Raw genomic sequence first — 105,969 nt, forward strand, 5'->3', positions numbered from 1 at the left:
CCTCTCCAGGAGTGCATAGACACTTTAGCACCCCAAAATTTGACAAAGAACCCCTTTTTATCTTTTTCGAGAATCTCCCGCTTTTATATGCGGGGGAGGTTCACAAGCCCGCTTCTTCAAGGAAACGGAAGATTTGACGGAAATAGACATCTCCCAAGGTATCATTTTCTGCATGCCGCCCACCTTTGATGAGCAGTTCCTCCTTTATTGGGGACGGGCTCTGTGCGGCAAGGTCATTCATCATGTGGGGCGGAATGAGTTCATCCCGCGAACCATGGATGAAGAGAATCGGAAGGGTGCTTTTTTTGACCTCCTTGATGGGGGAAACGTCCCGCAAAAAGACGCCTGTACGGATTTTCATCAGGAGATTCGCTCCCTCAATGATAGCGTTGGGGTAGGGGATATCGAGGTCTTCCATGCGTTCTTCAAGGAGACGGGATAGGTCACTGTAGCCGCTGTCTTCAATGACGGCCTTGACATTTTTAGGAAGGGGCTCTCCCAGGGCCATCATGACATCACTTGCACCCATGGATTCGCCGTGCAGGACAATGCGTGCCTTAGGGTCCACGGCTGTGATTTCCCGGGCCCATTGGGCCACGTCCTTGCCTTCAAGGACGCCCATGGTGAGGTAGGTTCCCTCACTTTTTCCCGATGCCCGCATATTGGGTGTCACGACATGATAGCCCCTTTTTAGATAATAGGGAGCGACGCCCCACATAAAGCGTTCATTGCAGCCGTAGCCGTGAACGAGGATGACCCAGCGGTGGCTTTCTCCTTCCGGCAGGAAATGGGATCCTACAAGCTGCAGCCCGTCAAAGGATTGGAGTGTCCAGATTTCAGTTGGGGCCAGGGGGGCATTGGGCTGGTTCTGGGGATCTTTGTTGGGGTAGGGGTAGATTTCCTCAAAGGCCTGGGGCGGCCCCCAAGGGTCCTTGGAATTGCCCCGACGCAGGGCATAGTCCACATATCCCATCCCTTCACGGTATAAAAAGCCGCCTCCTATGCCCATCATCAGCACGATAAGGACAAGGAGGAGGTCGATGATTTTTTTCAAGATGATGCGTCTCCTTCTATTTTTTTCGCATCCCATTGTAGCGCGATTTTATTCAAGACGGTAGTGGGAACAGGGGATTGTCACAAAAAATCCGGATTTTTATTGTCCCATCTTGTAAAAAGTGACAAAATAGCCGCTGTTCATTTTCTTGTGACAGGCATGTTATCAAGAAAAATTTTCCAAATTCCCTTGACAAGGGATTTTGTCGTGGTATAATGAGCACAAATTCAAAATTGCCATCGGTCATGCGAAGGACACGTCATCAGGGCCACTGTACAGAGAGGTCGGAAGCTGAGAACGACCCAGACGAATGATGATTCACCACCTTCAAACCATCGGCTGAACCCAAAAGTAAGCCTGATCGTATTACCTGCGTTAAAGGTACCGAGTGGGTCCCCATATCGGGGATCAATCAGGGTGGAACCGCGAGCATGTGCCCGTCCCTATGTTAGGGACGGGCCTTTTTTATATCCCCTGGCAATCAAAAGGAGGAGTTTTTATTATGGCAAAGATCAATGTCAGTCTGCCGGACGGCAGCAAAAGAGAATTTGAAGCAGGCATCAGCCTGCTGGATATTGCCAAGAGCCTCAACCAGAAACTGGGCAAAACGGCGCTTTTGGCAAAGGTCGACGGTGTGAACAAGGACCTTGCTGATTCCTTGGACCGGGATGCTGCTGTTGAATTCATTACGCCTGACAGTCCGGAAGGCCTCCATGCTATCCGTCATACGGCTTCCCATGTCATGGCCCAAGCCATCCAGCACCTTTTCCCGGGAACCAAGTTTGCCATTGGTCCAGCTATTGAAAAAGGATTCTATTATGATCTTGACAGTGAGCACGTTTTTACGCCCGATGACCTGAAAGCCATCGAAAAGGAAATGGCGAAGATTGTCAAGCAAAACCTGCCCGTTGTCCGTCATGAAATTCCCAGAGCCGAAGCCCTTGCTAAATTCAAGGCAGAAAATGAACCGTACAAGGTTGAACTCATCGAAGACCTGCCGGAAGATGCTGTCATCAGTACCTATTCTCAGGGCGACTTCACGGATCTGTGTGCGGGGCCTCACTGCCCTTCCACGGGCCGGGTCAAGGCTTTCAAACTGATGAGCATTGCCGGTGCCTATTGGCGCGGCGATGAAAAAAACAAGATGCTCCAGCGCATCTATGGCACGGCTTTTGCCAGCAAGGAAGACCTGGAAGCCTATCTCCATATGCTGGAAGAAGCAGAAAAGCGTGACCACCGGAAACTGGGCAAACAGCTTGGTCTCTTCATGCTGAGCGACTACGGCCCTGGCTTTCCTTTCTTCCTGCCAAACGGCATGATCCTTCGCAACGAACTCATCAATTACTGGCGTGAAGTTCATCGCAAGTATAACTATTATGAAGTTTCCACGCCGATGATCATGAACCGCCAGCTTTGGGAAACGAGCGGTCACTGGGATCACTATAAGGAAAATATGTACTTCACGAAGATTGACGGCGAAGATTATGCCATCAAACCGATGAACTGCCCCGGTGGCATGCTGGTCTATGACAGTGAGCCCCATTCCTACCGTGACCTGCCGCTGCGTGTCGGTGAACTGGGTCTTGTTCACCGTCATGAACTGTCCGGTGCCCTTCATGGTCTGTTCCGTGTCCGCTGCTTTACCCAGGATGATGCCCACATCTTCATGATGCCTAACCAGATTGAAGACGTCATCCAAGAAACGATCCGTCTTTTCGATGAGGTCTATGCAACTTTCGGTCTGACGTACCATGCAGAACTATCCACGCGTCCGGATAACTCCATGGGCGATGACGCTACGTGGGAAATGACGACGAACGCCCTGCGCAAAGCTATGGATGACTTTGGCCTGAAATATGTCGTCAACGAAGGGGACGGCGCTTTCTATGGTCCGAAGATCGACTTCCATTTGAAGGACTCCATTGGCCGTACGTGGCAGTGCGGTACGATCCAGCTTGATATGCTGCTTCCGGAAAAATTCAATCTCACCTATACGGGAGAAGATGGACAGAAACATCGTCCTGTCATGATTCACCGTGTTGTTTATGGATCCATTGAACGCTTTATTGGGATCCTCATTGAAAACTATGCCGGCGCCTTCCCAGCTTGGCTGGCTCCGGAACAGGTCCGCGTCATGCCGATTACGGACAAGTTCAATGAATACGCCAAATCTGTCGTGGACAAGATGGAAGCCCTTGGCATCCGTGCCCACCTCGACGACCGCAATGAAAAGATTGGCTACAAGATCCGCGAAGGTCAGATCAAGAAAGTTCCCTATATGCTCGTTGTCGGTGAAAAGGAAGCTACGAATGGTACGGTGTCCGTCCGCAGCCGCAGCGAAGGCGAGATGGGAGCGATGGCTGTTGATGAATTCATTGCCAAACTCCAGAAGGAAATCAAGGAGAAAAAATAAGTTGACAGACTGCTCTATCTGTAGTAGAATAGCCAAGTAACCAAGTAGAGGCCACCTGCTTCTCACCTTGCAGCCTAAGCTCGACAGGGTCTATGATATGTTCGTTTGACGGGTGGACTTTGGTTCGCCCGTTTTTCTTTTACTTTGAGGTAAGTGCCGGGATTGTACTTATCCATATTCTGTGGAGGTGATCGTCATAGCAAAAGATGAATTGAGGATCAATGAAGAGATCCGCGCTAGGGAAGTCCGCGTCAATACTGTCGATGGGGAGCAGTTGGGCATCATGCCACTAGCCCGTGCCCTCGAGCTTGCTGCCCAGCATCATTTGGATCTGGTTGAAATTGCTCCGAAGGCTAAGCCCCCGGTCTGCCGAATCATGGATTATGGCAAGTACCAGTATGAACAGCAGAAACGGGAAAAGGAAGCCCGCAAGCGTCAAAAGACCGTTGACGTAAAGGAAGTCAAACTGCGTATCCGCATTGAAGAACACGACTTTGATGTCAAGACCAAAAATGCCATTCGTTTCCTTGAAGGCGGAGATAAGGTCAAGGCCACCATTATGTTCCGCGGCCGTGAACTGACCCACCCTGAACTGGGAGAGGAATTGCTCAATAAAATGGCTGTAAAACTGCAGGACATTGCAGTCATCGAAAGAAAACCGAAACTGGAAGGACGCAACATGGTCATGATTGTTGCTCCCAAAAGTTCCAAATAATAAGGAGGATATCCATTATGCCTAAGATGAAAACCCGCAGATCTGCGGCTAAACGTTTCAAAGCTACTGCTACCGGTGAATTCAAGCGTGCCAAGGCTTTTAGAAGCCATATCCTGGAACACAAGTCTCCGACCCGTAAGAGAAACCTGCGTAAAGCTGCCTTGGTCCATAAGACTGACCATGAACGCGTAGCTAAGATGCTGCCTTACGCATAAGACTGGTATTGAGAACGAAGGAGGATATGGAAAATGGCAAGAATTAAAGTTGGTGTAACTGCCCATAGACGTCATAAACACATTCTGAAGCTCGCTAAGGGCTACAGAGGTTCCAAGAGCAAGCTCTTCAAAAAAGCCAATGAAACCGTCATGAAGGCGCTGTACTACGCTCGCCGTGACAGAAGAGCCAAGAAACGCGAATTCCGTCAGCTCTGGATTGCCCGTATCAATGCTGCAACCCGTGCTAATGGCCTGAGCTACAGCCGTTTCATCTGCGGCCTGACGAAAGCTGGTATCGAACTCGACCGTAAGGTCCTGGCTGATCTGGCTGTCAACGACGCTGCTGCTTTTGCAAAACTCGTTGAAACCGCCAAAGCGGCTCTCTAATAAATAAGATAACAGCCTGTGAAGAAATTACTTCACAGGCTGTTTTTTGTGCGCCCACCATGGTTATATACCCATGGTGGGCTATGACAAGCAAGTTTGTGAAACCGAGGGAACCGCTGCGCTTCGAACGGTACGCACGGTCGTGTGAGAGGTCAGGATTGCTATTTAGAAATCACTGCTACTCGCTCCTTACCTGATTTCAAGCAGGCAGTCGCCGCTCATAATGGCTTGTCCTTTGGTTACGTAGATGGTGCCAACGGCGCCAGCGATGGGAGCCGTAATGGTCGTCTCCATCTTCATGGCTTCCGTGACCACAAGGGGCTGGCCTTTTTTTACGCTTTCTCCGCTCTTTACAAGGACAGTTACGACCGAACCCGAAAGGGTTGCTGCTACGTCACCGGGGTTATTGGGATCTGCTTTCTTGCTGACGATGGTCTTTTGGTCGACATTCTTGTCGATCACGTCGATTTCCCGTTCCGCACCGTTGAACATGAAAGTAACGGTCCGCATGCCCCGATCATCGGGATCGCTTACGTTGATGAGTTTGATGACGGGCTCCACGCCTTCATCCAAAGTGACCGTGATTTCTTCGTTTTTTGTCATGCCAAAGAAGAAGGTCGGTGTATCAAGGACGCTGACATCCCCATATTTCTTGATGAATTCCTCATAGTCCTTGAATACTTTGGGATACTGGCAGTAGGCGTTCACATCTTCATCGGTGTGGTTGTATTGAGCATTTTCGAGCTTTGTCCGGACGGCTTCAAAATCAATGGGGTCAAGGAGGGCACCAGGACGCTTATCAAGGGGCTTCCTGCCTTTGAGGATGATCTTCTGCAGCTTTTCCGGGAATCCCTCGTAGGGCACGCCTAAGCGGCCTTCAAAAAAATCCACGACGGACTGCGGATAATCAAGGCTGTCACCCCGTTCGTAGATGTCCTTTTCTGTCAGGTCATTTTGGACCATGAAGAGGGTCATGTCACCGACGACTTTCGAGGAAGGCGTAACCTTCACAATATCACCGAACATGAGGTTCACGTCATGGTACATCTTCTTAATCTCGTTCCAGCGGTCACCGAGGCCCACGGCCTTAGCCTGCTGCTTGAGATTTGAGAACTGGCCGCCTGGCATTTCGCAGTCATAGACTTCTGTGTTGGGGAAGGGGTCGCCTTTATCGACACCCTTGTAGTAGGGCCGAACCGAGGCCCAGTAGCGGCTCATTTCCTCTGCCGCTTGGATATTCAGTTGAGGTTGGTTCTTTTTGCCGCTCATGGCGTAGTAGAAGCTGTTCATGCTGGGCTGGCTCGTTCCGCCGGCAAGCGCGGAAAATGCGGCATCCACAATATCGACACCGGCATCGGCAGCGCGGCATAAGGTCGTCACAGCGTTTCCGGACCCATCGTGGGTATGTAGGTGAATCGGTACGGATACCGCCTCTTTCAGGGCGGAAACCAAGGCATAGGCTGCTTCCGGCTTCAAGAGTCCTGCCATATCCTTGATGGCAATGATGTGGGCGCCGGCGTCTTCAAGGGCCTTAGCCATGGAAACATAGTAGTCCAGGTTATACTTGGAGCGACTGGGATCCAAGATGTCTCCGGTATAGCACAGAGCGACTTCGGCCACTTTGCCCGTTTCACGAACGGCCTCGATGGTTCCTTTCATATTGTCCAGACTGTTCAAGCTGTCAAAGATACGGAAGACGTCGATGCCGTTTTTGGCTGCTAGTTCAACAAAATTTTTTACGACATTATCGGGGTAGCTCGTGTACCCTACGGCATTTGCCCCGCGAATCAGCATCTGGAGAAGGACGTTGGGCGCCTTTTTCCGCATGGCCCGCAGGCGTTTCCACGGATCTTCCTTGAGGAACCGGTAGGCCACATCAAAGGTAGCGCCGCCCCAGCATTCATAACTGAAGAATTGGGGCATTTTCTTTGCCGACGTTTCCAGGACGCGAAGCATATCCTGGGAGCGGACACGGGTCGCAAGGAGTGATTGGTGGGCATCCCGCATCGTCGTATCGGTAATGAGTACCTGGTTTTGCTCCAGGACCCACTTTGCAAGGCCTTCGGCCCCACGGCTGTCAAAGATGGCCTTCGTTCCTTGGGGATAATCGCCCGTTGCCGGTTCCGGCAGTTCCAAGGGAGTAAAATCGGGATGGACTTCCGGCCCCTTTCCGGAATAGCCATTGATCGTGACTTCGCCAATATATTTGAGGAGCTTCGTGCCCCTATTATGGACCACGGGCAGGTCAAAGAGCTCAGGGTGGTCATCGATAAAATTGACATCGTAGTCGCCGCGTACAAAGGAGGCTTCGCGCAGGACGTTGGTCAAAAAGCCAATGTTTGTCTTGACGCCGAGGATACGGAATTCATCGAGTTCGCGGAGCATCTTCTGTACAGCTTGGGCGTGGGTGAGACCGTATGTCGTTGCTTTCACGAGCAGGGAATCGTAGTAAGGCGTAATAATGGACCCGGTAAAGGCGTTGCCGCTGTCAAGGCGGACCCCAAACCCGCCGCCGCTGCGGTAGGCAATGATCTTGCCTGAGTCAGGCATGAAACCATTTAGAGGGTCTTCTGTCGTCACGCGGCACTGGATGGCGTTGCCGTGGCACATGATGGCCTCTTGGGACGGAATGCCAATTTCGTCGCTCGTGAGGGCATAGCCTTCTGCCACCTTGATTTGGGTCTGGACAATGTCGATGCCCGTAATCATTTCCGTTACTGTATGTTCGACCTGGATGCGGGGATTCACTTCAATGAAGTAGAAGTCACCGTCCGGCGTCACAAGAAATTCGACGGTACCGGCGTTGACGTAGTTCACGTTCTTCATGAGCGTTACGGCCGCGTTGCAGATTTCTTGGCGGAGCTTCCGAGGAAGGGCAAAGGCCGGCGCGATTTCGACGACTTTCTGATGGCGGCGCTGGATGGAGCAGTCCCGCTCATAAAGGTGGAAGACATTCCCGTGTTCATCGCCCATGATTTGGACTTCGACGTGCTTTGGATTGCGGATGTATTTTTCAAGATAGATCTCGTCATTGCCAAAGGCGAGTTTAGCTTCGGATTTTGCTCGTTCATAGGCGTCTTTCAGCTCACTCATGCAATGGGCCATGCGCATGCCGCGTCCGCCGCCACCATTGACGGCTTTCAGCATAATGGGAAAGCCCACATCCTTGGCAAACTTTTCCACTTCAGCAAAGTTCATGACTGGTCCGTCACTGCCGGGAATAAACCGGATACCGGCCTTTTTGGCCTGTGCGCGGGCGTTGACTTTGTCACCGAACATGGTGAGGTGGTCGATATGGGGGCCAATGAACGTGATGCCTTCTTCGGCGCAGCGCCTAGCAAGGTCTGCGTTTTCCGAAAGAAAGCCATAGCCGGGATGGATGGCGTCGACATGGTGCTCATGGGCCACCCGGATGATCTCTTCTATATCAAGGTAGGCATCGACTGGCTTTTTCCCTTTCCCGATCAAATAAGACTCATCGGCGCGGAAGCGATGGAGGGATAGGGAATCTTCTTTACTGTAGACCGCAATTGTTCGGATTCCCATTTCGTGACAGGCACGAAAAACACGAATTGCAATTTCGCCGCGATTGGCGACCAGGACGGACGTAATTTTTTTCATAGAAGGACCTCCCCTTGGATTCGCGGTCAAAGGACTATGCCTAGGAACCGGGTAATAAGAAAAAGGTAATAGTCAATATAGAAATTTTCTTACTGTAGTTGCTATTATAACAAATGAATTTCATTATGCAACTAAAATCGTTCGATTTATTAAGAAAAATGGGTGCTCGCTTTGCAACTGTTAGAAACCATACAAATCCGCCTTTTCTTTCTCCAAGGTTTTCTTTTTGAAAGGGGGAGATCCTCATCTCCCGAAACGGTTGCGTTCTTCCCATATTATGGTATAATACAAAGAATGCAGTCCACCGCAGACTGCTTTAAATCTGCCCAATTGAAAGGGGTTTTATGATGTCCAGCTTTTTGAAGGATTTTAAAGCTTTTGCACTTCGCGGTAACGTTGTCGACATGGCTGTCGGTGTGATCATTGGCGGTGCTTTCGGTAAGATTGTCGCTTCCTTTGTGTCCGACATCATCATGCCGCCTATTGGGATGATCTTGGGTGGGGTTGATTTCTCAAACCTCTTTATCAATCTTTCCAGCAAGAAAGTTGATACCCTTGCAGAAGCAACGGCTGCCAAGGTTCCTGTCATTGCCTACGGGAAATTCATTACGACGGTCATTGATTTTCTCATCATGGCTTTTGTCATCTTCCTCATGATTTCCCTCCTGAATCGCTTTAAGAAGGAAGAAAAGGAAGAACCAGCACCAGAGACGCTTTGCCCATTCTGTAAGATGCCCATCGATCCGGCCGCAACAAAATGTCCGCATTGTACTTCTGATATCCCCAAGGACAGTCACTGAGATTGCTTTTGCTGATCCATGCAGTCGTTCCTTTGCAAAATAGGGGACCTGCATGGGTCCTTATTTTTATCATAACAAGGAGGTTTGTCCATGAGCGTCATTGATACTCTCAAGGAACGGGGTTACCTTAAACAGTTATCCCACGAAGAAGAAATCAAGGAATTATTGGAAAAGGAAAAGATCACATACTATATTGGCTTTGATCCGACGGCGGACAGCCTTCATGTAGGTCATTTCATCGCTCTTATGGTCATGGCCCATATGCAGCGTGCCGGTCATCGTCCCATTATCCTCATGGGCGGCGGTACGGGTATGATCGGTGACCCAAGCGGCAAAAATGAGATGCGCAAGATGCTGACACCGGAATTCATTCACCACAATGTGGAATGCTTCAAGAAACAGGTTGGCCGCTTCATCGATCTGTCGGACGGCAAGGCCATTGTTGCCGATAACGCGGACTGGCTGCTGGGGCTCAATTACATCAAGTTCCTCCGCGAAGTAGGCGTTCATTTTTCTGTCAACCGGATGCTGGGGGCAGAATGCTACAAGAACCGCCTTGCCAGTGAAAATGGACTTTCTTTCTTTGAAATGAACTATATGATCATGCAGGCCTATGACTTCTATGTCCTTCATAAGAAGTATAACTGCGTGATGGAACTGGGCGGTGATGACCAGTGGTCCAATATGATTGCCGGAGTGGAACTCATTCGACGTAAAGATCGTCAGCCCGCTTTCTGCATGACCAACACCCTCTTGACCAACAGTCAGGGCCAGAAAATGGGCAAGACCGTCGGCGGAGCCGTCTGGCTGTCAGCAGAAAAAACCTCTCCCTTTGATTTTTATCAATACTGGAGAAACGTCGATGACGCCGATGTGGAAAAATGCCTGGCTCTCCTGACCTTCCTTCCCATGGATGAAGTACGCCGTCTCGGCGCCCTTGAAGGGTCAAAAATCAACGAAGCAAAAGTGACCTTAGCCTATGAAGTGACAAAACTGGTTCACGGAAAAGAAGAAGCCGATAAGGCCAAAGCAGCCGCGGAAGCCCTTTTTGGTGCTGGCGGGGATATGGGAAATGCCCCTGTGGTGGAAGTTACGAAGGAGCAATTCGGAAGCCCGCTTTTGGACCTTCTTTTTGATGCCAAGATCATTGCTTCCAAGAGCGAAGGACGCCGCCTGATCCAACAAAATGGCCTTACGGTCGGGGATACGAAGGTAACGGATGTGGCCGCCGCGCTATCGGAAACCCTTTTTGAAGGTAAAACGGAGGTCCTCCTCCGCAAAGGAAAGAAAAAATATTATCGTCTCATCTTAAAATAAAAGATGATTGTAAAGGTCCTGCCCCTTCTATTTGAAGGGGGGACCTTTTTCCCATGGGAAAAAAATGAGTCAGCTAAACATGGATTTCACAATAGTTATTTTATAGAAACTATTATCAATAAGAATTTAGTTTAAATTAGCGAATTTTTCACATAAATCTTTAAAATGAGATATAATAGAGGAGTCAATAAACCTGATTTTCATGAGTGCCCCTTGGGGGGCTTTTCGAGGGGAAATTTGTCCCATTGTCCTTACGTTGGAGAGGGATCCTGCCCATGGGATTCGGGGTGTATAGAAAATAGGGAGGATGTTAACGTCATGAATTACGAAAAGGAATACGCAAAGAAACTCACGACGCCGGAAGAAGCCGTTAAAATCGTAAAAAGCGGTGACTGGGTAGACTATGGGTGGTGCGCCAACCATCCCCGCGTACTGGATAAGGCCCTGGCGGAACGGATGATCAAGGAACCGAGCCTGACAGATCTTAAGTTCCGCGGCGGTGTTGCGCTCTGGATGCCGGAAGTGGCCAAGATTCCCAATGCCAAGGAACAGATGTGCTGGAATTCCTGGCATGCAAGTGGTTATGAAAGAAAACTCACGGATAACGGAATTGGCTACTATGCGCCGCTGCGTTTTTCCGAGCTCCCCCGCAATTACCGCGACAACATTAAACATGTCGATGTCACGTTCATCCAAGTGGCTCCGATGGATAAACATGGGTACTTTAATTTCGGCCTTTCCGCATCCGATATTGCAGCCGTGATCGAAGTCTCCGAAAAGGTTGTCGTTGAAGTCAATCCTCTGATGCCGGTCGTCTTAGGTGGTACGGAAGTCAGTGTCCATATTGATGATGTTGATTTCATTGTTGAAAATGAAGGCATTCCCATGGCCGATCTGCCGAGCGGTGTTCCCAGTGAGATTGATGAAGCAGTTGCCAAGCTCATTGTTCCGGAAATCCCGAATGGTGCCTGCTTGCAGCTCGGAATCGGCGGTATGCCGAACGCTGTTGGTGCCATGATTGCCAAGAGCGACCTCAAGGATCTTTCCGTTCATACGGAAATGTATGTCGATGGGTTTGTTGATATCGCTAACGCCGGCAAGCTGACCTGTGCGCAGAAGAATATTGACAAGGGCCGTCAGGTCTTTACCTTCGCTGCCGGCACGAAGAAACTCTATGATTATGTAGACAATAACCCTGCCATCATGGCTGCTCCGGTTGATTATGTCAATGATGCCCGTGTCGTTGCCCAGATCGATAACTTCATGTCCATCAATAACTGCATCGAAGTGGACCTGACCGGTCAGGTGGCTTCCGAATCGGTTGGGCACAGACATATCAGCGGTGCTGGCGGACAGCTTGACTTCATGTTGGGAGCTTATCTGTCCAAGGGTGGTAAGAGCTTCCTTTGCTGCTCTTCTGCCTTTAAGGGTCATGATGGGGAAATCAAGAGCCGTATCGTTCCGACCTTAACGCCTGGCGATGCCATTACGGCGACGAGAACGAACCTCAACTACTTTGTCACGGAATACGGGATTGTCAATCTCAAAGGGATGACCACGTGGCAGCGTGCAGAAAAACTGATTTCCGTTGCCCATCCGGATGTCCGCGAAAAACTGATCAAAGATGCAGAAAGCATCGGGATTTGGAGAAATTCCAACAAACGCTGATAAGCTATGGGAAAAGGGCCGTGAGAATTTTCACGGCCCTTTTTTGGCGGCTCGTAAGGAAGACCTGTTCACTCCGGTTTTCTTCCCATACGCTGTGTGGTACAATAGAAAAAGCGTAGGAATTCATCCTCGCAATCTGTTTTCCAGTTAAGGAGGATCCATCAATGAAAACCGTTCATGTAGCGGCTGCGGTCATGATCCGCGGCGACCGTGTCTATGCGACCCAGCGTGGCTACGGTGAATTTAAGGATAAATGGGAGTTTCCCGGCGGTAAGGTGGAAGCTGGGGAAACCCCGGAAAAGGCCTTGGTCCGTGAAATCAAGGAAGAACTGGCTGCCCAAATTTCAGTGGGAAAACGGCTCACGACCGTCGAATATGATTACCCTGAATTCCATCTGGTGATGGACTGCTACCTTTGCAGCGTCGATCCCAGTACCTTGAAGCTCTTGGAACATGAAAATGCCGAATGGCTTACTTGGCGTGACTTCAATAAGATGGACTGGATGGAAGCTGATAAGAAGGTCGTGGAAGCCGTTAAGGCTTTCTTCAAGGAAGCGGAAAGAAAAATCATGTAACCTAAACGCAAAGGACGCAAATACCTGGCTGGTGCAGGCAAAGGTCCATGAAATCAAAAAAGGAGCATCCCTCCAAGCAAGGATTTTGTTTGGAGGGATGCTCCTTTTTCAATAAAAAATTTCCACCGAGGTAAGAAAGAGGGGGAGTCCTTTTCTATCCTTCTGCAAGAAAGCTGCAGGACCGAATCCTGCAGCTTTCTTCCTGATCTTATTGTTTTGGCGGTCTGACAGGCGGAGGAGCAATACTGCTCTTAGGCGCTGACGATTCGCTGGAAGAGGCTTTGGAACCGCTTTCAGAAGGCTTGGCATCCTGCGCTTCCTTCTTCTCATCGGCTGCTTTCTTTTTCTTTTCTTCTGCCTCTTTCTTTTTCTTGTCCTCTTCGGCTTTCTTGTCATCGTTGGGTTCACTTACCCGAACCGGTTCCTTGAAGCCGCTGGGACGTTCAAAATCTTCCACAGGCAGTTCATCGACGGCGTAAGTCATGAAGGTCCGCCATAAGGTGGCCGGTTCACCGCCGCCCGTCATCCCGCCTAAGGAATCATTGTTGTCGTCGCCAATCCAGACGGCAGCGGCCAGATTTGGTGTGAAGCCGACGAACCAAGCATCGCGGTATTCACTCGTGGTCCCCGTCTTGCCGGCAGAAGGTCTGCTGATGGCAGCGCCGCGCCCGGTACCGCGGGTCATGACATCTTCCATCATGCTGATCAGCATATAGACGCTGCTCGGTTTAGCTACTGTAACAGGGTCTGCTTTGTGTTCGTAGATGGTCTTGCCGTTCCGATCCACAATCTTGACGATTGGCGTCGGTTTGTTGAATTTTCCCATGTTGGCAATGGCGCCATAGGCACCTGCCATTTCAAGGGGCGTGACGCCGTGGGTCAGGCCACCTAAGGCCATGGCCGAGTTGTCATCGGACTGGGGTCCATCTTCAACAAGGGTCGTAATGCCCATTTTCTTGGCAAGCTTCAAGACATTGCTGTTGCCGTATTTTTCACTGATCTTGATGGCCGGAATGTTGTACGAATAGGTGAGAGCCCGGCGATAGGTCATTTTGCCGTGGAAGCGGCGGTCATAGTTCTGCGGGTTCCAGCTGCCGGGAATGGGGGAGTCATCGACAATGTCGTTTGGTGTGGCACCATGTTCCAAGGCGTTAAGGTAAACAAAAGGTTTAAAAGCGGAACCCGGCTGGCGCTCTGCCATGACGGCCCGGTTGAACTGGTCCGTCCCGCGGCCGCCAATCATGGCTTTGATGTATCCTGTTTTCGGATCGATTGCGACAATGGCTGACTGGGGCTGCTTAAGCTTATTGCTGTCCGTGTAGTAGGTCGGCGTCAGGGCTGCGGCCCGTTCAGCGGCTTTCTGCATGGTTGGGTCAAGGGAGGTATAAACCTTGAGCCCTTGCTTATAGACGGCATCGGGACCAAATTTATCAATGAGGATCTGGATGCAGTAGTCGATGAAATAGCTTTTGGAGCCAGGATTTGAAGTCAGGCTCTTATATTCGAGCTTTTCCTCACTTGCTTTTTTGTGTTCTTCCGGCGTGATGAAATTATACTTTTCCATCTGGCTGAGGACCGTTTCCTGACGGGCCTTGGCTGTCTTCGGATTGGCTTTCGGGTTGTAATAATTCGGGCTCTTGGGAATCCCGGCAATCATAGCGGCCTCGGCAAGATCCAAATCTTCAACATGTTTCCCAAAGTAGGTATTGGCTGCCGTTTCGACCCCGTAGGCCCCTTGACCGAAGTAAATCTGGTTCATGTACATTTCCAGAATTTCCTTTTTGGTGTACTTCTGTTCAATCTGGAGTGCAATGAAGGCTTCGTGGATCTTTCTCGTCAGCGTCCGTTCCTGCGTAAGGAAGTAGTTTTTGGCCAGCTGCTGGGTAATGGTACTGCCGCCTTGGACCTCATCATAACGAATGTAGGTGTAGATGGCGCGGGCAATCCCTTTGAAGTCAATTCCGCCGTGTTGGTAAAAGCGGATGTCTTCAGCTGCAAGGAACGCGTTCTGCAGGTTTTTAGGTACCTTACTGATGGAAACGGGGATACGGTCTTCTTCGGAATCAACGGTCGAAATCAGGTCGCCATTGATGTCATAGAACTGGGACGACGCCATGGGCACCATATCTTTTGACATAATCTTGGCTGTTGTGAACTTTGCCAGGGCAAAGAAAGCCGTGAGGGAAATGAACCCTACAAGGATCAGGGCAAGGACAGCCGAAAGAATCATGCCTCCTAATTTTTTCTTTTCCCGAGGATTTCGGGGCTTGAGGAGATTCCTCCAGTTTCTTTTTCCTTTATACGTCATTGTGTCAGCTCCTGTTTCTAGATTGATCTGATGGAAAAAGCAAATAGCTAACCGTATTATATCACAACTTGACGGACTGCAATAGAAATTCTTTCCGAATTCGCATGCCTTGTGGCCCTCGAAAGGGGAAGGGAGGGTAGGTCCTTCTTCTTTTGGGACTTTCAATATGATATAATATAAGTTCAAAATTCTGTTATGCTATTTTCTTTCTATGATATAAGGAGATTTTCATGAGACGAGAAGATGTTGAACTTTTGGCCCCGGCTGGGACCTGGGAGGCCCTTGAGGCGGCTGTTTTTGCCGGTGCCGATGCGGTTTATCTGGGTGGCTCTGCTTTTGGCGCTCGGGCCTATGCCGAAAATTTTGGCCCTGAAGAACTGCAGCGGGCCATCACTTTTGCTCACCTGCACCATGTTCGTATCTATGTCACGGTCAATACCCTTGTCACTGATGAGGAAATGAAGGCGCTGGGGGACTATGTCACGTTCCTCAGCAATATCGGTGTTGATGGCATCATTGTCCAGGATCTTGGCATCATCCGGCTTTGCCGCCGCACGGTACCTGAACTGGAACTGCATGCCAGTACGCAGATGACCATTACCAATTCCGCTGGTGCCATCTTTGCCTACCATCAGGGTATGCCCCGTTCTGTCATGGCTAGGGAAACCACCTTAAAGGACTTAAAAACAATCTGTCAAAAGACGCCTGGTGAGATCGAGACATTCATGCATGGCGCACTCTGCATCTGTTATTCCGGTCAGTGTCTTATGTCAAGCCTCATCGGCAGCCGCAGCGGAAACCGGGGCCGCTGTGCCCAGACCTGCCGCATGCCCTATACCTTGGTCAACAAGGAGGGAAAGGACATGCTCCAAAACGCTGATGCCGGTCAGTATCTCTTGAGTCCAAAGGATATGAACACCCTTGACATCCTCCCCCAACTCATCGAAACCGGCGTTCGGTCCTTTAAAATCGAAGGGCGCATGAAACGGCCTGAATACGTGGCCGTCGTGACAGATATCTACCGCCGCGCCATTGACCGCTATTTCACAGGCAAGTACGTTGTCCCTGAAAAAGATCGTGAACACATTGAACAGATCTTCAACCGTGATTTTACGACGGCCTATCTTGAGAAAAAGCCGGGACGAACCATGATGAGTGACCGCCGCCCCAATAACCGCGGCATCCTTCTGGGCCGGGTTGTTTCCTTGAATAAAGATCACACGGAAGGTACGATCAAGCTCGAACGGACCCTGCACCTGGGGGACGGTCTGGAATTTTGGGTGAGCGTCGGCGGCCGCGTGGGAACGATTGTCGATGCCATGACGGTCAATGGAAAGAGCCGTGACGTAGCCGAAGTAGGCGAGAAGGTTACCATCTCCGTACCTCGAGGCCTCCGTCTTAACGACCGCGTTTTCCGGACGAATGACCACGAACTCATGATCTATGCTGAAAGTTTCTTTGGCCCGGAACATAAAAAACGCATTCCCCTGTCCTTTTATGTGACCGCTCCTTTCGGAAAGCCTATGACCATTACGGCTGCGGATGATGAAGGTCATACGGGGACGGCACAGACTCAGTTCATTGTAGAAAGGGCTCGCAAGCATGCCCTTGATGAAACCGTGGTGCGAAAACAGGTGGACCGCCTGGGCAACACGGAATTTTCTTTAGGGAGCTTGCTCCTTACGTGCGATGACAATGTCATGGTTCCCATGAGTGAAATCAATGAAGCGCGCCGTCTTGCTGTAGAAGCTCTCACGAAAGCGCGCCTTGAGGATTTTTGCCCGCCCCGCAAAAAGGTTCAATGGAGTGACCGCAATTTGTCCCAGCCTGTCAATCATTCTCTGCGCCGCCATGCTGAACTGTCCGTCCATGTTGATACCTTGGATAAGGCCAAAGCCGCCCTTTCAGGCGGCGCCGACGTCCTTATTGTTGGCGGCGACAGTTTTACCCTGCCTCTTTTGACGCTGAAAGACCTTGAAACCCTTGGCGGCTGGGTCCGGGAAAAGGGAAAGAAGTGGTATATCGGCACGAGCCGTATTGTTTCCGAAGGACAGCTTTCCTACTATGATCAGGTCCTACCCCGTTGGCAGGCCCTGTCGCCTGACGGAATCGTCGTGAGCAATAACGGACTTGTAGAAAAGGTCCTTGCCCAGGGACTTCCTTTGTGGGTCGATTGGAACCAAAATACCTTTAACAGCCAGAGCATCCTTTTTTGGCAGGAACTTGGCGCTGAGGGCATCACGCTGTCTCCGGAACTTACGCTCTCCCAAGTCGAGGGCCTTGCGAGGAAGTCAAACCTGCCCTTGGAATGCCTTGCCGAAGGCTCCCTTGAAATGATGGTCTCCGAATATTGTGTAGAGGGCAGCTTCCTCGGCCATCTTGATCAAGGCCACTGTGATTATCACTGCAAAGAAGCCGGTTTTCTCGAGGACCGGAAGAAAGTCCGTTTCCCGTTGAAACAGGACCAATTTGGCCGGATGCATATCCTCAATGGTCAGCGCCTTTCCATGCTGGCCCATGCAAAGAAAATGGAGAAGATAGGCCTTGCCCGGCTGCGGTTTGACGCCCGGAATGCTTCTGTCGAAGAGACTGGCGTCCTGACCGCCATGTACCGGGGCGTTCTTGACGGGGTGACCCTTGTCGAGGAAAATGAACCGGGAACCACGCGGGGCCATTATTTTAGAGGTGTCTTATAATGGCAAAATTTGCAATCAATACATTGGAATTTACCAAGGTCAGGGAAAAACTCAGCCAGTACGCTGGTACGGCCATGGGGCAGCGTCTTGCCATGGAACTGATGAGTTCTTCCCGCTTTGAGGAGGTCAAACTTTCTCAGGAAGAAACTGCGGAAGCGGTCCGTATCCTCGATGAAGGCCGGCGTATTCCCTTAGGGGGCATTACGGATATTTCTGGATTGGTGAAACGTACCCGTGTCGGCAGCCTTCTTGATCCGGAAGAATTCAAGGCCATCCAGGATGCCATTTCGGGGATGCTGGACCTTAAGGCATTCCTTAAGGAGGTAAGAGAAACGGCGCCTGCTCTTGTGCGTTACGGCGATGAGCTTTATGATTTTTCGCGCCTTTCTAAGCAGCTATCCAGCGTCCTTGATGAAAAAGGCAATATCAAGGATACAGCTTCGGTGAAGCTCTCGGGCCTTCGAACGGGCATCCTCGTTGCTCGCAACCGGGTAAAGGATAAGCTTTCCGACCTCCTGCATGACCCAAACAACCAGAAATATTTCCAAGACGCCCTCGTCACCATGCGTGAGGATCGGTATGTCATCCCCATCAAGCAAGAATATCGCCTTAATTTTCCTGGCATTGTCCATGACCAGTCGTCAAGCGGGGCGACGCTCTTCATTGAACCGATGGCTGTTGTCAATCTCAATAACGACATCAAGAAGTATATCCTTGAAGAAAAGGCGGAAGTGGAACGCATCCTGCGAACGTTGACAAGCCATGTAGGGGCTGAAGCAGACCATATCCTTGAGAGTCTTACCGTTGTGGCCCAAGTGGACCTCATTTCGGCCAAGGCTCTCTATGCCGAGGCGCTTGGGGCGCGGCGACCCATGATGGTCCTTGATCACAATCTGCGTATTGTCAAGGGCCGTCATCCCCTTTTGGAGCAGGATTCTATTGTCCCCCTTGATATTGAGCTGGGTCGGGACTTTACGACGCTTCTCATTACAGGACCCAATACGGGCGGCAAGACTGTCGCCTTAAAGACCGTTGGCCTCTTTGCCCTCATGGCCCAGGCGGGACTCTTTCTTCCTGCTGAAGAAGCGGTTTTCCCTGTTTTTTCCGGAATTTACGCCGATATTGGCGATGAACAGAGTATTGAACAGAGCCTGTCCACGTTTTCCGGTCACATGAAGAACATGATTTCCATAATAAGGGAAGCCACGGATCGCGATCTGGTCCTTGTCGATGAAGTCTGTGTCGGGACCGATCCGACAGAAGGAGCAGCCCTTGCCATGGCCATGATTGAGCATTTTTATAAGGCCCATGTCCTTACGATCATGACAACACATTACAGCGAGCTCAAGACCTTTGCCTATGAACATGAAGGCATGCAGAACGCCAGCGTCGAATTTGATCCGGAAACGCTGCGTCCGACCTACCGTCTTCTTATGGGGGTCCCGGGAAGCAGCAACGCTTTTTATATCAGCCGCCGTTTGGGCCTATCTGAAGACATTCTTGATGAGGCACGGACCTTTATCAATGAGCGGCACAGCAATATGGAACGGGTGCTCCAGAATCTTGAAGGAGAGCGGCGGGAATACGAAAGCCGCAAGGATGAAATTGAAACGCTGCGGCGGGAAACGGAAATCCTCCGCAACCAGCTGAAAGCAGAAAAGACCCGTCTTGAAAAGAGCCGGAATGACATCCTTCGCAAGGCCCGGGAAGAAGCGGATGAGCTTTATCGCAACGCCCGCCGTGAAAGCCAAGGCATCCTCAAGGAACTGCGGGCTCAGCAGAATCTCGTGGAAAGCGCCAAAGTCGAACAGCTGGCTGAGATGAGCCGCAAGGCCCTTAGTAAGAATTTTTCCATTTCGGGCCGCACGGAGCCGGAAGGGCAGGGCCTTACAAGCGGCAACGCGGCTGTTGGCAAGGTGGTCTTTGTCAAGACCCTGGGCCAGGAAGGAAAGATTACAGCTGTCAATGGCCGTGATGTGACGGTTGCTGTCGGCGTCATGAAGATGAATGTGTCCATGAAGGATTGTATTCTCACAAAGGCCCAGCCAGTTTCGCCGCAAAAGACGTACCGGACGCTTAAGAAAAGTTCCGGCAGCCGTCATGAGTTCTTTGTTAAAAAGGCCCAGGATACGTCTATCCAGACCGATGTACGGGGGAAAACCGTGGATGAAGCCATCCCTGACGTGGATAAGGCCATTGATGACGCGTTGCTTGCCGGTATGGACCGCTTCCGCTTGGTTCATGGAAAGGGCACGGGCATGCTTCGCAAGGGACTGCTCGAATACCTCAAGCAGCATCCCAATGTGAAAAAAACAGAAATGGCACCTCTTAACGAAGGCGGTTTTGGAGCAACCATCGTGTACGTCAAATAGAAGGAACCGACCGGCTCATACAGGAGCCTTATGGAAAAACTCCTTGCCTTTTATATCTATTAATGATAAAATGTTTCGGTAAAGCTAATTGGTGGAGGTGAAAACATGCCGAATATTAAGTCTTCCGTTCGTAGCGTCAAGACTGATGCTGAGCGCCGCGCTGCCAATGGCCCCGTCAAGGCGGAAATCCGCAGTACTGCACGTAAGGTTGAAGCTTTTGCTGCTGCTGGTTCCAAGGATGAGGCTCAGGCCGCTCTTAAGACCGCTGCAAGCTTACTCGATAAAGCTGCCCGCAAGGGTACGGTGAACAAATTTGCTGCTGCTCGCAAAAAGTCCCGTTTAGCCAAGAAAGTCAACGCAGTCAAATAAGACAGTCCAAAAGACTGACAGCCATTCGGCTGCCAGTCTTTTTGCTATACGGAAGCTTTTTCAGCAGCGGCTTTTTTACAAGGAGCCATCCTTCATGCTATAATGAAAATAACCCCCACGCGGCTTATGCCGCGCGGTGTTTTTAGCTTATTGAAATCTTGGAGGTAGAATCAATCCATGCCACAGACCCATAGAATCCGGAATTTTTCCATCATTGCCCATATCGATCATGGAAAATCCACGCTTGCTGACCGCCTCATCGAAAAGACAGGGACCCTTTCCAAGCGGGAAATGGAAGACCAGATCCTTGACAATATGTCCCTTGAACGGGAGCGGGGCATCACCATCAAGGACCAGGCCGTCCAGCTTGATTACCATGCCAAAGACGGCAATGATTACATCTTGAACCTTATTGACACCCCGGGCCATGTCGACTTCAACTACGAGGTCTCCCGAGCTCTCGCTGCCTGTGAAGGCGCACTCCTTGTCATCGACGCGACTCAGGGCATTGAAGCGCAGACCCTGGCCAACGTCTACCTTGCAATGGAACATGACCTTGAAATCATCCCGGTTATCAACAAGGTGGATCTTCCTAGTGCCGATCCTGACCGGGTCATCAAGGAAGTGGAAGATGTCCTGGGTATTGATGGGTCGGAAGCCATTCTTTGCTCGGCAAAAACGGGCCTTGGCATTGATGAGGTCCTGGAGGCTGTTGTTAACCGTATCCCGGCTCCCCAAGGGGATGACGCGGCACCGCTGCAGGCGCTCATCTTTGACTCTAAATTTGACTCATATAAAGGGGTCATGCTCTACTTACGTGTTATGAATGGCTGCCTTAAAAAGGGCATGACGATCCGCCTTATGGCAACGGGAAAAGTCTATGAAGTTACGGAAGTGGGCGTCTTCAAACCGGCCCTTGTCAATGTTGAGGAACTGGGGGAAGGCATGGTTGGTTTCCTTGCCGCGTCCATCAAGAACGTCCGCGATGCGCGGGTGGGGGATACCATCACGGATGAAAACCATCCCGCTGCCAAGGCCCTGCCCGGTTATCGCAAAGCAACTCCCATGGTGTACTGTGGTCTTTATCCTGTGGAAAATTCCGATTATGATAACCTCCGCGATGCTCTGGAAAAACTGCAGCTCAACGATGCTTCCCTCATGTTTGAGCCGGAAACTTCCTCCGCCTTGGGGTTTGGCTTCCGCTGCGGTTTTTTGGGGCTCCTTCACATGGATGTCATCAAGGAACGGCTGGAAAGAGAATATAACCTCGCCTTGATTACAACCGCACCCAACGTCATTTACGAAGTTGTCCGTACGAATGGGGATGTGGAAATGGTGGACAATCCTTCTCTTTTCCCACCCCAAACTGTCATCGACCATGTAGAAGAGCCCTTTGTTAATGCAACCATCATCGTACCCAAGGAATATGTGGGACCTGTGATGGAACTGTCCCAAGAAAAACGTGGGGAATATGCCAATATGACCTATCTTGATGAAAACCGGGTCATGCTCCACTACAGCCTGCCTTTAAGTGAAATCATCTTTGATTATTTTGACCGCTTGAAATCCGTATCCCGCGGTTATGCCTCCCTTGACTATGAACTGTCGGGATATCGGCCCAGCGATATGGTCAAAGTCGATATCCTCCTAAATGGGGATCCTGTCGACGCGTTGTCGGCCATTGTCCATCGGGACCGCGCCCAAGTACGGGGCCGCGCCCTTGTGGAAAAATTGCGCAAGATCATTCCCCGGCAGCTTTTTGAAATCCCCATCCAGGCCGCAATCGGAAGCAAGATCATTGCTCGTGAGAACGTCAGTGCCCTGAGAAAGGACGTTCTTGCCAAATGCTATGGCGGTGATATTACGCGTAAACGTAAACTTCTTGAAAAACAAAAGGCCGGGAAGAAACGGATGAAACAGGTTGGCTCCGTGGAACTGCCCCAAGAAGCCTTCATGGCCATCCTTAAAATGGATGAAAAGTAAGCATTTCCTTGCTTGCGGGGATTGTCCTTTCTTTACCTAGACTGGCGGACAGTTCATTTTTCATAAAAAGCAAAGAAGGGGGCCTTTGTCATGAAGGCTGACAAGAAAGAAAACGCTCTCCTTAAGGGAAAAGTAAGCTCGCAGGACCTAATCTTCTCGGTCCTTTCAGAAAAAATCAAAAAGGGAATCCTTTCGGCTGGTGAAGAATTGAAACAGGTGGAACTGGCCAAATCCTTTGGTGTTTCTCGGATGCCTGTAAGAGAGGCTTTGAATCGTCTCGTGGCAGAAGGTTATGCAGAAAAGCTTTCCAACCGCCACATCATTGTGCGGGGAAAAAAAGGTTCCCCTGATGGCTTGGATCTACCCATGCAGGAAAAAATAAAAGAACCGCTCAAAAATACGGCCATCCAGCCTATCAATCTCTTGCCCGCGCGGGAACAGGTCGCCTCCTATTTGCGCAAGGCTATTTTCCGTAAGGAAATCGAGACGGGAACGGTCCTGACTTTGGAAGAAACGGCCCGCAGGATGGGTGTATCCGTCACCCCTGTGCGGGAAGCTCTGCAGCTGCTTTCTTCCCAGGGACTCGTCCGGCTGCGTCCCAATAAAGGGGCCGTTGTTCTAGGCATGAGCACTAAGAACATTCGTGACCACTATGCCGTGCGCGCGCTCCTTGAAGGCGAAGCTGCTTATCTTGCAGCGCAGGAAGGGACCGATATTTCCGGCATTGAAGCTGTCTATAAAGATATGAAGCGGTCCCTTGCGGAGAAAAATTACAGTGCTTATAAGGACTACAACGAAAGCTTTCATATGGCCATTTGGAAAGCCTGTGGCAATGAGAAATTGGAACATCTTGCAGCCAATCTATGGAGTGGTCTATCCATGGGATATCTGGTCACCGAAGAGGAATATGCCAAGATTTCCAGCATAGAGCACGATGAGCTCATGCAAGCCCTGCGGGCCCATGACGGCAAGCGGGCGAGGGCGCTCATGGTTGCCCATATGAAGCGCAGCATGGAAGACGTGCTCACCAATTACCGCAGCTTTGTCACAAGGGAAGAAAAATAAAAAATGGATATATCTATTTTATAAACAAACAAAAATGGATAGCAGTGCCTGCGTTGGCGCACTCGTAGAGACGAGATTTTCCAAAAGTCACAAAGTGATTTTCGGAAAGTCTCTTTTTTTATGAGCAGAATGGAAAACACCTGATAAAAACTCGACTAATTAGATAATATTCGTAAGAGCATTTCGTTAATTGTATGGAAAAAACAGAAAACTCTATGATTCTCTTGACGAAATATCAAATTTGGAATATAGTCTAATCAAGAAATGGATACTTTATTAAATATAAAATACAAATGTATATTTTAAAATGTATCCAATGGCGCCAATTCTATCTAAGGGAGGAATTGCTATGTCACCCGTTGCCATTACGTTGGCACTGCTCTTATTTGTTATTGTTATGTTTGTTTGGGAAAAGATTCCACTGGCGGTTACGTCCATCATTGCGCTCCTTGTCCTGGTTCTTACAGGAGTCCTCAGTCCCAAGGATGCCTTTGGTGGTTTTGTCGATAACAATCTGATCCTTTTTGTTGCTATGTTCGTGATTGGGGGCTGCTTTTTTGAAACCGGTATGGCCAATCGGGTGGGCGGCATCGTCACCAAATTCGCCCATACGGAACGGGAACTCATTGTTGCGGTCATGCTTGTGACGGGCATCATGAGCGGCTTTCTTTCCAATACAGGAACGGCCGCTATCTTGATTCCAATCGTCATTGGAACGGCATCAAAATCTGGTTTTTCCCGTTCCCGCCTGCTCCTTCCCCTCATCTTTGCTGCTGCCATGGGCGGGAACCTCTCCATTATCGGCGCTCCGGGCAACCTTTTAGGAAAAGCCGCGCTTCAGAATGTAGGTGTTGAAATCAGTTTCTTTGAATATGGCTTTGTCGGTCTTCCTATTCTTCTGATCAGTACGGCCTTCTTTGCCTGTGTCGGGTATCGTTTCCTGCCGGAAAAAACGAAGAACATGGGAGATTCCATGTATGATGAGGAGCAGGACTTTTCCGATGTGCCGCGATGGAAACAAATGGTTTCCTTGGTTGTCATGGTCCTTACCATTCTTGCCATGATCTTTGAAAAGCAGATTGGCATCAAGTTCTATCTTTCCGGCTGCATCGGTGCAGTTGTCCTTGTGGCCTGCGGCGCTATCAGCGAAAAGGCGGCCTATCGTTCCATTGATATGCAGACCATCTTTGTTTATGGCGGCACCTTGGCCCTTGCCAAAGCCCTTCAAAAGACAGGCGCCGGCAAGATGATTGCTGACACGGTCATTAGTGCCTTGGGACCCAGTGCGTCTCCCTTTGCTCTGCTCGTGGTGGTCTTTCTCCTCGCGACCCTCATGACAAACTTTATGAGCAACTTTGCCACGACTGCCCTTCTCGTACCAATCAGTCTCAATATCTCAGCCGGAATGGGGGCGGATCCCAAGGCCGTTGTCGTCGCTACCGTCATCGGAGCGTCCCTTGCTTTTGCCACTCCTATCGGGATGCCGGCCAATATGATGGTCTTTGCCCCAGGTGGGTATACGTTCAATGATTATGTCAAGGCAGGCCTTCCGATGATTGTGGTTTCCGCTATTATCAGTCTCATTTTGCTTCCCCTCATTTTCCCATTTTATCCTTGAGAAAATGATGACCCATATCAAGCTAGGCAGTTATTAATAAGGAGGAATTTTTAAATGTCACACACTGAACAAGTTGAACAGATGACCGATATCATGGCTCGGTTTGTCGGGTATACGTCCAAGGTCCTGCCGGACGATGTTGCAGACAAATTAAAGGAACTGGCTTCCAAGGAAACCGTACCCATTGCCAAACTGCTATATGAAACCTATGAAAAGAACATGGAGCTTGCCAAAAAGCTTGACCGTCCGTCCTGTCAGGATACGGGCGTGCTGCAGTTCTTTGTAAAATGCGGAACCAAGTTCCCTCTCATTGACGACTTGGAAGCACTGCTGCGTGAAGCCGTGATCCGCACGACGGTTACGACCCCGCTCCGTCATAACAGTGTAGAAACCTTTGACGAATACAATACGGGGAAAAATGTCGGTAAAGGAACCCCTTCCGTATTTTGGTCCATTGAACCAAACTCTGATTCCTGCGAAATCTATACCTATATGGCAGGCGGTGGCTGCACCCTTCCAGGTCATGCCATGGTCCTGATGCCAGGGGAGGGGTATGAAGGCGTTACGAAATTTGTCCTTGAAAGAATGGTCAGCTATGGCCCGAATGCCTGCCCTCCTTTCCTCGTTGGTGTTGGTGTTGCAACCAGCGTTGAAACAGCGGCCCTTAATTCAAAACTGGCCCTCATGCGTCCTGTCGGGTCCCATAACCCGAACGAACGGGCAGCCAAGATGGAACGGCTCTTGGAAGAAGGCATCAATAAGATTGGCCTAGGCCCGCAGGGTATGACAGGATCGGCCTCTGTACTGGGCGTCAATATCGTCAATACAGCCCGCCATCCATCGGCCATCGGTGTTGCCGTGAACATTGGCTGCTGGAACCATCGCCGCGGTCACATCATCTTTGATAAGGATCTGCATTATACTGTTACTACCCACAAAGGAGCTGAATTTTAATGGCTAAGATTATCCTTCATACGCCCATCAAGGACGAAGACATCAAGAACCTCAAAATCGGTGACATTGTCTACCTGACCGGTCACATTACGACCTGTCGTGACGTTGCCCATCGCCGCCTCATCGAGGAAAAAAGGGAACTTCCCGTTGACCTCAAAGGCGGGGCCATCTTCCATGCCGGGCCGATTGTCCGCCCCATTGCCGGCGAAAAGGATCGCTTCGAAATGGTCTCCATTGGACCGACGACTTCCATGCGAATGGAAAAATTTGAAAAGGCCTTCATCAAGGAAACGGGCGTCAAGTTGATTGTCGGTAAAGGCGGCATGGGGGAGGGGACCCAGGAAGCCTGCAAGGAAGATACTTGTATCTTCTGCGTTTTTCCGGCTGGCTGCGCCGTTGTCAGTGCTGTCAATTTCAAGCAGATCATTGACCGTAAGTGGGAAGACTTGGGGATGCCGGAAACCCTGTGGACCAGTGAAGTCGATACCTTAGGGCCCTTGATTGTCGCCATTGATACTCACGGGGACAACCTTTTTGAAGAAAATAAGAAGAAATACCGTAAAACGGCGGAACAGGTCTATGCTGAAATCAGCAAGCAGGTTGGGTTCATAAAGTAATCAGGTCGTTCCCTAACTCAGTAAGTCTCTGAATCAATCGGCCATTTTCTTACGAATTTGTAAGAAAATGGCCGATTTTTATATATAAATTAAATGAGTAATTCGTTTAAAGTGAAAGTTGTATTCTATGAATATAATCGATTTTTAAACATGATTACCAATAATATATATATTATGAATCTATTTTATTTAAAAAATATTATTGACATATAACAAAATTCCTTATAGAATGATCAGACATGAATAAGAATATAGATATAAAAAAGAAACTAAAATAATTAGTTATCATTAAAATGCATAATATTCTGTAAATAATAAACTTAGTTTACGAAACGATTCATTATGCCTATTTTACAATTTGAAAAGAGAAAAAATGGATAAAAGAGAAAAATACCATGGGGGACTGAAGGAAAACAAGGAGGAGATCGATGAGAGGGACAATGAGCTTGCGTAAAAAGATTGCTATCTTGACCATGGCATCTATGACCGTATGGGGAGTGACCGCGCTTTTGCCTTTTAATCAAGGCAGGATTGTGGGAAATGTGGGGTACGCCGCGGAAATCACGCCGGAAAAACAGGTCTCGATGGATTATAAGACATCAGGCGGTACGACTGCCCAAACAACGGGAGATCTATACTATGCTTTCATTGATTCAACCAATTCATGGTGGGGCCACGCAGGGCAAATCTTTGTTACTGATAGCGGCAGCATTGGAACCGCAACGGCACCTCTTGCGCTATACGGACAGGTCCTAGGCGGCCAATACAATACGGCCAGCGGAAATTATTCCGTTGTTTTAGGGGGATCGGGAAATACGGCCTCTGGCGTTTATTCTGTTGTTACGGGCGGCGCCAATAATATAGCTTCAGGGAGAAACTCCATTGTTGTAAGTGGTTCCACCAATACGGCTTCAGGGGAAAATGCGTCTATTATGGGCGGAAATACCAATACAGCAAGCGGCACCAACAGCACAATCATTGGAGGCTCAAATAATAAAAATGGTGCGGCAAACGGGATCATCATTGGTGGGAATCAACACGAACTGACGAGTGGAACGGATACTGTATTTGTTGGCGGAACGGTAAACAAGTCTTCAGGGAATGCTAACCAGTCCGTTCTGATTGGGGGAACAAAAAATACCGTTGGAGGAAGACAGGCGGGCATTTTTGGCGGAACCTATAATATGACAGCAGGTACGCTGACTTCTGTTTATGGCGGGGCCAGCAATACGGTGTCCGGAACGGGGACTGCCATTTTAGGCGGCTGGTCTAATGCTGCAAGTGGGCTCTATTCAGTTTTGGTAGGGGGAGAAAAAGGGGCTGCTCAAGGACAATATTCTGTTGCCCTTGGCGGTGCTTCAACCGCAGATACGGCAAAAGATGCCGTTGCAATTGGCATCGGTGCGTCAGCAAATGTTGAAAAAGGGGTTGCCATCGGTGCAGGCGCCGTGGCCACGGAAGCAGGAACCATTTCCGTCGGACATAACAAAGGTGATAAATATTATCAAACATCGTATACAGTGAACGGGGGAGGAACCGTAAAGGAACAGACTTATAGCAGCAACCTTTATAATCGCTTGGTCAATGTAGGATACGGTAAAGATGGTCACGATGCGGCAACCATGGATCAGCTGACAAAAGTTTCGGCAGGCGATCGCATCAGTGTAGCAAGCGAAACGGACCAAACGACAGGGGCTGCCACTTACAAGATAAGCGTCAACAATGATGGTGCTGTTGCTTCCGGCGATGCGAACCTTGTGGCGGGCGGCACGGTCTATAGCGAAGTGCGGCCTTCATCTGATGGGACCTATGTCAAGACGGCAAGCACGACGGGTGATAACCTTTTGGCCCTTGATGGACAGGTGAAGAGTAATGCCGACAACATCTCCACCAATACGTCGAACATTGCGAGCAACGCGACAGATATTAGGAACCTGAAAGATCTTTCCAATATTACAGCTGACGGACAAACGGTCATCAAGAAAGCTGCTGTAGGGGCCGTCACAGTAAAAGCCGGCGACCGCGTAGAAGTGCAGATGGAAAAAGCGACGGACGGTTCTTCCGTTACGTACACTGTCTCTGCAAAGAATGATGGTAAGGTCGCAAAAGACGACGCAAACCTCGTCTCCGGTGATACCGTGTATAACGCCATTGAGGATGCCAAAAATGCCATCGATACTGACATGGATACGAAGGTCAGTAACAAGGCCGATATTGATGCGTCGAACGTCGGCAAGAACCTCAAAGGGGACGATGGCTCGACGGCTGCTTCGGATGATGCCATCCAGCAGAACCTCAACGCTTGGGGCAGCGCCGTTGGTACGGGCACCATTGATAAAAATAATGGCCAGCTTGTAACGGGCGGAACGGTCTATACGGAAGTGCGTCCGAAGGAAGATGGCACCTATGTCAAGATGGCGAGTACCACTGGTGACAACCTCCTTGCCCTTGATAAACAGGTGGGTACTAATGCGAAGAACATTACGGACCTAACGAATTTGACGAACATCACCGATGCCGGTAAGACGGTCATCAAGAACCTCGCCAAAGGCACCATCGATATGGAAAATGGGTCCTATACGACTGTTTCCTCCCGTGAGGTGGATGGGGTGAAAACCTTCAAGGTCGATGTGGCCAGTGACGGCAAGGTCGAAGAAGGGAACAGCGGTCTTGTGACGGGCGATACAGTCTACGATGCCCTAAATAAGGCTTCGCAGGATACAAACAAAAATCTTGACAAGAAAGCTAACATCGATGCTTCGAACATTGGCAGCAACCTCAAGAACGCCGACGGAACGGCCGCTTCCGAAGAAGACCAGAAGAAGAATGCCGAAAGCTGGGGAAAGGCCATTGGTACGGGCGAGGTGAAAGAAAGTGACAACCGTCTTGTGACGGGCGATACGGTGGCAAAAGCCATCAAGGATGAAACCCGCGTCAGCGAAGACGGCACCTACGTCAAGAAGGATGCAACTGCAGGAGAGAACCTGAAGAACCTTGATGACCAGGTGAAGAGGAACACAGACAATATTACAAGCATCAAGAACATCACCGATAATCTGGACAACAATTATGCCAAGACGGATCTTTCCAACGTTACGGATGAAGGAAAGACGACAATCAAGAACCTTGCCCAGGATGCGGTGAAGGTCGTCAATGGGAAGAACACGACCGTAACGACGAAGACGGAGACAAATGGCAACATTTCCTATGCCGTTAACGTTGATGACAGTGCCATCAAAGATGTCATGAAAGAGGACATGGATAAGAAGGCCGACCGCGATGCAGGAAATCTCACGGATTCCGATGTTACAAGCTGGCAGAAGAAGCTTGGCACGGGCGAATCCCAAAGCGGTGACCATCGGCTCATCAGCGGCGACACTCTCTATAACGCTCTTAAAGAGGTGGATGGAAATACCCTTATGAAAACCGATGGCGTGACCATCAATATCGATCAGACTGGGACGGCAAAGACCATCGATGTTCGTGGTAAAGATGGTGTCACGAGGACCATTACCGGAATTGCCACAGATCCAAGCGATCCGACGAGTGCAGCTAATGTGGATTATGTTGATCACCGCGTAGAGAGCCTCAATAGCCGCATGACCCACGAAGTGAGCCGTGCTGGCGCTGGCGCAGCCGCCCTGGCAGCGCTCCATCCCCTGGAATGGGATCCGGACAGCAAATTTGAATTTGCTCTCGGTTATGGTCACTATAAAGCGGCCAATGCAGCGGCCCTTGGCCTGTTCTACCGTCCGAATGAAGATGTCATGTATAACCTTGGCGGCACCCTTGGCAACGGCGATGCCATGATGAGTGGCGGTGTCACTTTCCGCTTTGGCACAAAGGGCCGGAAGCCAAAGGCTAGTCCGCTTGCCATGCAGCAGACCATCATGGACCAGAACGCCAAGATTGAACATCAAGATGAAATGCTGAAAATCCAGGCAAATAAAATTGATAGTCTTGAAAAAGAACTCCTCGACCTGAAACGCCTGATCACGCAAAAGTAAGCGTAAGAAAGGCTGCAAAGCATCGCTTTGCAGCCTTTTTCTGATTACGCGGCTTCAAAAGACGTGTGTACGTTGAAAAAGTAAAATCGTGGGCGACAAAGTAGATGAGCCCATATGGGACGAGGATTGTAACCCCCTTCCTCTTTCATAAGCTGGGCGCAGGAGATGACGACACGTTATTTTGGAGAAGCGGAGCGATTTTGCTCTTGAATAAAAATATACCCTTCTACCTTCTCATCCATGTTACAATAACCCCATCACACATAAAGGAGTCTTCCAAATGCATCCATGGGAAGCCTATCAAGGCATTTATCTCCATATCCCTTTCTGCCAGCATAAGTGCAGTTACTGTGATTTTATAAGCTACCAGGGGCAGGATGGGGCGGCACGCGCCCGCTACGTCAAGGCTCTGATCAGGGAAATCAGGAGCTATGATGCCCCCCTTCCTGTAAGCCGCGGCGCGACAGTCTATGTTGGCGGCGGTACGCCCAGCCTGCTATCCTTGGAGGAACTCGCCGCCATTTTCCATGCCCTGAAGGAAAAAGGCTATCTCCATTCGCCGCGGGAAGTGACCTTTGAAGCCAATCCGGGAACTGTCGATGAAGCCTACCTTAGGGGACTGCGAGCGTTGGGGGTGGACCGCCTGAGCCTTGGCATCCAGTCTCTAGAGGACAGCGAACTGCGCCTCATGGGCCGTACCCATACAGCGGATGAGGCGCGGCACATTATCCTTCTCAGCAAAAAGGTGGGGTTTACACGTCTGTCCTGTGACCTTATCTATGGATATCCGACGCAGACGGCTGCAAGCGTCGAGGCATCCTTGACGGAACTCATGGCTCTGGGACCCAGCCATATTTCCATCTACGGGCTTTCCGTTGAACCGGGGACCGTCCTTTCCCATAATCTCCGACAAGGGCGCTGGATCCTTCCCACAGACGATGAGACGGGTAACATGTATGACCTCATCATGGACCGCCTCGTCAAGGGCGGCTACGAGCGCTACGAGATTTCCAATTTTGCCAAAGCAGGTGACAAGTCGCGGCACAACCTTGTCTATTGGCACTACAATCCCTACCTTGCCTTTGGCGCCGGAGCGACGCGCTTTGACGGCAGGACACGGGAGAACAACCCGGCTTATCTTGCGGCCTACGAAAGAGGAGAGGCACCGGAGATAGAATGCCTGTCACCTGCCGTCCAGCGGGAAGAAATGATCTTCATGAACCTACGTACCGTAAGAGGCCTCTCCCTCCTGGATTATGAAGCCCGCTTTGGGCGCTCCTTTGCCCTTGATTACGGGCCTCAGATAGAGAACCTCATCCATAAGGGATGGGCCAAATGGGAGGATGGTCATTTTTGTCTCACGCCCCTTGGCATGCAGTACGGGAACCTTGCCTTCGAAGCCTTCATCACAACGGACTGACACCTCACACCATGAAGGGAACGCGAGCAGCCAACACCAAGGACAATACCCCAGCGGAGGCCCTTTTCCATAGGCTTTTTCCCGCATGGGGCCTTCTTTTTTGAGGCTTTTGCTTTTTGTAAATTATTTTTCGGGAAAGTATTGACATTTTGACTAAAGAGGTGTATCTTAACCATTAGATGTTAGCACTCTAAAGTTTCGAGTGCTAATAATCAGGGAAAGAGATGATTACAGTGCTGACCGAACGACAAAAGAAAATACTTCAACTCGTCATTGATGATTACATCGAGACGGCCGAGCCTGTAGGATCCCGTACAATCGCTCGGAAATATAATCTTGGTATCAGTCCGGCGACCATTCGAAACGAAATGTCCGATCTGGAGCTCCTTGGATTCTTGGAGCAGCCCCACACATCGGCAGGACGGATTCCTTCCGCGGCGGCGTACCGCCTCTATGTGGATTCCCTTGCTGGTGAAGGATCCCTGACCCTATCATCGAGCGATATGGCGCTCATCAACAATTGGTTCAGGCAGCGGGTGCATACCATTGACGACATCTTCCAATCCACGGCCAAGATCCTGTCCCGCATGAGCAAGAACGTATCCGTCGTCCTTGCAAACAAGGACAGCGAGGCTACGTTCTCCTACATGAAGTTCCTGCCCCTCAACAAGGGTCAGGCTATCCTGTGCATCGTCACGGAAGAGGGAAATGTCGATCATGGCGTGGTGGAAATCCCCAGCGGAGTAAAAGAAAGTGAGCTGGACCAGATTGCCCAGCGTGTTTCGCAGTACCTTAATGGACGCAAACTGAATGATATTTCGCAGGAGCTCCTAGCAAAGGTACGGGAAATGCTTGCCGGGGACAAACGGCTGTATGCATCCATCGTAAGCCGTATCAAGAAGGTCAAGGCCGGCCAGCAGGAGGACAAGATGTTCCTTGGAGGAACCAAACAACTCCTGGGACAGCCTGAATTCAAGGATACGGAACGGATGCGGGAACTCTTGGGCGTCCTTGAAGAAGAACAGATGCTCAAGGATATGCTAAAGGCCAGCAGTGACTCGGGATTAAGGGTCACCATTGGCAGCGAGAATAAGTTCTCCAGCATCCAGGACTGCAGCATGATCCAAGCGACCTACCGCCTGAATGGCCAGGTCGTTGGGACCCTTGCCGTGTTGGGACCTACCCGTATGGAATACCGCAAGGTCATTTCTGTGATGGATTATCTTCATCACTACCTGAAGGTGGTCATGAATAAAATTGATGAAAAATAGGGAGGACGTACGGTGAACGAAGAGACAAAAGATCCAAAACAACAAGCCGCCGAAATGAGTGCTGACAAAGCGGAAGCAGCAAAGGCCACGGAGGCTGAGGAAAAAAACGCAGAACCGGCAGATGGTACGCCTGATCCCAAGGATCAAACGATTTCCAAGCAGCAAGAGGAAATCGATGAGCTTTCCAATCGGTTGCTTCGTCTGCAGGCCGACTTTGATAATTTCCGCAAGAGAAATACGGAAGAACGGGAACGCTTAGGCCGTTTCGTAACGGCTTCAGTGGTCCGGGAATTCCTGAAGGTCCTCGATAATTTTGAACGCGCCGAGGCCAGTGTGGAAAAAAACCATGATGCCGAGTCCATCTTAAAGGGCATGGCTATGATCCACAAACAGTTTGAAAAGGCCCTTGAAACCCTGCATATCGAAGAGATTCCTGCTGAAGGCAAGCCTTTCGATCCGCAGATCCATGAGGCCGTTATGCAAGGCAGCAATCCCGACCTGCCTGATGACAGCATTGATATGGTCCTTGAAAAAGGTTACCGGATTGGTGATGATGTCATCCGTCACAGCAAGGTAAGGGTTGTCCATAATTAACTGAAGTGAGAACCAGCAAGTTAGTTGCATGAGGAGGAATTTATAATGAGCAAGATCATTGGTATTGACTTAGGGACTACGAACTCTGTTGTCGCCGTGATGGAAGGCGGCGAACCGACTGTTATTACGACCCAGGAAGGCGGCCGCCTTACTCCGTCCGTTGTCGGTTTCACAAAAAATGGGGAACGCCTCGTTGGTCAGCTGGCAAAACGTCAGGCTGTTTCCAACCCGGAACGGACCATCAGCTCCATCAAACGTCACATGGGCACGAAGTATACCGTGACCATTGATGGCAAGGACTATACGCCAGAACAGATTTCCGCTATGATCCTTGAAAAAATGAAGGGGGACGCGGAACGTTATCTCGGCGAAAAAGTCACGGAAGCGGTCATTACTGTACCGGCTTACTTCAACGACTCCCAGCGTCAGGCTACGAAGGACGCCGGCCGTATTGCTGGTCTTGATGTCAAGAGAATCATCAACGAACCGACGGCGGCTGCCCTTGCTTATGGCATTGATAAGTCCGATGACAAGACCGTTCTCGTTTACGACCTTGGCGGCGGGACCTTCGATGTTTCCATTTTGGAACTGGGTGATGGCGTCTTCGAAGTTAAATCCACGACCGGTGATACCCATCTGGGCGGCGATGACTTCGACCATCGCATCATGGATTGGATGACCGATGAATTCAAGAAACAAAACGGCATTGACCTGACAGGTGATAAGATGGCCATGCAGCGGATTCGTGAAGCGGCTGAAAAAGCCAAGATTGAACTGTCCAGCATGATGACAACCAATATCAACCTGCCGTTCATTACGGCTGGTGCCAATGGCCCGCAGCATCTTGACATGGATCTTACTCGTGCCAAATTTGACAGCATGACGAGTGACCTTGTTGACCGCACTATCCAGTGTGTTCATACGGCCCTCAGTGATGCCAAGATGACCGTCAATGATATTGATAAGATTCTCCTTGTTGGCGGTTCTTCCCGTATCCCTGCTGTCCAGGAAGCCATCAAACGCGTTCTCGGTAAGGAACCGGCTCACGGCGTCAACCCTGATGAATGCGTTGCTGTCGGTGCTGCCATTCAGGCCGGCGTACTGGCTGGTGATGTCAAGGACGTCCTGCTTCTTGACGTAACGCCGCTTTCCCTTGGGATTGAAACCATGGGCGGTGTCTTCACCCGGATCATTGACCGCAACACGACCATCCCAACCTCCAAGAAGCAGATCTTCTCGACGGCTACGGATAATCAGCCTTCCGTTGACATCCATGTTCTCCAGGGCGAACGTGAAATGGCAGCCGACAACAAGACCCTTGGCCGTTTCGAACTGAGCGGTATCCCCGCTGCACCGCGGGGCGTGCCTCAAATCGAAGTTGCCTTTGATATTGATGCCAACGGTATCGTGAACGTAAGCGCCAAGGACCTTGGCACGGGCAAGGAACAGAAGATCACCATTACCTCTTCCGGCAGCCTGAGTAAGGAAGAAGTTGACAAGATGGTGAAGGAAGCTCAGGCCAACGAAGCTGCCGACAAGAAACGCCGTGAATCTGTTGATGCAAAGAACCAGGCCGATACACTGATTTATCAGGCTGAAAAGACCGTCAAGGATATGGAAGGCAAGGGTCACGATGACAAAATCAAGAAGGTCCAGGAAGCCATCAATACCTTGAAGGAAACCATGAAGGGTGACGATGTAGATAAGATCAAGGCGGATACGGAAGCCCTCCAGAAACCGCTCTATGAACTGTCTGCTGAACTTTATAAACAGAACCAGCAAAATGGCCAGAACGGTGGCACTGCCGGTGCTGATGCCGGTGCTGGCGCCGGGGCTTCCTCTGACAATAAGAAGAACGATGATGACGTCGTAGACGCCGAAGTCGTAGATGACGACAAAAAATAATCGTTCCTAGAGGGAGATACTGATGGCAGATAAAAAAGATTATTATGAGGTCCTGGGCGTCGACAAAAGTGCGTCGCCTGAGGAATTAAAAAAAGCATATCGCAAGCTGGCTCGTAAGTATCACCCCGATCTCAACAAGGATAATCCTGAAGCAGCCGATAAATTCAAGGAAGTCAACGAGGCCTATCAGGTTCTGAGTGACCCGCAGAAAAAGGCCGCCTATGATCAATATGGTCATGCCGCTTTTCAAAATGGCGGTCCTGGTGCCGGGGGCAATCCCTTCGGCAGTGGGTTTGGCGGTTTTAGCGGTAGCTTTGGCGGCGAAGGCATGGATGATATCTTCAACATGTTCTTCGGCGGTGCAGGCGCAGGCGCGTCCCGTTCCCGCCGGGCTGATCGCGGTCCCCGTCAAGGCGCGGATTTGCGGGCTGACCTTGAAATTACCTTTGAGGAAGCGGCCTTTGGGACGGAAAAGAAAATCCGCCTGAACCGCGAAGAGGAATGTGAGCACTGCCATGGAACGGGAGCCGCCGAAGGCAGCCATCCTGAAACCTGTCCTGATTGTCACGGGACGGGGGAAGTCCGGGTTACGCAAAATTCCATTTTTGGTCAGGTTGTTAATGTCCGTACCTGTTCGAGATGTCATGGGACGGGTCAAATCGTTACCAATCCCTGCAAACACTGCCGTGGAACAGGCCGCGTAAAGCAAAAACGCGTCATTACGGTCAAGATTCCAGCTGGCGTTGACAGCGGTTCGAGACTCCGTGTGGCAGGCGAGGGTGAAGCGGGGATGCGCGGCGGTCGAGCCGGCGACCTGTATGTCTATCTCTATGTAAAGAGCCATAAGTTCTTTGAACGGGATGGGACGACAGTCCTGTGCGAAGTGCCAATCAGCATTGTCCAAGCTGCATTGGGTGCTGAAATCAAGGTGCCGACTCTTTATGGTCAGACCACCATCAAGGTGCCTGAAGGAACCCAGCCCAATCGCGTCCTGCGCATCAAGGGCAAGGGCATTCCGAACCTGAGAACGGGTGTAAAGGGTGACCAGCTCATCCAGATCAAAGTTGTTGTGCCGACGAGACTGAGCGATGCACAAAAAGAAGCACTTCGCAAGTTCGCCGATGCCAGCGGCGAAAGCATTAACCCAGAAGAAAAAAGCTTTTTCAATAAAGTGAAGGATTTCTTCGATAAAAAGGATAAGAAGTAAGAAGGGGACCGTGGGAAGCCACGGTCCTCTTTCACTTTCGTTTTTTTTATTTGCTCTTTGCGAATATGGCTCAGATGGGTCCTGTTGCGAGGAGTTCCCGCTTTCACCGACGATGGCGCAATAGCTGCAACCACTTTTCTAAAACTTCCGTGTTGCTTCCATATACATGGTTCGCATGAGGCTCTGATTGGTTCAGAGGCCAGGAAAAATCCTTAGGTTGATAAAGCCGCACACGCATTTCCGTGTTGCCAGGAAGTCTGCGTCTTTATGACAACGCAGATGGGCCGAAATGGGTCTCAGGCGAATCATGATTCGTCTAAAAACCGAAAAAAATCCAAGAAGTGGCTCGCCCGCCGAAGGCATTTACTCGGCGCGATTTCTGCGCCGAGTAAAAAAAGGGGAGGTTAGGAAAGGATGCGCTCAAGCGATCGCTATCCTCAAACGTGGGACGGTCCATTGTACGATAGGCCCTGAGGCCATTGTTTCCACAAAACCTTTTTTAATCAATGGCCTCACGTACTTCATCAAATCAGCCCGATTTTTGGGCTGATTCAAAAGGGAATGACGAAGGCATATTTCAGGCGACTTTAACATGAAATTGCGTATCAAAATATGCTGCGATGCGCCATGACTTCATTGCCAACTCATGAATCTTGAAAAGGGCAATGAAGACTCCCTGTGTAGAAAATCGGCGCGATTTGTGCTCTGCCCCAAAATACCCGACATTGACACCCCTGCCCCTCCCATATTATAATGATCCTATCAGATCATGTAACTGACGGAAGTGGGGGTACCCACAGGGAGCATGATCGCAGTGAGCCGACCGTCTGGGCGAAAAGGGCCCGAGGTTGGCTTTTTTCTATATGAGGGAGGAATGAAGATGAAGGAATTCGAATTAAAGTATGGCTGCAACCCGAATCAGCTTCCAGCGAAACTTTATATGAAAGATGGCAGTGACCTGCCGGTTACGATTTTAAATGGCCGCCCTGGCTATATCAATTTCCTGGATGCCCTCAATAGCTGGCAGCTCGTCAAGGAGCTCAAGGAAGCTACCGGTCTTCCGGCTGCGGCGTCCTTTAAGCATGTCAGCCCTGCCGGGGCTGCGGTGGCCCAGCCGCTGACGGAAACGCTGCGCAAGGTCTATCATCTTGAGGGGTATGAAATGTCACCCCTTGCTTCCGCTTATGCCCGTGCCCGCGGTGCGGACAGGATGAGTTCCTTTGGCGATTTCGTGGCCCTTTCTGATGTGTGTGACGTAGCGACGGCAAAAGTCCTTCAGCACGAAGTCTCAGATGGCGTCATTGCTCCAGGCTACGATGACGAGGCTCTTGCCATCCTCAAAACAAAGAAAAAGGGTCGCTACAATGTCATCCAGATTGACTCGAACTATGTTCCTCATGAAATGGAAACCAAAGAAGTCTTCGGTGTCACTTTTGAACAGCGCCGCAATGCGGACTCCATTGGAAAGGACTGCCTCCAAAAAATCGTCACAAAAAACAAGGAGCTTCCCGAAGGGGCCCAACGGGATCTTCTCATTGCCCTGATTACCCTTAAGTATACCCAATCAAATTCCGTCTGCTACGTCAAGGACGGACAGACCATCGGCGTCGGTGCCGGACAGCAGTCCCGCGTCCACTGTACGCGCCTTGCTGGCGACAAGGCCGATAAATGGTGGCTCCGTCAGTCACCGAAAGCGCTCAGCCTGCCCTTTAAGCCTGATACGCCGAAGCCGGTCCGGGATAATACTATTGATGTCTATCTTTCCGACGACGATGATGACGTCCTTACTGACGGAATCTGGGAAACGCTCTTTACAGAAAAGCCGGAACGCATGACGCGGGAAGAACGTAGGGCGTGGATTGCCCAGAACAAGGATGTTGCCTTGGGGTCCGATGCTTTCTTCCCCTTTGGCGACAATGTAGAGCGTGCCCATCGCAGCGGCGTCCGCTATATCGCCCAGGCTGGCGGTTCCATCCGTGATGACCAAGTCATCGAAACGGCTGATAAGTACGGTATCGTCATGTGCTTTACGGGCCGCCGCCTGTTCCACCACTAAGGCACGGCGTGTGGTAAGGAGAACGCCAGGTTCCTCACGGGAAGGCTGAGATACCTTCCCGGTGGGGGCCTTCTTTTTGTTTTTAGGAGCGTGTTTTATGGCTGTCAATGCCCTTTCGGGGAGTGTTTGGAAGAGCCTTGTTTCTTTTTCCATTCCCTTTGTCATTTCCTATTTCCTGCAGACCCTTTACGGGATGGCAGACCTTGTTATCATCGGCCAGTTTGAAGGACCGGCGAGCATTACGGCCGTTGCCGTCGGCAGCCAGATCATGCATATGGTGACCGTTGTTCTTGTGGGGCTTTCCATGGGGACGACCATTGCCATTGCTCGAGCTGTAGGGAAGGGAGAAGCAGAGAAGGTGAGCTGCACCATCGGGCAGACGCTGCTCATTTTTGGTATCCTTTCTGTGGTCCTTGCAGGGTTCTTGATTAACTTTCTTCCCCGTATTGTGGACATCATGGCAACGCCGCCCGAAGCCGTCAGGGGGACAAAACACTATCTTTTTATCTGCTTTTTAGGCATTCCCCTTATTACGGGATACAACCTCATCAGCTCTATCTTTCGGGGTCTTGGCAATTCCCGGACACCGACCTATTTTGTGGCCCTTGCGGCCGTCATCAACCTGACCCTTGATCTCCTTTTCATGGGGCCTTTTGCTATGGGACCCTTGGGGGCTGCTTTAGGAACGACCATCAGCCAAGGTGTCAGCGTCCTTGTCGGCGTTTTTGTCATGAAGCGCCATCCCATGGGACTTGGTCTTTCCAAAGCGTCCTTCGTCCCTTCGGGCTCCCTCATCCGTGAAATCCTCGGCGTTGGCATTCCCATTGCCGTCCAGGATGCGTTTATCCAGATTTCTTTCCTCATCATCACCATGATTGCAAACCTGCGCGGCGTGACGGACGCAGCGGCTGTCGGCATTGTGGAAAAAATCATCAGTTTCCTCTTCCTTGTCCCATCTTCGCTCCTTTCGGCTGTTTCTGCCCTCAGTGCCCAGAACCTTGGTGCGGATAACCGCAAGCGGGCCCGCGCCTATCTTTATGATGCCATCAAGACGGCCGTGTTCTTTGGCCTTTCGGTGTCCCTTTTGATACAGGTCATGGCGCCGCGTTTTGTGGGTCTTTTCACCTCTGATGAGGCGGTCATTGCATCAGGTGGACCCTATCTGAAAGGATACATCTTTGACACAATCTTTGCGGGAATCCATTTTTCTTTTAGCGGCTACTTCTGTGCAGCTAAAAAATCCATCTATTCTTTTCTCCACAATCTTATCGCCATCGTCCTTGTGAGGATTCCTTTCGTCTATTTGGCATCCCGGGCCTTTTCCGATTCCCTTTTTCCGATGGGCCTTGTGACCGCTTCGGGGTCCCTTCTTTCTGTCCTGATTTGCTACTTCCTGTTCCGCCACTTGGAAAGGGAGAGGACCGAAGTGTTACAAAACTGAATATCAATTTGGATATCACGCAGCCCTCTTTCGGAAGTTCCTAAAGAATTTCTGGAAGAGGGCTGTTTTATTCAGTGAAGTGTGCTATAATAAATAGCGAACAAATGTTTATGAAGGAGGCAATCATGAAACTGCGCTATTATATCTGCATCGATCTCAAATCCTTTTATGCCTCCGTAGAGTGTGTGGACCGGGGCCTTGATCCCCTTGATACGTGCCTTGTCGTTGCCGATAAGAGTCGCTCGGATCGGACCATCTGCCTTGCTGTATCGCCGCCCCTAAAAAAACGGGGAGTCCCGAGCCGGCCCCGCCTTTTTGAAGTGATCCGCAAAGTCGATGAAATCAATGCCCTGCGCCGCAGCAAGGCGCCCCAGCGTTCTTTCCGGGGGATGAGCCATTTTGATTCACAGCTTAGGCATCATCCGGAAAAAGCGCTTTCTTATATTGTCGCCATGCCGCGCATGCAGCGCTATATCGAAATGAGTCGGGACATCTACGGCATTTATCTGCAGTACATTGCTCCTCAGGACATCCATGTCTATTCCATTGATGAAGTCATGATTGATGCCACGCCGTACCTTTCGACGTATGGCATGACGCCCTATACCCTTGCCATGACCATGATTCGCGACGTCTATCAAAAAACGGGCATTACGGCAACGGGCGGTATTGGGACGAACCTCTATCTCAGCAAGGTGGCCATGGATATCGTAGCAAAAGCCTTGATGCCCGATCCCTATGGGGTACGTATTGCTTTTCTTGATGAAACCGCCTACCGCAGGACTTTGTGGGGCCATCAGCCCCTGACGGACTTTTGGCGTATTGGCCCCGGTTCGGCCCGGCGTCTTTCTGCTCATGGCCTTTACACCATGGGGGATATTGCCCGCCTCAGTCTTTCCGATGCCTCCCTTTTGTATGATTGGTTTGGCATCAATGCCGAGCTGCTCATTGATCATGCCTGGGGGTGGGAATCATGCCGTATGAGCGACATCAAGCGATATATCCCCAAAGCCTCCAGCCTCGGCACAAGTCAGGTCCTGCCCAAGCCCTATTCACCGGAAAATGCCCGCCTGATTGCATGGGAGATGACGGATGAACTCATCTTGGACCTTGCCCGCAAACGTCTTGTGACTGATGAGGTGGCCATTACCATTGGCTATGAACGGACGCAGCCACAAGGTTTTTCCCGGGACCTGCCACCATCAGGCCGCAGTCATGGCTCGGCTCGTCTTGCTGGATGGACCCATGCCGGACAGCCTATCATGGCAAGCATGATGGCGCTTTATGACCGCCTTGCCCATCCCTATCTATGGGTGCGCCGGATGAGTGTCACTGCGGTCCATGTGCGCTCCCAGGACATTCAGGACCCTGTTCGGCAAGGGTTCCTTTTTGCCGAGCAAACATCCCTTCTTGATGGAGATCCACGGGAAGCACGGCTTCAGGAAGCGGCCCTTGAGGTCCATCGCCGATTTGGCCGCAATGCCCTTGTCAAGGGGCGCAACTTATGCAAAGAAGCCATGACCATTACCCGTCATGGTCAGATTGGAGGTCATCATGCCTGATCCTTATGCTGCAATCTTGGATCATCCCTATCCATTTGGAATCCCTCGGCCCCGTATGCCCCGGCTCCAGCGCGCGGCCCAGTTTGCGCCTTTTGACGCGCTGACGGGCTTTACAGAAACCATCATGGAACGGGCCCATTACACGGATCAAGCCGCAGAGCTTGACGAAGCGCAGCGGGAACAGCTCGACCAAAAGACCCGTTTTCTCATGGACCGGATAGGGGAGCGCCCTTATGTGACCCTTCATTATTTTGAACCGGACGGGCGCAAGAGCGGCGGCGTCTGCCGAACGGTGTCAGGCCGCCTCTATCGCATTGATTTATCAAGGCAGGCGTTTTACCTTGAAGACAAGGCACCAATCCCTGTTTCCCAGATCCGCGACATCGAGTGAAAGCCCTAGAGCAGGGACGACTCCATGAGAAGCTTCAGGTAGTGCCGCATGGGCGCCATTTTATGCTTGCTTACAGGCAGAACCGTGCCATCTTGGAGGATCAGGGAGTCGGACTGCAGGCAGCTGATGAACTTTGTGTTTACGATGAAGCTTTTATGGATCCGTTCGAAGGGAAATCGCCGAAGCCGCGTCTGTAGGTTCTTGAGTGTATCCCGGCAGGCGTAGCTTTTTTGCGTAGTGTGGATAAAAAGGGAGGAGCGGTTGGCTTCAAAAAAGGTAATATCGGAAAGCCGAACCTGATACATACTTTGGTCCGATGAAAAGATAAAGAACCGGTTGCCCATATCGGGGGCATGATCCATGAGGGACTCAAGAACCATGCGCATTTGCTGTACCGTCATGGCCTTGGTATAGAACTGGAAGATGGGGACGTCGTACCCCTCAAGACATAAGGATTCATTGTCCGTCACGATGATAATGGGAACCCGCCGATCGTACTGCCGGATGCGCCGCGCAAGGGACAGATCGGGAAAGGGCGTGGAAAGGCTCTGGAGAATGATGAGCTGGAATTTTCCTTGACGGGAGAGACTGGTAAGGAGACTGGAAAATTTGGAGTAACGATACAGATGCATGATTTCTGGCAGGGCGGAGAGGGAATTGAGCTGATCGCTCGTTTCATTGAGATTTGCTCGTACGGAATCGAACAAGGCAATGGAAAACATAACAGACTTCCTTTCTGTAAAGAAGATACGTGATTTTACTGTCAACGGGGAGAAAAAGGAACAAAATAACATAAATGTAACAAAAATCACGATTTTTAGTATAACATAATTCAGAAAATTTTCAAAACAAATGAGAACAAATAAAAGTATCTATAAGAAAAACATAAAAAGAAATAAATCATATAAATCGAAAAATTGATCAGAAAAATGTAATAAAAAAAGTTAAAAGAGGGAGAAAAAAAGATTCCCATATTAAAAACGGATTTAATGAGGGAAAAATATTCCTGAAAAGGATCGGCATCTAAAAAGGGGGCACATGATCGATCCTTGGAAAAGGCCGTGCCCTGTCACCTAGAGAGGAAGGGGAATTGCCGCCCCGAAAGGGGCTTCTGATTGGCGGAGCATTGGCAACTATTATTTTATTTCGGTCAGGAAGATGATTGGCTGCGGGATCTGTCATCTCTCTGTCAAAGGTCCCTACAAAATTCTTCGATTTTACAGTATAATATATTGTTAGACTGACAAAGGAGAAGAACATGAAAAAGACTTACGCCATCATCAATTATGGATGCCAGATGAACGAAAGCGACAGCGAGCACTATGCCGGTCAGCTCCTTGATTTGGGCTATGAGGCCAGTGCGGACTATGAACATGCCGATGTCGTTGTTATCAATACATGCTGCGTTCGTGAAAACGCGGAAAAAAAGATCCTGGGAAAGATTGGGGAAATGAAGCGCCTGAAGCGTGAAAACCCGGATATGGTCCTATGTGTAGCCGGCTGCATGGCCCAGGAATGGGGCAAGGACCTCCAAAAAAAATATCCTCAAGTGGACCTTGTCTTGGGAACGGCTCATGTAAACAATTTCAGTTCCATCCTGCAAAATCACCTTGCTGGTCATGGCTGCGCTGAAAGCGTCTATGATGACCTTGCTATCATGCCTCAGGAATTTGAGGGGTCCTTTGTTCGCAAGAGCAACTTTGCCGCTTGGGTTCCTATCATGTATGGCTGTAATAATTTCTGCACCTACTGCATCGTGCCCTATGTGCGGGGCCGGGAACGAAGCCGCAGTGCCGAGGCCATTTGCCATGAGATTGAAAAGGCCGTTGCCTTGGGCTATAAGGAGTTCACCCTTTTGGGGCAGAATGTCAATTCGTATGGCAAGGATCGAGGCGAAGAGGAAGGCTTCAGCAAGCTTCTGGAGCTTGTCGATGCTATCCCCGGTGTAGAGCGAATCCGCTATATGACGAGCCATCCCCGTGACATGAGCGAGGCCGTTGTGAGGACGATTGCCGAAAGTCAGCATATTTGCAAGAACTTCCATATTCCTGTCCAGTCCGGCAGCAGCCGCATCATGAAAGCCATGAACCGTGGCTATGACCGGGAGCGCTACTTAAAGCTTGTAGAAACTATCCGCCGCTGTGTGCCTGACGCTGTCATCACGACAGACCTCATTGTAGGATTTCCGGGCGAGACGGAAAAAGATTTTGAAGAAACCTTGGACCTTCTTCGTACCGTTGAATATGATGATGCCTTTACCTTTATCTATTCCCCGCGCAAAGGAACGCCGGCAGCTGGTTTTGAGGCGCAGGTCCCGGACGCTGTGAAACACGAACGGCTGGATCGTCTCATGGCACTGCAGAACGAGATCTGCCTTAAACGCAACAAGCGCCTGGTGGGGCGAACCCTTGCCGTTATGGTTGAAGGACCCAGCAAGAGCAATCCGGCCATGCTGAGCGGACGGACGGACGGAAATGATCTGGTCCTGTGGCCAAAGATAAGGGACCATGCCCCGGGTGACCTTGTCAATGTAAAGATGGAAAGGGCCCAGACGTGGCTCATCAGAGGAAAGGAAGAGGCATAACCATGACGCAGACTGGTGAAGGGTATACCCCCATGGTGCAGCAATATATGGAAATCAAGAAGCAGCATGAGGATAAGCTTCTTTTCTATCGTCTCGGTGACTTTTATGAACTCTTTTTTGGGGATGCCATTACCGCTTCAAGGGAACTCAATCTGACGCTGACCCAGCGCGCAGGCAATACAAAACATCCCATCCCCATGTGCGGTGTACCTTTTCATTCAGTAGATGGCTACTTGGCCAAACTCATCAAGAAGGGATATCGCATTGCCATTTGCGACCAGATGGAAGATCCCAAGAAAGCCGTCGGAATCGTCAAACGGGAAGTCACAAAAATCTTGACGCCAGGAACGGTTCTTTCCGATGCCGTCCTTGATGACGAGCACAATCAATATCTTGCAGCTGTTTCTATAGGTGACGGGCGGGCCGTCCTTGGCCTTGCCGATGTATCCACAGGGGAGGCCAGTTGGTACGAAGCATCCGGCCCTTATTGGGAAGATCTTCTGATGGATCAGATCTACCGCATGCAGCCGGCGGAGCTAGTCCTTGCCCCGGATGAACAGCTGCCGGAACGGTTCCTGCAGGAACTTTCTCAGAAACTGCCCCAATGCATGGTCAACCGCTTTCAAAAAGATGGGGGAATCGATGCTTTTGCCCGTCATTTTGGGACGGAAGGGAAAGCGTATACCGAACCGCTTGTACGGGATACGATTGAACTCATGCTTCAATATATCCATATCAATGTAAAAAGCGATTTGGCACAGCTGAATCGCCTCACGGAAATTACGACAGACCGGACCATGGTCCTTGACGCAACGGCTATCCGCAATCTGGAACTGGTCCGGAATATGAAGGACGGTACGAAAAAAGGCACCCTCCTTGATATCCTTGATTACACCGCGACCGCCATGGGAGCCCGCCTCATGCGGCAGTGGATTGAATCCCCCCTTTATGATGCGGCCCGCATTACAAGTCGGCAGCAGGCTGTAGGCACGCTTGTAGGTGATTCCCGGCTGCGGACAGAGCTCGGTGAAGCCCTTAAAAAAATCACAGACCTTGAGCGCATCCTTTCCCGAATCGAAGTGGGGTCTGCCAATGCTCGGGATATGGCCTCCCTGCGCACCGCACTTCTGGCCGTACCGGACCTTAAGCGCCTGCTTGCCCCCTATCGGGATGGGCTCCTGGCAAAGCTTTCCTCCCGCATTGACAGTCATGAAACCGTCCTTGATGAACTGCGCCGTGGCATTGTCGATGACCCGCCCTTTACGGTCCGGGAAGGAGGGATGATTCGTAAGGGGTATAATGCCGAACTGGATGAGCTCCATGATATTGCGGAAAATAACAATGCCTGGATGCAGGATTTTGAGCTGCGCATCAAGGAAGAAACGGGAATCAAGAACCTAAAGGTCGGATTCAACAAAGTCTTTGGCTATTATATTGAAGTGTCCAAAGGGCAGGTTTCCCAAGTGCCGGATAGCTTTATCCGCAAGCAGACCTTGGTCAATGGGGAACGTTATATTGTTCCGGAACTGAAGGCCTTTGAAAATAAGATTCTCAGTGCCAAGGAAAAGATCCAGCAGCTTGAATATTATCTCTTCAATGAAATCCGTGACTGTGTCCGTGATGAGCTTGTTACAATCCAGGATACGGCCCGTGCCATTGGTGAGCTTGATGCTATCTATTCTCTTGCCATGGCTGCCTTCAAGGGAAATTATGTCTGCCCGCGCCTTAGCGACAAAGGTGAAATCATCATCAAGGATGGGCGCCATCCTGTCGTGGAAAAACTCCTCGAACGGGAGCTTTTTGTCCCCAACGATGTCCATTTAAATGGGACGAATGAACGCCTCATCATCCTGACGGGCCCTAATATGGCCGGGAAATCGACCTATATGCGTCAGGTGGCACTGCTGGTCCTCATGACCCAAATGGGCAGCTTCCTGCCCTGCCGGGAAGCTGTCATCACCCCCGTGGACCGCATCTTTACCCGTGTCGGCGCCAGTGATGACCTTGCCACGGGGCAAAGCACCTTCATGGTGGAAATGAATGAAGTGGCAAATATCCTTAAAAATGCCACGAGCCGCAGTCTCATCATCCTTGATGAGGTCGGGCGCGGAACAAGCACCTATGACGGGATGAGCATTGCCCGTGCCGTGGTGGAATATATCAACGAAAAAATCAAGGCCAAGACCCTATTTGCAACTCATTATCATGAACTGATTGAATTGGAAGATCTTTTTGATGGCATCAAGAACTATTCCATCGCCGTGAAGGAAAAAGGCAACGATGTGGTCTTTTTGCGGCGCATTGTGCCTGGCGGAACGGATCGCAGCTATGGAATCCACGTCGCTAAACTTGCAGGTCTGCCCAAAAAGGTCCTGGACCGGGCGGATGAGCTTTTGGAGGAATATGCCGCCGAGGCACCGCTTTCCCATAAGGGCACGCATCATGTCGAGATTTCCAAGGAAGCGGCGACGGATGAGACGCAGGGAAGCCTTTTTGGCGATACCATCCGGGATACCCTCATGGGACTTGATGTCATGACCATGACCCCCCTTGAGGCCATGAATACCCTCTATCAACTGGCGGAAGAAGCCAAACGGGAAGGAGGAAAACTTTCGTGAAAGCAAAAGTCCAGCTCCTGGACCAAAATACATCCAACCAGATTGCTGCTGGTGAAGTTGTTGAAAAGCCAATGTCCGTTGTCAAGGAATTGGTAGAAAACGCCCTTGATGCCGGTGCCACCCATGTGGATGTCACGATTTATGAGGGGGGAACGGAATATATCCGCGTCAAGGACAACGGGTCCGGTATGGATGAGGAAAATGCCCGTCTTGCCGTACTGCGCCACGCAACAAGCAAGATTGTAAGGGCTGAGGACCTACTTACCTTAAAAACTCTGGGGTTTCGCGGGGAAGCGCTGCCGAGCATTGCCTCTGTCAGCCATTTCAACCTTCTCACACGGGAAGAAGGCGCGGAGTTTGCAACAAGCATCACCATCGATGGCGGGGAAAATATGAGCGTTGATGTGATGGGCGGAGATGTGGGGACGACCGTGACGGTAAAGGATCTTTTCTATAACGTTCCAGCACGGCGCAAGTTTTTGCGGACGGTCAGTACGGAGGGTCGCTATATCAACGATATCCTTTCCAAAATGGCCCTTTCACGGCCGGATGTCCATTTTACGCTTCAAAATAACGACAAGGAAGTCCTTAATACCCCGGGAAGCAGTGATGAACTCGACGTCATTGGGGCGCTTTATGGGAAAAATGTCGTTGAGGCCCTTCTTCCCGTAGACCATGAACAGGATGGAATCCGTGTCAAGGGGTTTATCAGTCGGCCCACCCTTCTTAAGGGAACGCGGCAGTGGCAGACTCTTTTTGTCAATGATCGGTATATCGTAAGCCGGATGGTGAGCCGTGCCATCGATCACGCCTATCAGTCCCAGATCCCTAAGTCAGGGTTTCCTTTTGCCATGCTGAAGCTCACCGTGGATACCCATGCGATTGATATCAATGTCCATCCCCAAAAAAGTGAGATCAAGTTTGGTGATGAGCAGGCTGTTTACCGGGCTGTCTACCACGCACTTACAAATGCCCTGACGCATCCTATGCGGGGGACGGAACACGGAAAGGACGAAGTGACCTTTAAAAAGCCGTCTCCCCAAAAAGACGAAAGCCTTGCCGAAGAAGTAAGTATTTTCCCTCATTCCCAAGGCCGCAGCTTTCTTCCCCAGAATCCTGCCTTTGGCCAGCCGATTTGGCGTACGCCGGAGCCTCAGGTTGAGCGGCCTGATCGCTCCTATACGGACGAAATCTTTGGCGCGCAGCGTACGGTGCCACGCGCGACAGAACCCCATGCCATAACGGGCGAAGAGACAAGCGGAGAAATAGCTGGCTCCGTGAATGAACGAGGGGAAATCCAGGCCCCCAGTGGGATTGACGTAATCTGGCCTTTGGGACAGGTCAACCGGACCTTCATCGTCGCCCAGTCAGAAACAAGCCTTTACCTCATCGACCAGCATGCGGCCCATGAACGCATCATGTATGACCGTTTCATCAGGCAGCAGAAACCGGTCCCCAGTCAAACCCTTCTTATGCCGCTTTTTCTTTCCGTAAGTGCTGCGGATGTGGATGCCGTGACAGAACATCGCGACGAATTTCTGAAACTCGGTGTCGACGCGGAACCTGCCGGGGAAACTTCCCTGCGTGTTTCTGCCCTGCCGGCCGATGTGGAAGACGGGGAGGCCGAAGCCTTTATCCAGGATATCCTGACCCTTCTTGAGGAAAACCGCTCCATCAAGACCAGTGACCTACGGGAGGAAGTCCTTCACTATGCGGCCTGTCACAGTGCCATCCGGGCAGGTGAACTCCTGAATATCCGCCAGATGAGGGAAGTCATCTTGGAACTTCTCAATACGGAACATCCCTTTACCTGCCCCCATGGACGGCCCTGTATGATTGAAGTGACGACGCCGGAGCTCTTTAAGCTCTTTAAACGGACATGATGGGGGAGAAGAAAGGGCGCTTTGCCGTAACTGTGGGGCTCAAGGGCGGTACGGAGCTTATCAAAATGGCGAAATCCTGGGCGGAAACGCTTGCTATTCCTTATCTGAAGCGGCCCCGTGGAGTTTCCTTGGAAACGCTTCGCAAAGAGAGGAACCTTGTCGGCCTTCTTGTCGCAACGCGGAAAGGGCCCCAAGTAGAAACCGAAGAGGGGATCCTTTATTACCATCCCAGTATGGCAACGCTCCGCGTGCGGGCCCTTAAAGAAGGAAAAACGGACCATCTGGTGGAAGCCCTGGCCCTTCGGCCTGACAGCCGGGTCCTTGACGGGACCTTGGGCCTTGCCTCGGACGCAGCGGTTATTTCTTATGCTGTGGGATCCGAAGGAACAGTCGTGGGGGTTGAGGCGTCTCCCATTCTTTATCAAATGACTCGGCTTGGCCTGCGCTCTTATGACGAGGGCGATGAGGACCTATTGAAGGCCCTTCGGCGCATTGAACCTGTTTTGGGGGATACGGCGGCCTATTTGGAAAGCCTTCCGCCTGACTCCTTTGATGCCGTCTATTTTGACCCTATGTTTGAGCATCCTGTCGAAGGCTCCTCTAACATGGTCCCCATGCGTCCGGCTGCCGATCATCGCCCGCTGACGCGGAGCGTCATTGAAAAGGCACTCAAGGCGGCCCCTCTTGTCGTCGTCAAGGAACGAAGCCGACAGTTCTTGACCGAATTGGGCGCCCAGGAAATCCAAGGCGGCCGCTACAGCCGCATCAAATACGGAATCATAAGGAGGATACCATGACCGCAAAAGAAAAAGTCGTTGTCATCCTCGGACCAACAGCGACAGGAAAGACAGCCTGTGGAATTCTCCTTGCCCAAAAGCTCAAAGGGGAAATCATCTCCGGTGATTCCATGCTTGTTTTCCGTGGTATGGACATTGCTACGGCCAAACCAACGCCCCAAGAACGGGCCCTTGCCGTGCATCATCTGATTGATGTGCGCGACCCGGAAGAAAAATATTCGGCCTTTGATTTTAAAAGGGAAGCGGCGTCCCTCATCCAGGAAATCCATGGGCGGGGGCATATGCCCATCATTGTAGGGGGGACAGGACTTTATCTTAAGGCCCTTCTTGAAAACTACCATTTTTCAACCAGCGAAGAACAAACCAAGCGACGTCAGGCCCTTGCAGAATATGCCGATCGCTATGGCAATGAGGCCCTCCATCAAAAATTGGAAAAACTTGATGAAGAAACGGCGAATCGATTGAAGATTAATGATAGACGGCGTATAATTAGAGCCATCGAAGCATGGGAAGATGGAGACCCTGTATCCCAAGAAAAGGACAGCAAAAGTCCTTTTGACGCGGTGGTCTTTGGTCTTACGATGGAGCGTGCCCTCCTGTACGATCGAATCAATCGCCGTGTTGATTTGATGGTGGAAGAGGGTCTTTTTGATGAGGCTCGCTTTTTCTATGATCAAGGGATCCCTTTGGATTCCCAATCCATGAAGAGCATCGGCTACCGTCAATGTGTCCAGTATTTTCGAGGGGAATGGGACAAAAAAACAGCTGTCGCCAAGATCAAGCAGGCAACCCGTAATTTTGCCAAACGGCAGATTACCTGGTACAAGAAAATGCCTTACATCCATTGGCTGATGCTTGACGCATCGCCTCACTATCCAGCCATTGCGGATAAGATGCTGGAAGTGCTTCGAGAAAGACAATTTATAGAAAAATGAGAGAGGGATTCATTCATGGGAACATCAAACGCTAAGACACTCAATCTCCAGGATAGCTTCCTGAACAAAGTGCGCGCCGAAAAGAAGACCATTGTCATTTATTTGCTCAATGGATTTCAGGTTCGCGGAAAGGTTTGGGGATTTGATAACTTTACGGTCATTATTGACTGCGATGGAAGACAGGAATTGATCTATAAACATGCGATTTCGACGATCGCCCCTGTGGAGGCAGAATCGATCTTAGTACTTAAAAAAGGAAATGATCAGAGTGTCCCTAAGGAATAAAATAGAAGATGAGATTGCTCTTTTTATGGATTATCTAACGGTGGAAATGGGACTTGCGCGCAACACGCGTGAGTCCTATGGCCGTGATCTGCGTCTTTTTGCAGTCTGGGTCAAAAAGCCCATTAAGGAAATCAGCCGTGATGATATTCTTACGTATATGAGCGTCCTTAAGGCCCAAAATTATGCAGTAACAAGTTCTGCCCGGAAACTGGCTGCTTTGAAGGCCTTTTTCCGTTTTATGACGGCCGAAGGAACCATTGAGGTCGATCCCTGCGAAGTTGTTGAATCGGAAACAAGGGGGATGGTCCTGCCAAAGGTCTTGAGCGTGGATGAAGTGAATCGATTGTTTGAAGCGCCCGACCTAGATACACCGGAAGGGTACCGGGACCGGACCATGCTTGAAGTGATGTATGCAACGGGCATGCGTGTTTCGGAACTGCTTGCCCTCAAGGTAGGGAGCGTTAATCTTGCGTCCCATTATGTAATTGCTTATGGTAAGGGCGCAAAGGAACGTCTCATTCCACTGGGACATTATGCCATTGAGTATCTAAAGGAGTATCTCAGCCGGGTCCGTCCCCATTTTGTCAAGGAAAACCGTCCCTGTGACGATCTTTTCCTGACCATTCGGGGAACGGGCATGACGCGGCAGCGCTTTTGGCAGCTCATTAAAAATTATGGGCTCAAGGTCCATATTGCCAAATCCTTGACGCCTCATATCCTGCGCCACTCCTTTGCTACTCATATGCTCGATAATGGAGCGGACCTTAGAACGGTGCAGGAACTGTTGGGTCATTCCGATATCTCTACGACGCAGATTTATACTCACCTCACCAATCATCGTCTCAAGGCCATCTATGATAAAAGCCATCCTCGGGCATAAGGGAGAATGCAATGCCTCGTAAACCTAAACGGCAAGCGGCTGCCCGCTCGCCACGCCGCCGCAGGAATAAGCACGGCGGATGCTTGATATTTGTGATCCTTTTTGTCATTATTGGTCTTGGGATGTTTCTTGCGGCGCATAAAAAAAATAATCCCGATCTGACTTGGCCCGATGTGGTTGAAGAAGCGCTGCCTGAAACCGTCCGCGAGACCGTGAAGGAAGTCCTTCCCCAAACCGTTAAGGAAGAGATTGAGAAGGTTCGCAAGAAAGAACGCAAAGAAATCGAAAAAGAAAAGATTGAAAAAATTGAAAAAGAAGAGAAGCAGGGACCCATTCGGGATCACCCTGTAGAAGAGAAAAAGACGGTTCCGCCGGCTGCGAAAAAGGAACCGGCTAAGGCGGATGAAAATTCTTTGGGACTTGCTCCAGGCGCCTATAAGGGGTGCCTTGCCATCGTCATTGACGACTGCGGTTACCAGTTGGGACCGGTACGGACACTGACGAGCCTGCCCCTTAAGATGACCTTTGCGGTCATTCCCTTTAAACCCAATAGCGCGGCAGCCCTTTCCATCATCCGAAACAGCGGCCACACGGCTATGCTTCATCTGCCCATGGAACCCGTTTCAGGCGGCAGCTCCGAAACCCGCTTCGTGGGGGTAGGGCAGACAAAGGCTCAGATAGCGTCCTTTGTGCAGGAAGCCATCGACAGCCTGCCCGGCATTTCCGGCGTCAATAACCATCAGGGTTCCAAGGCAACCGCCCATGGCCCAACCATTCGCGCAGCTCTTTCTGTCATTGGGGAAAATGGCCTTTTCTTTATTGACAGCAGGACCAATTCCGCCACGGTGGCAGAAAGGGAAGCGGGAAATCTTGGCATCCCAACCGGACATAACTCGCTCTTTCTCGATAACAGCAGTGATATCGGTGCCATTGAGGAAAAGATTGCGCAGGCTGTCAAGCTGGCAGACCGTTATGGCAGTGTCATTGTCATCTGTCATGCTAGGCCCAATACGGCAGAAGCCTGGAAACGGTCTTACAAGGCTGTTATACAATCGGGCATTACTTTGGTCCCTGCCGCGTCCCTGCTACAGTAAGGAGGTCATCTAATGCTGAGAACGACTGCCCTCATGGGGCTTATGACGGCCCTTTTAGTTTTTTTAGGGGACTATCTCGGGGGCTCATCCGGAATGAGCCTCATGCTGCTTGTTTCCCTTGCTATGAATTTCTTCATGTATTGGTACAGTGACACCATGGTCATCCATCAATATGGCTGTGTCCCTGTAACGAGAAATGAGGCGCCGGAATTATATGACATTGTAGAAAAACTCGCGGCGCGGGCCAACCTTCCCATGCCCAAGGTCTACGTTATGAACAGCCGTGTGCCCAATGCCTTTGCCACGGGCCGCAATCCCCAGCATGCCGCGGTCTGCGTGACGACGGGCCTTATGGACGCGCTCACAGCTCCGGAAATTGCCGGCGTCTTGGGGCATGAAATGAGCCATATTCTTCATCGGGATATCCTCGTTGGCACTATTGCCGCCGTCATGGCAGGCACTATTTCGGCGTTGACTCGGTTTGCCTTCTGGTTTGGCGGCGGCAGGGATCGGGATCGCCAAAATCCTATTGCTTCCCTTTTGATCCTCATTCTGACGCCCCTCATGGCCATGATCATTCAACTCGCGATTTCCCGGACCCGGGAATATATGGCTGATGAAGCAGGTGGCGCCCTGTGCGGTGACCCCGATGAACTGGCAAATGCCCTGGAAAAAATCGACCTTGCCGCCCATCGTACCATTATGGCTGGGGCTCAGGAAAGTTCAGCCCATATGTTCATCATTTCTCCCTTTGCAGCAAAAGAGGCAAAGAGCCTCTTTTCCACTCACCCGGCAACGGAAGACCGCATCCGCCGGCTGCGCGAGCAGGCGGAAAGGATGGGGACGAGGCAGTGTATTGTGTAATTCTTTTTACTCAGCCCAAAAATCGGACTGATTTGATGTAGAACGTGAGCCCATTGCTTTAGAAAGATTAATCTGAAGCAATGGGCTCATGGCGCATCGTACAACGGAACATTTCACGGCAGGGGATAGCTATCACCTTACCGCTGTCCCTGCAGCTTTAAGTTCGAATGCATGGCACCAAACCACCTTATCTTTTTTCCTTGTTCCCCGCACAACAGGTGTCTGATTGCTGGAGCAGGCAGTTTGAGAGCACGGATCCTCTGTCTAATGTAACCTTTGATACAGGCATTCTGGTGAAAGGGAACTTGCACTTTTTACTTCCCTAAAATTTCAATTTATTAATGAAAATCCTTTTATTTTATGTTATAGTGTAACTCTACTTCACTAAACCAGATGAATTACATGGAGGGGTATACGATATGAAAACGAGAGTTGCCATCATGGGCTACGGAAATTTGGGCCGTGGTGTTGAACTGGCCCTTAGAAACAGTCCGGATATGGAATTTGTCGCGGTCTTCAGCCGCCGTGACCCGGCAAAGGTCAGCATCAAAACGACCGGTGTTCCCGTCATCTCCGTAAACGATATCGACGCTTACCAAGATAAGGTCGATGTCCTCATTATCTGCGGCGGCAGTGCAACGGACCTGCCTAAACAGACGCCGCAATATGTAAAGAAATTCAACGTGGTGGATAGCTTTGATACACATGCCTGCATTCCTGACCATTTTGCGGCCGTTGATGCAGCCGGTAAGGAAACAAATCACGTCGGGGTCATCTCCGTTGGCTGGGATCCGGGCCTATTTTCCCTTGCCCGCGTCTATAGCCATGCCGTCCTTCCCGTAGGGAAGGACTATACCTTCTGGGGCAAAGGCGTCAGCCAAGGCCACAGTGACGCGGTTCGCCGCATTCCCGGTGTCAAGGACGCCAAGCAGTACACCATTCCCGTGAAAACCGCTCTTGACGCGGTTCGTGCCGGCAAGAACCCGGAACTTACGACGCGGGAAAAACATACGCGTGAAGTTTTTTGCTGTCCTTGAAGAAGGTGCCGATGCTGAGGCTGTGACAAAGGCTATCGTAACCATGCCGAACTACTTCAGTGACTACGATACGACGGTCCACTTCATCAGTGAGGAAGAAATGAAGCGAGATCATAGTGGTCTTGCCCATGGCGGGTTTGTCATCCGTTCCGGGAAAACAGGCACAGACGACGAACACAAGCATATCTTTGAACTGGCCCTGACCCTTGATTCGAATCCGGAATTTACGGGATCCGTCCTTGTGGCCTATGCGCGGGCTGCCCATCGCATTGCCCGTGAAGGCGGTACGGGGTGCCGTACGGCCCTTGATATCGCACCGGCTTATCTCTGCCCTGAAAGCGGGGAGGAACTGAGGGCCCATCTCCTTTAGTTTTTTGCTCGGCGCGAAAATCGCACCGAAACGATGTAGTTACGTGCCCCCATTGGCTTTTAAGAGATTCATCTGATACCAATGGGGGCACGGCGTATCGGAATAGAATACATACTAGGATCTCATTTTTTGAATAGCCCCAACTATGCTGTCGTACGTCCTTTTTGAAGTCAGCTCGATTTGTGCACCGAGTAAAGAATAAGGGAACTCTTACTTATACCTCCAATAAGGATTCTTCTATTACACAGAAAAGAAAGTCTTATGTTATAATGGAAACAGTTAGCTTATTTGACAACAGAAATGTTAAGAATATGGGAGGTTTAAAACATGAATAACCCGAATCCTGTTAAGATCGTGGAAACTGTCCTCAGAGATGGACATCAGTCCATCTGCGCAACGAGAATGCGTACGAGCGATATGCTTCCCGTCTTGGAAGCCCTAGATGATTGCGGCTTCTACGCACTCGAAGCATGGGGCGGTGCTACGTTTGACTCCTGCCTTCGCTTCCTGAATGAAGATCCCTGGGAACGCCTGCGCACCATCCGCAGCCATGTGAAGAATACCAAACTGCAGATGCTGCTTCGCGGTCAGAACCTCCTGGGCTATAACCACTATGCAGACGATGTCGTTACGGAATTCATTAAACGAAGCGTGGCAAACGGCATTGATATTGTCCGCGTTTTTGATGCCTTTAATGATACACGGAACCTGGAATGCTCCATGAAGGCCATCAAGGAAGCCGGTGCCCATGCCCAGGGTACGCTTGTTTATACCATCAGTCCGTATCACAAGGACAGCGATTTTGTGAAGCTTGCCAAGGAACTGGAAGAAATGGGGGCTGATTCCATCTGCATCAAAGATATGTCCGGCCTGCTTGCTCCTTACGCCTGCTACAACCTCGTTACGGCCCTTAAGAAAGAAATCCATGTACCTATCGATGTTCACTCCCACTGCACGAGCGGCATGGGTGCCATGACCATCCTCAAGGCTGTTGAAGCCGGTGCCGATATGGTTGATACAGCCATGTCCCCGTTTGCTGAAAGCACGAGCCATACCTGCACGGAATCCCTGGTTTACACCCTGACCGGTCAGGAACGGGATCCGAAGATTGATGTCAACAAACTTTATCCGATTGCTGATCACTTCAAGAAGGTTAAAGCCGACCTTATCAAGACCTTCAACCTGCCAAACAGCAGCGACATCAACCCGCAGGTCCTCAGCTTCCAGATTCCCGGCGGCATGCTTAGCAACCTGCGCAAACAGCTTGCTGAGATGGGCGTTGCCGATAAGTACGATGCCCTGCTGAAGGAAATGCCGAAAGTCCGTGCTGACCTGGGGTATCCTCCTCTTGTTACGCCCAGCAGCCAGATTGTTGGCTCCATGGCTACCATGAACGTTGTTCTCGGCCGTTACAAGATGATTCCGAAAGAAGTCCGCGACATCGTCCGCGGCAAATATGGCAGAACGCCGGGCCCAATCAGCGAAGAGCTGAAAAAACTGGTCCTTAAAAATGGTGAACAGCCCATTACCCATCGTCCGGCCGATGATATCGCACCGCAAATGGATAAGATGCGCGCTGACCTTGCCGCAAAAGGCTATCCCAATGCTAGCGTGGAAGACGTCTTAAGCTACGCTCTCTTCCCGGAAGTTGCTTTGGAATACTTCAAAAAGAACCGCTAAGAAACCAGAATGAATTTGTGCAGCACCGTGAACCCTATCTTTCATGGTGCTGCTTCTTTTTTGCCAACGGGACTGTCTTGTGCTATCGGTACGGCTCTTCCTTGAGGGAAGCACTTGCAATACAATCCCATTCACTATAAAATAAAAGAAATATGTGTTTTTGCTTATGGAATCTGAGGAGGAATCACAATGGAAAAGTTTACCTATACAATTACGGATCCTGCGGGTATCCATGCTCGTCCTGCGGGACTTTTGGTCAAGACCGCCGCTGGCTTCAAGTCGACCTGCAAGGTGGAAGGCAATGGAAAGACCGGCGACCTTAAACGCATCTTTACCGTCATGGGCCTTGGCATCAAAGCTGGTATGACGATTACCGTTACGGTTGAAGGGGAAGACGAAAAGGAAGCCGCCAGCACCTTGAAATCCTTCCTTAAGGAAAATCTCTAAGAGGTGCCTATGATTATCATCAAAGGAAAGTCCGCTTCCAGCGGTGTGGCTGTGGCTCCGATTGCGGCCAAACCAGACGCTTCCGATGAAGATCGTGTGACCCTTCTTACGAGCCTTAATCCCGAGGCGGAACTGCGCCGCTTCCATGCGGCCCAGGAAAAAGTGATTGCCCAATTGGGCGAACTTGCCGAGAAAGCTCGACAGGAAATCGGTGAAGAGGAAGCTGGCATCTTTGAAACCCATCAAATGATGCTCCAGGACCCTGATCTTGTGGACATGATCGAAGGGCTCATGACGGATAACCATTTGACGGCAGAAGGCGCAGTGGAACGGGCAGGGGAGCAGTTTGCTGCCATGCTGGAATCCATGGACGATGAATACATGAAAGCCCGTGCTGCCGACGTCCACGATATTATGGGACAGGTCCTGCGCACCCTCATGAAGCGCGATTTCGATTGGGCAGCCAAGATTGACCACCCTGTAATCATCTGTGCCGACGACTTGACGCCAAGTGAAACGGTTCAGCTCAATAAGGATTTCATCATGGGCTTTGTGACGAGCGGCGGCAGTGCCAACTCCCATACCGCCATCCTGGCCCGTACCATGGGCATTCCTGCCATTGTACATACGGAAAAGGTAATTGGGGAGGACTGGAACGGTAAGCTTGCGGCCCTTGACGGTGCGACGGGCACGGTATACCTTGACCCCGAACCGGAAACCCTTGCATCCATGAAGAAAAAATTGGAAGCCGAGGAAAAGGGCAAAGAAGATATGGATGCCTTAAAAGGCCTCCCGACACAAACCAAGACAGGCCGCTCCATTGCCCTTTACGCCAATATCGGACAGGAAGGGGACCTGCCAGGTGTCCTTGAAAATGATGCCGAAGGTATCGGCCTTTTCCGCAGTGAGTTCCTTTATCTCCGGAAAAACGATTATCCAACGGAAGAAGATCTCTTTGAGGCTTACAAAGAGGGAGCCCAGGCAATGGGACAGCGAAAACTCATCATTCGCACCCTTGATATTGGGGCCGATAAACGGGTGGGGTATTTCAACTTGCCGGAAGAGGAAAACCCTGCTTTAGGCTTCCGTGCCATCCGTATCTGCCTTGCCCGTCCGGAAATCTTCTATACCCAGCTGCGAGCCATCCTGCGGGCATCCCACTACGGAAATGTGGCGGTCATGTTCCCCATGATCACTTCTGTTGAAGAGGTAAGGGCGGCAAAAGAGCTCCTTCATCTTGCTGAAGTAAAACTTCATGAAGAAGGAATTCCCTTTGATTCTAATCTTGAAGTTGGCATTATGATTGAAACCCCGGCTTCGGCGGTTATCAGTGATGAACTGGCCCAGGAAGTGGATTTCTTCAGCATCGGCACGAACGACTTGGTCCAGTACACCTTAGCCGTGGACCGTCAGAACGCCCAGCTTGAAGAATTGGGAAAAGCCAGCCATCCTGCTGTACTGCGGCTTATCCATAAGACCATCCGAGCTGGTCATGACGCGGGTATCTGGGTGGGCATCTGCGGAGAAGCCGCGGCCGATCCGGAACTGATCCCGATCTTCATCGAAATGGGAGTGGATGAGCTCAGCATGTCTGCAGCAAGGATCCTGCCAACAAGAAAACTCATCCGCAGCCTGTCCTAAGAAAGCGTGTTTTTATGCAGTTAGCATTTAAAAAAGCGGTGACGGACGCTATCAAGAAACAGCCTGACCGGCGTGTCATGCCTTTTTTGTACGAAAACGAGCCTTATTTTATCAAACGGCGTCTTTCCAACCATCGCAACCGCTTTGCCAAACAAAGCGTTGACGCGGCCTTTTGGTGTGAAGTCTATAAAATCCTGACAGTCAATCAATATGGTCCGATGGCACCGGAAATCGTCCTTCTTCATGATGATTACTTTGTTATGAAGGCCGTGGGCAAGACCCTTCAAGGCGTAGCCAAAGAAGCTCCCTGGCAGGATGTGCGCAGAAAAGCTTTCTATAAGGCGGGAGAAGCTCTGGGTAAACTTCATGGGTTTGGCCTTCATCACGGTCGCCCGGCCCTGCGGGACATTGCTTACGACCGGGAAAAAGACAGTGTAACCCTCCTTGATTGGGAAAATGAAAAGCGTTTCATTGATGCTGACCCTCGGGTGATCGATCTCTTTTTGTTTGTTCACAGCTGTTTTCGAGAAAAGTGGGCGCTCAAAAATGATGAGCTCATTCGGGAAGCGATGAAAGGCTATTTTACGGGGCCTGAATCCCGCCCCATCCTAGAAAAGGCCCTTGCTGTTACAAAACGTTTTCAAGCGGCTTTTACCCTTGCCCATCACCTTCGCATCTTCGGCTGGACGGATGTAACAAGTCTCGATGACGCAAAAAATTATCTGTTTCAGCTCGATCCTGATGCCTTATGAGATGAATAAAGCGCTGTGAATCATGAAAAATGCCTTCATTTCTTCACAGCGCTTTTCTTTGTGTTTTCTTTTGCTGAGGGGAGTTGGAGCTAGTGCGTCCTGCTGGAATAGGAAACGGCACTCTTTTATCCTTCCTGCTGCGGCCAGCTTTTGCAAATTAGGAAGAAAGCCCTGCAAGGATGAAGGATATGATCCGTCCCTGCAGTCTGTACCAGTCGTGGTCTTTTGTAAACCCCATCATTTTATTTACATAGAAGGAGCCGTAGAGTAAAAAGGTAAAAAGCTCATCGGCTTCTTTTTCTGTCATCAGTCCTTGGGCCTTCAAGAAAAGAAACACGATGGGGCGTCTTTTTACATCTTAGAAAGGATAAGCCACTGCTTCATTTTTTGGCGTGTCAATTTCAGCCCTCTAAAAATGCCGAGTTTCTTTCTTTTTATGATATAATGGTACGGTACCTGAAAGGAGTGCTTTTATGATAACCGCCGGTCCGCGCCTTGATTTTCTCGTCTCTCTTGTTCCCTCCTGTGGCACCTTGTGTGACGTGGGAACCGATCATGCCTACCTGCCCGTTATGGCCATCAGTCAAGGACGGGTGAAAAAAGCTATTGCCGGCGATATTGGGGAAGGTCCCTGCGAAGCGGCATGGAAAACAGTTCACAGCCATCACCTGGAAGATGTAATTTCTGTGCGCCTTGGCAGCGGACTGACGGTTACCCGTCCTGGTGAAGCAAACACGGTTGTCATTGCGGGCATGGGAGCCGGCACGATGGTGGAAATCCTTGACGCGGCACCGGAAGTCCTGGCGTCGCCCACGCTCACAACACTCATTCTGCAGCCTATGAATGACAGCGAAAAACTGCGTCATTGGTGTGAACGATCCGGCTGGGGAATTTTGCGGGAAGAACTGGTCCAGGAAGGGAATCGCATCTATGAAGTGCTGCTTCTTCACAAAGATCCGTCCTTTCATTATGAAGGACTGACCGACCTTGTTGGTGATGACCTTGTGCGGCGCCATCATCCGCTTCTTGGAATGTTTGTCCGCCGTCTCATCGCCAAGTACGACCGGCTTCTTTCCAGTATGGAAAAAAGTTCCAAAGCACGCCAAAGTGAGCATTACCAAACATCCGTAGAGACGAAAAAACGATTGGAGGAAATATTACATGGAAACGACTGTCAGTGACATCTGCGTCTTTATGAACGAATATGCATCCCTTACCTATGCGGAAAAATGGGATAATCCGGGCCTGCTCCTGGGTCATGTGGAAGCCCCGGTCCATAAGATCATGGTGGCCCTTGACCTGATGCCAGAAGTGGCGGAACAGGCCATTGAAGAAGAGGTGGACCTTATCATCACCCATCATCCCTACTATTTCCATTTGCCGAGCTCCCTTGCTGTGACGGATACAAAGATGGAAGTCATGTATGAACTGATCAAACATGACATTGCTGTCTATGCCGCCCATACCAACCTTGATGCTGCCCGTGGCGGCGTCAACGATGTCCTTGCAGACAGGCTGGGGCTTAACGATGTAACGGAAATTCCCCGTAAGGACTGTCCGGAGCAGGGACTTGCCCGTATTGGTGTCCTTGGTGAGCCGATGGAACTGAAGGATTTTGCAGCTTACGTGCGGGATCAGTTGGGCGCCGCCCATGTCACCTTTGCCGGCGGTGAGGAGCCGGTCTTTAAGGTTGCCGTCGTTGGCGGAAGCGGAGCTGACTTCATGGATGATGCCATGGCCGCCGGAGCGGATACGCTCGTTACAGGCGATGTAAAATATCATGTCGCCCAGAAGGCCCTCAATATGGGACTTAACCTTGTCGATGGTACCCATCAGCTGACGGAACTGCCTGTTATCGCGCATCTGGAAGACGTTCTTACTGCATGGTGCCAGGAGTCGGGCCGCCATTTTGAAGTAATTCGTGCCCATGAGGACCTTGTCCTCCAAAGCATCTAAAGAAGGTGCTTTCATGATCAAAGATGTAAGACTCGGTAATGATCTGGAGCAGCCCTGCCTTGTCCGTCTGCAGAAGGTAGGTACAAGCTCCAATGGCAAGGCATACGCCCGGGGCCTTTTGGAAGATAACAGCGGAACCCTTCCTTTCATTTGCTTTGAAGCAGGCCCTATCAATCGCCTGCGCACCATGGAGGGACCGACGCCATTTATCATTGGCGGCCGTGTCGATGCCAATAAGTATGCATCACCCATGGGCGGTCAAAACCTGCAGGTCATTGTGCAGAAAGTTGTTCCTCCCGATGGGGAAACCGATTTATCCATGCTGCTGCCTACAGGACCCATCGACCTTGAGTCCTTGGAAGTGGAATTTCAGACCCTCATCGGGCGCATCCAGGATGAACCGCTTCAGCGTCTGGTCAAGCAGGTGTTTTCTGGGAAGCGGTATGAACGGTTTCTTAGGAATCCGGCAGGAATGCGGCTTCATCATGCGTACGTCGGCGGTCTGCTGCATCATACGGTTTGTGTGGCCCGCCTGGCTCTTAGCATGGGCAAGACCATCGGTGGGGTGGACCTTGACCTCATCCTTGCTGGAGCCCTTCTGCACGATATCGGTAAGCTTCGGGAAATTTCCGCCGGCCTTGGCTTCCCTTATACGACGGAAGGCCGGCTCATGGGCCATATTTCCATGGGGGCCATGCTAATCAGCCGCATTGCGGAAAATATCCCGGATCTTTCCCGCATCCGTCTTGACGAGCTTCTTCATATCATCCTTTCCCATCATGGGGATCACGAAAAAGGTTCCCCCGTCTTTTGTGCGACGAAAGAGGCCTTTATTGTTCATTACGCCGATGAAACGGATGCCGTCCTGAACCAGTTCCAGACAGATGGAAAAGAAACCTGGGCCTTTAACAAGATGCTCCAGCGTTTCCTTGCCGTAAACCCTTTGGAATGAGATAAACTGAAAAGCTGCAAAGACATGAAAAACGAGTTCTTTGCGGCTTTTTTGGTGGGGAAAAAAGCTGCCTGCCAATAGGCAAGATTGAGGGATTGCGCTTATCAAGGCGAAACGTCCATCGCCGAAAGATTCGCAAACAGTAAACTGCATTAAAACGGCAAAGGGAGAAATCGTGGAGGAAAGTTAAGCGAGTCTTCAAATTATTTGCTGAGCTTTATGTTGAAAAATTCGTGCAGAAAGCTTTCACAGACAGACAGCGACGATAGGCCCGGTCGGAGTTTTCTCTGCCGGAAAAGTCGGTGCTCCAATATAAGAAGGCGGAGTACAGAGCCCTTTTATCCCTTACATCCCACCTAACAGAGTATCAGGCAGATGCTAAAAGTAACGGAACCGTTTTCGTGACCGACGAAGTTTCAAACAGACTTTCCCTGCAGGATTGTAACCACCAAGCTTAGTTGCGGGAGTGGGTGGCAGATGAAGAGAGGTGTTTTTTCCTTCGTCTCCATACGAACGGTAGTGAGGAACATTTTTCGATGGTTCAAGGCTGCCTGTAAGCACAGCTTGCTGTACTAGCAAGACCGCAGAATCGTGTTATCAAATGATCACTTCGGCGCTCTCCCAAAGGGCGGTTTGACACTGGCCTTCCGGTCATTTCCCTTCGTGTTTTGGCATCGCCGCACTTAAGTCTTTTCCCAGCACCGAAGGTGCTATGCTGCCTGGCCTTTCAGGGCCCATGCCTCAACTAGACAGCTTGACAGCCGCCATTATTTTTCCTACTGGCCTTTATCTTTGCTCTAAACAAAATCTTCCTTGACATCCATCTTCTAATAATGCTATAATTCAAAATTTGACTTTATTCCAAGATTATGTTAAACTAACATCATGGGTATTTGACCATGCGGTCAAATGGGTTGATTTTTGTCAGGAGGAGGTGGCTTACATGTTTACCGTAGGGGACAAGGTGCTCTATCCGATGCACGGTGCGGCCGTGATTCGAGACGTTGAACAAAAGGTGATTGATGGCCGTCAGATTGATTATTTCGTATTTGATATGCTCCTAAGCAACATGAAAGTCATGGTTCCTGCCGGTAATGTTGAAAAGGTGGGCATTCGTCCTATTGTGGATAAGTCCGTTATGCCCAAGGTTGAAGAGGTCCTCAAGGCTCGTCCTGAAAATAGGATGAAGCGGATTACTTGGAACCGTAGATACAATATGTACATCGATAAGATGAAAACGGGCAGCATCTTTGAAGTGGCCGATGTGGTTCGTACGCTGGCCGTCCAGGAAGAGGATAAGAAGCTTTCCACGGGGGAACGGCGTCTTCTTTCAACGGCAAAGCAAATCTTGTTGAGCGAGGTCATGCTTGTTGAATCCGTTGACGAAGAAAAAAGTGAAGCTTGGCTTGAAAAATTCATTTGACACTGCTTTCTTGTAAGCACCCTTTCGTTTTGTGCGAAAAGGGTGTTTTTCCTTTATGGCCCTGATTGTTCAGTCGGTTTTGACTTCATTTTTTATCTTTTCATTCAGAGTAGAGTATAGTACAATAAGGGGATGAAATTTACAAAAGGAGGTGATTTTATGCTTGAAAAGATTTCCCGGTTTCTCATTATTCTTGTCTTTGCCATTTCGGGTCTGCTCATTATGGAAGTTGCATCACCATTTTTATCCCAGTTTGTGAGCAATGAGTATCTAAAAGTCGGCTTCCTCGGTGTTACGCCGCTGCGTCTTGTCCTAGGTCTATTGGGTCTTGTTGTCTTTGGCTCCTTGGGAAAATGGGCCGCTCCGTTTCTCATGAACCTCATCATGCGTTTTTCCGAACGGATGGCCATGTACCTTGCTGATCTTCCTACCAGTGATATTTTTGTCCTTGCCATTGGCGTGATTTTGGGCCTCATTGTAGCGGCTCTGCTGGGAACGAGTTTTTCCCGTCTGCCCATCATTGGACCGTATATTTCCCTCATCTTCAGCATCCTTGGCGCTATTGTAGGGGCTAAAGTGGCACTGAACAAGCGGACTGATATCGTTTCCTTTTTTAACCGGATCTGGTTTTCTTCGCGCGTAAAGGAAAGTTCGAAAAAGACCGCATCCCATGTTTCCCGCACTCATAAACTTCTTGATACCAGTGTGCTTATTGATGGCCGGATCCTTGAAATCATTCGTTTGGGATTTCTTGAAGGGACCATCATCATTCCCAAATTCGTCCTGGAGGAGCTGCAGAAGATTGCCGATTCGGCTGATACCTTGAAACGCAATAGAGGCCGCAGGGGTCTGGATATTGTGCAGGAAATCAAGGATCTTAAAAATGTTTCCATCGAAATCGTCGATAAGGATTTCGATGACTTGACGGAAGTTGATGCAAAGTTGGTCCGCCTTGCGGCCCAGATGAAAGGTGTCCTTGCGACAAATGACTTCAACCTCAGCAAAGTGGCCAAGATCCAGGGCGTGCCGGTCTTGAATGTCAACGACCTTGCCAATGCCCTCAAACAGGCTGTGCTGCCTGGGGAAGAACTAAGGATTTTCCTTGCTAAGGAAGGTAAGGAACAAGGCCAAGCCATCGGCTATCTTGATGATGGCACCATGGTCGTTGTCGAAAATGGCAAACGTTCTGTCAACCAGACCGTGCCCGTTACTGTGACGAGCGTGCTGCAGACATCGGCGGGACGGATGATCTTTGCGAAAATGAAATGATGGGAGAGACGGATGGAAGAACAGCTTTATGGAATCATTGCCGCGGCCGGCATGGGAAAACGGGCTCAGTTGGGGTATAATAAGAACTATGCACCCCTTGGGCATGTGCCAATCTTGGTTCGCAACCTTCATGCGTTGAGCGGCATTGCCTTTCTTACCCATGTTATCATAGCCGTTGCCCCAAAGGAATTGACAGAAGCTCGGGCCCTGCTTCAGAAATATGAAGCGGCTTTTTTCCCTACCTTATCTTGGTCCCTTGTACCAGGCGGCAGAGAACGGCAGGATTCCGTAGCCTGTGCCTTACAGACCTTGCCCAAAACCGCTTCTTGGGTGGCCGTCCATGACGGAGCAAGGCCTTTTGCGGATGCCGCCTTATTTGAACGTGTTTTTTTGGCGGCTAAGCGAAGCGGGGCTGCCGTTGCCGCGCTTCCCGTCAAGGACACCATCAAGGTTTCCACCAATGGGAAAGAAACCCTGCAGACCTTGAAACGCAATGAACTTTACCGCGTCCAGACGCCGCAGATTTTTGACGTGGCACTCTTGCGGAGGGCTTTTTCCTATGTGACGGCCCATAACCTTGTCGTAACCGATGACGCCAGTATGGTGGAGGCCTTAGGGCATCCTGTATCCCTTGTTGAGGGTCTGGAGGAAAATTTTAAGATTACAACGCCGGAGGACTTTATCCGCGCCGAAGGCGTTCTCAAAAAGGAGCAGATTGCCATGGATTTTCATGTAGGATCAGGCTATGATGTCCATCGTCTTGTCCCTCATCGGCCGCTCATCCTCTGCGGGGTCACCATTCCGTACGAATTGGGCCTTGAAGGTCATTCCGATGCCGATGTTGCCCTTCATGCCTTGATGGATGCAATCTTAGGCGCCGCTGGCATGGGGGATATTGGCCGCCTCTTCCCAGATTCCGATGATGCTTATCTGGGAGCCGACAGCAGGAAGCTGCTGCGGGAGGTGATCGGCCGCGTTGAAGAAAAAGGCTGGCATATCCATAATGCCGATGTGACCATCATCTGTCAGCGGCCTAAACTGATTTCCTACGAAAGGGCCATGCTGGAAAATCTCCAAGAAGATTTAGGTCTTTCCGGTGACGCGCTGAACGTCAAAGCCACGACAACGGAAAAACTAGGCTTTACAGGAAGAGGCGAGGGGATTGCCGCGGAAGCGGTTGTCCTCCTCAAGAAATGAAATCAATCATGATTTTTGTTAATCAATTTGGAGGCGTATATCAATGGAAAAAGAAATGAGAGTACGTTTTGCACCGAGCCCGACTGGCCCGTTCCACATCGGCGGCGCCCGTTCCGCACTTTTCAACTGGCTTCTGGCTAAACGCATGGGCGGTAAATTCGTACTGCGCATTGAAGATACGGACCGGAAACGTTCTACGCCGGAATCTGAAGAAAACATTAAGGCCGCTTTGAAATGGCTTGGTATCACTTGGGATGAAGGGGCGGACGTGGGCGGCCCTTATGGCCCCTACCATCAAATGGAGCGGCTCGATATCTATAAGAAATATACTGACCAGCTGCTCAAGGAAGGGAAGGCCTACTATTGTTACTGTACGCCGGAAGAGTTGGAGGAAGAACGGCAGGCTCTCCTCAAGGACGGCAAGATGCCCCGCTATATGGGCAAATGCCGCCACCTGACGGAAGAACAAAAGGCCCAGTATGAAAAAGAGGGCCGCAAGCCTTCCATCCGGCTCAAGGTTCCTGAAAATGAAACCATCGTCGTCCATGATATGGTCCGCGGCGATGTTGAATTTGATTCAAATGGCATTGGCGACTTCGTCATTGTAAAAAGTGATGGGATTCCTACCTATAACTACGCCGTGGTCATTGACGACTATCTGATGCATATCACCCATGTTATCCGTGCGGAAGAACACCTGTCCAACACGCCGCGTCAGCTCCTTGTCTACGAAGCCCTTGGCTTTGAAAAACCGGTCTTTGCCCATATTTCCCTGATCCTTGGCACAGATCACACGAAGATGAGCAAGCGTCACGGTGCGACGAGTGTTGACGCCTATCGGCAGCAGGGATATCTGCCGGAAGGTATCGATAACTTCCTGGCCCTCCTTGGTTGGGCCCCTCAGGGTGAAGAAGAAATCTTCAGCATGGAAGAAGCCTGCAAGGTCTTTTCCATGGACCGCGTGGCCAAAAACCCTGCAGTCTTTGACATCAAGAAACTCAACTGGATCAACAGTCAGCATATCCGGAAACTGACGCCGGACGCCTTCTTTGAACTGGCCAAACCCTTTATGGTGAAAGCCGGCTACATGACGGGCGACGAAACAGGGGAAAAGCTTGACTGGCTGAAACGCGTTGTCGCAACGGCCCAGACTCAGGTCGACTACGGTGCCCAGGTGCCGGAAAAGGTTGCCCTTTACTTCACGGATGATTTCGACTTCGAAAACGAAGAAGCCGTCTCCGTCCTCAAAGAAGAAACAGTGCCCCTTGTCATGAAAGCCCTCATCGAAGGCTTCCATAGCCTGGATGAACTGAACCACGACAGCGTCAAAGGGGTCTTCAAAGCTGTCCAGAAAGGCAACAAACTCAAAGGCCAGCAGGTCTACATGCCGTTCCGCGTAGCCCTCACGGGAAATCAGCATGGACCGGAACTTGCTGAAATGATTCCTCTCCTTGGTGCTGACCGTGTGGAAAAACGCATCATGAAGAGCCTTGAAAAGGCCCATGTGAGCCTCTAAGAAAGGAGCATGATATGAGTACCATCCGTGTATATAATACAATGACCCGCAAAAAAGAGGAATTCGTTCCTCTTCATCCGGGGAAGGTGGGCATCTACGTCTGCGGCGTCACGCCTTACAACCATCCCCATATTGGCAATGCCCGTCCTTTCGTTGTGTGGGACGTTATCCATCGCTTCCTTGAACATGAAGGCTATGATGTGACCCATGTACAGAACTTCACCGATGTAGATGACAAGATCATCCGTGAAGCCAATAAAGAAGGCGTGACGTGGGACGTGATTGCTAACCGCTATATCAAGGCTTATTTTGAAGTCATGGATAAGCTTCATGTACGCCGCGCCCACGTCTATCCCCGCGTCTCCGACCATATTCCGGACATTATCCATACGGTCCAGCAGCTCATCGATCATGGGTACGGCTACGTCGTTGACGGCGATGTCTACTACCGTGTGGAAAAGTTTGAACATTACGGCGAACTGTCCGGCCGCACGCTGGACGACATGATGGCCGGTGCCCGCGTTGACGTGGATGAACGCAAGGAAAACCCTATGGACTTTGCCCTTTGGAAATCGGCCAAACCGGGCGAACCGTCCTGGGACAGCCCTTGGGGCAAAGGCCGCCCGGGCTGGCACATTGAATGCTCGACCATGAGCACGAAATACTTGGGGAGCTCCTTTGATTTCCACGGCGGCGGCAGTGACCTGATCTTCCCACACCATGAAAACGAAATTGCCCAATCTGAAGGTGCTACGTGCTGCCATCCTTTCGTGCGTTACTGGGTCCATAACGGCTTCATTACCATCAATGAAGAAAAGATGTCAAAATCTCTGGGCAACTTCTTCACCGTTCTTGATATCCTGAAGGAATACGAACCGGAAGTGCTCCGTTATTTTATCCTTCAGACCCATTACCGCAGCCCCTTGGATTTTTCCGATGTGCGCCTCAAAGAAGCCAGCCGCAGCTTGGAACGGCTCCGCACGGCGGCGCAGAACCTTACTGAACTAAAGGGCGTTATCAGCGTTGGTCCTGATGAGGATAGTCTTGCCCTGCGGGAAAAGGTGTCGGGCTTTGTGGAAAGCTTCCTCGAAGCTATGCGGGACGACTTCAATACTTCCCTTGCCATCAGCTATCTCTTTGCCCTCGGCAAGGAAATCAACATTCTTCATCAATCCGTCATGACCGGCGGCCAAAAGCCGGATGGTAAGCTTGTCGATATGATGGATAAGGCCTGGAAGGAAATGACCTCCATCATCGGTATCCTCGAAGAAGACCCTGGCGCCAAGACCGAAGCCGTAAAAGACGCAGATGAAGACGCAGCGGCCATTGAATCCCTTATCGCGGAGCGTCAGGAAGCACGGAAAGCCAAGGATTTCAAGAAAGCAGATGCCATCCGTGACGAACTTGCCCAAAAAGGCATTCTTCTGGAAGATACGCCTCAAGGCGTGCGGTGGAAAAGACAGTGAGATTTGAAACGTACAAAAAGATGCGGGACCACGCCCTTGCCGTCTGTGACGGACCGTTGCCGGACGTGGATCCTCATCTGATTAACCCTATTGAGCTGGCCTATATTGGCGACGCCGTTTTTTCCCTATATGTGAGAAAGCGTCTCTTGCCCGTGTCCGGTCACGTCCAAGTCCTTCATGATCTGGCGGCCCGTATGGTTTCTGCGGTCATGCAGGCCAAAGCCATGGACGGTATTGAACCCCAGCTTACAGAAGCAGAAGCTGTGGTCGTGCGTCGTGGACGTAATACGAAGTCGACAGTCCCCAAAAGCGCGACTGTCCGCGAGTACCGGCAAGGGACGGCTTTTGAAGCCCTCATGGGATGGCTCTACCTTACAGGGGAAACGGCGCGCCTTGAAATACTGATGAAGGCGTCTTTTACCCTCATTCAGCAGGCCATGATGAATGAAAAGAGAGGATAACCTTATGATCAGCTGTAAATTGATCCGCTATACGCCGGATCCGGACCGTACCGTTGCCATGAGTGCCCATCTGTGCTATTCCCCCATTGGGGCCGCCCAGATCGAGGAAGACATGACAGATGACCAGGTACGCCGTCTTGTGCGCCAGCTCGCCCGCATGGGACATACATCCACTTTTGAACACGTGACATTTACCTTTGCCATTGAAGGCGTATCCCGGGTGCTGACCCATCAGCTTGTCCGTCACCGGATTGCGTCCTATTCCCAGCAGAGTCAGCGCTACGTGAAGGAACATGACTTTGAAACCATCGTTCCACCGACCATTGCCAAAGATCCTGCCCTGAAAGAAAAATTCGATGGTCTCTGCGGTAAAATCCAAGCCCTTTACAATGAGATGACAGAAGCGGGCATTCCCGCCGAGGATGCCCGTTATATCCTGCCTAACGCGACGGAAACCAAGATCGTCGTCACCATGAATGCCCGCAGCCTGCTGCACTTTTTCGAGCTGCGCTGCTGCAATCGTGCCCAATGGGAAATCCGGGCTTTGGCGAACATGATGCTTGAAGAAGTGAAAAAAGTGGCACCCATTCTCTTTGGAAATGCGGGACCGACCTGCGTGACTCAACGCATATGCCATGAAGGCAAGATGAGCTGCGGCCGTCTTGAAAAACTTTTCGCAATGGATCGTCAGAGGGGCCAGAATAAATAAGGAAATGTATCGCTTTTTTGATCATGAAAAAGAAGGAACCGTGAATAACTTCGCGGTTCTTTTTTGAAGGAGCAATGAGATGGGATACGATTCAATCGAAGAAATCCAGAAGCAGACCCATGAATGGGACTTTATCAAGGAACTTCCGGAAACTATAGGCGTTTTCAAGAAGAAAATAACGGATTACATAGAAGGCCAGGTCCTTTTTATCTGCCGTTATGAAGCCCCGGAGCTGAGGGCGAGCGTCGATTTAACGTATTCGGCAGAAACCTTTGATTATATCTTGGTGAGAACCATGGGGCTCAATTCCTTCCGTGATGTCCGACTGATCTATAAGGAAAGGGACGTCTTTGAAGAAAAGACCAAGAAATACCTGCCTCTGGTCATTAGCAATATGGAGCATCCGGAACAGATGAACCTGGGCGAACTGTATGAAGCAAAAAAAGTCGAGGACTGGGAATTTGGCAAAACCTTGCCCAAAAGAATCGGGTCCTTTGAGCTTTACATCGATCCCAGCCACGCCATTGAACATATCAACGGTTCCATTATTCTTATCGACTATTCTGACTTTGCACGCCGGGATCAACTCATCATCATGTATAACCGACTGCGTGACGAGTTTTTTGGTGAGCTCAAGGTGAACAGCGTTTTCCGTACAACAACGAGTTTTGATGGAAGGAACGTGAAGGAACTGGAAGACAAACTCAAAAAGAATCTGGAACCGATCCTCAAGTGGGTCAGCGAAACAGATCATACGATTTAAAAATCGGAGCCTTGGCTCCGATTTTTTTGTGAGGGAGGGAAAGACCAAACGGTAAAAGAGTGTAACGCTGGATCCAAACCGCTCCTGCAGGGGGGATGGGTCCAAAATGATTCGCCCTTACACGTGTTCTTTGACTTTCCGCTCGCGCTCCAAAGCAGCCTAAGAAACCCGGGCGAAAGGTCCTCACTGCCATTCGTAGAGAAACGGCATGCAGTTTCTCATCCACCACTAAAACCGGGAAATGGCATGAAACGATTTATGGAAATTTCAAAATTTCGGTTCCCCCGCTTTGCAAAGGCGGATCGATGTGTTGCCTCAAGTTCAAAGGGAAAAGACCGAATGCGGACCATATCAGGTGCTGTCATGATCTTTATATAATCAGTTTCTTTCAGAACTCAAATAAAACCAAAGATTCCTCAACCGAACCTGCGTCTACGTCCGATTTAGGAATTATCTTAGGGTCGTACGCTCATGTTCTTTTGCCTGCCAATCTGTTCCCTTCGAGTTTTAGCACTACAAGCATCCAAGCATCTAAGCCTTTCCCCCCTTCCTAAAATTCCGTATCCATGGTACACTATAAACTGAATTCTCTGCGAAAATGATGGAGGCTTTTCCCTTGAATAGACATCTCAAGCGCTATCTTACGATTACAGCCGGTACTTGCGTTTCCGGTATTGCCATGAACGCGTTTTTCCTGCCGAACCATCTTCTGAGCGGCGGTATTACAGGGCTTGGCATGATCTTGTATTATCTTTTTGGTTGGACCGTCGATGTGACGAACATCGTCTTTAACATTCCGCTTTTTATCCTTGCTTATAAACTGATGAGCCGTGAATATTTCATTAGCGGCATCTACGGAACCTTCGCCCTTTCTTTCTGGATCCGTGTCTTTTCTTTCCTGAATGGGGCCGTACCTGTCACTGACCCGATGCTCTGCAGCATTGCTGCCGGTGTCCTTCACGGCATCGGTCTTGGCACCCTCTACCGCGTTGGCGGCAGCACGGGGGGAACGGATATCATTGGCGGCATCATGCAGAAGTTCTATTCCATCAGCATCGGTACAACGGGATTTGTCATCAATCTCATACTTCTATCCATTGGTGCCTATTGCTTTGGACTGGCACCGGCCATGTACACCATTGTGGCCTATTTTGGCGTGGCCAAGATGAGCAATGTCGTCAATGATGGATTCAATCACAAGAAAAATGTTTTTATCATCAGCAATCGGAGCAAGGAAATTGCGGAAGCCATCATCAATCGGCTGGGCCGCGGCGCGACTTATATCGATGGGGAAGGGGCTTATACCCACGAAACGCGGAAGGTCATTTTCTGCGTTGTGAAACTTACTCAGGTGGCACGCCTCAAAGATCTGGTCTCCCAGCTCGATCCGGATGCCTTTATGATTGTTCAAGATGCACGGGACGTAATGGGGAGGGGCTTTACCCGGGAAAAGAACCACAACATCAAGCGGCCCATTGATTTGCAGTAACCTAGTTGGATAATATGCTTTGATTTGATGAACTTACACGAGCCCACTGCGTTAGGTAGACTTACCTAACGCAGTGGGCTCATGACGTATGACAGGGTTGTGGGTTGAAGGCGCCGTATCTTCAGCGTTTTTTTCGTGGTTTTTCTACTAGCTGCCAAAGATAGCCTTGGCCTTCCCTTCACTGCATTCCAGCTTTCTCTTCTTTCCCCCTCTTGAAAAATGTCAAAAAGTCAAATATAATAAGAGAAGATTATTAGAGGGGAGGGCTCCTTGGGACCTTTTCCTTTTAGCAACCTTTATCGAGGAGGTTTTGAGCATGAGAAATATTGCCGATGTCATAGAACAATTTATTATCAGTGAGCTTTTTGCCAACGACGAAGATTCCATCAATGTCAAAAGAAGCCAGCTTGCGGAAAAGCTTTCCTGCGCGCCCAGTCAGATTACTTATACCCTAACAACGAGATTTACTCCGGATAAGGGCTTTGAAGTGGAATCCAAGCGGGGCAACGGGGGATTCATCCGTATTGTCCGTCTGCCTCAGGAACGGACTCCTAAAAAACTCTCCTTGCCGCCTCAAATTGAGTCAGCCGAAGGTATGGTGGACGCCCTGGTGGAACATCGCATGATTACGATGCGGGAAGGCCGCCTGCTATCTTATTTTCTTTCTTTCCTCGGAGATCACGTGACGGAAAAGGATAAGGAAAAGATGATCGTCTCTGCATACCAGTCCCTGACTAAAGGAGCCTGACCGTGGCTAAATCCGTAACCAAGTACGTCTGTCAAAAATGCGGCTACGCATCCGTCAAATGGCTGGGAAAATGTCCAGAATGCGGGGCCTGGGATTCTCTTGTGGAAGAAGTGGATGCCCCCGTAGATCGCCATCGCCCAAGCTATCTAAAAACAGCTGAACACGTGGCGCCCAAGACGCTTCGTGAAGTGGATAAGGTCAAGGTCAACCGCATACCGACGGGCATCACCGAATTCGACCGTGTCCTTGGCGGTGGCATTGTCCCAGGATCCCTCATCTTATTAGGGGGCGCACCAGGCATCGGGAAATCAACCATTACCCTTGATGTATCGATGAAAGCGGCCAATCGCGGGATTCCCGTCCTTTATGTATCTGGAGAGGAATCGGAGGCCCAGACGGCGATGCGGGCTGAACGCCTGGGCACGGCGTCCGATGCCTTAAAGGTCATGACCGCAACGGAGCTTGGTACCATTTTGGTCGAAGCGAGAAAAGATGCGCCGAAGCTGTTGGTCATCGACTCCATCCAGACCATGTACAACAGCGAGCTTGAAACGGCTGCGGGAAGTGTGGGGCAGGTGCGGGAGTGTACGGCTAAGCTCCTTAATTTTGCCAAGGAATCAAATATCGCCATCATCATTATCGGACACGTGACAAAAGAAGGGAACATTGCCGGTCCCCGTCTTTTGGAACATATGGTCGACGTCGTCCTTCAATTTGAAGGGGATCGTTCCTATACATACCGCGTCCTGCGTGCCCTCAAGAATCGCTTTGGCTCGACAAGTGAATGCGGCATCTTTTCCATGGAAGCAGAAGGCCTCCAGGAAGTGAGCAATCCGTCGGGACTTTTCCTTGAGACAAAGGAAAAGCCCGTCCCGGGATCTGTTATCACCGCCACAATCGAAGGGAATCGGCCCATTCTGGCTGAAATCCAGGCCTTGGCCGCCCATACTCCCTTTGGTATGCCGCGACGGACCGCAGTAGGCGTTGATTATAATCGGGTCAACATGCTCATTGCCATTCTTGAAAAACGAATGGGAATGAACTTTGGGGACCAAGATGCTTATGTAAGTGCCGTTGGGGGCATGAAGATTACGGAACCTGCAGTGGACCTTGCCATTGTAGGCGCCCTTGTTTCAAGCTACCGCAATGTGCCCGTTGGGGCGGGCATCCTCTGCTTGGGGGAAGTGGGGCTTACCGGCGAGCTGCGCCGTGTGGGACTCACGGACCGGCGCATCAAGGAAGCAGCGCAGCTGGGCTTCAAGCGCTTCATCGTGCCGCGGGGCAGCTTTATGAACGGCAAAAAAGCACCCGCTGGTGTGGTCGAATGCCGGACCGTGGAAGAAGCCATTGGCGCCATGTTCCGCTGAACTAAAGAATAAGGACGGAGACTCATCGCACGAATGCGAGGTTTCCGTCCTTTTTTCGCACTTATTCACCAAAAAATTCCACAATTTCGTGGATGGCAAGGGCCATCTGCTTGGGGTTCTGGAACGGGTGGTTGGCTCCTTCGATAGGGATAAAGGTAATGACATTATTTTCGGCAAAGGCCTTTGCTTCTTCAAAAGGAATCATTTCATCCTTTGTGCCATGGAGAATGATGAGATCATCGGCAAAGTCAAAGAATTCGCTTTTCCGTACATCATGGGTCCTAAGATCATCCAGAAAAGCCTGATCAATTTTCATCTTGCGGTCAAATCCAACCTGGATTTCCTTGCCTTTTTTGAGAGCCGATCGGTCCGCTTCCGTAAGGTAGCGGTTCATGCTTTCATCAATCGTGACAGCTGGCGCACGTAGGGCAATGCGGGTAAAGGGATTGCCTTTTTCAAGGAGAAACCGCAGCGTTACATAGGCCCCAAAACTAGTGGAATAGTTATAGACCTTTTCCGCACCCAAGGTCTTTTTGGCGTAGTCCGTAACGATGGCAAGGTATTTCAGGCATTCGTCCATGAGGAGCTTTTTGCGCGCGTCCTCGCCATGACAGGGAAAATCAAAGGCAATGACGGCATCATCCTTATATTTGCTGGTCAGGTGCTGCGCAAAATTTGTGACGCCTGCCGTGTCCTTGCTGCTGCCAAAACCGTGAGTCACAATGGCGACATGCTTAAACCTGCGTTCGTTCTTGCGGCTGTCATGGCAGAAATAGCGGCAGCGGATACTGCAGCCTTCCTCGTTGATCTGTATTTTCTTTTCAATCATGATGGGCCTTCTTTCCTTGGTGGTTCAAGGGACATTATACTCGCCGCTGCCTGATTCGGCAAGGAAGGAGGCGTCATTGCAATCTGCTTATTTTGTGTCGTTGACAACACTGCGGCCGTATAGTATATTTACTTTATATGAGTGTGAAAGATAATCGCGGCAGCGCAAGCTGATGAGGAAAGTCCGAGCTCCACAGGGCAGGATGCTGGATAACGTCCAGTGAGGGTGACCTTAAGGAAAGTGCCACAGAAAACAAACCGCCGGCTCGCCGGTAAGGATGAAACGGTGCGGTAAGAGCGCACCAGCGGCCAAGTGATTGGTCGGCTTGGTAAACCCCATCCGGAGCAAGACCAAATAGGGAAGGGATGAAGCGGCCCGCTGATCCTTCCGGGTTGTGTCGCTTGAGTCCATAGGCAACTATGGAACTAGATAAATGATTATCGTAACAGAACTCGGCTTACTGATCACTCATATCCATTTTTGAATTGTACAGGAGGAATCTTTATGGAAATCATCAATATCTCTGATAAAGCAGCCTTTGATCAACTCGTCAAGGAAAGCACGAAACCGGTCATGGTTGACTTTTGGGCGACCTGGTGTGGTCCCTGTAAGATGGTCGCTCCTATGATTGCACAGATTGCGGCAGAACGGGATGATGTGCAGGTGGCTAAAGTTGATGTGGACCAAGTCCCTGATGTAGCCAGCAAATTTGGCATTGCCGCCATTCCGACGGTCGTTTATTTCAAGGATGGCAAGGAAGCCCATCGCTTTGTCGGCGTCCAGTCAAAAGCCGCTTATTTGGATCCTCTTCAAAGCCTGTGATTTGCATGATGAAGAAACTATCTATTGTAGTCCCCGTCTTTAATGAACAAGAAAATATCCACGAATTTTACAGGCGCGTTACGGAAGTAATGGCGCCTTTATCTTATGACTATGAGCTGCTGTTCATCGATGATGGTTCCCGTGACCAAAGCGCGGCCATGATCCGTGAACTGGCGGATAAAGATCCTCATGTGGAAGGCTATCTATTTTCCCGTAACTATGGCCATCAACTGGCTCTTACGTGCGGACTGGAACACGCCAAGGGGGATGCCGTCATCTCCATGGACGGGGACCTGCAGCATCCGCCGGAAATGATTCCGGAACTGATTTCCCTTTGGGAATCGGGGTATGAGATCGTGCAGACCGTCCGTAAAGCGACGGAAGACGCCACTTTCTTCAAAAATATCACGTCAAGTCTTTATTATAAGCTCATCAATACTATGAGTGAAGTCCGGATTACACCGGGAGGTTCTGATTTTCGGCTCATGGACCGGAAAGCGGTGGATGCGCTGAATTCTTACCACGAACGGGCCCGTTTTATTCGTGGAATGGTGAATAACCTAGGATTTCGGACGACGACCCTGCCTTTTGTGGCGCCGCCGCGTTTTGCTGGTCATTCCAAATTTAACCTAAGAAAAATGCTGCGTTTTGCCCTGGACGGGATTACGGGCTTTTCCCGGGTTCCCCTGCGCCTTGCTTTTTATGCAGGACTCATTTTTGGCATCGGCAGCCTGCTGCTGCTTCTCCATGTCCTCTATGCCTGGATTATGGATGAAGCCGTGCCCGGATGGACGACCCTTGCAGCGGCCGAGTTCTTTCTCGGCGGTGTGGAACTGATGGGCATCGGGATCGTTGGTGAATACGTAGGCCGTATCTTTGAGGAAGTCAAGCATCGGCCTCTTTATATCGTGCGGGAACATATCAAACACGAATATAAGGTGGCGGACGCAATCGCACATATAGTTAAAAAATAAGAGCCAGAACTGCGAAGAAACAAGAAATTTCTCCGCAGTTTTTTGATAGGGAAAGGTAAGGGGCGGCGACGAGGGCATGATTGAAAGCGTACGCTGCAGCCCAATGAGAGCGGAGCAAAGGTAGGCATGCTTTTTGCCCATTGCCTTAGGATGGACAGGAAATGGACCTGCGACCACCAGGTTGACGCTCTGCGTTATCGGTTTTTTACATTTTGAATCCTTTAGCTTAACAGCCGAAGACGCAGGCTAGAGACAGCGTCTTTTGTCTTCCCTTTCGAATTTTATCCTTTTTCGAATATGGGCCTTAGGCAAATCCTGTTTGCTCTAAAAAACGAAAAATTTCCCAAAAGTGGCTCGCCCGCCAAAGGCATTTTTTGGGGCGACTTTACCATGAGTTTGTGTACTGCAACAATTTACGTAGCACCATGATTTCATGGCCATCTCGTAAATCTTAAAATGAGAAAAGAAGGCAACTCGTGCAGAAAATCGCCGCGATTTTTACTCCAAGTAAAAATAAAAAGGGAGGACCGAAGATTGCAAAAAGCTCCCTATATTTTAACTCAGTCCGATTTTTGGACTGAGTTAAAATACAGGGAAAGAACGCTTTTTACTCCACCGCCAGCACTGCAGGTGCGGAACCACCATTTGGGCATTAACCGAATTGACAGCTTGAAAGCGTCTTTTTTCGTACCCATTTCTTGAACAAAATGTGACATATTGGACTTTTTTTCCTTCCATTGCTATAATGTGAAGTGCAGAAAACGTAAATTTAATAAAACCGAATCGTAGGGATACGAACGGAGGACCCAATGTTGGGGTGAATTTCCTTTCTTTTAGGAATAGGGTGTCTCGACCCGAACCCGGCAGCTAACTTCGTAGGTGAATCGAGAGGGTGTGTTTATTATTTTAAAACGGATGATGCTTGGGGCTGTTGCCGCCTTTGTGTTGAGTTTTGCTGCTGTCCCTTTCCAGAGTGCGGATGCAGCGGCATTTCATCAAGGCGAATCGGGGCCGGAAGTGGCCGCCATTCAGGAAAAACTGCTTATGGAAGGCTATGATATCGGGATTCCTGACGGTGTGTACGGCGAAAGAACCGTCGACGCCATCAAAAAATATCAAGCCAGCATGGGCCTTGAAGTGGATGGCATCATTGGTGATTCCACGTACATGAAGCTCATGGGAAAACGGATGCCCCAGTATGCAGGATATGGAGTAAGCCGCGGGCGTTCCTATCATGGCAGCGGGGCAGCGAGAAGGTTGATCTCCCGAGCCTTTGAGTACGTAGGTGTGCCTTATGTCTTTGGGGGAACGACGCCGTGGGGGTTTGACTGCTCCGGCTATACGCAGTATGTCTTCCGTCAGATTGGCATCAGCATCCCCAGAACAGCGGATACCCAGTATTACAGTTATCCAAAGGTTTCTTCCCGGAACCTTCAGCCCGGTGACTTGGTCTTTTTTGAAACGTATGAACCGGGTCCCTCCCATGTCGGGATCTATATTGGCGACGGCAAGATGCTTCAGGCTGGTTCCAGTACGGGCGTGACCGTTTCCGATGTGTTCGGCGGTTATTGGGGTGCCCGCTATATTGGGGCCGCTCGGGTTCTCTAAGTGATAAGCGGTAAACTCAATCCTGTTTTTCAGGGTTGAGTTTTTTTATGCCTGCTCTAGAAAAGCTATGCGAAAGAAAGGAACGTTATGGAACCTTGTACCCTTTGTCCTTTTACCTGCGGCGTTGTGCGTCCGCTTCATGAAGGCGGACCTGGCCACTACGGTGTTTGTCGCTGCGCCATGACGCCTAAGGCGGCGCGTGCGGCCCTTCATCACTGGGAAGAGCCTTGCCTAAGTGGGGAAGACCCTCAAAAAGGCGGCAGCGGCGCGGTTTTCTTTTCTGGCTGCACGCTGCACTGCGTCTACTGTCAAAACAGTGAAATCAGCACAGAAAACCATGGCTGGGAAGTGACGGCGGACCGCCTCCGGGCCATTTATCAGGCGCTCATCGACCAAGGCGCCTATAATATTGACCTTGTGACAGCTACGCAGTATCTGCCTATCATCCTGCCATCGCTCACGCCAGCCCTTCCGGTCCCCGTCGTCTATAATACAAGCGGTTATGAACGGGTGGAGACCTTGCGGCTGCTTGAAGGAAAGGTCCAAATCTATCTTCCCGACCTTAAATACCATGATGATGCCCTGGCCCAGCGTTACAGCCGCTGCAACAATTATTTTACTACAGCGTCCAAGGCCATCCTTGAGATGTTCCGCCAAGTGGGTCCTTATGAGCTTGACGAACGGGGCATTATGCAAAAAGGCGTCATCATCCGCCATTTGATCCTTCCTGGTCACGGTAAGGACAGTATGCGCCTCATCGACTGGATTGCCGATACCTTTTCCCCCGGCGACGTCATGGTAAGCCTCATGCGTCAATATGTCCCCTGCGGCACGGCGGCCCAGTATCCGGAAATCAATCGCAAGCTCACAGATGACGAATATGAAGAAGTGGAACTGCATTTTCTGGAAAGCCGCATCGAAGACGGTTTCATTCAGGAAAGTCCCGCCGCTGATGACAAGTTTATCCCGGCCTTTGATGGTACGGGCATCTTGCCTTAAGGCTGCGGCTTTCTATCTGTGATCGCCTATGGTAAGATAAAAGTAGAATGAACTTCCCTTTTGGGGGAAGAGGTGAGGTGTCTTATGCAGAGAGTCCCCTTAGATCGTCTCATTGTCAGCCACAATCAAGAAGACCAGCGGATCCATCCCTACTACGATGGGATGGTCACGGAGGAGCATGGATTGCCCCTTGACGTTTATTACGAAATCATTTGGAAAAAACGGCTCGGCTTCAGTAACTGGCACTGGCATGAAAAAATCCAGATCCTGCTTGCCATCCAAGGGGATATGGCTGTCATGCTGACGGACCAGAAATTTGAACTCCATCCAGGGGAAGGACTCATCATGAATGCCGGGCAGCTTCACCGCGTGATTCCCCGGCAGCAAAAATCGGGTATCCTTGTCTGCCTGAACCTGAGTCCCAGTGCCCTCGGTCTTCGCAGTGGGTCGTATATGGATCGAAATTTTGTTGAGCCCTATACAAAAAATCCGGAATTTACGGCCGTCCATCTTCATCCCCTCATTCCCTGGTGCAAGAAACTGATGGATGAGGTGCAGGGCGCGTATCTCATCAAACGGGGAGGGGAGACGGCCTACGAAGTGGACCTCATGAGCGTCATGTATCGCATTTGGTCCCTGTTCATCAAGAACGTGACCTTTACAAAGGCCAAGAAATCCACATCCGCTCGTCACCAGTCCATCACAAAGACCCTTATGGGCTTTATCAAGGCCCATTACCATGAAAACTTTGCCATAACGGACCTTGCAGCCTTTACAAGTTACAGCGGCAGCGAGTGCTGCCGGATTTTTAAGGAAACGGTCCACGAAACAATTTACCAGTTCCTCAATAAATATCGCCTTGAAAAAGCTGCAGTCCTCCTGCGAAATACAGAACTTCCTGTAAGTGCTGTCGCACAACGAACAGGATTCAGTTCGACCAGTTATTTCATCAAATGTTTCAAACTTCAGACCATGCGCACACCGCTGCAGTTTAGAAAAGAGCTCCATAAGTAAATCGGGCCCTATCCTGACCTCCCGGATTAAGTGATTTCTTCACTTAGTCTGGGATTTTTTTTGTAAAAAGGCGACACGAGGAGAACCCTAAAAACCGATAATGTTCGGGAAAAAAGTGGTGACCGCGGTACACGCAATACGGTCTCCGCACGGGTTTTCCTTGACCTATATGCAGGATGATGAAATAGGACAAATCAAGATCCTCCGATTACACTATGTAATTTAAAGACTTTACAGGGAAATTTGCTGGATAATTCTTTTATCTAACCGTAAATTCTTTACAATTTAGTTGATTTTAACTTTCATGTTGTGACGATTTTCAAACTGATTTATCTACCCATTAAAATGAGTATAATAAGTGTTCAGATATAGCGAACAAATAAGGCGGGATGGATATGAAGCAAAACAGTGCCCATAAGGGCAGACGGTGAGTGTGAAAGGAATTGGGAGATGCCTTTTGAAACCTGTTTGGTCTTGATCCGTCCAGCAGCATAACCCATTTCCTTGTGTGGAACCCCATGGGTTTCTTTGATTACGAGTGAAAAGGAGCGAGTCATCATGATGAATGGAAGAATGGCAGTTGAGGGATTATCAAGATTTTTGGAACTTGGTACGACCCTCGATGATCTGAAGACATTAGTGATGGCTGGCGTTTTTTGATTCCCGTGACCTTGTGAGCCGTGTTACCGGTGGCAGTGTCGAAGTACCAGATTTTGTCAGACTCGAATTTCGCATTTGACACATATTCCCCTATTATTTCTATTGGCTCCCGCTATTTTTGCGGGAGCTTTTTATTCATCGAGATTATACAATAAGGAGTTTAGTTAAGAAAAATAATTGATATTGACAAATAAATATAAATAAGATACCCTCTATAAACAGACTATTTTTATTGAAAAGATAAAAATCCATAGAAATCTATTATGGGGGAGAAGGGAAATGAAACACATCCATCAAACAAAGAAAATCAAATCAAAAATTGTACTAGGCACTTTGCTTATCTTGGGTGGCACGATTTCATCCAGTCAAATGGGAATGACCGCTTCCATCGTACTGGATAAAACACTGACCAAAGAAGATCTGGCAGTCAACAATGGAACGAATCTTCTTTCTTCAGCTTATGACCTGAGGTGGGGGGTTGATGCAGATTCTTTTGAGGCATCACTTCGTGCGCCTGTTTATGATCCTCGGTTTAATGGGTCCAAGACGCCTCAGCTCATTGGCTTTTTAGCTGATACATGGTGGTTTGTCCCAGGCTACGATCCAGATGAACTTAAGGATAAAGTCCGTTTTTCTACTTGGCTGCAGTATGCAACGCATTGGATTACGGCTCAACAAGACATCAAGATTTTAATGACCCCCAACACAAACTATATTCCTGTAGATGATACCGATTCTGATTGGCGGGAATCCCCCCCTGTCAATGCAGCCATATATGCGATGCCAAAACTCGGTCTTCTTGAGATGGAAGCGCAAAAAGGTGACGTGAGGGTTGTCCTTCAGGATGCTTACAGCCCTGATGCGGCATCCACTGATTCCATCGGGTTTTCTCCAGATACCTATGTAATCACTGACGCTGGCTATACAGTCTCTGATGATACCCAGATAGTCGGCAATGAAAAACCTGGTCCCATCCGCTCATCGTCTGTTCCGTCATATATAAAAATCAAGGGAAAGAGCAACTTCATCGGATATGTGAAGAATCAAGAGTGGAAAGAAACCGGCTATGATGAGCGGATCATCCCTCAAAACCATACCGTCCTTTCGGCCTATGGTTCCGGACTGATCGAAGTGACAGCTCGGCAGGGAGATAATACCATTTATACCGGAAAAGGAGCTCAAGATATTACAGTAGGGGTCGACAGTTATTTTTTGGATTGGACAGTCGGAGATTGGATGATGTATAGTCCTGAGTGGCAGCTTCGCGGAAAAGTCGTGTTGAATGCTCCGTTAGGCACCAATCGAATCTATGTTGAACCGGTCCATTCCGCATTCAGTCCCATTACGTATGGAATTGGGGCGCAATCTACGTCGATGTTAGGAGATGGTTATCGACCCTATAAATATCCCATTGAATGGTACGACGGGGACCGCTACCGCTCTCAAGTTGTGCTCTCAGCCAAGGAAAACGAAATCGCAGTATATAGCGGAAAGGCGGCCCAAGAAACAGCTGGCGTCATCCCGAGCAATTTTGGCAAGATTACGATTACGGCGACGGAGGGCAACAATTGCATTACCGTCGGCTCTAAGGGGGAAGGAATCCTAAGCGGTCTTTATGGCGGAGATCATGGAATCCTACTGCTCACAGCGGAAAAGGGCAATAATATTATCTCTCTTGCGGCTGAATCGGTGGCTCGAGATAGGTCTTATGCTGCTGGGATTGGGAACGTAGCGGGGGACGTTACCCTTTCAGCTCCAAATGGCAACAATTTCATAGGAGTCCGACCTGATGGGGAGAAGGCAGCAAAAACAGCCCAGGAAGTTGGACGAGAGCTCCCTAAAAATGCGCGTTATTATGGCATTAAATCGACAGGATTCAAAAATGAACGTTATGACTATTATGGCGGCTCTGTGCAGGTTACAGGTCAAAATAATGAAGTCATTGCGGATGCGTCTGAAATCAAGGGAGCGACGGGAACTGGAATCCGTGTGGATGGAAACAGTACAGTCCTGCTTGAGGCCAGTGAGCGCAATCAAGTCTTGGGGTCTTCTGCTGCAGCCCATGTCTCGGAAGGAAACCTAACCATAAAGGGCACCCAGAACATCCTTAAAGGCGGAGACCAGGGTCTTGTTGCTGAAACTAATGGCGCCAAGAATGATGCGGCCATCCTCGTTGCAGGCCAGACTGAACTTGCGGTCAATGCAGGCGGCACCGCCATCAGAAGTGATGGAAAAGACAGCGAAACGGCAAAAACATCGGTTGAACTGACCTATGAGGAACAGAGCCATATTGCAGGCGACATCAAGGCCAGCGGTGCGGGCACGGTCAGCATCAAGGCATCAGGTGACGAGGCCACCATGAATGTGGTGGGAAATGTCACTGCTTTTGGTGAAAGTGGCGCCACAAAAGGCGGTGCAGTGACCATGGACCTTCAAAATGCCAGCTATTTTGAAGGTACGGCCGATACGGGTCTTGTGACGAGCCGAAATGGATATGATGTCGCCACCGGCACCATTGATGTTACCTTGGGCGAAGGTGCCCTCTGGAAAATGACGGGCTCATCGGCTGTGACGAGCCTTTCGGGAAAGGGCAGTACAGTTTATTTCAAAGACGGCGGTGACGCCCTTGAAATTGGGACCCTTGCGGGCAGCCACACCTTTGCCATGGACCTTGACTTTAACGACAACACCCAGAGTGACATGCTCTATATTGAGAAGGGAACGAGCGATGCCCAGACCCTTTTCATCAAGAACATCGAAGCCCTGGACAAACAGATGTCCGATGGGGACCGTGTACGTTTTGCGACGGTGAAGGATTCGCGGAATGAATTTGTGGAAGGCCGCCCCTACTATGTGGCCCATGGTGTCACCAATGATGCCTTGACTGTCCGATACGCGGATTATGACAGTGACGCTCTGAACGATACGACTCAGTATAACGGCGATACCCATACGAAAAAACCATCGACGGACACGGTGGCAGAAACCTATGGCGGCAAGAACGTCTATCTGGAAAAGAAGCTGGGGACAAAACCCAATGCCGGCGGTGCTTCTCCTGATAAGTCCCTTAAGATGGTCTGGCGTCATGTATCAGATCTCGATACCTTTACAAACCGGTCCGGTGAGTCACAGTACTTCACGCCCGGTGCCAATGACGGGGCTTGGGCCCGCCTTCGTTATCAGAACCTTGGTATCGACGACATGGGCGAACTTGACGGCAATACCTATGAGATGGGCTATAGTAAGGTCCTCCAGGACGAAGAAACGGAAAAGCATCGCTTGAGCCTTTCTGGGTTCTATGGCAAGACAAAGGGCCATCTGGAAGGCTATGCGAGCCATCTTACCGTAAAAAATACCGGCCTTGCACTCTATGACACGTGGAAATTTATCCCGTCCGAGGTGGAAATGGACCAAAAACCTGCCTGGAAAAAAGGCTCCCACAGCTACCTTGATTCGTATATCAAGTTCCATCGTTTCCATACGGATTATGAATCGACGGATGGCCAGACAGGAAACATCTACAAAGGCGAGTATGATCAAAATATTGTCAGCCTTTCCACAGAGTTTGGTCAAGTCGATAAGCTCAGCGAAAAGTGGAGTATTGTACCGCAGGTGCAGGTCCAAGGCTCCTATCTTGATAGCTATGACTTCACCGACTCGATGGGCATCAAGATTGACGCGGACCACGGCTGGAGCCTCATTGGCCGCTTGGGTGTTGACCTTGTCCGGGACCTCAATAAAGAAAAGGATCAAAAGTTCTACCTGAAAGCAAGCGTCCTCCACGAATTCCTTGATGGCATGGACCTTGCCGTCTCTGCCGACGATACCTACCTTAGAAGCCCCGGCGACAGCCAAGGCACGTGGGGCGTCCTCGGTGTCGGATACACCTCACAGATTGGTAAGAACCAGCAGTTCTACATTGATGTGGATCGCTACTTTGGAAATGATTTTGCAAGGACGTATAATATCCGTGCCGGACTGAATTGGAAGTTCTAATAAGAGGCTTTGGCGTGGATGCTTGACTAAATTTACTAACAGCGGCTAGCTAGGGACATCTTCGCTGGCTGGCTCTGACACTTAAAAATTAGTCCCATTGAGGCAGTTGTTAGTAAAATGCGACAGCAGTTTCTGCGGAGATTACATTCATTTAACTAGTGTTCCTATCTTATAAGAGCGTTTCCATAAGGAAATAAGAAAAAAGAGGAAAAAGCCTTACCTCGAATTCATGATATGATTCGGGGTAAGGCTTGATTTATATGCTTTTCTTTAGGTTTGATGCAAAGGCTCGAACAGTCGTGATTGGTTTAGAACCTCGACCCGCGGAGCCGATCTGCCCTAAAAAGGCAGCACGTCAATCTTCGACCGATTTTGAGAGCTCCCTGTGCCTTAGCAATAGAGAAGCAAAAAATCGTGACCGGGCGCTAAAATGATTCGCTTTTGATCGGATCTTTTGCCACAGAACTCGATGCGTAGCATCAATCCGCCATACCAAGGCGGGAGTATCCACCAAGCCGGCTTGGTGGGTGGCGGATGAGGAGGGACGTTTTTTGTCCCGACGTCTCCAAACGAACGGTAGTGAGGAACATTTTCGATGGTTCAAGACTGCCTAGCACAGCTTGCTGTGCTAGGCAGTCCAAAGGACCGTGTTATCGAAAAATCAATTCGGCGCCCACGACCGATAGGAAGGTTTGGGGCGGCGTGTTCGGGTCTTTCTTCTTATTATCCTTTATCGTCACACAAAACCAACATCTTGAATTAACACGTGCTTTACAAGTTAATGAAATAAAATGACGTTTTTCATGATTTGGTTTATAATTAATAATTATTCCTGAAATTAAAGGTAATTTGTGTCCGTTTTAATGGACTTAAAAAGCTTGATTAAAATAATTGGAGGCGTATAATAGTGATTAGAAATGAATACGGGCAAAAGTCAGTGCGATTTTAAAATTTATAATCAAGAAATGCAATTCTTTTTATATGGAGGGAGGCGGTTTTTTGACTGGAGATTTTTTTTCTCTGCTTGCTCATATCAGCAAAGATGAAGATAGAGAGGTATCACAATATTTAGCGGAACATCTTGTTGATACGGCCCTATATGCCGAAAGTAGGGGAAAAGAATTAGGTGTGGGAAATATTTGTGCCCTTATTGGACTGCTTCACGACGCGGGGAAGAGTCTGAGTGAATTTCAGGAATATATACAGGGAAAAAGAGATTCTGGTGGGGATCATTCGTCCTATGGCGGATACTGTTTATTGACAATCAAGGATCGTTTGGTACAGTCAGCCCAGTTTAAAGATGTCAAAGGATTGGAAGATTATTGCGATTTGTTGACGTATCCTATCCTTGCACATCATGGTCTTTATGATATTTTGGACAATAATTGTTACAGGACTGAATCCCGGATTAGGCATGTAAAATTGCAGCTGGAAAAACAAGTTGATGGGCTTAATTTGGAAGAATGTTTGGATGGATTAAATCAACTATCCAAGAAAGCGTGGGGGAAAAATCTAAGTCAATTGTTTTTGCTTGGTTACAATGAATATAAAGTTTGGAACCAACGAATAAAAGACATTGCTGCAGAAACTTCTCCACAACGTAAGAAAAGTTGCACGGATTTTTTTATGGGGGCAACCGTACGGCTGCTTCTGTCAATCCTTAAAGAAGCAGATATTTATAATTCATCGAACTGGAATCGTCATGATGTTAATCCAATTTTGAAAAAATCCCAGGTTGACATGATTTGGGAGAAAATGCATTCTCGTATAGAAAAGTTGTATGAAGGGTATGCCTCTCATGCTGGTGATTCAACCATCAACAAGGTGCGTTCTGAACTGGCAAATGAAGTCCTTCAATCCGCTAAGAGGACTCCCTATGGATGTTATGTGCTTGATTTACCAGTAGGCGCTGGAAAGACAATGAGTAGTCTGAGGTATGCCGTAGAACATGCGCGTATCCATGGAAATCAAAGAATTTTTTATGTAACAGCCTATCTTTCGGTATTGGAGCAAAATGCGCGTGAAATCCAGGATGTCATAGGAGAAGAACATGTCCTGGAGCATCATTCCAATGTAGTGGAAGATACGCAAGAAATGTCAGAAGAAGAATATTCCTTGAAAAGTTATCTGAGAGATAGTTGGGAAAGTCCTGTCGTCCTAACAACCCTTGTACAGTTTACAAATACGCTTTTCAAGGGAAAGTCATCTAATTTGCGGCGCTTTTGCAAATTTGCCAACAGTGTCATCATTATTGATGAAATACAGTCTCTTCCGATAAAAACAGTCTATTTAATGAATTTAATGACCAATTTCTTGACGCGGTTCATGAATGTTACTGTTATCCATTGTACAGCAACCTTGCCATCGCTTGATAACAAAAACGTTCTTCTATTTCCTTGCTTATATGGTACGAAGCATGCGGAGGCTAAACTGGTCAGTAAAGAATGGAGTCAACATTCGGTATTTTCTCGAGTCAATTTTCATTCTTTGTTAGGCAAGCATTTTTCAGATAGTGTAGATACTTCAGAAATTCTATTGTTCTTGCGTAATCAACTGAGTTTCTACAAAAGTTTTCTCATTATCTTAAATACAAAAAGTGCTGTTGGGACTTTATACAAGGCATTACAAGAAGAATATAGCGACACAGCGGATTTATATTACCTCACGACAAATTTATGCGCTGCTCATCGATTGGAACGGATTGACAACCTTAAACGTGCGTTAAGAGCATTGAGAAAGGGACAGAGAGAAAAACCGTTAATCTGCGTCTCAACTAATTTGATTTCTGCAGGAGTCAATGTAGATTTTGATGTTGTTATAGATTCGGTGACAAGTATTGATGGCGTAATGCAGGCTTCTGGCCGCTGTAATCGAGAAGGGCTAATGAAAAACAAGGGAAACCTATATTTAATTCGTTATGCTCAAGAATCGCTGCAGAATTTAAAAGAAATGGAGGATGAGAGAGAATCCGCGTCCAAAATGCTGCGTAGTGAATTTAATGAAGGCTTTGCTTCAGATGAAACATTTGATCTTGCACCCTATTTACCATCTTATTATGAGAACCTTTACGCCAATGCAGGAGTATACACATTATCCTATCCGCTTGAATTAAAAAACAACCATGACACATTGGTATCTTTATTGGGAAAAAATGAATATGCTGTGGTTGGATACAATGAAGTTCATCATCCCGAACGCTTATTATCTGCTAAAACAAAGAATATGACAGAATTTTTGTTGCGACAGAACTTTAAGACTGCGTCAAAGAATTACGCATTGATTAATGAGAGCGGAAGTACAGTCATTGTTCAATATAAGAATAAGGCACTTATAGATTCTTTATATGAGGCAGTCGAAGAAAAAGATTTTGGGCAATTCAAGGGACTCATAAAAAAATTACAGAGGTATACCGTGAATATCAGAAATAAGAAGGCATATCAAGACGCTTTGGATGAAGAAAATATTCTGAATGAATTTGGGATTTGCATCCTCAATAAAGAGTGTTATGACAATGAGTTGGGCCTTATAAAAGCAAATTCTGGAGATGAAATATTTTAAAGGAGTGACTATCTTGTTTGCATCAAATCCATTCTATATGAAAATTGATGGACCTTATGCTCTTTTTACTGATCCTTTGAACAAAGGGCTAGGAGAAAAAGTAAGCTATATAGTGCCTACCATGCAGGCCCTAAAGGGTATCGTGGAGGCCGTTTATTGGAAACCCACACTGTACTACTTGATTGACGAAGTAAAAGTACTGAAACCGATTCAAACAGAGACAAAAGGAATCCTTCTTCCTATGAATAATGGAAGCAAGGACCTGAGTCATTTTACTTATTTGAGGGACGTGTCTTATGCAATCAAATTCCATTTTGAATGGGCTGAAAACCGACCGGAACTGCAGCAAGATCAAAATGAAATCAAGCATGAACAAATTCTGCTTCGCTCTATGGCAAGAGGGGGACGCCATGATATCTTTCTTGGAACAAGGGAATGTATTGGTACAGTTTCAAGACTCCGAAAAGGTGAATATGAAAAATTATCATCGCCAATTCATGGCACTGTGTCTTTAGGGATTATGTTTCATTCCTTTTCCTACCAAGATTATGCGCTGAATAAGAAGGGAGAAGGAACGCTTTATTCCCAATTTGATTCGATTGTTATGCAAGATGGAACAATCCGTTTTAAGAGACCGGAAGAGTGTGCTATCCAGCATAGATTGAATGAATACAAAGTCAAGCAATTTATGAAAAAAGACATCAAATCTGTCGAAAAAGAATGGGAAGAATATAATAAGGTAGGTGATATAGATAATGAATCTATTCCAAATGCTTCTCAAGACGTATGAATATGCTGAATCGGAAAATTTAGTTGATAGGTTAATAGACCCTAAGATTCCAACCATTATGCCTTTATATCACTCCAATCGCAAAAGTGCAGGCAAGCTTGATATTGTCGAACTAACAATATCTAAAGATGGGAAATACGTTGACGGAAGATTTTTAGATAAGGACGAATATATTGTATTTCCTGTAACTGAAGAATCTGCTGTTCGCACTGCAAATTCTTGCCCTCATCCGCTTTTCGACAATTTTGAGTATGTTGCGGGAACTTTTGTTACATCTCCAAAGAAGCGAAATAAGGATAGAGATAAGCATGAAGATTACTTAGAGAATTTGGAACCATTTATTGAGTATGAGAAGGAGCATCCTAACCCCATTCTTCATGCCATCTTTACTTATGTAAAAAATGGTGATGTGAAAAAAGATGTTCTTGATGTTATTAAGAAAACGACAGATGGAGAGCATTATTCAATCGGTCATTCGGAAGAAAATGGTATTATCGATGAAGATAAAATCTATTGGGATAAAGAAGAGAAGGGAAAAATAAAGCGCTTTGATCTTGCTTTGGACAAGATATTCGTTACCATTCATGTGGAGATACCGGGAATAATAACTAGAAGTCAACTAGCAACGAATCTTCATCAATATTATGTCGATTACGTGGAGCATCAGATTGAAACAAAAACAGATAACGTTGATTTCTGTGATATTTCTGGGGAGAAGCAGTATTGTGTCTTTACTCATAGGGGCATTATTGGAAACGCTAAAGTAATTGGTATAAGCAATCATATTGAGGCTTATCGTGGACGATTTGAAACGGGAGAAGAAATTGTGCATGTTGGCTATAGAACATCTCAAAAGGTTCACAACATGCTAAAGTTTTTAATGGACTCAAAATCCTTTAGTCAATATATAGGGGGCAGCTCCTATGTAATTTCCTGGATGTCGCATGACCTGCTAATGGGTGGGATGCCAATTGCTGCGAGTCAGGTAGAGCCTGAAGATGAGGAAAACGATGAAGACGAAAATGTGGAACTTGAAACTTCTTCCCCAGAAATTATCTTAGGCGCTAATCGCAGCAAAACGATTAATGAATTTCTTTCGGGTCTCAAAACGATGGTGAACGCTGAGGTTGATAGTTATTTCTGCGTACTTATGGTGGAAAAAGTTAATAATGGGCGCATAGCAATAAAATATTTTAGGAGTTTCCATAATTCAGATTTGAAAAAACGCGTTGAATACTGGTTCAATGGTTTAGAGTGGCCTGTATACTCCATGAAAGATGGAAGAATGAAATCTTCAGCTCCTTCCTTATATACGATAACGAATATCCTTATTGGGGACGATTCTGAAAAGGGTATTTCAGTAAAAAAAGAGAGCGTTCGGGTCAATTTGATTGAGCGTTTAATGGAGTGTATGCTCGAAGGAAAAATATTCCCGAGAGACTTGATGCAATTGAGTTTTAAGCGCGTGAAAAACACAGCTACTTTCAGATTTCATCAATCAATTGCTCATCGCACGACATGTAGCTTAATAAAAAAATATAAGACAGATTTAAAAATCCCTGTTGTTGACAAGAAAGGAGAAATCTTTGTAATGGATAATCGCAGTTTTACGTACGGTCGAATTCTTGCTGTTTTTGATCAGCTGGAAAGCTATGCCATGACGGTAAAGAAAAAAGGAGGTAATGGAGAATCTTCTGCCCGTCCTACCAACGCAAATAGACTGTGGACTTCAATGATTCAAAGTCCTCAAAAGACATCGATGGAACTACAAAAGCGAACTGAATATGCTCGTGCATTCCTTTTGAAATCGCACAAAGGCTTTGTTATTCACATGGAACAAGTTCTTTCAGAACTGTTTAGTAAACTTACTGAGCTGACAGATGAAAAAGATAATTTAAATCGGCCTGTTAATGAAGATTTTATTTTAGGTTTTTATTATCAAAAACAACAATTCTTTGCAAAAAAAGTTTTGCAAAGTGAAGATGATAAAGTAGAGAATCAAGAAAACTAATGGAAAAGGAGTCATTATGATGGAAACTTTAAGCAAAAAAATCGATTTCGTTCTATTTTTCTCTGTAAAAAATGCCAATCCGAATGGGGATCCACTTCTTGAAAATATGCCGAGAACGGACTATGAAGGATTCGGAGAGGTTTCTGATGTATGCATCAAGAGAAAAGATCGGAATAGACTTCAAGATGCGGGATATGAAATTTTTGTCCAGGCAAATGATCGTAACCAAGATGGATTTAAATCGTTGGAAGAGCGATTCAACCATCAGTTTACGACTAAAAATACGGCTGAAGAAATCAGGGAACAAGCTTGTCAAAAATGGATTGACATTCGCAGCTTTGGTCAGGTGATTACCTATCAAAAACGGTCTATTGGCATCCGGGGACCTGTATCTATTAGCTTGGGACGGAGCCTGGATCCAGTAACAGCTGTAACAATGCAAATCACGAGGAGTACCAACGGAATGCGGGCAACCAAAGAAGGCGGAAGATCCAGCGATACAATGGGGTCTAAAAACCTCATCAAGTTTGGCGTATATAAAGTGTGCGGCAGTATGAATTGCTACTTCTCCGAGAAAACAGGTTTTAATGATGAAGATGCCAATGCCATTAAGGAAGCGCTCCTCTCCTTATTTGAAAATGATCTTTCAAGTGCCCGTCCTGAAGGCAGTATGAATGTTGAAAAGATTTATTGGTTTACCCATCCTGACAAGCTTGGTGTCGCATCTTCGGCTAAAATACACGATTTAGTTAAGTCCAAGAAGCGTGTTGAAGGAGAAGCAAGGAGCTTCACTGATTATATAGTATCGGTTGATGCAGATAGGATGGCATCGTATAAGGCTAAAGGATTACAGTTGGAAATCCTTGAAGGAAAATGAAATCCTCATTAAAGATAGTGAATGAAACTGAATACCTGCAACTAGCAGGTATTCAGCACTTCATCTATTGCAGACGTCAATGGGGACTTATTCATCTTGAACAGCAGTGGTCTGAGAATTACTTTACGGCAGATGGAAAAGTTAAACATGACAAGGTAGATTGTGGCCCAATTGATGAGAAAATTGGGAGAAAGCGAGTGCTGAGATCGCTCCATATCGTCTCTCATCAACTTCGAATTCAAGGGAAATGTGATGTTGTAGAACTTATCGAAAATCCTGAAGGAGATTATTTCAGTAAGTATGATGCAAATTATCGCGTTCAACCCGTTGAATATAAAAGGGGTAAAGAAAAAGAAGATGAGAGCGATATCATGCAGTTGGCAGCCCAGAGCATATGCTTGGAAGAAATGATGGGTGTGAAGATTACCCAAGGGTATGTTTACTATTTTGAGACTCGTCATAGACTTCTTGTTCCCATAACTGAAGAAGTAAAGATGCGTGTAAAAGAAATTGTTTTAGAGATGAACCGATATTATCAACAGGCGTATGTCCCGCGGGTGCGAAAAACTAGCAAATGTAAAGCTTGTTCTCTTCATGATATCTGCATGCCAGAAATTGGTGTATCACGGTCAGCGATAGATTATATACGGGAAGTGATAGAAGAGTGAAGGTGCTCAAAAATACATTGTATGTCACTTCGCCTGATGTATATGTTGGAAAGCAGGGTGAAACAATTGTTGTAAAGAAAGACAAGGCCATATTAGGTCGTGTCCCGCTTCATAATCTTGAAAATGTTGTTCTTTTTAACTATGTTGGAATGAGCCCGGCACTTCTCGAAGAATGTCATGGTATGGGGGTGAGTGTTGCTTATCTCACTCCAAATGGTAGGCTAATTGGTCGCTTTCAGGGATCGAGTAAGGGCAATATACTGCTGAGACGTGTTCAGTATCGTATCTCTGATGACCCAGAAGCATCGTGCAATATCGCCAGAAACATGATTCTTGCTAAGATTTATAATCAGAAGTGGATAATGGAACGGTATATCCGGCAATACGAATCACGCATAGATACGAAGCATCTGGAAATTGAATCAAAACAGCTTGGTGTATTTCTTTCAAGAGTTAAAGAATGTCGTAGCTTGGATGAACTGCGAGGAATTGAAGGCATTGCCCAAGAAAGATATTTTTCTTGTTTTGATGAAATGATTTTAAATCAAAAGAAGGAGTTCATTTTTGGAACTCGTTCTAGACGACCTCCCATGACACGGGTGAATGCTTTGCTGTCATTTTATTACAGTGTAATGGGAAATGATCTTGCCAGTGCGCTAGAAACTGTCGGACTTGATTCTTATGCAGGGTTCATGCATGTCGATCGACCAGGAAGGATTTCCCTTGCTTTAGATATGCTGGAGGAGTTCAGAGGCTGTGTTGTAGATCGATTTGTTTTGTCCTTGATCAACCAACGGATAGTCAATGCCAAAGATTTTGTTATTGAATCCAGTGGTGCAGTCGTGCTGACCGAAATGGGAAGAAAGAAGACTTTGATAAAGTGGCGTGAGCGAAAAAATGAAGTAATTACGCATCCTTTCCTTAATGAGAAGATTGCCTGGGGACTTGTGCCTTATGTGCAGGCTAATTTATTGGCTCGGTATTTGCGGGGAGACCTAGATGCTTATCCACCCTTTTTTTGGAAATAAAAAGGAGCGTGTGTTGTGTATGTTTTAATTACCTACGATATCTCTACAGAGACAGAAGCGGGGAAACGGCGCTTGAGGCGGGTGGCAAAAGCTTGTGTCAATAAAGGCCAAAGAGTGCAGAATTCAGTCTTTGAATGCAAATTGGATGAAGCGGAGCTTGTGCTTTTAAAAAATGAACTACGAAGTATCCTGGATGCTGAGAAGGATAGCATTCGTTTCTATAGACTTAGTAAGAATTATAAAAGTAAAATAGAAACGATGGGTGTCAACAATGGGTATGATATAGACGGTGCAATCATCATTTAATGTGCACCAGTAAAATGATGCGAATCTCCGGTAATTTGAATTCTACTAACGGTTTCGCACTTTAGATTTCTTATCATATAAAATATTGCTTATGGAAATAATCGATTTTATAAGGTAAAATGATAAGAAGTGCTGGATATTGTGAAAATTACACAATATGTAGCTGTCGCCCCACGCATGTGGGGCGTGGATTGAAGTGCGTGATGTGCGAAAATCTCTTGAAGCGCTATCCGTCGCCCCACGCATGTGGGGCGTGGATTGAAGTTTGAAAGTATATGTTATTATATAGACAACAAAAGGTCGCCCCACGCATATGGGGCGTGGATTGAAGTCAAAAAACGAACCAAAACAAATGTACCCATTTTGGTCGCCCCACGCATGTGGGGCGTGGATTGAAGTCAAAGCCGGGAGATAGTCCGTGAAGACAACCTGCTGTCGCCCCACGCATGTGGGGCGTGGATTGAAGTAGGATGGCCTTGACTGCAAGTTTGTAGAGAAAGGTCGCCCCACGCATGTGGGGCGTGGATTGAAGTCCGCATTTGCCCATACTCATCAAGGACGGCCCCGTCGCCCCACGCATGTGGGGCGTGGATTGAAGTGCTGAGGCCTGTGGAACGACTGGGGGCTGAGCGGGGTCGCCCCACGCATGTGGGGCGTGGATTGAAGTACGCTTGTCAGACGCGGGCACGAGCGTAGGCTTGTCGCCCCACGCATGTGGGGCGTGGATTGAAGTTCGTCCCCCAAAATAGTCCAGTCATCGTTTATATGTCGCCCCACGCATGTGGGGCGTGGATTGAAGTCAGGCTGCCAAAGTACTGCAGCGCCTCCCGGTCACGTCGCCCCACGCATGTGGGGCGTGGATTGAAGTTACAAATGGAAGCGAACATTGCCGCAGTTTGCGGTCGCCCCACGCATGTGGGGCGTGGATTGAAGTCAGCCTCGTTCCTTGGCCATCATGGTGATGGTGGCGTCGCCCCACGCATGTGGGGCGTGGATTGAAGTCACGTCGACTACTACGATATCGGCCTGAGCCTTGGTCGCCCCACGCATGTGGGGCGTGGAGTGAAGTATGGGGATGCGCTTGAGCTACTTAGACAGCTTGAGGTCGCCCCACGCATGTGGGGCGTGGATTGAAGTTTGCGACGTTGGCGTCCTCGTTGCAACAATAGTCGTCGCCCCACGCATGTGGGGCGTGGATTGAAGTATTTTCACGACTCGTTCCCGAGAACTAAGTTTTCGTCGCCCCACGCATGTGGGGCGTGGATTGAAGTTAGCTGTCATGGGCGTTGCCATGAAAGTCCCGAGTCGCCCCACGCATGTGGGGCGTGGATTGAAGTCGGTATAGTTTTTTCCCATAAAACCGCCCAAAAGGTCGCCCCACGCATGTGGGGCGTGGATTGAAGTCGCCGCTCTATCAAAATCAATATTTTTACGGAGATAGTCGCCCCACGCATGTGGGGCGTGGATTGAAGTCGGATGATATGATGGCTGAAATTAAATATCCATAGTCGCCCCACGCATGTGGGGCGTGGATTGAAGTTTTGCTGGTCGGTTGATATTTTGCTGGCACGCTAGTCGCCCCACGCATGTGGGGCGTGGATTGAAGTACAATCACTGAAGCCCTTGAAAATTGGCGCGCTGGTCGCCCCACGCATGTGGGGCGTGGATTGAAGTGTATTCGTCCGCCGTGACAGTTCGGTCAAGGGGGAGTCGCCCCACGCATGTGGGGCGTGGATTGAAGTAGCGTGCCCGGCCCTAAGTGATATCGGGCTGGGTGTCGCCCCACGCATGTGGGGCGTGGATTGAAGTTTTAACGTCATTTTCAAGATATATTGCATTGCGGTCGCCCCACGCATGTGGGGCGTGGATTGAAGTGATTAGAGGGCGGATGCGATGGTGAATTGGAATAGTGTCGCCCCACGCATGTGGGGCGTGGATTGAAGTATCGGTTGCCTTTGCCGGGCTGAAAATATCAAAGGTCGCCCCACGCATGTGGGGCGTGGATTGAAGTAGCGTGCCCGGCCCTAAGTGATATCGGGCTGGGTGTCGCCCCACGCATGTGGGGCGTGGATTGAAGTTTAGTGCTTAGCGGCGTAGGCGCGCCAGAAACTGGTCGCCCCACGCATGTGGGGCGTGGATTGAAGTCAATTTTTTAAAGCGTTATCAATAATTTTCATGGCGTCGCCCCACGCATGTGGGGCGTGGATTGAAGTGCAAAAAGCCAGGAAGCCATCTGGCTGATTGCAGTCGCCCCACGCATGTGGGACGTGGATTGAAGTAGCACGTTTCCGGTCGCTGATTGCGGCTTTAACGGTCGCCCCACGCATGTGGGGCGTGGATTGAAGTACAGACTGACCACAAAGTGTCTCCCGTGTAGACAGTCGCCCCACGCATGTGGGGCGTGGATTGAAGTTTTTTGCGCCTGGCCTTACGCTCCTGAGTGCCACGTCGCCCCACGCATGTGGGGCGTGGATTGAAGTAAAGCGATGGAGGACTGAACATGAACAACACACAGTCGCCCCACGCATGTGGGGCGTGGATTGAAGTTTGTCTATGCTCCGCCAACCTCCGTGGTATAGACTGTCGCCCCACGCATGTGGGGCGTGGATTGAAGGCCGGTCAGCAAGTGCCGGACGGATAATCTCAGACGTCGCCCCACGCATGTGGGGCGTGGATTGAAGGAAGAAACTCTATGATATGATATAGACAACAAAAGGTCGCCCCACGCATATGGGGCGTGGATTGAAGTCTGCTCAGGGATAACGGTCGTCTCCATTGGCTCGCGTCGCCCCACGCATGTGGGGCGTGGATTGAAGTCGCCCCTGCTCCGCATAATCCCGTCAGTCCAAAAGTCGCCCCATGCACGTGGGGCGTGGATTGAAGTAATGTGAACGGTTGATATTATCTTGAAAGCGGGACGGTGTTTTTGATAACGAAGGTTGAAAAAGATACAAATTCAAGCAAGATATACATTGACCTTGAAGTTGCTGATAGCCAAAAATAAGGGAGGACGTCTATGAAGAAAGAGAATCTCAGCCGTTATGATAGCGAAGTATGGAGCGACAACTCCAAAAATTGCGAGCAATGCAAAGACTGTATTTTTACGACGATAGAGGAATACCAAAAATGTACTTGCGAGATATACACTGATATGTATGATGACCCAAAACCCAATGACGTTATATTCAAAGGAATTCCGTGCAAGTATTATCAGCGTTGCGAGTATTCCCCGCGCACGCGGGGATGAACCCGCCACCAGCGTCGAATTTCAGGCGGCGTATGGGCATTCCACGCGCATGCGGGGATGAACCTAAAGAGGTGATCATCATGGGGTCTAATTCAAAAATTACGGCTTTACTTGGTTTGTTGATGGCACTTCCCATCACACTTTTTTGGACGGGCGTATCTGGAATTGGCATCACACTCGTTTGTCTTGTGATTTTCCGTTCAGAATACTTCTTACAAGCAACACTTCTTTTTACCACACTCTTTTTTATCGTTCTAAACGTCAACGGCTGGCGTGAATTACGAAGGTAGGCTGCTTACAAGCTAACTACTCCATAAGCATTCTCCGCGCATGCGGGGATGACCCCTTCGTCCGAGCAACAATCGCAGCCGGATCAACGTATTCCCCGCGCATGCAGGGGTGTCCCTTGTACTAAACCTAGACTTAGCAGCGAACTCCTGTATTCCCCGCAGCTGCGGGGTTGTTCTTTTTGAGAAATGTATGAAAACTTAATGAAGAAAAAGTAAAAATTGGCTGCACTTTGGAAATTTAATTCAACTTCCATCCAGGCCAGATTAGATTGTCTCCTTTCAGCTGTGGTCTCCCACTTATTTAGTCTATGATACGATTTGGGCGCTGAGCATCTACCTAAACACTCCCTCTCCCTTTCTTATCTCCTATAAATCCTGTATAATAAGACTATCCACAACGAACCATCCACATAAGGAGCTTTTTACTATGGAACAAGATAAAAAATTTGCACTGCTCATTGATGCAGAAAATATTTCTCCGCAATATATCGATATCATCCTTTCAGAAGCAAACAATCTGGGGAATGTCATCTATAAACGCATTTATGGTAACTGGACAAGTCCGCAGATGGGGAGCTGGAAGTCGACCATTCTCGATAACGCAATCCAGCCAGTACAGCAATACAGCAACACAAGCGGCAAAAATTCAAGTGATTCGGCCCTCATCATTGATACGATGGATCTGCTTTACCGGACCCAACTTGATGGATTCTGCATTGTCTCATCAGACAGCGACTTTACGCGCCTGGCATCCCGCCTGCGTGAATCGGATAAGTACGTCTTAGGGATGGGGGAGAGCAAGACACCGCGCTCCTTTATCTCCGCTTGCAATCGATTCCTGTATCTTGACGTCCTTTATGCGGAATCAAAACGGGAAGATATGCCTGAATCCGAACAAACAGCGCTCCAGGAAGAACCTGCTGGGCAAAAAAATCATGTAAAACCCAGCAAAGCGGTCCAGGAAGGTAATAAAAAAGTGCGGGCCATCCGCAGTGCCCTGATCAAACTTACCGATGAGAATTCCAATGATAATGGTTGGATCAGTTCAAGTTATTTGGGTAATCTCGTCATTCGCCAATATCCGGACTTTGACGTGCGTGTTTATGGATATAAGAAATTCCTTGACTTCATCCGTTCCCTTAATATCTTTGAAATCCATTCAACAAGCAACCCGAAGAACATGACGGCAAAGACCTATTATTTCCGTTTGAAATAGAGGAGAAAGGCTGAAAGGTTTCCATGCCTGATGCGAAAAGTTTTTTAAAAAGGTGCTTGCCAAGTATTAAAAACTATGGTATCATCTATATCTGTCAGGTGACTGATTGGCCCAGTAGTTCAGTTGGTTAGAATGCCGCCCTGTCACGGCGGAGATCGTCGGTTCGAGTCCGTCCTGGGTCGCCAATGCGGAAGTAGCTCAGTGGTAGAGCATCACCTTGCCAAGGTGGGGGTCGCGAGTTCGAATCTCGTTTTCCGCTCCATAGGAGTATAGTTCAATGGTAGAGCAACGGTCTCCAAAACCGTGGATCTGGGTTCGAATCCTAGTACTCCTGCCAGAGAATTTTGAAAGACATGCTGCATAGCGGCATGTCTTTTTCGTTATGATTCCTTATTTGTAATGGTACACGATGATGTGAGATTATAAAATCCGCATTTAATACCGATAATAAGGCGCGCCCCAAACCGCCCTTCGGGCGGGGACTGAATAAATTTTTCGATAACACGGTTCTACGGACTGCTAAGCACAGCAGACTGTGCTTACAGGCAGCCTCGAACTAGCGAAAAGTGTTCCCCGCTACTGCTTATGCGGAGACGTCGGGGGAAAAACGCCTCTTTTCATCCACTACCCACTCCCGCAAGCAAGCTCGCTGGATACAATCCTGCTAAGAAAGACTGTTTGCAACATCATCGTACACAAAAGCCGTTCCGTTACTTTTGCATCCGCCAGATTCTAACTTAGGCGGATGTAAGGGATAATCCGACTCGCACTCTGCGGTTTCACCTTGGAGCACCGGCTTTGCCGGCAGAGGAAACTCTGACTGCTCCTATCGTCGCTGCCCTATGAGTAAGTTCGCTGCACGAATTTACTCAGAAAGACGGTGATATTTTTTTGGCGACAGTGAAATGAGAGTGTGGTACGCAGCTTCGTATGAATCGTCATGCTGCCATTGCATTCATAATCATAAGAAGCAAGCAATGGAGGCACGTTGCTCTGGATAATCGGCACGATTTGTGCACCGAGGTTCTTCATAGCTGGCCGCCCCTTGCCTTCCTCCTCCCATAATGCTATAATACTTCTATTAATTCCATACTTATGTGATGAACAAGAGAGTACCTTTTGGCTGGTGTCCCAGAGAGCGCAGGCAAGGTGGGAGCTGCGCACAGAAGCGAGAGGGAAGTTCACTTGGGAGCATCCGTCCTGAACAGAGTAGGGATGGCGCAGGCTGCGTTACGGCCGCAATGAAGTACAAATTAGGGTGGTACCGCGAACCTTCGCCCCTTTTCCGGGGTGGAGGTCATTTTTTTTAGGAGGCGTTGGTATGTACGACAAACTGGAGGAACTGCGGGAAAAGATCCGCAAGGACTTAGGCGAAGTCAAATGTGTGGATGACTTGAAGAACATCCGTGTGCAGTATTTGGGCAAAAAAGGCGCCCTGACCGAAATCCTGCGCGGTCTCGGCAGTGTAGCCGCCGAAGAACGTCCAAAAGTGGGCAAAATGGTGAATGAAGTGCGCAGCAAGGTGGAAGCCCGCATTGCTGACCAAATGAAACTGCTTGAAGCCCGCCAGCTTGAAGAAAAAATGGCGTCTGAAAAGATTGACGTGACCTTGCCGGGCCGCAAGGCAGCCGAAGGGCATCTGCATCCTGTGACGCTCACCCTGCGTGAGATCAAAAAGGTCTTCATGCGCATGGGGTTTGAAGTCGCCGAAGGTCCTGAAATTGAAAATGACTATTTTAACTTTGAGGCACTGAACCTGCCTAAGGATCATCCGGCCCGCGACATGCAGGACACGTTCTATCTGACCGATGAATTCCTCATGCGGACCCAGACCTCTCCTGTACAGGCTCGTACCATGCAGTCCCGTACGCCCAACAGCCCCATCCGCATGATCTGCCCGGGCACGGTGTACCGCAATGACTATGACGCAACCCATTCCCCCATGTTCCACCAGGTCGAAGGCCTTGTCGTCGATAAAAATATCAGCCTGGCCGACCTCAAAGGGACGCTGGAACTCTTCTGCAAAGAAATGTTTGGCTCTTCCGTCAAGATTCGTCTCCGTCCGAGCTTCTTCCCCTTTACGGAACCGTCCGCCGAAGTCGACATCAGCTGCGTCATCTGCGGCGGCAAAGGCTGCCGCGTCTGCAAGAACTCCGGCTGGCTCGAAATCCTCGGAGCCGGTATGGTGCATCCCAACGTCCTGCGCATGAGCGGCTATGACCCTGAAAAGGTCAGCGGGTTTGCTTTCGGGATGGGCGTCGAACGAATTGCCATGCTCCGTTATGGTATCGATGACCTGCGCCTGTTCTTTGAAAATGACCTGCGTTTCATTCGTCAGTTTAAATAAGGGGGCCGCTTGTTATGTTAGCTTCAATCAATTGGCTGAAAAAATATGTAGAGATTCCGGTTACGCCGGAAGTTCTTGCTGATAAACTTACCCGCGTCGGGCTCGAAGTGGAGCAGGTCCTTTACCTGGGTGAAGGCATCGAAGGCGTCATTACGGGCAAAGTCGTGACTATTGAGCGTCATCCTGATTCCGATCATCTTTGGGTTTGCCAAATGGACCTCGGAAAAGGAGATACGGTTCAGATCCTGACAGGTGCCCAGAACGTCCATCAAGGGGATGTAGTCCCTGTAGCTCAGGTCGGTTCCCATTTGCCGAACGGCATGGAACTCAAACCCGTGAAGATGCGCGGCCTTGATTCCAACGGCATGCTCTGCAGCGCGGGAGAACTGGGCATCGACGCCAAACTGCTTCTTCCCGAGCAGCGCGACGGCATCTTTATTCTCCCTGCTGATACACCTATTGGGGCCGATATCAAAGCCGTCCTTGGTCTTGATGATGTCGTCCTTGATATTGACCTTACGGCAAACCGCGGTGACTGCTTCAACATGCTGGGTCTTGCCCGCGAATGTGCCGCCGTCCTCGGAACGAAACTGAATTTACCGGACTATGCACCGGAAAGTGGGGAAGGAACCCCTGCGAGTGACCGTGCCACCGTCGATATTGTCGCCACCGACGTATGCAGCCGCTTTGGCCTGCGCATGATTGAAAACCTTGAAATCAAGGAATCGCCTGAATGGATGCAAAAGCTTCTCCGCGCTGTCAATATCCGCCCCATCAATAACGTTGTCGACGTCACAAACTACGTCATGATGGAACTGGGCCAGCCTATGCACGCTTACGACTATGACAAAGTGGCCGGCCATCATTGGGTCGTCCGCCGCGCTCATGAAGGCGAACACCTAAAGACCCTTGATGGTCAGGACCGCGCCCTTTCGCCGGAAATGATCGTCATTGGTGATGATGAAAAAGGCATTGGCCTTGGCGGCATCATGGGCGGCTTTGAAACGGAAGTAACGGGCGCCACAAAGACGGTCATGCTCGAAGCGGCCACCTTTAACGGCCCGACCATCCGCCGGACCTCAAAAGCCCTGGGCCTTCGCAGCGAAGCGTCCCAGCGCTTTGAACGCGGTGTCGATACCATCTTGAACCATAACGCCCTGAACCGCGCCATCTATCTCCTTGAAGAAATTGGCGCCGGCAAAGCCGTTCCCGGTGTGGCTGAATGTTACCCCGTACCGGAAAAACCGGTGGAAATCAAAGCGGCTCCGACGAAACTGGCCGCCCGCATTGGCTGCGACATCGACGCGGCAACCATGAAAGCCATCCTCGAAAACCTAGACTTTACTGTCGAGGAAAAAGGCGAGGACAGCTGGGTTGTCACCGTACCGACCTGGCGCAAGGACTGCGACTGCAGTGCCGATCTCAGTGAAGAAGTGGCCCGTATGTATGGCTATGACAAGATTGAATCGAAGACGCCGGAACTCATTATGGCCCGTGGCGGTCAGGCCCCCATTGAAGATGTGAAGGACATGATCCGCGACACCCTGACCGGCATTGGCCTTGATGAAGTCATGACCTACAGCTTCTATAACGCCCAGGTCTTTGATAATCTCGGACTTCCGGCTGATGACAGCCGCCGCAAGGCCCTACAGATCATCAACCCCATCAGTGATGATTTCCGCACCATCCGGACCACACTGACGCCGTGCCTGCTTTCCACCGTTGCGTATAACCAGGCCCGTCAGAGCGAACGGACAGCCATCTTTGAAGTGGGCCGCGTCTTCATTCCGAAAACCCTGCCGCTTACGGACTTCCCAGAAGAAAAGATGGTCCTTGCCATTGCCATGAGCGGCAAACGCAACCCCCTTTCTTGGAATACGGCTAAAGACGCCATCGACTTCTATGACATCAAAGGCGCCCTTGAAGAAGTCATGGACAGCCTCCAAGTGAAAGGCCTCTCCTATGGACCGACGAAGGAAGTTTTCCTCCATCCTGGAAAGAGCTGCGCCATCAGCTATGAAGGGAAAGTCATCGGCTTCATGGGAGCCATCCATCCGACCGTTCAGGACCGCTTTGGCCTCAGTGCGGAAACCTACGTTCTCGAAGTGGAGATTGCACCTTTCGTCAAGAGTGCTGAACAGATTCCACAGTTCGAACACGTCCCGCAATTCCCGAGCGTTTCCCGTGATATCGCCGTCGTTGTAAAAGCGGGTGTCTCCGCAAGCGACCTTGAAGCCGAAATCCGCAAAGAAGGCGGTGCCCTCCTCGTAGACGTCCGCATCTTCGATGTCTATACGGGCAAACAGGTTAAATCTGGCTATAAATCTGTCGCCTTTAACCTCACCTTCCAGGATGTTACCCGCACCCTCCAGGATAAAGACGTCGACGACGTCATCAAACAGATCGTTGCCAACGTCCAGGATAAGTTCGGCGGGATGCTGAGAGATTAAGTTCATATTTTAGTCGGAGCAGCCATTGCTTCGATTTGATGTAACACGTGAGCCCATTGCTTTCGGAAAGATAACTCCGAAGCAATGGGCTCATAGCGTATTGTAGGACGGAAAGCCTCACGGTTGAGGGTAGGGGAAAGGGCTGTCAAGCTGTCTATTCGGTCTAGTGCGTTGGTTGTTCTACAGCTCTTTTGATCGGAGAGAAGGTTGTCGAGCTATTATATCCATCCTGTGGGCCGAATGGCTGTCTCGATCCTGCGGATCTGGCTGTCAAGCAAAAGAACGTGACGCACGGCGTTAACAGGTCGAGTCTTTGCCTTACGGTCTTTGCCTTCGTGTTTCGCCTCAGAGACGGCGAAAGCCGTTCCGCCCTGGCGGGGCGGATCGATTTTGGAGAAATCGAGCTCAGAGATAAAAGACCGGACAGGGTGCCTCTCCTCGAAGATTGCTCGTTTCGACTTTTAAGGACAAAACTATTTTCTGCTGCCAAGGATT

Annotated in this window: 76 protein-coding genes, 3 tRNA genes, 1 other RNA gene, 2 pseudogenes, 1 CRISPR repeat array, 2 riboswitches and 2 other annotated features; of the genes and pseudogenes, 76 read left to right on the forward strand and 6 right to left on the reverse strand. The window is 49.4% G+C overall.

The genetic code is table 11. The features are described 5' to 3' along the window. Nucleotides 1-100 precede the first annotated feature (100 nt). On the reverse strand, nt 101-1,054 hold the full coding sequence (locus DW817_RS07775) for an alpha/beta hydrolase (protein WP_021737081.1): 954 nt from the start codon (nt 1,052-1,054) through the stop codon (nt 101-103). 502 nt (nt 1,055-1,556) lie between these two features. Here DW817_RS07775 and thrS point away from each other — a divergent pair. The 4 genes from thrS (at nt 1,557) to rplT (ending at nt 4,784) form a co-directional block, all read left to right on the forward strand. Next, nucleotides 1,557-3,467 carry a threonine--tRNA ligase gene (gene thrS, locus DW817_RS07780; RefSeq protein WP_021737102.1) on the forward strand — a complete coding sequence of 637 codons (1,911 nt, stop codon included), beginning with the start codon at nt 1,557-1,559 and terminating at the stop codon, nt 3,465-3,467. A gap of 36 nt (nt 3,468-3,503) precedes the next feature. Further along, nucleotides 3,504-3,613, forward strand: a sequence feature (ribosomal protein L20 leader region). A gap of 65 nt (nt 3,614-3,678) precedes the next feature. After that, nucleotides 3,679-4,182: a translation initiation factor IF-3 gene (gene infC / locus DW817_RS07785; protein WP_226828431.1), complete on the forward strand. Its 504-nt coding sequence runs from the start codon at nt 3,679-3,681 to the stop codon at nt 4,180-4,182. Between the two features lie 17 nt (nt 4,183-4,199). After that, entirely contained in the window at nt 4,200-4,397 is a 198-nt protein-coding gene (gene rpmI / locus DW817_RS07790) for a 50S ribosomal protein L35 (RefSeq protein WP_009014768.1), read from the forward strand. A gap of 33 nt (nt 4,398-4,430) precedes the next feature. Beyond that, on the forward strand, nt 4,431-4,784 hold the full coding sequence (gene rplT, locus DW817_RS07795; protein WP_009014767.1) for a 50S ribosomal protein L20: 354 nt from the start codon (nt 4,431-4,433) through the stop codon (nt 4,782-4,784). Nucleotides 4,785-4,973: 189 nt separating this feature from the next. On the opposite strand, the gene DW817_RS07800 is transcribed toward rplT, so the two are convergent. After that, nucleotides 4,974-8,405, reverse strand: coding sequence for a pyruvate carboxylase (locus DW817_RS07800; protein WP_021737121.1), 3,432 nt, complete (start codon nt 8,403-8,405; stop codon nt 4,974-4,976). A 344-nt stretch (nt 8,406-8,749) separates the two neighbouring features. Here DW817_RS07800 and mscL point away from each other — a divergent pair, with 344 nt between their 5' ends. The 4 genes from mscL to DW817_RS07820 all read left to right on the forward strand — a co-directional run bounded on the left by mscL (nt 8,750) and on the right by DW817_RS07820 (nt 12,765). Then, nucleotides 8,750-9,205, forward strand: a complete 456-nt coding sequence (mscL, locus tag DW817_RS07805; protein WP_009014765.1) for a large conductance mechanosensitive channel protein MscL — start codon at nt 8,750-8,752, stop codon at nt 9,203-9,205. A 90-nt stretch (nt 9,206-9,295) separates the two neighbouring features. Beyond that, complete coding sequence (gene tyrS, locus DW817_RS07810) at nt 9,296-10,522, forward strand: tyrosine--tRNA ligase (protein WP_021737083.1); 1,227 nt, start codon at nt 9,296-9,298, stop codon at nt 10,520-10,522. 318 nt (nt 10,523-10,840) lie between these two features. Further along, nucleotides 10,841-12,190, forward strand: a complete 1,350-nt coding sequence (locus tag DW817_RS07815) for a butyryl-CoA:acetate CoA-transferase (RefSeq protein WP_021737098.1) — start codon at nt 10,841-10,843, stop codon at nt 12,188-12,190. A 164-nt stretch (nt 12,191-12,354) separates the two neighbouring features. Continuing rightward, nucleotides 12,355-12,765, forward strand: a complete 411-nt coding sequence (locus DW817_RS07820; protein WP_021737110.1) for a (deoxy)nucleoside triphosphate pyrophosphohydrolase — start codon at nt 12,355-12,357, stop codon at nt 12,763-12,765. Between the two features lie 208 nt (nt 12,766-12,973). On the opposite strand, the gene DW817_RS07825 is transcribed toward DW817_RS07820, so the two are convergent. Further along, complete coding sequence (locus DW817_RS07825; protein ID WP_120112012.1) at nt 12,974-15,073, reverse strand: transglycosylase domain-containing protein; 2,100 nt, start codon at nt 15,071-15,073, stop codon at nt 12,974-12,976. A gap of 230 nt (nt 15,074-15,303) precedes the next feature. On the opposite strand from DW817_RS07825, the gene DW817_RS07830 reads away from it, so the two are divergent. The 19 genes and pseudogenes from DW817_RS07830 to DW817_RS07920 all read left to right on the forward strand — a co-directional run bounded on the left by DW817_RS07830 (nt 15,304) and on the right by DW817_RS07920 (nt 42,601). Beyond that, nucleotides 15,304-17,769 (forward strand): DUF3656 domain-containing protein, encoded by a 2,466-nt coding sequence (locus DW817_RS07830; RefSeq protein WP_021737089.1) that lies wholly within the window; start codon nt 15,304-15,306, stop codon nt 17,767-17,769. Continuing rightward, complete coding sequence (locus tag DW817_RS07835) at nt 17,769-20,141, forward strand: endonuclease MutS2 (protein WP_021737105.1); 2,373 nt, start codon at nt 17,769-17,771, stop codon at nt 20,139-20,141. The genes DW817_RS07830 and DW817_RS07835 overlap by 1 nt, the downstream gene beginning before the upstream one ends. A gap of 105 nt (nt 20,142-20,246) precedes the next feature. After that, the gene (rpsT, locus tag DW817_RS07840; RefSeq protein WP_009014758.1) at nt 20,247-20,510 is read left to right on the forward strand and encodes a 30S ribosomal protein S20; all 264 of its coding nucleotides are present in this window, start codon (nt 20,247-20,249) and stop codon (nt 20,508-20,510) included. Between the two features lie 177 nt (nt 20,511-20,687). Beyond that, the gene (gene lepA, locus DW817_RS07845; protein WP_021737101.1) at nt 20,688-22,493 is read left to right on the forward strand and encodes a translation elongation factor 4; all 1,806 of its coding nucleotides are present in this window, start codon (nt 20,688-20,690) and stop codon (nt 22,491-22,493) included. A gap of 90 nt (nt 22,494-22,583) precedes the next feature. Continuing rightward, nucleotides 22,584-22,790: pseudogene (locus DW817_RS11090) on the forward strand (GntR family transcriptional regulator); the annotation flags it as partial. Nucleotides 22,791-22,859: 69 nt separating this feature from the next. Continuing rightward, nucleotides 22,860-23,558, forward strand: a complete 699-nt coding sequence (locus DW817_RS07850) for a GntR family transcriptional regulator (RefSeq protein WP_369794677.1) — start codon at nt 22,860-22,862, stop codon at nt 23,556-23,558. Nucleotides 23,559-23,907: 349 nt separating this feature from the next. After that, nucleotides 23,908-25,176, forward strand: a complete 1,269-nt coding sequence (locus tag DW817_RS07855) for an SLC13 family permease (RefSeq protein WP_014128359.1) — start codon at nt 23,908-23,910, stop codon at nt 25,174-25,176. A 54-nt stretch (nt 25,177-25,230) separates the two neighbouring features. Continuing rightward, complete coding sequence (gene ttdA / locus DW817_RS07860) at nt 25,231-26,130, forward strand: L(+)-tartrate dehydratase subunit alpha (RefSeq protein ID WP_009014754.1); 900 nt, start codon at nt 25,231-25,233, stop codon at nt 26,128-26,130. Further along, on the forward strand, nt 26,130-26,747 hold the full coding sequence (gene ttdB / locus DW817_RS07865) for a L(+)-tartrate dehydratase subunit beta (protein ID WP_009014753.1): 618 nt from the start codon (nt 26,130-26,132) through the stop codon (nt 26,745-26,747). The genes ttdA and ttdB overlap by 1 nt, the downstream gene beginning before the upstream one ends. 428 nt (nt 26,748-27,175) lie before the next feature. Beyond that, nucleotides 27,176-30,754 (forward strand): YadA-like family protein, encoded by a 3,579-nt coding sequence (locus DW817_RS07870; protein ID WP_021737075.1) that lies wholly within the window; start codon nt 27,176-27,178, stop codon nt 30,752-30,754. Between the two features lie 280 nt (nt 30,755-31,034). Beyond that, nucleotides 31,035-32,174: a radical SAM family heme chaperone HemW gene (hemW, locus tag DW817_RS07875; RefSeq protein ID WP_021737080.1), complete on the forward strand. Its 1,140-nt coding sequence runs from the start codon at nt 31,035-31,037 to the stop codon at nt 32,172-32,174. Between the two features lie 224 nt (nt 32,175-32,398). Beyond that, complete coding sequence (gene hrcA, locus DW817_RS07880; protein ID WP_014128365.1) at nt 32,399-33,445, forward strand: heat-inducible transcriptional repressor HrcA; 1,047 nt, start codon at nt 32,399-32,401, stop codon at nt 33,443-33,445. A gap of 12 nt (nt 33,446-33,457) precedes the next feature. Continuing rightward, nucleotides 33,458-34,039, forward strand: coding sequence for a nucleotide exchange factor GrpE (grpE, locus tag DW817_RS07885; protein WP_009015667.1), 582 nt, complete (start codon nt 33,458-33,460; stop codon nt 34,037-34,039). 45 nt (nt 34,040-34,084) lie between these two features. Further along, the gene (gene dnaK, locus DW817_RS07890) at nt 34,085-35,944 is read left to right on the forward strand and encodes a molecular chaperone DnaK (protein WP_009015666.1); all 1,860 of its coding nucleotides are present in this window, start codon (nt 34,085-34,087) and stop codon (nt 35,942-35,944) included. A 22-nt stretch (nt 35,945-35,966) separates the two neighbouring features. After that, on the forward strand, nt 35,967-37,151 hold the full coding sequence (gene dnaJ, locus DW817_RS07895; RefSeq protein ID WP_021737106.1) for a molecular chaperone DnaJ: 1,185 nt from the start codon (nt 35,967-35,969) through the stop codon (nt 37,149-37,151). Between the two features lie 761 nt (nt 37,152-37,912). Beyond that, nucleotides 37,913-37,991: riboswitch (ZMP/ZTP riboswitch) on the forward strand. Between the two features lie 40 nt (nt 37,992-38,031). Continuing rightward, the gene (locus DW817_RS07905) at nt 38,032-39,207 is read left to right on the forward strand and encodes a phosphoribosylaminoimidazolecarboxamide formyltransferase (RefSeq protein WP_035224515.1); all 1,176 of its coding nucleotides are present in this window, start codon (nt 38,032-38,034) and stop codon (nt 39,205-39,207) included. A gap of 97 nt (nt 39,208-39,304) precedes the next feature. Next, nucleotides 39,305-40,648, forward strand: a complete 1,344-nt coding sequence (locus DW817_RS07910; RefSeq protein ID WP_120112015.1) for an MATE family efflux transporter — start codon at nt 39,305-39,307, stop codon at nt 40,646-40,648. A gap of 125 nt (nt 40,649-40,773) precedes the next feature. Beyond that, nucleotides 40,774-42,210 (forward strand): ImpB/MucB/SamB family protein, encoded by a 1,437-nt coding sequence (locus tag DW817_RS07915; protein ID WP_021737120.1) that lies wholly within the window; start codon nt 40,774-40,776, stop codon nt 42,208-42,210. Beyond that, on the forward strand, nt 42,203-42,601 hold the full coding sequence (locus DW817_RS07920; protein WP_016459583.1) for a hypothetical protein: 399 nt from the start codon (nt 42,203-42,205) through the stop codon (nt 42,599-42,601). The genes DW817_RS07915 and DW817_RS07920 overlap by 8 nt, the downstream gene beginning before the upstream one ends. A gap of 5 nt (nt 42,602-42,606) precedes the next feature. Here the strand turns inward: DW817_RS07920 and DW817_RS07925 are convergent, their stop codons facing one another. After that, a complete protein-coding gene (locus tag DW817_RS07925; RefSeq protein WP_014128369.1) occupies nt 42,607-43,323 on the reverse strand; it encodes a LytTR family DNA-binding domain-containing protein in 717 nt (238 codons plus the stop codon). A gap of 536 nt (nt 43,324-43,859) precedes the next feature. On the opposite strand from DW817_RS07925, the gene miaB reads away from it, so the two are divergent. From miaB to DW817_RS07995, 14 genes and pseudogenes are all read left to right on the forward strand, one after another. Next, a complete protein-coding gene (miaB, locus tag DW817_RS07930) occupies nt 43,860-45,185 on the forward strand; it encodes a tRNA (N6-isopentenyl adenosine(37)-C2)-methylthiotransferase MiaB (protein ID WP_021737079.1) in 1,326 nt (441 codons plus the stop codon). A gap of 2 nt (nt 45,186-45,187) precedes the next feature. Continuing rightward, on the forward strand, nt 45,188-47,803 hold the full coding sequence (mutS, locus tag DW817_RS07935; protein WP_014128370.1) for a DNA mismatch repair protein MutS: 2,616 nt from the start codon (nt 45,188-45,190) through the stop codon (nt 47,801-47,803). Then, nucleotides 47,800-49,686, forward strand: coding sequence for a DNA mismatch repair endonuclease MutL (mutL, locus tag DW817_RS07940; RefSeq protein ID WP_021737111.1), 1,887 nt, complete (start codon nt 47,800-47,802; stop codon nt 49,684-49,686). Before mutS ends, mutL begins: the two co-directional genes overlap by 4 nt. A 65-nt stretch (nt 49,687-49,751) precedes the next feature. Continuing rightward, nucleotides 49,752-50,483, forward strand: a complete 732-nt coding sequence (locus DW817_RS07945) for a class I SAM-dependent methyltransferase (RefSeq protein WP_243634103.1) — start codon at nt 49,752-49,754, stop codon at nt 50,481-50,483. Then, nucleotides 50,480-51,418 (forward strand): tRNA (adenosine(37)-N6)-dimethylallyltransferase MiaA, encoded by a 939-nt coding sequence (miaA, locus tag DW817_RS07950; RefSeq protein WP_021737125.1) that lies wholly within the window; start codon nt 50,480-50,482, stop codon nt 51,416-51,418. Before DW817_RS07945 ends, miaA begins: the two co-directional genes overlap by 4 nt. Before the next feature lie 15 nt (nt 51,419-51,433). Next, complete coding sequence (gene hfq, locus DW817_RS07955) at nt 51,434-51,703, forward strand: RNA chaperone Hfq (RefSeq protein WP_016459579.1); 270 nt, start codon at nt 51,434-51,436, stop codon at nt 51,701-51,703. After that, a complete protein-coding gene (xerD, locus tag DW817_RS07960) occupies nt 51,687-52,583 on the forward strand; it encodes a site-specific tyrosine recombinase XerD (RefSeq protein ID WP_009015654.1) in 897 nt (298 codons plus the stop codon). The genes hfq and xerD overlap by 17 nt, the downstream gene beginning before the upstream one ends. Nucleotides 52,584-52,594: 11 nt before the next feature. Next, entirely contained in the window at nt 52,595-53,677 is a 1,083-nt protein-coding gene (locus DW817_RS07965) for a divergent polysaccharide deacetylase family protein (protein ID WP_243634104.1), read from the forward strand. Between the two features lie 12 nt (nt 53,678-53,689). Beyond that, a complete protein-coding gene (locus tag DW817_RS07970) occupies nt 53,690-54,541 on the forward strand; it encodes a zinc metalloprotease HtpX (protein ID WP_021737088.1) in 852 nt (283 codons plus the stop codon). Between the two features lie 419 nt (nt 54,542-54,960). Further along, nucleotides 54,961-55,948 (forward strand): annotated as a pseudogene (locus tag DW817_RS11095) (diaminopimelate dehydrogenase). Nucleotides 55,949-56,275: 327 nt separating this feature from the next. Further along, entirely contained in the window at nt 56,276-57,628 is a 1,353-nt protein-coding gene (locus tag DW817_RS07980; RefSeq protein ID WP_009015650.1) for a pyruvate carboxylase subunit B, read from the forward strand. Nucleotides 57,629-57,817: 189 nt separating this feature from the next. Beyond that, entirely contained in the window at nt 57,818-58,075 is a 258-nt protein-coding gene (locus tag DW817_RS07985; protein ID WP_009015649.1) for an HPr family phosphocarrier protein, read from the forward strand. Nucleotides 58,076-58,084: 9 nt separating this feature from the next. Next, entirely contained in the window at nt 58,085-59,716 is a 1,632-nt protein-coding gene (gene ptsP / locus DW817_RS07990; protein ID WP_021737104.1) for a phosphoenolpyruvate--protein phosphotransferase, read from the forward strand. A gap of 14 nt (nt 59,717-59,730) precedes the next feature. Then, the gene (locus DW817_RS07995) at nt 59,731-60,468 is read left to right on the forward strand and encodes a hypothetical protein (RefSeq protein WP_009015647.1); all 738 of its coding nucleotides are present in this window, start codon (nt 59,731-59,733) and stop codon (nt 60,466-60,468) included. Between the two features lie 157 nt (nt 60,469-60,625). On the opposite strand, the gene DW817_RS08000 is transcribed toward DW817_RS07995, so the two are convergent. Next, a complete protein-coding gene (locus DW817_RS08000; RefSeq protein WP_021737091.1) occupies nt 60,626-60,805 on the reverse strand; it encodes a hypothetical protein in 180 nt (59 codons plus the stop codon). 136 nt (nt 60,806-60,941) lie between these two features. On the opposite strand from DW817_RS08000, the gene DW817_RS08005 reads away from it, so the two are divergent. The 14 genes from DW817_RS08005 to radA all read left to right on the forward strand — a co-directional run bounded on the left by DW817_RS08005 (nt 60,942) and on the right by radA (nt 75,784). Further along, nucleotides 60,942-61,649 carry a class I SAM-dependent methyltransferase gene (locus tag DW817_RS08005; protein WP_009015646.1) on the forward strand — a complete coding sequence of 236 codons (708 nt, stop codon included), beginning with the start codon at nt 60,942-60,944 and terminating at the stop codon, nt 61,647-61,649. Continuing rightward, complete coding sequence (locus DW817_RS08010; protein WP_009015645.1) at nt 61,630-62,424, forward strand: Nif3-like dinuclear metal center hexameric protein; 795 nt, start codon at nt 61,630-61,632, stop codon at nt 62,422-62,424. Before DW817_RS08005 ends, DW817_RS08010 begins: the two co-directional genes overlap by 20 nt. A 13-nt stretch (nt 62,425-62,437) precedes the next feature. After that, nucleotides 62,438-63,376 (forward strand): 3'-5' exoribonuclease YhaM family protein, encoded by a 939-nt coding sequence (locus tag DW817_RS08015; protein ID WP_014128374.1) that lies wholly within the window; start codon nt 62,438-62,440, stop codon nt 63,374-63,376. A gap of 943 nt (nt 63,377-64,319) precedes the next feature. Further along, nucleotides 64,320-64,799, forward strand: a complete 480-nt coding sequence (locus tag DW817_RS08020) for a CarD family transcriptional regulator (protein WP_014128377.1) — start codon at nt 64,320-64,322, stop codon at nt 64,797-64,799. A 159-nt stretch (nt 64,800-64,958) separates the two neighbouring features. Then, entirely contained in the window at nt 64,959-66,068 is a 1,110-nt protein-coding gene (locus DW817_RS08025) for a PIN/TRAM domain-containing protein (protein WP_021737122.1), read from the forward strand. 12 nt (nt 66,069-66,080) lie between these two features. After that, nucleotides 66,081-67,265 carry a 2-C-methyl-D-erythritol 4-phosphate cytidylyltransferase gene (ispD, locus tag DW817_RS08030; RefSeq protein WP_009016177.1) on the forward strand — a complete coding sequence of 395 codons (1,185 nt, stop codon included), beginning with the start codon at nt 66,081-66,083 and terminating at the stop codon, nt 67,263-67,265. A gap of 43 nt (nt 67,266-67,308) precedes the next feature. Continuing rightward, a complete protein-coding gene (gene gltX / locus DW817_RS08035; RefSeq protein WP_016459572.1) occupies nt 67,309-68,781 on the forward strand; it encodes a glutamate--tRNA ligase in 1,473 nt (490 codons plus the stop codon). 14 nt (nt 68,782-68,795) lie between these two features. Then, nucleotides 68,796-70,247, forward strand: a complete 1,452-nt coding sequence (gene cysS / locus DW817_RS08040; RefSeq protein ID WP_021737085.1) for a cysteine--tRNA ligase — start codon at nt 68,796-68,798, stop codon at nt 70,245-70,247. Next, nucleotides 70,244-70,708 carry a Mini-ribonuclease 3 gene (locus DW817_RS08045; RefSeq protein WP_009016180.1) on the forward strand — a complete coding sequence of 155 codons (465 nt, stop codon included), beginning with the start codon at nt 70,244-70,246 and terminating at the stop codon, nt 70,706-70,708. The genes cysS and DW817_RS08045 overlap by 4 nt, the downstream gene beginning before the upstream one ends. Before the next feature lie 4 nt (nt 70,709-70,712). Beyond that, nucleotides 70,713-71,417 carry an FAD-dependent thymidylate synthase gene (thyX, locus tag DW817_RS08050; RefSeq protein WP_009016181.1) on the forward strand — a complete coding sequence of 235 codons (705 nt, stop codon included), beginning with the start codon at nt 70,713-70,715 and terminating at the stop codon, nt 71,415-71,417. 79 nt (nt 71,418-71,496) lie between these two features. Next, nucleotides 71,497-72,180: a hypothetical protein gene (locus tag DW817_RS08055; protein ID WP_021737109.1), complete on the forward strand. Its 684-nt coding sequence runs from the start codon at nt 71,497-71,499 to the stop codon at nt 72,178-72,180. 616 nt (nt 72,181-72,796) lie between these two features. Continuing rightward, nucleotides 72,797-73,669 (forward strand): YitT family protein, encoded by an 873-nt coding sequence (locus DW817_RS08060; RefSeq protein ID WP_016459570.1) that lies wholly within the window; start codon nt 72,797-72,799, stop codon nt 73,667-73,669. A gap of 316 nt (nt 73,670-73,985) precedes the next feature. Continuing rightward, nucleotides 73,986-74,417: a CtsR family transcriptional regulator gene (locus DW817_RS08065; protein WP_009016184.1), complete on the forward strand. Its 432-nt coding sequence runs from the start codon at nt 73,986-73,988 to the stop codon at nt 74,415-74,417. Between the two features lie 2 nt (nt 74,418-74,419). Continuing rightward, the gene (radA, locus tag DW817_RS08070) at nt 74,420-75,784 is read left to right on the forward strand and encodes a DNA repair protein RadA (protein ID WP_014128382.1); all 1,365 of its coding nucleotides are present in this window, start codon (nt 74,420-74,422) and stop codon (nt 75,782-75,784) included. Nucleotides 75,785-75,845: 61 nt separating this feature from the next. On the opposite strand, the gene DW817_RS08075 is transcribed toward radA, so the two are convergent. Next, nucleotides 75,846-76,613 (reverse strand): alpha/beta hydrolase, encoded by a 768-nt coding sequence (locus DW817_RS08075; protein WP_021737094.1) that lies wholly within the window; start codon nt 76,611-76,613, stop codon nt 75,846-75,848. 138 nt (nt 76,614-76,751) lie between these two features. Here DW817_RS08075 and rnpB point away from each other — a divergent pair. From rnpB to pheT, 21 genes are all read left to right on the forward strand, one after another. Then, nucleotides 76,752-77,088, forward strand: an RNA gene (gene rnpB, locus DW817_RS08080) — RNase P RNA component class A. A 29-nt stretch (nt 77,089-77,117) separates the two neighbouring features. After that, the gene (trxA, locus tag DW817_RS08085; protein ID WP_021737097.1) at nt 77,118-77,435 is read left to right on the forward strand and encodes a thioredoxin; all 318 of its coding nucleotides are present in this window, start codon (nt 77,118-77,120) and stop codon (nt 77,433-77,435) included. Nucleotides 77,436-77,440: 5 nt separating this feature from the next. Further along, nucleotides 77,441-78,409 carry a glycosyltransferase family 2 protein gene (locus DW817_RS08090; protein WP_014128384.1) on the forward strand — a complete coding sequence of 323 codons (969 nt, stop codon included), beginning with the start codon at nt 77,441-77,443 and terminating at the stop codon, nt 78,407-78,409. A 766-nt stretch (nt 78,410-79,175) separates the two neighbouring features. Next, nucleotides 79,176-79,305, forward strand: a riboswitch (cyclic di-AMP (ydaO/yuaA leader). Nucleotides 79,306-79,327: 22 nt separating this feature from the next. Continuing rightward, nucleotides 79,328-80,017, forward strand: coding sequence for an NlpC/P60 family protein (locus tag DW817_RS08095; protein WP_369794680.1), 690 nt, complete (start codon nt 79,328-79,330; stop codon nt 80,015-80,017). Nucleotides 80,018-80,104: 87 nt separating this feature from the next. After that, entirely contained in the window at nt 80,105-81,016 is a 912-nt protein-coding gene (locus DW817_RS08100; protein ID WP_009016190.1) for a 4Fe-4S cluster-binding domain-containing protein, read from the forward strand. A gap of 84 nt (nt 81,017-81,100) precedes the next feature. Continuing rightward, a complete protein-coding gene (locus DW817_RS08105; protein WP_014128387.1) occupies nt 81,101-82,030 on the forward strand; it encodes an AraC family transcriptional regulator in 930 nt (309 codons plus the stop codon). A 939-nt stretch (nt 82,031-82,969) separates the two neighbouring features. After that, nucleotides 82,970-86,686, forward strand: coding sequence for an autotransporter outer membrane beta-barrel domain-containing protein (locus DW817_RS08110; protein WP_021737107.1), 3,717 nt, complete (start codon nt 82,970-82,972; stop codon nt 86,684-86,686). 999 nt (nt 86,687-87,685) lie between these two features. Then, nucleotides 87,686-90,244 (forward strand): CRISPR-associated endonuclease Cas3'', encoded by a 2,559-nt coding sequence (locus DW817_RS08115; protein WP_021737115.1) that lies wholly within the window; start codon nt 87,686-87,688, stop codon nt 90,242-90,244. Nucleotides 90,245-90,257: 13 nt separating this feature from the next. Next, nucleotides 90,258-91,034: a type I-C CRISPR-associated protein Cas5c gene (gene cas5c, locus DW817_RS08120; protein ID WP_021737113.1), complete on the forward strand. Its 777-nt coding sequence runs from the start codon at nt 90,258-90,260 to the stop codon at nt 91,032-91,034. After that, the gene (cas8c, locus tag DW817_RS08125; RefSeq protein WP_021737096.1) at nt 91,000-93,045 is read left to right on the forward strand and encodes a type I-C CRISPR-associated protein Cas8c/Csd1; all 2,046 of its coding nucleotides are present in this window, start codon (nt 91,000-91,002) and stop codon (nt 93,043-93,045) included. The genes cas5c and cas8c overlap by 35 nt, the downstream gene beginning before the upstream one ends. Nucleotides 93,046-93,064: 19 nt before the next feature. Further along, on the forward strand, nt 93,065-93,922 hold the full coding sequence (cas7c, locus tag DW817_RS08130) for a type I-C CRISPR-associated protein Cas7/Csd2 (RefSeq protein ID WP_120112019.1): 858 nt from the start codon (nt 93,065-93,067) through the stop codon (nt 93,920-93,922). Then, nucleotides 93,919-94,590: a CRISPR-associated protein Cas4 gene (gene cas4, locus DW817_RS08135; RefSeq protein WP_021737112.1), complete on the forward strand. Its 672-nt coding sequence runs from the start codon at nt 93,919-93,921 to the stop codon at nt 94,588-94,590. Before cas7c ends, cas4 begins: the two co-directional genes overlap by 4 nt. Further along, on the forward strand, nt 94,587-95,618 hold the full coding sequence (gene cas1c, locus DW817_RS08140) for a type I-C CRISPR-associated endonuclease Cas1c (protein WP_021737117.1): 1,032 nt from the start codon (nt 94,587-94,589) through the stop codon (nt 95,616-95,618). The genes cas4 and cas1c overlap by 4 nt, the downstream gene beginning before the upstream one ends. A gap of 15 nt (nt 95,619-95,633) precedes the next feature. Further along, on the forward strand, nt 95,634-95,924 hold the full coding sequence (gene cas2 / locus DW817_RS08145; RefSeq protein WP_021737124.1) for a CRISPR-associated endonuclease Cas2: 291 nt from the start codon (nt 95,634-95,636) through the stop codon (nt 95,922-95,924). A 165-nt stretch (nt 95,925-96,089) separates the two neighbouring features. Continuing rightward, nucleotides 96,090-98,808: direct repeats of the CRISPR family, unit length 33 nt; unit sequence GTCGCCCCACGCATGTGGGGCGTGGATTGAAGT. A 395-nt stretch (nt 98,809-99,203) separates the two neighbouring features. Next, entirely contained in the window at nt 99,204-99,461 is a 258-nt protein-coding gene (locus DW817_RS08155; RefSeq protein ID WP_133300528.1) for a hypothetical protein, read from the forward strand. Between the two features lie 427 nt (nt 99,462-99,888). Further along, the gene (locus DW817_RS08160) at nt 99,889-100,677 is read left to right on the forward strand and encodes an NYN domain-containing protein (RefSeq protein WP_021737077.1); all 789 of its coding nucleotides are present in this window, start codon (nt 99,889-99,891) and stop codon (nt 100,675-100,677) included. A 108-nt stretch (nt 100,678-100,785) separates the two neighbouring features. Next, nucleotides 100,786-100,862 (forward strand) — tRNA-Asp (locus DW817_RS08165). Nucleotides 100,863-100,864: 2 nt separating this feature from the next. Beyond that, nucleotides 100,865-100,939, forward strand: a tRNA-Gly gene (locus DW817_RS08170). A 1-nt stretch (nt 100,940) separates the two neighbouring features. Continuing rightward, nucleotides 100,941-101,014, forward strand: a tRNA-Trp gene (locus DW817_RS08175). A gap of 754 nt (nt 101,015-101,768) precedes the next feature. Beyond that, nucleotides 101,769-101,962, forward strand: a binding site (T-box leader). A 36-nt stretch (nt 101,963-101,998) separates the two neighbouring features. Continuing rightward, a complete protein-coding gene (pheS, locus tag DW817_RS08180; RefSeq protein WP_021737090.1) occupies nt 101,999-103,024 on the forward strand; it encodes a phenylalanine--tRNA ligase subunit alpha in 1,026 nt (341 codons plus the stop codon). Nucleotides 103,025-103,038: 14 nt separating this feature from the next. Next, nucleotides 103,039-105,474 carry a phenylalanine--tRNA ligase subunit beta gene (gene pheT, locus DW817_RS08185; protein ID WP_021737073.1) on the forward strand — a complete coding sequence of 812 codons (2,436 nt, stop codon included), beginning with the start codon at nt 103,039-103,041 and terminating at the stop codon, nt 105,472-105,474. Nucleotides 105,475-105,969 lie beyond the last annotated feature (495 nt).

The organism is Acidaminococcus sp. AM33-14BH, assembly GCF_003603525.1.
GTDB lineage: Bacteria > Bacillota > Negativicutes > Acidaminococcales > Acidaminococcaceae > Acidaminococcus > Acidaminococcus intestini.

Coding starts and splice junctions, on each gene's coding strand:
- DW817_RS08110 (WP_021737107.1), top strand. CDS start 82,970: ATGAAACACATCCATCAAACAAAGAAAATCAAATCAAAAATTGTACTA.
- DW817_RS08025 (WP_021737122.1), top strand. CDS start 64,959: ATGCTTGAAAAGATTTCCCGGTTTCTCATTATTCTTGTCTTTGCCATT.
- DW817_RS08100 (WP_009016190.1), top strand. CDS start 80,105: ATGGAACCTTGTACCCTTTGTCCTTTTACCTGCGGCGTTGTGCGTCCG.
- DW817_RS08155 (WP_133300528.1), top strand. CDS start 99,204: ATGGGCATTCCACGCGCATGCGGGGATGAACCTAAAGAGGTGATCATC.
- DW817_RS07830 (WP_021737089.1), top strand. CDS start 15,304: ATGAGACGAGAAGATGTTGAACTTTTGGCCCCGGCTGGGACCTGGGAG.
- DW817_RS08160 (WP_021737077.1), top strand. CDS start 99,889: ATGGAACAAGATAAAAAATTTGCACTGCTCATTGATGCAGAAAATATT.
- DW817_RS08015 (WP_014128374.1), top strand. CDS start 62,438: ATGATCAAAGATGTAAGACTCGGTAATGATCTGGAGCAGCCCTGCCTT.
- rpsT (WP_009014758.1), top strand. CDS start 20,247: ATGCCGAATATTAAGTCTTCCGTTCGTAGCGTCAAGACTGATGCTGAG.
- mscL (WP_009014765.1), top strand. CDS start 8,750: ATGATGTCCAGCTTTTTGAAGGATTTTAAAGCTTTTGCACTTCGCGGT.
- gltX (WP_016459572.1), top strand. CDS start 67,309: ATGGAAAAAGAAATGAGAGTACGTTTTGCACCGAGCCCGACTGGCCCG.
- DW817_RS08105 (WP_014128387.1), top strand. CDS start 81,101: ATGCAGAGAGTCCCCTTAGATCGTCTCATTGTCAGCCACAATCAAGAA.
- miaB (WP_021737079.1), top strand. CDS start 43,860: ATGAAAAAGACTTACGCCATCATCAATTATGGATGCCAGATGAACGAA.
- cas4 (WP_021737112.1), top strand. CDS start 93,919: ATGAAATCCTCATTAAAGATAGTGAATGAAACTGAATACCTGCAACTA.
- miaA (WP_021737125.1), top strand. CDS start 50,480: ATGACCGCAAAAGAAAAAGTCGTTGTCATCCTCGGACCAACAGCGACA.
- cas8c (WP_021737096.1), top strand. CDS start 91,000: ATGAATCTATTCCAAATGCTTCTCAAGACGTATGAATATGCTGAATCG.
- pheT (WP_021737073.1), top strand. CDS start 103,039: ATGTTAGCTTCAATCAATTGGCTGAAAAAATATGTAGAGATTCCGGTT.
- DW817_RS07820 (WP_021737110.1), top strand. CDS start 12,355: ATGAAAACCGTTCATGTAGCGGCTGCGGTCATGATCCGCGGCGACCGT.
- DW817_RS07870 (WP_021737075.1), top strand. CDS start 27,176: ATGAGAGGGACAATGAGCTTGCGTAAAAAGATTGCTATCTTGACCATG.
- DW817_RS07925 (WP_014128369.1), bottom strand. CDS start 43,323: ATGTTTTCCATTGCCTTGTTCGATTCCGTACGAGCAAATCTCAATGAA.
- DW817_RS07965 (WP_243634104.1), top strand. CDS start 52,595: ATGCCTCGTAAACCTAAACGGCAAGCGGCTGCCCGCTCGCCACGCCGC.
- cysS (WP_021737085.1), top strand. CDS start 68,796: ATGAGTACCATCCGTGTATATAATACAATGACCCGCAAAAAAGAGGAA.
- rpmI (WP_009014768.1), top strand. CDS start 4,200: ATGCCTAAGATGAAAACCCGCAGATCTGCGGCTAAACGTTTCAAAGCT.
- DW817_RS08075 (WP_021737094.1), bottom strand. CDS start 76,613: ATGATTGAAAAGAAAATACAGATCAACGAGGAAGGCTGCAGTATCCGC.
- thyX (WP_009016181.1), top strand. CDS start 70,713: ATGATCAGCTGTAAATTGATCCGCTATACGCCGGATCCGGACCGTACC.
- ispD (WP_009016177.1), top strand. CDS start 66,081: ATGGAAGAACAGCTTTATGGAATCATTGCCGCGGCCGGCATGGGAAAA.
- DW817_RS07910 (WP_120112015.1), top strand. CDS start 39,305: ATGGCTGTCAATGCCCTTTCGGGGAGTGTTTGGAAGAGCCTTGTTTCT.
- DW817_RS08065 (WP_009016184.1), top strand. CDS start 73,986: ATGAGAAATATTGCCGATGTCATAGAACAATTTATTATCAGTGAGCTT.
- DW817_RS07905 (WP_035224515.1), top strand. CDS start 38,032: ATGAAGGAATTCGAATTAAAGTATGGCTGCAACCCGAATCAGCTTCCA.
- pheS (WP_021737090.1), top strand. CDS start 101,999: ATGTACGACAAACTGGAGGAACTGCGGGAAAAGATCCGCAAGGACTTA.
- hrcA (WP_014128365.1), top strand. CDS start 32,399: ATGATTACAGTGCTGACCGAACGACAAAAGAAAATACTTCAACTCGTC.
- rplT (WP_009014767.1), top strand. CDS start 4,431: ATGGCAAGAATTAAAGTTGGTGTAACTGCCCATAGACGTCATAAACAC.
- dnaK (WP_009015666.1), top strand. CDS start 34,085: ATGAGCAAGATCATTGGTATTGACTTAGGGACTACGAACTCTGTTGTC.
- DW817_RS08095 (WP_369794680.1), top strand. CDS start 79,328: ATGCTTGGGGCTGTTGCCGCCTTTGTGTTGAGTTTTGCTGCTGTCCCT.
- DW817_RS07915 (WP_021737120.1), top strand. CDS start 40,774: ATGAAACTGCGCTATTATATCTGCATCGATCTCAAATCCTTTTATGCC.
- tyrS (WP_021737083.1), top strand. CDS start 9,296: ATGAGCGTCATTGATACTCTCAAGGAACGGGGTTACCTTAAACAGTTA.
- DW817_RS07815 (WP_021737098.1), top strand. CDS start 10,841: ATGAATTACGAAAAGGAATACGCAAAGAAACTCACGACGCCGGAAGAA.
- DW817_RS08055 (WP_021737109.1), top strand. CDS start 71,497: ATGGGATACGATTCAATCGAAGAAATCCAGAAGCAGACCCATGAATGG.
- DW817_RS08090 (WP_014128384.1), top strand. CDS start 77,441: ATGATGAAGAAACTATCTATTGTAGTCCCCGTCTTTAATGAACAAGAA.
- DW817_RS07825 (WP_120112012.1), bottom strand. CDS start 15,073: ATGACGTATAAAGGAAAAAGAAACTGGAGGAATCTCCTCAAGCCCCGA.
- lepA (WP_021737101.1), top strand. CDS start 20,688: ATGCCACAGACCCATAGAATCCGGAATTTTTCCATCATTGCCCATATC.
- ttdA (WP_009014754.1), top strand. CDS start 25,231: ATGTCACACACTGAACAAGTTGAACAGATGACCGATATCATGGCTCGG.
- DW817_RS08010 (WP_009015645.1), top strand. CDS start 61,630: ATGGAAACGACTGTCAGTGACATCTGCGTCTTTATGAACGAATATGCA.
- mutS (WP_014128370.1), top strand. CDS start 45,188: ATGACGCAGACTGGTGAAGGGTATACCCCCATGGTGCAGCAATATATG.
- ptsP (WP_021737104.1), top strand. CDS start 58,085: ATGATTATCATCAAAGGAAAGTCCGCTTCCAGCGGTGTGGCTGTGGCT.
- DW817_RS07800 (WP_021737121.1), bottom strand. CDS start 8,405: ATGAAAAAAATTACGTCCGTCCTGGTCGCCAATCGCGGCGAAATTGCA.
- DW817_RS07970 (WP_021737088.1), top strand. CDS start 53,690: ATGCTGAGAACGACTGCCCTCATGGGGCTTATGACGGCCCTTTTAGTT.
- DW817_RS08005 (WP_009015646.1), top strand. CDS start 60,942: ATGATAACCGCCGGTCCGCGCCTTGATTTTCTCGTCTCTCTTGTTCCC.
- thrS (WP_021737102.1), top strand. CDS start 1,557: ATGGCAAAGATCAATGTCAGTCTGCCGGACGGCAGCAAAAGAGAATTT.
- DW817_RS07835 (WP_021737105.1), top strand. CDS start 17,769: ATGGCAAAATTTGCAATCAATACATTGGAATTTACCAAGGTCAGGGAA.
- DW817_RS07855 (WP_014128359.1), top strand. CDS start 23,908: ATGTCACCCGTTGCCATTACGTTGGCACTGCTCTTATTTGTTATTGTT.
- cas7c (WP_120112019.1), top strand. CDS start 93,065: ATGGAAACTTTAAGCAAAAAAATCGATTTCGTTCTATTTTTCTCTGTA.
- DW817_RS07995 (WP_009015647.1), top strand. CDS start 59,731: ATGCAGTTAGCATTTAAAAAAGCGGTGACGGACGCTATCAAGAAACAG.
- DW817_RS07980 (WP_009015650.1), top strand. CDS start 56,276: ATGAATAACCCGAATCCTGTTAAGATCGTGGAAACTGTCCTCAGAGAT.
- DW817_RS07920 (WP_016459583.1), top strand. CDS start 42,203: ATGCCTGATCCTTATGCTGCAATCTTGGATCATCCCTATCCATTTGGA.
- hemW (WP_021737080.1), top strand. CDS start 31,035: ATGCATCCATGGGAAGCCTATCAAGGCATTTATCTCCATATCCCTTTC.
- DW817_RS07985 (WP_009015649.1), top strand. CDS start 57,818: ATGGAAAAGTTTACCTATACAATTACGGATCCTGCGGGTATCCATGCT.
- dnaJ (WP_021737106.1), top strand. CDS start 35,967: ATGGCAGATAAAAAAGATTATTATGAGGTCCTGGGCGTCGACAAAAGT.
- DW817_RS07850 (WP_369794677.1), top strand. CDS start 22,860: ATGCAGGAAAAAATAAAAGAACCGCTCAAAAATACGGCCATCCAGCCT.
- trxA (WP_021737097.1), top strand. CDS start 77,118: ATGGAAATCATCAATATCTCTGATAAAGCAGCCTTTGATCAACTCGTC.
- DW817_RS08020 (WP_014128377.1), top strand. CDS start 64,320: ATGTTTACCGTAGGGGACAAGGTGCTCTATCCGATGCACGGTGCGGCC.
- hfq (WP_016459579.1), top strand. CDS start 51,434: ATGGGAACATCAAACGCTAAGACACTCAATCTCCAGGATAGCTTCCTG.
- ttdB (WP_009014753.1), top strand. CDS start 26,130: ATGGCTAAGATTATCCTTCATACGCCCATCAAGGACGAAGACATCAAG.
- DW817_RS07945 (WP_243634103.1), top strand. CDS start 49,752: ATGGCGAAATCCTGGGCGGAAACGCTTGCTATTCCTTATCTGAAGCGG.